Source organism: Streptomyces lasiicapitis, from assembly GCF_014646335.1.
GTDB lineage: Bacteria > Actinomycetota > Actinomycetes > Streptomycetales > Streptomycetaceae > Streptomyces > Streptomyces lasiicapitis.
Genome location: NZ_BMNG01000006.1, coordinates 57,672 through 172,575, shown reverse-complemented (window position 1 = coordinate 172,575; position 114,904 = coordinate 57,672). Strand labels below are relative to the sequence as shown.

General features: G+C 72.0%; 98 protein-coding genes and 3 tRNA genes (2 of these 101 only partly in view). 46 read left to right on the top strand and 55 right to left on the bottom strand.

Translation table 11 applies throughout. The features are described from left to right. The 5 genes from IEY91_RS14900 to IEY91_RS14880 form a co-directional block, all read right to left on the bottom strand. A protein-coding gene (locus IEY91_RS14900) for an FHA domain-containing protein (protein ID WP_164325317.1) crosses the window boundary here: on the bottom strand, positions 1-244 show its 5' portion. Its footprint begins 590 nt before the window's first position; only the first 244 of its 834 coding nucleotides appear in the window; the start codon lies at positions 242-244; the stop codon falls past the left edge of the window. A gap of 130 nt (positions 245-374) precedes the next feature. Then, positions 375-2,768, bottom strand: coding sequence for a serine/threonine-protein kinase (locus IEY91_RS14895; protein WP_189174293.1), 2,394 nt, complete (start codon positions 2,766-2,768; stop codon positions 375-377). Between the two features lie 556 nt (positions 2,769-3,324). Then, positions 3,325-3,401: transfer RNA gene (locus IEY91_RS14890), tRNA-Ile, on the bottom strand. Between the two features lie 228 nt (positions 3,402-3,629). Then, positions 3,630-3,702: transfer RNA gene (locus IEY91_RS14885), tRNA-Asn, on the bottom strand. A gap of 5 nt (positions 3,703-3,707) precedes the next feature. After that, a tRNA-Asn gene (locus tag IEY91_RS14880) sits at positions 3,708-3,780 on the bottom strand. A 168-nt stretch (positions 3,781-3,948) separates the two neighbouring features. Between IEY91_RS14880 and IEY91_RS14875 the strand changes: the two genes are divergently transcribed. The 4 genes from IEY91_RS14875 (at position 3,949) to IEY91_RS14860 (ending at position 9,739) form a co-directional block, all read left to right on the top strand. Continuing rightward, positions 3,949-4,251, top strand: a complete 303-nt coding sequence (locus IEY91_RS14875) for a YtxH domain-containing protein (RefSeq protein WP_164325313.1) — start codon at positions 3,949-3,951, stop codon at positions 4,249-4,251. Between the two features lie 134 nt (positions 4,252-4,385). After that, positions 4,386-5,828, top strand: coding sequence for an FGGY family carbohydrate kinase (locus tag IEY91_RS14870; protein WP_189174292.1), 1,443 nt, complete (start codon positions 4,386-4,388; stop codon positions 5,826-5,828). A gap of 252 nt (positions 5,829-6,080) precedes the next feature. Beyond that, entirely contained in the window at positions 6,081-7,814 is a 1,734-nt protein-coding gene (locus IEY91_RS14865) for an ABC transporter ATP-binding protein (RefSeq protein WP_189174291.1), read from the top strand. Between the two features lie 14 nt (positions 7,815-7,828). Further along, positions 7,829-9,739, top strand: coding sequence for an ABC transporter ATP-binding protein (locus tag IEY91_RS14860; protein WP_229696966.1), 1,911 nt, complete (start codon positions 7,829-7,831; stop codon positions 9,737-9,739). Between the two features lie 8 nt (positions 9,740-9,747). Here the strand turns inward: IEY91_RS14860 and IEY91_RS14855 are convergent, their stop codons facing one another. The 5 genes from IEY91_RS14855 to IEY91_RS14835 form a co-directional block, all read right to left on the bottom strand. Further along, positions 9,748-10,989 (bottom strand): RNA polymerase sigma factor, encoded by a 1,242-nt coding sequence (locus tag IEY91_RS14855; protein WP_164325306.1) that lies wholly within the window; start codon positions 10,987-10,989, stop codon positions 9,748-9,750. Between the two features lie 230 nt (positions 10,990-11,219). After that, positions 11,220-13,118 (bottom strand): DNA primase, encoded by a 1,899-nt coding sequence (dnaG, locus tag IEY91_RS14850; RefSeq protein ID WP_189174289.1) that lies wholly within the window; start codon positions 13,116-13,118, stop codon positions 11,220-11,222. Positions 13,119-13,182: 64 nt separating this feature from the next. Continuing rightward, positions 13,183-14,445, bottom strand: a complete 1,263-nt coding sequence (locus IEY91_RS14845; RefSeq protein ID WP_164325302.1) for an NAD(P)/FAD-dependent oxidoreductase — start codon at positions 14,443-14,445, stop codon at positions 13,183-13,185. 146 nt (positions 14,446-14,591) lie between these two features. Then, the gene (locus tag IEY91_RS14840) at positions 14,592-15,932 is read right to left on the bottom strand and encodes a deoxyguanosinetriphosphate triphosphohydrolase (RefSeq protein WP_189174288.1); all 1,341 of its coding nucleotides are present in this window, start codon (positions 15,930-15,932) and stop codon (positions 14,592-14,594) included. A gap of 46 nt (positions 15,933-15,978) precedes the next feature. Further along, positions 15,979-17,130 (bottom strand): sirohydrochlorin chelatase, encoded by a 1,152-nt coding sequence (locus IEY91_RS14835; protein WP_189174287.1) that lies wholly within the window; start codon positions 17,128-17,130, stop codon positions 15,979-15,981. 167 nt (positions 17,131-17,297) lie between these two features. Between IEY91_RS14835 and IEY91_RS14830 the strand changes: the two genes are divergently transcribed. Beyond that, complete coding sequence (locus IEY91_RS14830) at positions 17,298-19,472, top strand: molybdopterin oxidoreductase family protein (RefSeq protein WP_189174286.1); 2,175 nt, start codon at positions 17,298-17,300, stop codon at positions 19,470-19,472. A 94-nt stretch (positions 19,473-19,566) separates the two neighbouring features. Here IEY91_RS14830 and IEY91_RS14825 read toward each other — a convergent pair whose 3' ends face one another. Next, positions 19,567-19,989, bottom strand: a complete 423-nt coding sequence (locus IEY91_RS14825; RefSeq protein WP_189174285.1) for a gamma-glutamylcyclotransferase family protein — start codon at positions 19,987-19,989, stop codon at positions 19,567-19,569. Then, positions 19,986-20,312: a divalent-cation tolerance protein CutA gene (gene cutA, locus IEY91_RS14820; protein WP_164325292.1), complete on the bottom strand. Its 327-nt coding sequence runs from the start codon at positions 20,310-20,312 to the stop codon at positions 19,986-19,988. Before cutA ends, IEY91_RS14825 begins: the two co-directional genes overlap by 4 nt. A gap of 298 nt (positions 20,313-20,610) precedes the next feature. Here cutA and IEY91_RS14815 point away from each other — a divergent pair, with 298 nt between their 5' ends. Both IEY91_RS14815 and IEY91_RS14810 read left to right on the top strand, forming a co-directional pair. Continuing rightward, positions 20,611-21,408 (top strand): hypothetical protein, encoded by a 798-nt coding sequence (locus IEY91_RS14815; RefSeq protein WP_189174284.1) that lies wholly within the window; start codon positions 20,611-20,613, stop codon positions 21,406-21,408. Then, on the top strand, positions 21,405-22,760 hold the full coding sequence (locus IEY91_RS14810) for a sensor histidine kinase (RefSeq protein WP_229696965.1): 1,356 nt from the start codon (positions 21,405-21,407) through the stop codon (positions 22,758-22,760). Before IEY91_RS14815 ends, IEY91_RS14810 begins: the two co-directional genes overlap by 4 nt. 16 nt (positions 22,761-22,776) lie before the next feature. On the opposite strand, the gene IEY91_RS14805 is transcribed toward IEY91_RS14810, so the two are convergent. Then, the gene (locus IEY91_RS14805) at positions 22,777-23,424 is read right to left on the bottom strand and encodes an NADPH-dependent FMN reductase (protein ID WP_229696964.1); all 648 of its coding nucleotides are present in this window, start codon (positions 23,422-23,424) and stop codon (positions 22,777-22,779) included. Positions 23,425-23,487: 63 nt separating this feature from the next. Between IEY91_RS14805 and soxR the strand changes: the two genes are divergently transcribed. The 9 genes from soxR (at position 23,488) to IEY91_RS14760 (ending at position 32,681) form a co-directional block, all read left to right on the top strand. Continuing rightward, on the top strand, positions 23,488-23,946 hold the full coding sequence (soxR, locus tag IEY91_RS14800; RefSeq protein WP_164325290.1) for a redox-sensitive transcriptional activator SoxR: 459 nt from the start codon (positions 23,488-23,490) through the stop codon (positions 23,944-23,946). Between the two features lie 74 nt (positions 23,947-24,020). Continuing rightward, a complete protein-coding gene (locus IEY91_RS14795) occupies positions 24,021-24,854 on the top strand; it encodes an aminotransferase class IV (RefSeq protein WP_189174283.1) in 834 nt (277 codons plus the stop codon). Positions 24,855-25,113: 259 nt separating this feature from the next. Continuing rightward, positions 25,114-25,683: a GVDTG sorting domain-containing protein gene (locus tag IEY91_RS14790; RefSeq protein WP_189174282.1), complete on the top strand. Its 570-nt coding sequence runs from the start codon at positions 25,114-25,116 to the stop codon at positions 25,681-25,683. Between the two features lie 122 nt (positions 25,684-25,805). Beyond that, positions 25,806-26,450: a class F sortase gene (locus IEY91_RS14785; protein ID WP_164325284.1), complete on the top strand. Its 645-nt coding sequence runs from the start codon at positions 25,806-25,808 to the stop codon at positions 26,448-26,450. Positions 26,451-26,626: 176 nt separating this feature from the next. Next, positions 26,627-27,871 (top strand): NAD(P)/FAD-dependent oxidoreductase, encoded by a 1,245-nt coding sequence (locus IEY91_RS14780; protein WP_164325281.1) that lies wholly within the window; start codon positions 26,627-26,629, stop codon positions 27,869-27,871. Between the two features lie 4 nt (positions 27,872-27,875). Beyond that, on the top strand, positions 27,876-30,455 hold the full coding sequence (nirB, locus tag IEY91_RS14775) for a nitrite reductase large subunit NirB (RefSeq protein WP_229696963.1): 2,580 nt from the start codon (positions 27,876-27,878) through the stop codon (positions 30,453-30,455). Positions 30,456-30,460: 5 nt separating this feature from the next. After that, positions 30,461-30,850: a nitrite reductase small subunit NirD gene (gene nirD / locus IEY91_RS14770; protein WP_373287955.1), complete on the top strand. Its 390-nt coding sequence runs from the start codon at positions 30,461-30,463 to the stop codon at positions 30,848-30,850. A 63-nt stretch (positions 30,851-30,913) separates the two neighbouring features. Beyond that, positions 30,914-31,693 (top strand): SDR family NAD(P)-dependent oxidoreductase, encoded by a 780-nt coding sequence (locus IEY91_RS14765; RefSeq protein WP_189174281.1) that lies wholly within the window; start codon positions 30,914-30,916, stop codon positions 31,691-31,693. 43 nt (positions 31,694-31,736) lie between these two features. Then, positions 31,737-32,681: an oxidoreductase gene (locus IEY91_RS14760; protein WP_189174280.1), complete on the top strand. Its 945-nt coding sequence runs from the start codon at positions 31,737-31,739 to the stop codon at positions 32,679-32,681. A 133-nt stretch (positions 32,682-32,814) separates the two neighbouring features. Here the strand turns inward: IEY91_RS14760 and IEY91_RS14755 are convergent, their stop codons facing one another. Continuing rightward, entirely contained in the window at positions 32,815-33,387 is a 573-nt protein-coding gene (locus IEY91_RS14755) for a hypothetical protein (RefSeq protein ID WP_189174279.1), read from the bottom strand. Positions 33,388-33,618: 231 nt separating this feature from the next. Here IEY91_RS14755 and IEY91_RS14750 point away from each other — a divergent pair, with 231 nt between their 5' ends. The 4 genes from IEY91_RS14750 (at position 33,619) to IEY91_RS14735 (ending at position 38,788) form a co-directional block, all read left to right on the top strand. Beyond that, positions 33,619-35,472, top strand: coding sequence for an APC family permease (locus tag IEY91_RS14750; RefSeq protein WP_164325274.1), 1,854 nt, complete (start codon positions 33,619-33,621; stop codon positions 35,470-35,472). 272 nt (positions 35,473-35,744) lie between these two features. After that, positions 35,745-37,004: an ABC transporter substrate-binding protein gene (locus IEY91_RS14745; RefSeq protein ID WP_189174278.1), complete on the top strand. Its 1,260-nt coding sequence runs from the start codon at positions 35,745-35,747 to the stop codon at positions 37,002-37,004. Next, positions 37,001-37,948 (top strand): carbohydrate ABC transporter permease, encoded by a 948-nt coding sequence (locus IEY91_RS14740; protein ID WP_189174277.1) that lies wholly within the window; start codon positions 37,001-37,003, stop codon positions 37,946-37,948. The genes IEY91_RS14745 and IEY91_RS14740 overlap by 4 nt, the downstream gene beginning before the upstream one ends. A gap of 3 nt (positions 37,949-37,951) precedes the next feature. Further along, the gene (locus IEY91_RS14735; protein WP_189174276.1) at positions 37,952-38,788 is read left to right on the top strand and encodes a carbohydrate ABC transporter permease; all 837 of its coding nucleotides are present in this window, start codon (positions 37,952-37,954) and stop codon (positions 38,786-38,788) included. 10 nt (positions 38,789-38,798) lie between these two features. On the opposite strand, the gene IEY91_RS14730 is transcribed toward IEY91_RS14735, so the two are convergent. The 3 genes from IEY91_RS14730 to IEY91_RS14720 all read right to left on the bottom strand — a co-directional run bounded on the left by IEY91_RS14730 (position 38,799) and on the right by IEY91_RS14720 (position 44,941). Then, entirely contained in the window at positions 38,799-40,361 is a 1,563-nt protein-coding gene (locus IEY91_RS14730) for an alpha/beta hydrolase (RefSeq protein WP_229696962.1), read from the bottom strand. A 200-nt stretch (positions 40,362-40,561) separates the two neighbouring features. Next, positions 40,562-43,288, bottom strand: coding sequence for a pyruvate, phosphate dikinase (ppdK, locus tag IEY91_RS14725; protein ID WP_189174275.1), 2,727 nt, complete (start codon positions 43,286-43,288; stop codon positions 40,562-40,564). Between the two features lie 417 nt (positions 43,289-43,705). Next, complete coding sequence (locus tag IEY91_RS14720; RefSeq protein ID WP_164325268.1) at positions 43,706-44,941, bottom strand: ROK family protein; 1,236 nt, start codon at positions 44,939-44,941, stop codon at positions 43,706-43,708. A 176-nt stretch (positions 44,942-45,117) separates the two neighbouring features. On the opposite strand from IEY91_RS14720, the gene IEY91_RS41820 reads away from it, so the two are divergent. Together IEY91_RS41820 and IEY91_RS14705 are read left to right on the top strand one after the other, a co-directional pair. Then, positions 45,118-46,794 carry an MGH1-like glycoside hydrolase domain-containing protein gene (locus IEY91_RS41820; RefSeq protein WP_373287945.1) on the top strand — a complete coding sequence of 559 codons (1,677 nt, stop codon included), beginning with the start codon at positions 45,118-45,120 and terminating at the stop codon, positions 46,792-46,794. Beyond that, positions 46,787-48,850 carry an amylo-alpha-1,6-glucosidase gene (locus tag IEY91_RS14705; protein ID WP_164325266.1) on the top strand — a complete coding sequence of 688 codons (2,064 nt, stop codon included), beginning with the start codon at positions 46,787-46,789 and terminating at the stop codon, positions 48,848-48,850. The genes IEY91_RS41820 and IEY91_RS14705 overlap by 8 nt, the downstream gene beginning before the upstream one ends. Positions 48,851-48,881: 31 nt before the next feature. On the opposite strand, the gene dusB is transcribed toward IEY91_RS14705, so the two are convergent. Together dusB and IEY91_RS14695 are read right to left on the bottom strand one after the other, a co-directional pair. Beyond that, positions 48,882-50,063, bottom strand: coding sequence for a tRNA dihydrouridine synthase DusB (gene dusB / locus IEY91_RS14700; protein WP_268240873.1), 1,182 nt, complete (start codon positions 50,061-50,063; stop codon positions 48,882-48,884). 53 nt (positions 50,064-50,116) lie between these two features. Then, positions 50,117-51,007 carry a helix-turn-helix transcriptional regulator gene (locus IEY91_RS14695; protein WP_229696960.1) on the bottom strand — a complete coding sequence of 297 codons (891 nt, stop codon included), beginning with the start codon at positions 51,005-51,007 and terminating at the stop codon, positions 50,117-50,119. A 102-nt stretch (positions 51,008-51,109) separates the two neighbouring features. Here IEY91_RS14695 and IEY91_RS14690 point away from each other — a divergent pair, with 102 nt between their 5' ends. From IEY91_RS14690 to IEY91_RS14665, 6 genes are all read left to right on the top strand, one after another. Further along, entirely contained in the window at positions 51,110-52,552 is a 1,443-nt protein-coding gene (locus IEY91_RS14690; RefSeq protein WP_164325264.1) for an MFS transporter, read from the top strand. Between the two features lie 66 nt (positions 52,553-52,618). Then, entirely contained in the window at positions 52,619-54,070 is a 1,452-nt protein-coding gene (locus IEY91_RS14685) for an MFS transporter (protein ID WP_189174274.1), read from the top strand. 142 nt (positions 54,071-54,212) lie between these two features. Next, positions 54,213-54,935: a dienelactone hydrolase family protein gene (locus IEY91_RS14680; protein ID WP_189174473.1), complete on the top strand. Its 723-nt coding sequence runs from the start codon at positions 54,213-54,215 to the stop codon at positions 54,933-54,935. A 148-nt stretch (positions 54,936-55,083) separates the two neighbouring features. Next, positions 55,084-56,100 (top strand): aldo/keto reductase, encoded by a 1,017-nt coding sequence (locus IEY91_RS14675; protein ID WP_189174273.1) that lies wholly within the window; start codon positions 55,084-55,086, stop codon positions 56,098-56,100. Between the two features lie 48 nt (positions 56,101-56,148). Then, the gene (locus IEY91_RS14670) at positions 56,149-56,733 is read left to right on the top strand and encodes a TetR/AcrR family transcriptional regulator (RefSeq protein WP_189174272.1); all 585 of its coding nucleotides are present in this window, start codon (positions 56,149-56,151) and stop codon (positions 56,731-56,733) included. A 126-nt stretch (positions 56,734-56,859) separates the two neighbouring features. Then, a complete protein-coding gene (locus IEY91_RS14665; protein ID WP_229696959.1) occupies positions 56,860-58,404 on the top strand; it encodes a GMC family oxidoreductase in 1,545 nt (514 codons plus the stop codon). 31 nt (positions 58,405-58,435) lie between these two features. Here the strand turns inward: IEY91_RS14665 and IEY91_RS14660 are convergent, their stop codons facing one another. Both IEY91_RS14660 and IEY91_RS14655 read right to left on the bottom strand, forming a co-directional pair. Continuing rightward, entirely contained in the window at positions 58,436-58,651 is a 216-nt protein-coding gene (locus IEY91_RS14660) for a hypothetical protein (RefSeq protein WP_164325253.1), read from the bottom strand. A 75-nt stretch (positions 58,652-58,726) separates the two neighbouring features. After that, positions 58,727-60,106 carry a glycine--tRNA ligase gene (locus IEY91_RS14655; RefSeq protein ID WP_189174270.1) on the bottom strand — a complete coding sequence of 460 codons (1,380 nt, stop codon included), beginning with the start codon at positions 60,104-60,106 and terminating at the stop codon, positions 58,727-58,729. A gap of 214 nt (positions 60,107-60,320) precedes the next feature. Here IEY91_RS14655 and IEY91_RS14650 point away from each other — a divergent pair, with 214 nt between their 5' ends. From IEY91_RS14650 to IEY91_RS14635, 4 genes are all read left to right on the top strand, one after another. After that, on the top strand, positions 60,321-61,358 hold the full coding sequence (locus IEY91_RS14650; RefSeq protein WP_189174269.1) for a metal ABC transporter substrate-binding protein: 1,038 nt from the start codon (positions 60,321-60,323) through the stop codon (positions 61,356-61,358). Between the two features lie 65 nt (positions 61,359-61,423). Then, complete coding sequence (locus IEY91_RS14645) at positions 61,424-62,200, top strand: metal ABC transporter ATP-binding protein (RefSeq protein WP_164325247.1); 777 nt, start codon at positions 61,424-61,426, stop codon at positions 62,198-62,200. A 9-nt stretch (positions 62,201-62,209) separates the two neighbouring features. Beyond that, the gene (locus IEY91_RS14640; RefSeq protein ID WP_164325245.1) at positions 62,210-63,103 is read left to right on the top strand and encodes a metal ABC transporter permease; all 894 of its coding nucleotides are present in this window, start codon (positions 62,210-62,212) and stop codon (positions 63,101-63,103) included. A gap of 104 nt (positions 63,104-63,207) precedes the next feature. Then, a complete protein-coding gene (locus IEY91_RS14635; protein WP_164325243.1) occupies positions 63,208-63,624 on the top strand; it encodes a Fur family transcriptional regulator in 417 nt (138 codons plus the stop codon). A gap of 19 nt (positions 63,625-63,643) precedes the next feature. On the opposite strand, the gene IEY91_RS14630 is transcribed toward IEY91_RS14635, so the two are convergent. From IEY91_RS14630 to IEY91_RS14620, 3 genes are all read right to left on the bottom strand, one after another. Further along, a complete protein-coding gene (locus tag IEY91_RS14630; RefSeq protein WP_164325241.1) occupies positions 63,644-64,465 on the bottom strand; it encodes an isoprenyl transferase in 822 nt (273 codons plus the stop codon). Positions 64,466-64,484: 19 nt separating this feature from the next. After that, a complete protein-coding gene (gene recO / locus IEY91_RS14625; RefSeq protein ID WP_164325239.1) occupies positions 64,485-65,237 on the bottom strand; it encodes a DNA repair protein RecO in 753 nt (250 codons plus the stop codon). Between the two features lie 92 nt (positions 65,238-65,329). Continuing rightward, on the bottom strand, positions 65,330-65,545 hold the full coding sequence (locus IEY91_RS14620; protein ID WP_164325237.1) for a hypothetical protein: 216 nt from the start codon (positions 65,543-65,545) through the stop codon (positions 65,330-65,332). A gap of 355 nt (positions 65,546-65,900) precedes the next feature. On the opposite strand from IEY91_RS14620, the gene IEY91_RS14615 reads away from it, so the two are divergent. Beyond that, positions 65,901-66,743, top strand: coding sequence for a helix-turn-helix domain-containing protein (locus IEY91_RS14615; protein WP_189174268.1), 843 nt, complete (start codon positions 65,901-65,903; stop codon positions 66,741-66,743). Further along, positions 66,725-67,015: a DUF397 domain-containing protein gene (locus IEY91_RS14610; protein ID WP_189174267.1), complete on the top strand. Its 291-nt coding sequence runs from the start codon at positions 66,725-66,727 to the stop codon at positions 67,013-67,015. Before IEY91_RS14615 ends, IEY91_RS14610 begins: the two co-directional genes overlap by 19 nt. Here IEY91_RS14610 and IEY91_RS14605 read toward each other — a convergent pair. The 3 genes from IEY91_RS14605 to IEY91_RS14590 all read right to left on the bottom strand — a co-directional run bounded on the left by IEY91_RS14605 (position 66,981) and on the right by IEY91_RS14590 (position 69,229). Next, positions 66,981-67,571, bottom strand: a complete 591-nt coding sequence (locus IEY91_RS14605) for a hypothetical protein (protein WP_164325231.1) — start codon at positions 67,569-67,571, stop codon at positions 66,981-66,983. The genes IEY91_RS14610 and IEY91_RS14605 overlap by 35 nt on opposite strands. A 507-nt stretch (positions 67,572-68,078) precedes the next feature. After that, positions 68,079-68,318 (bottom strand): hypothetical protein, encoded by a 240-nt coding sequence (locus tag IEY91_RS14595; protein WP_306309898.1) that lies wholly within the window; start codon positions 68,316-68,318, stop codon positions 68,079-68,081. Continuing rightward, positions 68,315-69,229 (bottom strand): AraC family transcriptional regulator, encoded by a 915-nt coding sequence (locus tag IEY91_RS14590; RefSeq protein ID WP_189174266.1) that lies wholly within the window; start codon positions 69,227-69,229, stop codon positions 68,315-68,317. Before IEY91_RS14590 ends, IEY91_RS14595 begins: the two co-directional genes overlap by 4 nt. 56 nt (positions 69,230-69,285) lie before the next feature. Between IEY91_RS14590 and IEY91_RS14585 the strand changes: the two genes are divergently transcribed. Then, on the top strand, positions 69,286-69,861 hold the full coding sequence (locus IEY91_RS14585; RefSeq protein WP_189174265.1) for a class I SAM-dependent methyltransferase: 576 nt from the start codon (positions 69,286-69,288) through the stop codon (positions 69,859-69,861). On the opposite strand, the gene IEY91_RS14580 is transcribed toward IEY91_RS14585, so the two are convergent. Continuing rightward, positions 69,833-71,020: an MFS transporter gene (locus tag IEY91_RS14580; protein ID WP_189174264.1), complete on the bottom strand. Its 1,188-nt coding sequence runs from the start codon at positions 71,018-71,020 to the stop codon at positions 69,833-69,835. The genes IEY91_RS14585 and IEY91_RS14580 overlap by 29 nt on opposite strands. 215 nt (positions 71,021-71,235) lie before the next feature. Between IEY91_RS14580 and IEY91_RS14575 the strand changes: the two genes are divergently transcribed. After that, positions 71,236-72,150 carry a LysR family transcriptional regulator gene (locus tag IEY91_RS14575; protein ID WP_189174263.1) on the top strand — a complete coding sequence of 305 codons (915 nt, stop codon included), beginning with the start codon at positions 71,236-71,238 and terminating at the stop codon, positions 72,148-72,150. A 49-nt stretch (positions 72,151-72,199) separates the two neighbouring features. Here IEY91_RS14575 and IEY91_RS14570 read toward each other — a convergent pair whose 3' ends face one another. Then, positions 72,200-72,775 carry a TetR/AcrR family transcriptional regulator gene (locus IEY91_RS14570; protein WP_189174262.1) on the bottom strand — a complete coding sequence of 192 codons (576 nt, stop codon included), beginning with the start codon at positions 72,773-72,775 and terminating at the stop codon, positions 72,200-72,202. A gap of 82 nt (positions 72,776-72,857) precedes the next feature. On the opposite strand from IEY91_RS14570, the gene IEY91_RS14565 reads away from it, so the two are divergent. Next, entirely contained in the window at positions 72,858-73,295 is a 438-nt protein-coding gene (locus IEY91_RS14565; RefSeq protein ID WP_189174261.1) for a nuclear transport factor 2 family protein, read from the top strand. Here the strand turns inward: IEY91_RS14565 and IEY91_RS14560 are convergent. After that, positions 73,285-75,228 (bottom strand): beta-galactosidase, encoded by a 1,944-nt coding sequence (locus IEY91_RS14560; RefSeq protein WP_189174260.1) that lies wholly within the window; start codon positions 75,226-75,228, stop codon positions 73,285-73,287. The genes IEY91_RS14565 and IEY91_RS14560 overlap by 11 nt on opposite strands. Continuing rightward, the gene (locus tag IEY91_RS14555) at positions 75,225-75,953 is read right to left on the bottom strand and encodes a FadR/GntR family transcriptional regulator (protein ID WP_189174472.1); all 729 of its coding nucleotides are present in this window, start codon (positions 75,951-75,953) and stop codon (positions 75,225-75,227) included. The genes IEY91_RS14560 and IEY91_RS14555 overlap by 4 nt, the downstream gene beginning before the upstream one ends. 430 nt (positions 75,954-76,383) lie before the next feature. Between IEY91_RS14555 and IEY91_RS14550 the strand changes: the two genes are divergently transcribed. From IEY91_RS14550 to IEY91_RS14530, 5 genes are all read left to right on the top strand, one after another. Further along, entirely contained in the window at positions 76,384-78,012 is a 1,629-nt protein-coding gene (locus tag IEY91_RS14550; protein ID WP_164328549.1) for an ABC transporter substrate-binding protein, read from the top strand. Positions 78,013-78,087: 75 nt separating this feature from the next. Then, complete coding sequence (locus IEY91_RS14545) at positions 78,088-79,047, top strand: ABC transporter permease (protein ID WP_189174259.1); 960 nt, start codon at positions 78,088-78,090, stop codon at positions 79,045-79,047. Next, a complete protein-coding gene (locus IEY91_RS14540; RefSeq protein ID WP_189174258.1) occupies positions 79,047-81,050 on the top strand; it encodes a dipeptide/oligopeptide/nickel ABC transporter permease/ATP-binding protein in 2,004 nt (667 codons plus the stop codon). Before IEY91_RS14545 ends, IEY91_RS14540 begins: the two co-directional genes overlap by 1 nt. A gap of 28 nt (positions 81,051-81,078) precedes the next feature. Then, complete coding sequence (locus IEY91_RS14535) at positions 81,079-82,137, top strand: oligopeptide/dipeptide ABC transporter ATP-binding protein (RefSeq protein WP_189174471.1); 1,059 nt, start codon at positions 81,079-81,081, stop codon at positions 82,135-82,137. Then, positions 82,134-83,069 carry a dihydrodipicolinate synthase family protein gene (locus tag IEY91_RS14530; protein ID WP_189174257.1) on the top strand — a complete coding sequence of 312 codons (936 nt, stop codon included), beginning with the start codon at positions 82,134-82,136 and terminating at the stop codon, positions 83,067-83,069. The genes IEY91_RS14535 and IEY91_RS14530 overlap by 4 nt, the downstream gene beginning before the upstream one ends. Positions 83,070-83,229: 160 nt before the next feature. Here IEY91_RS14530 and IEY91_RS14525 read toward each other — a convergent pair whose 3' ends face one another. From IEY91_RS14525 to leuA, 6 genes are all read right to left on the bottom strand, one after another. After that, positions 83,230-84,483, bottom strand: a complete 1,254-nt coding sequence (locus tag IEY91_RS14525) for a sialidase family protein (RefSeq protein WP_164325208.1) — start codon at positions 84,481-84,483, stop codon at positions 83,230-83,232. Between the two features lie 179 nt (positions 84,484-84,662). Next, entirely contained in the window at positions 84,663-85,367 is a 705-nt protein-coding gene (locus IEY91_RS14520) for a response regulator transcription factor (protein ID WP_268240872.1), read from the bottom strand. Continuing rightward, a complete protein-coding gene (locus tag IEY91_RS14515) occupies positions 85,364-86,758 on the bottom strand; it encodes a sensor histidine kinase (protein WP_189174256.1) in 1,395 nt (464 codons plus the stop codon). The genes IEY91_RS14520 and IEY91_RS14515 overlap by 4 nt, the downstream gene beginning before the upstream one ends. Positions 86,759-86,823: 65 nt before the next feature. Next, positions 86,824-88,929 (bottom strand): MMPL family transporter, encoded by a 2,106-nt coding sequence (locus IEY91_RS14510; protein ID WP_189174255.1) that lies wholly within the window; start codon positions 88,927-88,929, stop codon positions 86,824-86,826. A gap of 158 nt (positions 88,930-89,087) precedes the next feature. Continuing rightward, positions 89,088-89,819 (bottom strand): TerB family tellurite resistance protein, encoded by a 732-nt coding sequence (locus IEY91_RS14505; protein ID WP_373287944.1) that lies wholly within the window; start codon positions 89,817-89,819, stop codon positions 89,088-89,090. Between the two features lie 195 nt (positions 89,820-90,014). Further along, a complete protein-coding gene (gene leuA / locus IEY91_RS14500) occupies positions 90,015-91,739 on the bottom strand; it encodes a 2-isopropylmalate synthase (RefSeq protein ID WP_189174254.1) in 1,725 nt (574 codons plus the stop codon). A gap of 324 nt (positions 91,740-92,063) precedes the next feature. Between leuA and IEY91_RS14495 the strand changes: the two genes are divergently transcribed. The 3 genes from IEY91_RS14495 (at position 92,064) to IEY91_RS14485 (ending at position 94,953) form a co-directional block, all read left to right on the top strand. After that, on the top strand, positions 92,064-93,125 hold the full coding sequence (locus IEY91_RS14495) for a M4 family metallopeptidase (protein ID WP_189174253.1): 1,062 nt from the start codon (positions 92,064-92,066) through the stop codon (positions 93,123-93,125). Positions 93,126-93,177: 52 nt separating this feature from the next. Further along, positions 93,178-93,444, top strand: coding sequence for a protealysin inhibitor emfourin (locus IEY91_RS14490; protein ID WP_164325198.1), 267 nt, complete (start codon positions 93,178-93,180; stop codon positions 93,442-93,444). A gap of 108 nt (positions 93,445-93,552) precedes the next feature. Then, positions 93,553-94,953 carry a GH1 family beta-glucosidase gene (locus IEY91_RS14485; RefSeq protein WP_189174252.1) on the top strand — a complete coding sequence of 467 codons (1,401 nt, stop codon included), beginning with the start codon at positions 93,553-93,555 and terminating at the stop codon, positions 94,951-94,953. 58 nt (positions 94,954-95,011) lie between these two features. Here the strand turns inward: IEY91_RS14485 and era are convergent, their stop codons facing one another. The 3 genes from era to IEY91_RS14470 all read right to left on the bottom strand — a co-directional run bounded on the left by era (position 95,012) and on the right by IEY91_RS14470 (position 97,592). Then, on the bottom strand, positions 95,012-95,974 hold the full coding sequence (era, locus tag IEY91_RS14480; protein WP_189174251.1) for a GTPase Era: 963 nt from the start codon (positions 95,972-95,974) through the stop codon (positions 95,012-95,014). Positions 95,975-96,274: 300 nt separating this feature from the next. Then, positions 96,275-96,628: a cytidine deaminase-like protein gene (locus tag IEY91_RS14475; RefSeq protein WP_189174250.1), complete on the bottom strand. Its 354-nt coding sequence runs from the start codon at positions 96,626-96,628 to the stop codon at positions 96,275-96,277. A 55-nt stretch (positions 96,629-96,683) separates the two neighbouring features. Continuing rightward, positions 96,684-97,592: a helix-turn-helix transcriptional regulator gene (locus tag IEY91_RS14470; RefSeq protein ID WP_189174249.1), complete on the bottom strand. Its 909-nt coding sequence runs from the start codon at positions 97,590-97,592 to the stop codon at positions 96,684-96,686. A gap of 94 nt (positions 97,593-97,686) precedes the next feature. Here IEY91_RS14470 and IEY91_RS14465 point away from each other — a divergent pair, with 94 nt between their 5' ends. After that, a complete protein-coding gene (locus IEY91_RS14465; RefSeq protein ID WP_189174248.1) occupies positions 97,687-99,171 on the top strand; it encodes an MFS transporter in 1,485 nt (494 codons plus the stop codon). A gap of 75 nt (positions 99,172-99,246) precedes the next feature. Here IEY91_RS14465 and IEY91_RS14460 read toward each other — a convergent pair whose 3' ends face one another. The 15 genes from IEY91_RS14460 to dnaJ all read right to left on the bottom strand — a co-directional run. Beyond that, positions 99,247-99,603, bottom strand: coding sequence for an MmcQ/YjbR family DNA-binding protein (locus tag IEY91_RS14460; protein ID WP_189174247.1), 357 nt, complete (start codon positions 99,601-99,603; stop codon positions 99,247-99,249). Beyond that, complete coding sequence (locus tag IEY91_RS14455; RefSeq protein ID WP_164325184.1) at positions 99,600-100,931, bottom strand: hemolysin family protein; 1,332 nt, start codon at positions 100,929-100,931, stop codon at positions 99,600-99,602. Before IEY91_RS14455 ends, IEY91_RS14460 begins: the two co-directional genes overlap by 4 nt. Before the next feature lie 4 nt (positions 100,932-100,935). Next, a complete protein-coding gene (ybeY, locus tag IEY91_RS14450; RefSeq protein WP_164325182.1) occupies positions 100,936-101,433 on the bottom strand; it encodes an rRNA maturation RNase YbeY in 498 nt (165 codons plus the stop codon). A gap of 12 nt (positions 101,434-101,445) precedes the next feature. Next, positions 101,446-102,519: a PhoH family protein gene (locus IEY91_RS14445; RefSeq protein WP_189174246.1), complete on the bottom strand. Its 1,074-nt coding sequence runs from the start codon at positions 102,517-102,519 to the stop codon at positions 101,446-101,448. Positions 102,520-102,662: 143 nt separating this feature from the next. Then, the gene (locus IEY91_RS14440; protein WP_229696956.1) at positions 102,663-103,829 is read right to left on the bottom strand and encodes a carbohydrate kinase family protein; all 1,167 of its coding nucleotides are present in this window, start codon (positions 103,827-103,829) and stop codon (positions 102,663-102,665) included. Positions 103,830-103,868: 39 nt separating this feature from the next. Then, complete coding sequence (locus tag IEY91_RS14435; RefSeq protein ID WP_189174245.1) at positions 103,869-105,170, bottom strand: glucarate dehydratase family protein; 1,302 nt, start codon at positions 105,168-105,170, stop codon at positions 103,869-103,871. 120 nt (positions 105,171-105,290) lie between these two features. Continuing rightward, positions 105,291-106,292, bottom strand: a complete 1,002-nt coding sequence (locus IEY91_RS14430) for an adenosine deaminase (RefSeq protein WP_189174244.1) — start codon at positions 106,290-106,292, stop codon at positions 105,291-105,293. 64 nt (positions 106,293-106,356) lie between these two features. Continuing rightward, entirely contained in the window at positions 106,357-107,265 is a 909-nt protein-coding gene (locus IEY91_RS14425; RefSeq protein ID WP_164325172.1) for a ribonuclease Z, read from the bottom strand. Between the two features lie 6 nt (positions 107,266-107,271). After that, positions 107,272-107,625 carry a histidine triad nucleotide-binding protein gene (locus tag IEY91_RS14420; RefSeq protein ID WP_189174243.1) on the bottom strand — a complete coding sequence of 118 codons (354 nt, stop codon included), beginning with the start codon at positions 107,623-107,625 and terminating at the stop codon, positions 107,272-107,274. A 119-nt stretch (positions 107,626-107,744) separates the two neighbouring features. Then, positions 107,745-111,014 (bottom strand): S41 family peptidase, encoded by a 3,270-nt coding sequence (locus IEY91_RS14415; protein WP_189174242.1) that lies wholly within the window; start codon positions 111,012-111,014, stop codon positions 107,745-107,747. A gap of 45 nt (positions 111,015-111,059) precedes the next feature. Beyond that, positions 111,060-111,656 (bottom strand): hypothetical protein, encoded by a 597-nt coding sequence (locus IEY91_RS14410; protein ID WP_189174241.1) that lies wholly within the window; start codon positions 111,654-111,656, stop codon positions 111,060-111,062. A 182-nt stretch (positions 111,657-111,838) separates the two neighbouring features. Further along, on the bottom strand, positions 111,839-112,240 hold the full coding sequence (locus IEY91_RS14405) for a VOC family protein (protein ID WP_164325164.1): 402 nt from the start codon (positions 112,238-112,240) through the stop codon (positions 111,839-111,841). 55 nt (positions 112,241-112,295) lie between these two features. Then, positions 112,296-113,045 carry a 16S rRNA (uracil(1498)-N(3))-methyltransferase gene (locus IEY91_RS14400; protein WP_164325162.1) on the bottom strand — a complete coding sequence of 250 codons (750 nt, stop codon included), beginning with the start codon at positions 113,043-113,045 and terminating at the stop codon, positions 112,296-112,298. Beyond that, positions 113,042-114,115, bottom strand: a complete 1,074-nt coding sequence (locus IEY91_RS14395) for a nitronate monooxygenase (RefSeq protein WP_164325160.1) — start codon at positions 114,113-114,115, stop codon at positions 113,042-113,044. The genes IEY91_RS14400 and IEY91_RS14395 overlap by 4 nt, the downstream gene beginning before the upstream one ends. A gap of 125 nt (positions 114,116-114,240) precedes the next feature. Further along, positions 114,241-114,904 carry the 3' portion of a molecular chaperone DnaJ gene (dnaJ, locus tag IEY91_RS14390; protein WP_164325158.1) on the bottom strand. Its footprint extends 473 nt past the window's final position, so 664 of the gene's 1,137 nt are visible here — the last part of the coding sequence; its start codon lies off the right edge, out of view; the stop codon is at positions 114,241-114,243.

Sequence of the window (114,904 nt, the reverse complement as noted above, 5' to 3'; positions counted from 1 at the left end):
ACTGCCGGTCGCGGTACGTGAGTTCGCCGTGCTGCCGGCTCACCATCAGGTCGTGTTCGCCGACGCCCAGGTCGACCTCCGGCGTGTCCCCGCGCCCGAACCGCACGGTGCGGCCGGGGCGCGGGGGCACTTTGACGGCACCGGTCACCGAGCGGGCGTGCAGGGTGCCGGGCCTGGCGGGCGCGACACCGCGCGCGAGACTGGCCTGCCGCCGTGCCTGACTGTTCGTGGCCTGGCTGTTCATGGTCGGTCTCCTCGTCGGCCGCGCTCCGTGGTGCCCCGGGTGCGCGTCCCCCTCCGTCCCCGCACCCGCTCCGCCAGTGTGCGCCGCGGGTTCGGGAGGGGTCCCGAAATTGTCTCCCGGCCAACAGGGGCTAATCCGTGCGGAGTTCGTCCATGGCCTCGGTGGCGAAGGTGGTGGCGAGGCGGCGCAGCCGGTTGCCGGACGGGTCGCCGCCGACGGTGACGTTGACCGTCTCGACGGCGTCGTTGCCGCCAGGGTCGGGGTACGTGCGGTGGACGACGCGGACGAGGCAGGTGCGCGGACCCTCCGCCTCGGGCTGGACGACGGCCCGGCGCCCGCCTACGCGGGTGAGGCTGCCGTCGTCGGCGGTGGGCGGCTGCCCGCGGTCGAACCGGACCTCCAGCCACAGGTCGCCGGTGGTGCTGGTCCATTTGCAGTCCCAGCCGCCGAAGCGCACGTCGGGCTCGTCGGCGTCGACGCCGGGCATCGCTTCGAGGTCCTTCGGGCCGAGCAGCGCGCAGGCGTCCTCGTTCACGAGGGAGTCGTCGGGAGCGGGCGAACGGCGGGCGATGCGGCCCTCGTTGAGTACGTCGGCGGCTTTGGCCGTGGCGGCGTCGGCCATGGGGCAGAGCGGCGCGGCGCCCTCGTCCTGCTTCGCGACGACGGAGATGTTCATGTCCGGGTCCCCGGCGGGCAGCAGCGTCCGCTTGCAGGCGTCGCTGTCCTCGGCCTCTTTCACGACGCGTACGACGCCCTCGGTGCGCTGCGGCGCGGGCAGGTCGGAGCCGCCGCCGGTGTCGAAGTGCACCATGACGTCGACGGGTTCGTCGTCACCGGTGTCCACGATGACGTCGCACCGGTCGAAGTTGCCGTAGTCCCGGTCGAGATCGGCCTCCCCGAACCGCTTCAGGACAGTGGGGTCGGCGAGGGCGCAGGGGTCGGCGGTGCGGGGCGGCCCGACGACGGACGCCGCGTTTTTCCCACCCGACCTGGCGGCCGACCCGCCCGCCTTTCCGTCGCCGCTTCCGTTACCGTCGTCGCCGCCGCTGTCCGACCCGAGCCGGGGGATGAGGAGGGCGGCGGTGAGGAGGAGGACGGCGGCTCCGGTGGTGATGGCGGTGAGGCGGGCTCGGCCTTGGAAGGCGCGGCTGAGGCGGCGACTGGGGGCGGGCACGCCGGGATCGCGGCCGCTGCGTACGCCCAGGTAGCCGCCCGCATCACCGCCGCCTGCGCCGCCGTCTGCGCCGCCGTCTGCGCCAGCGACTGTGCCACCGTCCGCGTCAGCGCCTGCCTCACCGTCTACGCCTGTGCCTGTGCCTGCGCGGGCCTCTGCGGGAGAGCCAACGCTGCCGCTGTCTGCGTCGGCGTCACCGCCTGGGCGGCCTGCTTCACTGCCTGCGCCCGCACCTGCACGAGCCCCGGCCGGAGGGCCACCACTGCCGCTGCCCGCACCCGCACCCGAGCCCTCACCCGACCCACGCCCCCGAGCCTCCGGCTCGGCCTCGGGTAACTCCCGCGTGGCCGCAGCCAGTTCAGCCGTGGCCGCGGGCTCCCCGACGCCCACCGGGTCGGGCCCATCTCCATCCCCACCCCCATCCGCACCCTCGCCCCCATCCCCACTCCCGTCCCCCGCCCCGAACTCAAGCGCCCCCACCCCGAACTCCCGGGCGGGCAAAGGCTCCTGGCGCCCCGCGCAGTCCTCCAGAAGCCGTCGCGCCTCCCCCGCGTCGGGGCGGTTCGACGGGTCGAGGTCGAGCATCACGGGCAGGATCCGGGCGAGCGGACCGATGTCGCCGTCGAGGGCGACCTCGCCGCGCGCGGCCTGCCGTTCCGCGACGTACGGGTCGATGCCACGACCGGCGTGCGGGCGCGGCGGACGGCCGGTGACGATGTCGTACAACAGGGCGGCGAGGGAGAAGACGTCGGAGGTCGGCTCGGGGTGGCCGCGGACGACTTCGGGGGCGGCGTAGTCCGGGGTGTAGCCGACCATGCCGGGCGGGGTGATGGTCTCCTGGCCGCCGTAGCGGTACGCGGCACCGAAGTCGGCGAGCTTGGCGAGGCCTTCGGGCGTGACGACGACGTTGGCCGGTTTGATGTCGGCGTGCACGATGCCCTGGGCATGCAGGGCGGCCAGAGCGTCGGCGACTTGGGCACCGATGCGTGCGGCACGCGCAGGACTCAACGGCGGCCGCCGATCGAGGCTCCCCCCGGAGACGTACTCCATGACAAGCCAGAAAGCCGAACGCGCACTCCCGGCGGCACCAGAACCGGACTCCCCACCCTCCGCCACCGTAAGAACGTCATGCAACGTAACAACGTGCGGATGACTGAACCGGGCGAGCGCACGGGCCTCCGACTCAAGTCGGCTGACGGCAGCGGCGTACTCATCACCGGTGTGCATCCGCTTGAGTACGACATGGCGCGGCAACCGCAGATCGCGGGCCAGCCAGACCTCGCCCATGCCCCCGCGCAGCGGCCCCCGCACCAACCGATAGCGCCCATCGACGGTAGTGCCCAGGCGCACTCCGACTCCCCCTCACCCATGGTCCGCGACCCGCTGCCTGCCGAGCGGGATCCGAACCTACTGGGTGCGCCGGGCGCCCCACACGTCCTTCACGGGATGTTCGCGCCCATCCCGGCGAGGATGCCCCGCATCCAGTCACTGTGCCGATCCCGGGGCTGCCGAGCCCGCGCGATCCGAGCCGCGACATCGGGCAGCGCCTCCCACTCGGCACCACGCCGCAGCTCCCACAGCGCGCGCAGTTCGCGTACGTCCTCGTGGAGCGCGAACAGATACTTCTACTTCTGGAGGACCGCCGTCACGCACCTGACCCTCGTCGGGCTGGCCTTCCTCGTGAGCCTGGCCCTCCAGAGCGCACCGCGGTAGAAGACTGCGGAGCCAGGTCCGGCGACCCGGAAGCCGGGGCGCAGGACGTGCGCCCCCACACATTCACACCAACGAGGCCCCCGCCCCGGAACGCCGCGCTGACGCCAGACCCGGGCAGCAGTCGACCCCGGCCGACAACATCGGTCCGGGGTCGGAGAAGGCCAGGTCAGATCGTTTCTGCACCTGTGCCGGGTGGTGGGGCGGGTGGGACTCGAACCCACGGCCGACGGATTATGAGTCCGCTGCTCTAACCGGCTGAGCTACCGCCCCTAACGGCGCGTCGCGCACATTTGTGCGCGCCGTCTGCCGCAGCATAGCCGCTCATACGATCTCCTGCTCCGAGTGGTCGGCTACGCACGACCATGAGGACCCCGCTGCGGCCCGTGTGGTTCCACCAGGGGCGAAACGCGCACGTACGAGGGATTGTTGGGGGACGGCGAAGGACGACGAAGGACCCCCGGGCGCCTTCAACGGCGGCCCGAGGGTCCTTGCGTACAGCTCTCCCGACTGGACTCGAACCAGTAACCTGCCGGTTAACAGCCGGCTGCTCTGCCAATTGAGCTACAGGAGACCGAGCTCCCCCGACTGGACTCGAACCAGTAACCTGCCGGTTAACAGCCGGCTGCTCTGCCAATTGAGCTACAGGGGAATGACTCTTGGTGAGGGAGCCACTGCAACAATGTCACCTACCTGGGGATTCCCGGGCGGCGGGCGCCTGCTGCGACACATACATTAGCGCAAGCAGGGGGGTGCTCCGCCAATCGGTATCCCCCGCGACCGACGTCGGGACAGTCGAGGCAAGGGAAGGGTGGCCGTCATGCGCTACCGGCTCACATTCGTGGCAGGACTGGCTCTCGGGTACGTGCTCGGGACGCGGGCCGGACGCGAGCGTTACGAGCAGCTGAAGAAGTCCGTCCGCGAGGTCGCCCAGAACCCCGCCGTGCGCAACACCGTCGAGTCCGCCGCCCAGCAGGGACGGGACGTGGCGGGCAAGGCCTTCCACTCCGTGTCCGAGCGGGTCGGGGACCGGATGCCGGACTCCGTGGCGGAGCGGGTGCGGTCACTGCGCGAGCGCGGGCAGGGCGACACCGAGGACGACTGGGGCACCAGCAACACCTAGTTGTCGGCCATGGACCGGCCGACCCGGTCGGCCAAGGGTCGGCTGACCCAGTTGTCCATGGGCCACCTGCGATGACGATGCTCCGTACGGACGGCCGTGCGGGGCATCGCCCGTAGTGCGGCAGAATCCTCAGCATGGGGATAGTCGCGGGGTTGGACAGTTCGCCCGATTTCACACGCATCGTCGTCTGTGACGCCGACACGGGTGCCGTACTCAGGCAGGGCTATGCCCCGCATCCACTGGAGACCGCCGAGGGCGGAGGACGGCCGACGGACGTCGATCCGCAGGCCTGGCTGCTCTCCCTCGGCGAGGCCGCGGGCGGCGGGCTGCTCGAAGGCGTGCAGGCGATCGGCGTCTGCGCGCAGGCGCACGCGCTCGTACCGATGGACTCCCAGGGCAACACGGTCCGGCCCGCCCTCGTCGGCAACAACCCGCGCACCCAGGTCGCCGCGGCCGATCTCGTCGACGGGTTCGGCGGCCGGCACGCCTGGGCGCAGGCCGTGGGCTGTGTGCCGCAGGCCCCGCTGCCCGTGACCAAGCTGCGCTGGCTCGCCAAGCACGAGCCGGAGGCCGCGCTGCGCACCCAGCTCCTCATGCAGGCCCACGACTGGCTGGTGTGGCAGCTGCTCGGGCGGCCCGCGCGGCGCACCACCGACCGGGGCGGGGCCTCGGGCACGGGGTACTGGTCGGCGGCGACCGGCTCGTACCGCCCCGATCTCGTCGAGCTCGCGCTCGGGCACCAGGCGATGCTGCCGGAGGTCATCGGGCCCGCGGACGCCGCGGGCACGACGCCGGAGGGGCTGCTGATCTCGGCGGGCACCGGCGAGACCATGGCCGCGGCCTTCGGGCTCGGGGTGCGCCCCGGCGACGCCGTCGTCTCGCTCGGCGCCTCCGGGTCCGTGATGGCGGTGCACCACGAGGCCCTCGTCGACGCGAGCGGGACCATCACCTCGCTGGCCGACGCCACCGGCATGCACCTGCCGGTCGTGCACACCCTCAACGCCGTGCGGGCGCTGCGCGGCACCGCCGAGATGCTCGGCCTGCCGGATCTGGAAGCGCTGTCCGACCTCGCCCTGAAGTCGACACCCGGCGCCCACGGGCTCGTGCTCCTCCCCTATCTCGAGGGTGAGAAGACGCCGAGCCTGCCGCACGCCGCCGGCACGCTCACGGGGCTTCGGCGCGAGTCGATGAAGCCCGAGCACCTGGCGCGCGCCGCCTTCGAGGGCATGCTGTGCGGGCTCGGCGACGCGCTCGACGTGCTGCGCGGGCGGGGCGTCGAGGTGCGGCGGGTGTTCCTCCTCGGGCCCGCCGCCGAGCTGCCCGCGGTGCGCGCGATCGCGCCGATGCTGTTCGGTACGCAGGTCGTCGTCGTACAGCCCGCGGACTACGCCGCGATCGGCGCCGCGCGGCAGGCCGCCTGGGCGCTGACCGGGCAGTTGCCGCACTGGCAGGGCGCGGTCTCGCAGGTCTTCGAGCCGGGCGAGGAGCTGGCGGTCGGGCAGGCGGTGCGGCAGCAGTACGTGACGGTGCGGGAGCAGACGCATCCGGGGGCGTTCAGCGGAGCATCGGGCGCCTGAGACGCCCGAGGCGCCCGAGCCCGAGTCACCCGAGGCAAGCGATACGGAATGCCCACTTCCCCGCGCGGAAGTGGGCATTCCGCAGCTCTGCGTGAGTGATTAAAAGCGTTCAGTGTGCCCACTTCTTGACCAGGGCTGATTTTTGACCGGGTCATGGGTTAATCGCTTGCACGGGGACGGGTGCGGTGGCGCAGGATGGTGGGCGACCTCGCCGCCCCCTCCCCCCGTCCGAGACTCTGCCGAGAGACGAGCGTGCTCATACGACTCCTGCGGACCCATCTGGATCCGTACAAGAAGCCCATCGCCCTGCTGGTGCTCCTGCAGTTCCTGCAGACCTGCGCGGCGCTCTATCTCCCCACCCTGAACGCCGACATCATCGACCACGGCGTGGTGAAGGGGGACACCGGCTACATCCTGACGTACGGCGCCCTCATGCTCGCCGTGACCGTGGTGCAGATGGTCTGCAACATCGGTGCCGTCCTCTACGGCGCCCGCACCGCCGCCGCGCTTGGCCGCGACGTGCGGGGCGCGGTCTTCGACCGGGTGCAGTCCTTCTCCGCGCGGGAGCTCGGCCGGTTCGGCGCGCCCACCCTGATCACGCGGACCACCAATGACGTCCAGCAGGTGCAGATGCTGGTGCTCATGGCGTTCACGCTGATGGTGTCGGCGCCGATCATGTGCGTCGGCGGCATCGTGATGGCGCTCGGCCAGGACGTGCCGCTGTCCGGTGTGCTGCTCGCCGTGGTGCCGGTGCTCGGCATCAGCGTCAGCCTGATCGTGCGGCGCCTGCGCCCGCTGTTCCGCACCATGCAGGAGCGCCTGGACACGGTGAACCGGGTCCTTCGCGAGCAGATCACCGGCAACCGCGTCATCCGCGCCTTCGTACGCGACGCCTACGAGAAGGAGCGCTTCCGGGGCGCCAACGCCGAGCTGACCGAGGTCTCGCTCGGCACCGGCCGGCTGCTCGCGCTGATGTTCCCGATCGTCATGACGGTGGTGAACCTGTCGTCGATCGCCGTCGTCTGGTTCGGCGCGCACCGCATCGACGACGGCGGCATGCAGATCGGCGCGCTCACGGCGTTCCTCGCCTATCTGATGCAGATCGTCATGTCCGTGATGATGGCCACCTTCATGTTCATGATGATCCCGCGGGCCGAGGTGTGCGCCGAGCGCATCCAGGAGGTCCTGGACACCGACACGAGCGTCGTGCCGCCCGCAGAGCCGGTGCGGGAGCTGCGCGGCCACGGCCATCTGGAGCTGCGCGGCACCGGCTTCCGCTACCCGGGCGCCGAGGAGCCGGTGCTCAAGGCCATCGACCTCGTCGCGCGCCCCGGCGAGACGACCGCCGTGATCGGGTCGACGGGCAGCGGCAAGTCGACGCTGCTGAGCCTCGTACCGCGCCTGATGGACGCCACCGAGGGCGACGTCCTGGTCGGCGGCGTCGACGTGAACACGGTGGAGCCCGCGCTGCTCGCCCGCACCGTCGGTCTCGTACCGCAGAAGCCGTATCTGTTCGCCGGGACCGTGGCGAGCAATCTGCGGTACGGCAATCCGGACGCGACGGACGAGGAGCTGTGGCACGCCCTTGAGGTGGCGCAGGCCAAGGACTTCGTGGAGGGGCTCGCGGAAGGGCTCGACGCGACCATCGCGCAGGGCGGCTCCAATGTGTCCGGCGGGCAGCGCCAGCGCCTGTCCATCGCGCGGACGCTGGTGCAGCGGCCGGAGATCTACCTCTTCGACGACTCCTTCTCCGCGCTCGACTACGCCACCGACGCGGCGCTGCGGGCCGCGCTCGCGCACGAGACCCGCGAGGCGACCGTCGTGATCGTCGCCCAGCGGGTGTCCACCATCCGTGACGCCGACCGCATCGTGGTCCTCGACGAGGGCCGGGTCGTCGGCAGCGGCAGCCACCGCGAACTCATGGACGACAACGAGACCTACCGGGAGATCGTCCTCTCCCAGCTGACGGAAGCGGAGGCCGCGTAATGCCCCCTGGCGGCATGGGTGGACCCATGATGGGTCCGGACTCCCGGTCCATGGACTTCAAGGGCTCCGGAAAGCGGCTGCTCGCGCAGTTCCGGCCGGAGCGGACCACGATGTACGGGATGCTCGCGGCCGTCGTCGTGAGCGTCGCGCTCTCCGTGCTCGGGCCGAAGATCCTCGGCCGGGCGACCGACCTGATCTTCGCGGGCATCGTCGGGCGGAACATGCCGGACGGCGAGTCCAAGGGCGAGGCCCTGGACCGGCTGCGGGCGAGCGGCGACGGCGGCATGGCCGACATGCTCTCCGGGCTCGACTTCACGCCGGGCAAGGGCATCGACTTCGGCGCGGTCGGCTCCGTGCTGCTGCTCGCGACGGGCGCGTTCGTGATCGCGGGCCTGATGATGCTGGTGGCCACGCGGCTCTCCAACCGGGCCATCAACCGGACCGTGTTCCGGCTGCGCGGCGACGTCCAGGCGAAGCTGTCGCGGCTTCCGCTGTCGTACTTCGACAAGCGGCAGCGCGGCGAGGTGCTGAGCCGGGCCACGAACGACCTCGACAACATCAACCAGACGCTCGGGCAGACGATGGGCCAGCTCATCAACTCCCTGCTGACGATCGTCGGCGTGCTGGTGATGATGTTCTGGATCTCGCCGCTGCTCGCCCTCGTGGCGCTGGTGACGGTGCCGCTGTCGTTCGTCGTGGCGACGAAGGTCGGCAAGCGGTCGCAGCCGCAGTTCGTGCAGCAGTGGAAGTCGACCGGCGCGATGAACGCGCACGTCGAGGAGATGTACACCGGGCACACCCTGGTGAAGGTCTTCGGCCGCCAGGAGGAGTCCGCTAAGGCCTTCGCGGAGCACAACGACGCGCTGTACGAGGCGTCGTTCAAGGCGCAGTTCAACAGCGGGGTCATGCAGCCGCTGATGTTCTTCATGTCGAACCTGAACTATGTGCTCGTGGCCGTCGTCGGCGGTCTGCGCGTGGCCTCCGGCTCGCTGTCCATCGGTGACGTGCAGGCCTTCATCCAGTACTCCCGGCAGTTCTCGATGCCGCTGACGCAGGTCGCCTCGATGGCGAACCTCGTGCAGTCCGGTGTCGCCTCCGCCGAGCGGATCTTCGAACTCCTCGACGCCGAGGAGCAGGAGGCCGACCCGGTGCCGGGCGAGCGCCCGGTGGATCCGCGCGGGCGCGTGGAGATGGAGCACGTGTCGTTCCGGTACGAGAAGGACAAGCCGCTGATCGAGGACCTCTCGCTGGTGGTGGAACCGGGGCACACCGTCGCCATCGTCGGGCCGACGGGCGCGGGCAAGACGACGCTCGTCAATCTGCTCATGCGGTTCTACGAGGTCACCGGCGGGCGCATCGCCCTCGACGGGGTCGACGTGGCGAAGATGTCGCGCGACGAGCTGCGCGGCGGCATCGGCATGGTGCTCCAGGACACCTGGCTGTTCGGCGGCACCATCGCGGAGAACATCGCCTACGGCGCCGCGAAGGACGTCACGCCGGAGCAGATCGAGGAGGCCGCGCGGGCCGCGCACGCCGACCGGTTCATCCGGACGCTGCCCGAGGGGTACGAGACCGTCATCGACGACGAGGGGACCGGGGTCAGCGCGGGCGAGAAGCAGCTCATCACCATCGCTCGGGCGTTTCTGTCCGACCCGGTGATCCTTGTCCTGGACGAGGCGACTAGTTCTGTGGACACCCGTACCGAGGTCCTCATCCAGAAGGCCATGGCGCGGCTCGCGCACGGGCGTACTTCGTTCGTCATCGCTCACCGTCTGTCGACGATTCGCGATGCCGACACCATCTTGGTGATGGAGGACGGGTCGATCGTGGAACAGGGCACGCATGACGCGCTGTTGGCTGCCCACGGGGCTTATGCGCGGTTGTACGCGGCGCAGTTCGCGGAGGCCGTGGCCGAGGTGGACTGACCGGGCGATCAGTCCAGGTAGCCCCTGAGCTGGTCCGCGAAGGCGTGGTCCCTGAGCTTGTTCAGGGTCTTCGACTCGATCTGGCGGATGCGTTCTCGGGTGACGCCGAAGATTCTGCCGATCTCCTCCAGGGTGCGGGGGCGGCCGTCCGCGAGGCCGTAGCGGAGTTGGACGACCTTGCGTTCGCGTTCGCCGAGGGTGGAGAGGACCGCCTCCAGGTGCTCGCGGAGCAGGAGGAAGGCCGCCGACTCCACGGGGCTCGCGGCGTCGCCGTCCTCGATGAGGTCACCGAGGGCGACGTCGTCCTCCTCGCCCACGGGCGCGTGCAGCGACACCGGTTCCTGTGCCAGGCGCAGGACCTCGCTCACGCGCTCGTGCGGCAGGTCCAGGTGGGCGGCGACCTCTTCGGGGGTCGGTTCGTAGCCGCGCTCCTGCAGCATGCGGCGCTGGACGCGTACGACACGGTTGATGAGTTCGACCACGTGCACGGGGACACGGATGGTGCGGGCCTGGTCCGCGAGCGCGCGCGACATCGCCTGGCGGATCCACCAGGTGGCGTACGTCGAGAACTTGTAGCCCCGAGCGTAGTCGAACTTCTCAACTGCCCTTATCAGTCCGAGGTTTCCCTCCTGGACGAGGTCGAGCATGGTCAGGCCGCGGCCCACGTAGCGCTTGGCCACGGAGACGACCAGGCGCAGGTTGGCCTCGATGAGGCGGCGCTTGGCCATCCGGCCCATGACCACCAACTTGTCGAGGTCCAGGGCCAGTTGGGAGTCCAGGTCGGGGGTGCCCGACAGCTTCTCCTCGGCGAAGAGGCCGGCCTCGACGCCGCGCGCCAGCTCGACCTCCTCGGCCGCGGTGAGCAGTGGTATCCGGCCGATCTCGCGCAGGTACTGGCGGAACAGGTCGGACGAGGGACCGCTGGTGTCGGCGCGGCTGCGGGGGCTGGGCAGCTCGATGACCTCCGCGGTCACGATGACCTCCGCGGCCTCGGCGGGCTCGGTGGCTTCCACCGCCTCGGCGGGCTCGACGGCCACGGGGGCGGGCGCGGCGGTGTCTGTCTGGGTGAGGGTCTGGGTCTGCACGGGGGCGACCTCCAGGGTGATCGCTGCAGCGGGGGACGGCAGCGGTACAGCGGGACCGGGGTCGACGGCCTCGCCGCTGTCCGTCCCGAACACGATGTGTGGAACCGCGGGAATGTCGGACCCGCTGTCTTCTGCGGGCCGGCCGCGCTCCGAGGACTCAGGCACCGCACCCCAGTGTGGAGTACGACACACGGCCGCCACGAGGGGCGTGCGGGGACTTTTTGAGTCCGGTCCGTAACCGGCCGGTTACCCGTCGGGTAACCGGGCGGGGCGCCTTGAACCGTGTTCGGCCGGGCTCATACAGGGGGCTGCGCCCCTCTCCCCCGCTTTTCGGCCCTTCGGGCCTCGTCCTCAAACGCCGGACGGGCTATAACGCCGCCGGACGGGCTGGAGCGCTACAGCGCCGCCGCTCCCCGCTCGCGCAACGCTCGGCCGTACTGCTGCAACACCCACAACTCGTTCTGTACGGCCGTGAGTTGCTCAGGATCACCGTGGCTGCCCGAAAGCCGCGTGAACGTCCCCTGGACGTCGCGTACCCGGCGGTCGACCGCGCGCAGGCGGACCGTGACCAGTTGCTCGCCCGCGTACATCTCGTCCACGGTCCGGCGCATGATCGCTTCGACGGCCAGTTCCGTGACCATGGCGCGGACGCCGTCGTCGGGGGCCGCGTCGCGGACGCGGACCAGGTACTCCTGCGGGTCCTGGGTGCCGAACTCGGCGCCGCCCGCGTCCTGGATGGCCTGCCGCACGGCGGCGTAGGGGGCGGCGGTGAACTCGTCCACGCCGTACGCGTCGAAGGCCGGGGAGACCAGGTGCGGGTGCTGGAGGGCGAGCTTCAGGAGCTCGCGCTCGGTGGCGTACACCGGGTTGCGCAGGTTCAGGGCGGCGCCCATGTGGCCGGGGCGCGCGGACTCGGCGGGGGCCTGCGGGGCGCGCTGGGGCGTCGGGCCCTTGCCGCCGCGGTCGCGGGCCCAGCGGGCGAGCTGGCCGACGCGCTTGACGACGAACTGCGTGTCGAGGATGCCGAGCATGCCCGCGAGCTGCACGGCGACCTCGTGCTGCGCGCCGGAGTTCTTGATGCGGGCGACGACCGGCGCGGCCTCGTCCAGGGCGGCGGCGCGGCCCGCGGGGGTCTCCAGGTCGTACCGCGCGACGATCTGGCGCAGCGCGAACTCGAACAGCGGCGTACGCGGCTCGACCAGGTCGGCGACGGCCTCGTCGCCCTTGGCCAGGCGCAGGTCGCAGGGGTCCATGCCGTCGGGGGCGATGGCGATGTACGTCTCGGCGGCGAACTTCTGGTCGTCCTCGAAGGCGCGCAGGGCCGCCTTCTGGCCTGCCGCGTCGCCGTCGAAGGTGAAGATCACGCGGGCGGAGCCGTTGTCCATGAGAAGGCGCCGCAGGATCTTGATGTGGTCGGTGCCGAAGGCCGTGCCGCAGGTCGCGATGGCCGTGGTGATGCCCGCGAGGTGGCAGGCCATCACGTCCGTGTAGCCCTCGACGACGACGGCCCTGCTGGCCTTGGCGATGTCCTTCTTGGCGAGGTCGATGCCGTACAGGACCTGGGACTTCTTGTAGACCGGGGTCTCGGGGGTGTTCAGGTACTTCGGGCCGTTGTCGTCGTCGCGCAGCCTGCGGGCGCCGAAGCCGACGACCTCGCCGCCGATGTCGCGGATCGGCCACATCAGGCGGCCCCGGAAGCGGTCGATGGGGCCGCGGCGGCCGTCCTGGGAAAGGCCGGAAAGGATCAGTTCCTTGTCCGTGAAGCCCTTGCCGCGCAGGAAGCGGGTGAGGTGGTCCCAGCCCGCCGGGCTGTAGCCCACGCCGAAGTGGGCGGCGGCGGCCTGGTCGAAGCCGCGCTCCGCGAGGAACTTCCGGCCGATCTCGGCCTCGGGGCTCTCCAGCTGGGCGATGTAGAAGTCGGTGGCCGCCTTGTGGGCCTCGATCAGGCGGATGCGTTCGCCGCGCTGGTGGGACGGATTGTACCCCCCCTCCTCGTAACGCAGTGTGATGCCCGCCTTGGCGGCGAGGCGCTCCACGGCCTCGGAGAAGGTCAGGTGGTCGACCTTCATCACGAACGTGAGGGTGTCGCCGCCCTCCTGGCAGCCGAAGCAGTGGAACAGGCCCTTGCTGGGGCTGACCTGGAACGACGGTGACTTCTCGTCGTGGAAGGGGCAGAGGCCCTTGAGGTTTCCGCCGCCCGCGTTGCGCAGCTGGAGGTACTCGGAGACGACGGCGTCGATCGGGACCGCGTCCCGAACCGCCTTCACGTCTTCGTCATTGATCCGTCCTGCCACGCCCGAATTCTACGGCCCAGCGGTGACACCCCCACCCCTCGTCCCACCGCTGAGCCGTCCGCCCCTAGCCGAACAACGACTCCAGGGGCTTCGTCGGGTCGGCGAGGGCTTCGACGTCGGGGTGTGTGCCCTCGCGGATCAGGCGTTGTACGGGCTCGGTGACGTCCCACACATTGACGTTCATGCCTGCCAGGACCTGGCCCTCGCGGAGCCAGAAGGCGATGAACTCGCGCTTGGCGGCGTCGCCTCGGATCACGACCTGGTCGTAGGAGCCGGGGGGTGCCCAGCCCGAGTACTCCATGCCCAGGTCGTACTGGTCGGAGAAGAAGTAGGGCACGCGGTCGTAACGGACGTCCTTGCCGAGCATGGCGCGGGCCGCGGCCGGGCCGCCGTTGAGGGCGTTGGCCCAGTGCTCGACGCGCAGGCGGGTCTCGAAGAGGCGGTGGTCGACGGCGGCCACGTCGCCGGCGGCGTAGATGTCGGGGTCGGAGGTGCGCAGGGACGCATCCACGGCGATGCCGCCGCCGTGCGCGCGGTCCGCGAGGACGAGGCCCGCGGACTCGGCGAGCGCGGTGCGCGGGGCGGCGCCGATCGCGGCGAGCACGTCGTGCGCCGGGTGCTCCTCGCCGTCGTCGGTGCGGGCGGCCAGGACCATGCCGTCCTGGCCGGTGATCTCGGTGAGGCGGGCCCCGAAGTGGAAGCGGACGCCGTGCGCGGCGTGCAGGTCGGCGAACACCTGGCCGACCTCGGGGCCGAGCACGGAGTGCAGCGGCGTCGGCTCGGGCTCGACGACGGTGACCTCCGCGCCGTACTCCCGCGCGGCGGCGGCGACTTCGAGACCGATCCAGCCGGCGCCCGCGATCACCAGGTGGCCGTTGTCGCGGCCGAGGGCGGCGAGCACGTGGCGCAGCCGGTCGGCGTGCGCGAGGCGGCGCAGGTGGTGCACGCCGGCCAGGTCGGTGCCCGGCACGTCCAGGCGGCGCGGCTCGGCCCCCGTGGCCAGAAGCAGCTTGTCGTAGCGGATCACCGTGCCGTCGCCGAGGCGGACGGTGTGCGCGGCGCGGTCTATGGCGACGACGGTCTGGCCCAGGTGCAGCTCGACGTCCGCCTGCGCGTACCACCCGGGTTCGTGCACGAAGACGCTGTCGCGCTCCTCCTTGCCGAGGAGGTAGCCCTTGGACAGCGGCGGGCGTTCGTACGGGTGGTCGCGCTCGTCGCCGATGAGGATCACCCGGCCGGTGAAGCCCTCGCTGCGGAGCGTCTCGGCCGCTTTCGCGCCCGCGAGGCCCCCTCCGACGATGACGAACGTCTGATCCGCGTCGACCACTTGATGCCTCCTCGAAACCTTCAGCTCACTGGAGCGTCCCGCACGGAGCGTGAGGACGGAAGGGGGTGTGCGCCTTAGTGGCCACTTTCCGTCACCTCCAGCGCTCATGGTCCGGCGGACGCCTGCACGGTCAGTTCACCCCATGGTCACTGGTCGCTGTGGTTTTTCGGGTGTCGTGCGGTGAGCCGCGTGTGCAGGGACCGCGCCGCGTCGTCCGTGAGGGACGCGATCTGGTCGATGACGACGCGCTGGGCGGCGCGGTCGTCGGGCGCCGCTTCGTACAGCGCCCGGAACTGCGGGTCCAGGCCTTCGGGGGCGCGGCGGGTGAGGGCGTCGGCGAGTTCGGCGACGACGATGCGCTGTTCGGCGCGGAGCCGCTCCTGGGCGGGGCGCTGCATCACGTAGCGGTCGGCGACGGCCTTGAGGACGGCGCACTCCAGGCGGGCCTCGTGGGGCACGACGAGTTCGGCGGCGTAGCGGGTGAGGGGTCCGGTGCCGTACCGCTCCCGGGTCGCGGTCTCCGCGGCGAGGCAGAAGTGGCCGATGAGCTGGCTGGTGGCGTCCTTCAGGCGGGCCTGGGCGACGGCGGAGCCGTCGTAGCCGTGCGGCCACCACTCCTGCTCCTGGAGCCGGTCGAGGGCCGCGGCGAGTTCCGCGGGGTCGGTGTCGGCGGGGACGTAGCGTCCGACGGCGACGGCGAAGACGTCCTGGCGTTCGGGCTCGGCGTGCAGCATGTTCGGGTCGATGTGGCCGGCGTGCAGGCCGTCCTCGACGTCGTGCACGGAGTACGCGACGTCGTCCGACCAGTCCATGATCTGCGCCTCGAAGCAGGTGCGGTGGCCCTGCCCGTCGGGGGCGGCGGGCGCCTCCTTGCGGATCCAGTCGAACACCGGCCGGTCGTCCTCGTACACACCGAACTTCGCCGACGACGGGTCGGTGGGGTGGGCGCCGCGCGGCCACGGGTACTTGGTCGCGGCGTCCAGGGCGGCGCGGGTCAGGTTGAGGCCCACGCTGATCAGTTCGCCGGTCGTCCCGCTGTGCGTGAACCGCTTGGGCTCGATGCGGGTGAGCAGCCGCAGGGACTGCGCGTTGCCCTCGAACCCGCCGCAGCCCTGGGCGACTTCGTTCAGGGCCTGCTCGCCGTTGTGGCCGAAGGGCGGGTGGCCGAGGTCGTGGGAGAGGCAGGCGGTCTCCACCAGGTCCGGGTCGCAGCCGAGTGCCGCGCCGAGCTCGCGGCCGACCTGGGCGCACTCCAGGGAGTGGGTGAGGCGGGTGCGGGCGCTGGCGTCCCAGGCCTGGCTCTTGGTGCCCGGCGTGACGACCTGGGTCTTGCCCGCGAGGCGGCGCAGCGCGGAGGAGTGCAGTACGCGTGCCCTGTCGCGCTGGAAGGCGGTGCGGCCGGGGCGTTTGTCGGGTTCGGCCGCCCAGCGCTCGGTGGCGGCCTCGTCGTAGTACACGGTGTGCGGGTGCGGTGCTGTGCCTTCCATGCACCGACAGTAGACGGAGCGCTCGGCCGAGCGCGCCACAGGCCCGTCAGGCGGACGTCAGCTGCCGCTGCGGCACGGCGGAACACGCCTGGTCGTAGCGGTGCAGCAGCAGCGCGGCGAGCGCCGGGTGCGCGCCGAGGGGTGCTGCGGCGAGCCACGGCGCGGCGTCGGCGGCCTGCGTGGCGAAACGGCCGGGCGCGGTGAAGTACGAGGCGACGGCGGTGTGCCGCACCCCCGCCGCGGCGAGCGCCCGCAGGGCGGCGGGCACGGTCGTCGGGGTCTGCCCGGTCGGCGCGGCGTAGGCGGGCACCACGGGCACCCCGAGCCGTCGGGCGAGCCGGTGGGCGGCCCGTCGGGTGTCGGCGGCGGAGTCCGGGTCCCGGGACCCCGCGGCGGCGAGCACCACGCCGTGCCCGGGGGCCGGGGCCCCGGCGGGCCAGCCCGCCTCGACGAGCCGGGCGTGCAGAGCCTCGTCGAGGAGGCGGTGCGGGCCGAGCGGGGCGGCGACGCGCAGGGGACGCCCCGGGAGGCTCGCCGCGGCGGCCGCGGCGGGGATGTCGTGCTTCACGTGGTAGCCGCGGCTGAGGAGGAGCGGTACGAGTACGGCGCCGGGGCCGCCGTCGGCATGGGGGCCCTCGGCGGGCAGGCCGCGCAGGGTGGCGTCGAGGGCGGGTTCGTTCAGCTCGATGTGCCCGAGCCGCACGTCGAGCCCGGGACGCAGCGCGCGGACCACGTCGAGCAGGGCCGTCACGGTGGTGAGGGCGCGGGGGTCACGGCTGCCGTGGGCCACGACGACGAGTGCGGGGACGGACTCGCGCCCCGGCGCGCGGTCACCGGGACACGGCCTGCGCGAGCCACTGAGCGTGACCAGTCCGAGGCGGGCGCCGAGCTCGCCGGTGATGCGGGTCATGAGCTGGGCTGCGGTGCCGAGGCCGGCTGTGGTGTCCGGGCCGGTCGGGGTGTCCGGTGCGGGCGTGGTGGCTGGTGCGGGCGTGGTGCCCGGACCGGCCGTGGTGGCCGGTTCGGTGGGGGTGCCGGGCCGGCCCACGGTGCCCAGCCCGGTCGCGGGCCTCGGCACGGCCGCCACGCCCGGCGTGGTCGCGGTGCTCGGCTCGGTCACGGGCCCCGGCGTGGCCCCGGCGTCCAGCCCCGTCGCGGTGTCCGGTGCGGTCGCGGTGTCCGGGTTCGGCGGCTTCATGGACCGAGGATGGCGGGGGCACGTTGCCGTCCCGTTGCGGTGTCGTGACGGCTGTTTTCGTGGGGCTCACACCTCACACCGGGGGGTGGAGCGGGTGGAGGTCGGCGTACCGAGCGCGTAACCCGGCGGGCCGGGGAGTGAAACACGGGCGCCGGAAAGTGGCGGGTATGCACTCCGTCGCCCCGCGCTCCCCCGCCGCACCGGACCCGGCCCCGTCCGCTTCCCCGTCGGGTTCCGTCACGCCCACCCACTGTCCGTACTGCGCGTTGCAGTGCGGCATGGGCCTTGCGCGCGCGGCGGAGGCGGGCGGGGGCGAGGGGGCCGCGGGTGTGGTGGTCGTGGAGCGGCCCTCGTTCCCCGTCAACGGGGGCGCGTTGTGCGGGAAGGGGCGTACGGCGCCCGCGGTGCTGTCCTCGCGGGTGCGGTTGACCGGGCCGCTGGTGCGGTCCGCCGTCACCGGTGAGCTGGAGCCGGCGGGCTGGGAGGAGGCCCTGGACCGGGTCGCCGACGGGCTCGCGCGGACGCGGGCCGCCTACGGGGCGGACGCGTGCGGGGTGTTCGGCGGGGGCGGGCTGACGAATGAGAAGGCCTACTCGCTGGGGAAGTTCGCGCGGGTCGTGCTCGGGACCTCGCAGATCGACTACAACGGGCGCTTCTGCATGTCGTCCGCCGCGGCCGCGGGCACCCGGGCGTTCGGGATCGACCGGGGGCTGCCCTTCCCGCTCGCGGATGTCGCGCGGACCGGATGCCTGATCCTCGTCGGCTCCAACCTCGCCGAGACCATGCCGCCCGCCCTGCGCCACCTGACCGAACTCAAGGAGAACGGCGGCACGTTGATCGTCGTCGACCCGCGCCGCACCCGCACCGCCGAACAGGCCGACCTGCATCTCGCGCCCCGCCCCGGCACCGACCTCGCGCTCGCCCTCGGGCTGCTGCACCTCGTGGTGGCCGAGGGCGGCACCGACGAGGCGTACATCAGGGAACGTACGACCGGATGGGAGGAGGCGCGGGCCGCCGCGATGGCGCACTGGCCCGAGTACGTGGAGCGGATCACCGGCGTGCCCGTGCCCCAACTCAGGGAGGTGGCACGGCGGTTCGCCGAAGCCGAGCACGCCATGGTGCTCACCGCGCGCGGGCCCGAGCAGCAGGCGAAGGGCACGGACACGGTGGGCGCATGGATCAATTTGTGTCTGGCCACGGGGAGGCCGGGGCGGCCTCTGTCCGGGTACGGGTGTCTGACCGGGCAGGGCAACGGGCAGGGCGGGCGTGAACACGGGCAGAAGGCCGACCAGTTGCCCGGCTACCGCAAGCTCACCGACCCGGCGGCACGCGCCCATGTGGCCGGGGTCTGGGGCGTGGACCCCGACTCGCTGCCCGGTCCCGGACGGTCCGCGTACGAACTGCTCGACGCGCTCGGCGGGGACGTGAAGTCGCTGCTGCTCATGGGGTCCAACCCGGTGGTGTCCGCGCCGCGCGCCGCGCACGTGGAGGAGCGGATCAAATCCCTGGACTTCCTCGCCGTGGCCGACGTCGTGCTGTCCGAGACCGCCCAACTCGCCGACGTCGTACTGCCGGTGACCCAGTGGGCCGAGGAGACCGGCACCGTGACCAACCTGGAGGGGCGGGTGCTGTTGCGGCGGCGGGCCGTGGAGCCGCCGGACGGAGTGCGCAGCGATCTGGAGGTGCTGCACGGGCTTGCCTCTCGGCTCGGGCACGGGAAGGGGTTCCCGGTCGAACCCGAGGAGGTGTTCGAGGAGTTGCGGCGGGCCAGTGCGGGTGGGGTCGCGGACTATTCGGGGATCTCTTATGGGCGGCTCGTCGAGGATGAGGGAGCTGGGGTGTTCTGGCCCTGCCCAGGGGCCGGGGACGACAGCCGGCGTGAACATCCCGGTACGCCGCGGTTGTTCCTCGATCGGTTCGCCACCGAGGACGGGCTCGCCCGGTTCGTGCCCGTCGTGCATCGGGACTCCGCCGAGGAGACCGACAGCGAGTATCCGGTGGTGCTGACCACCGGGCGGGTGCTCGCCCAGTATCAGTCCGGGGCGCAGACCCGGCGGGTGGCGGAGTTGAATGCCGCCGCGCCCGGCCCTTTCGTGGAGGTGCATCCGCGGTTGGCCGCGCGGTTGCGGGTCGCCGATGGGGAGGTCGTGGCGGTGGTTTCTCGGCGCGGGCGGGTGGTGGTGCCCGCGCGCGTCACCTCCTCCATTCGGCCCGACACCGTGTTCATGCCGTTCCACTGGCCGGGGGCGGGGCGGGCCAACACGCTTACGCATCCTGCGTTGGACCCCGTGTCTCGGATGCCGGAGTTCAAGGTTTGTGCGGTTCGTCTTGAGCGGGCGTGAGGATTCCCCAATCCCGCCCCTTCCCGAACCGGGGGCTTCGCCCCCGGACCCCCTTGTCGGCGCTCCGCGCCTCGTCCTCAAACGCCGGACGGGCTCAAATTGGCCACCTGCCGTCCGGGAGTGGCGACCCCGCTGCCCGTAGTCGTGCCGCCAGGAGTGGTGCTGCCACATAGACCCATGCCCTTGTCGTCGCGCCGTCCATACGCGTGACCTCCCGGGCCACCCGTTCGTAGAGGTTGCGCGGGTCGCCCGGCGAGTAGTCCTCCAGGTGGTCCAAGGCCGCCAGGAGGGACTCGTACTCGGCGGGGATCGGCGTGATCAAGTCGCCGTGTACGAGGGCGGGTTCGGCGGTCTCGACCGCGTAGGGGTAGCCGGGGCCGTCGTACAGGAGCGTGTGCTGGAGGCACGCCGGGGTGGTCGACGTGATGCGGCCTCGCAGGTACGCGGCGTGGTTGCGTTCGCCGGGGCGCAGGGTGCCGTACACGAAGACCGGCAGGTGTTCGGCGGGAGGGGTCACTCGGTGGTCTCCTGCGTGACCCAGGCCAGGTACGCCGCGCTGCCCCTCGTCACGGGGGTGGCGATGATCTCCGGGGTGTCGTAGTTGTGGGCCTGGGTCAGATACGACTCCAGGGCCTCGTACCGCTCCGTGGTGGTCTTGAGCAGCACCTGCCACTCGCGGGCCGTCTCGATGGCGCCGTCCCAGCGGTAGACGGACGTCACCGGGCCGTTGATCTGCGCACAGGCCGCGACGCGCGCGTCGACCGCGCCGCGGGCCAGGGCGTCGGCCTTGCCGGGGGTGTCCGTGGTGGTCAGGACCGTGAGGACGGTCGGTTCTTGCACGGTTCTCGCTCCTTTTGTTGTCGGGGGTGTCGGGGGTGTCGGGTGTTCGGCGGGGGTGGGGCGGGCCCCAGGTGATCAGGAGGCTACCGGCCTGGCCGAAGGTCCTGATATCGGCGATTTACTCGCTTTAGCGGCGACTGTTACACAACCTCCCGGTTTCCGTGATGCGTCCTTCCTACTGTCGAAGGCGGTGGCCGGTCTCCGCCGAATCCCCGGTGCTTCCCCCGGACCGGCCACCGCCAAGCCCCTGCCCTGCCGGTCTCTCGGCTCCTCAGCTCATCGGCTCCTCGGTTCCTCCATGAATCTGCGTTCTCGTCACCGCCCCCTCCGCCCCCTCCTGCTGGGGGCGCCCCTCGCCGCCCTGGCCACCGCCGTGCTCTGCGCGTGCGGGGGCGCCGACGGCCTCAGCTCCGGCGACCCTGCCCCGCCGGTGTCGGTGCAGCCGCGCCCCGAGCCGCTGTGGTCCGCCTGGTCCGGGTCGTCGCCGTCGTCGCCCGGCGCCGACCCGACGGCCAAGCAGCCGCCGCCCGAGCCGCTCGACGGGTTCGAGCTCGGGCCCGGCGGGCTCGCCAAGGCCGACGTGAAGGAACTGCTGCGGGCCGACACCCGGCTGCGTACGCTCGCCGACCGGCCGATGATCAAGAAGCCGGGGCGGCCCGGCATCCGGCCGCCGGTGCTCACCGACCTCACCGGCGACGGGCGGCGCGAGCTGCTCGTCGCGATCGACGTGGAGAGCGGGCGCAGCGTGCTCGCCGTCTATTCGGAGAAGCGCGGGAAGGTCTATCCGGTTCTGGTCACCGCGGGGCGGCGGCTCGCCGTCGAGACGCTCGGGCCCGATCTGCTGGTGCGCAGCCCGTGCGCGGACGGCGGCGAGCAGGCCGTGCGCTACCACTGGGACGGCACCCGGATGTCCACGGTCAGTGACGTCAAGAGCTATCCGAAGTCCGGGCACGGGGTGGATGAGGGTGAGGGTGAGGAAGGCGGGGGCGGCGGTGGGGTCACTCCGCCCTCGCCCTCCGGCGAGCCCGGCGCCCCGGGCGACTCGCACGGCTCCGGCGGCTCCAGCGGCTCCGGCGACTCCGGAGCCCGCCCATGACGCTCCGCCCCCTCGGCGTCCTGCTCCTCCGCCTGCCCCGCCGCGCCCTCGCGGCCCTCGGCACCCTCGGCCCGCGCTGGTACACCCTCGGCCTGCGCTGGAAGATCGCCGCGCTGCTCGCCACCGGGTGCGCGGTCGTCGCCGTCGCCATCGGGCTGCTCGTCCACCACGCGCGCCTCGACCAGGTGTGCGACGGCGCCCGGTCGGCGGCCACCGCTCAGCTCGTACGCGTACGTCAGGTGTACGAGCTGACGGGGCAGGTCCCGCAGGACGACACGGACGCGGCCCTCGACTCGCCCGGTCTGCCGGAGCCGCTGCGGGCCGCCGCGCTCGACGGGCGGCGCACCACGTACCTGGACATCGACGGCACCGAGGACACGGACGGCGGCGAGCCGTCCGTGTGGGCGGCGCGGCCGGTCGGCGATCACGTGCTCTCCGTACGGATGCCGCTGCGCGAACAGGCCGACGAGATGGCCGAGTTCGACCGGCAGCTCATCGTGTCCGGGGCCGTCGTCGTGGCGCTCGCCGCGCTCGGCGGCGCCGCCATAGCCAGCAGGCTCAGCCGCGATCTGCGCACGGCGGCCGCCACGGCGCGCCGCATCAGCCAGGGCGAGCTGGACGCCCGCATCGGCCATCCGCTGCCGCCGGGCTTCCGGCACGGCAAGAACGAGGTCGCCGACCTCGCCACCGCCGTCGACACCATGGCCGCCACGCTCCAGCAGCGCCTGGAGGCCGAGCAGCGGTTCACCGCGGACGTCGCGCACGAGCTGCGCACCCCCCTGACCGGACTGCACACGGCCGCCGAACTGCTCCCGCCGAGCCGCCCCACCGAGCTGGTCCGCGACCGCGTCGTCGCGCTGCGCGCCCTCACCGAGGACCTGCTCGAGGTCGCCCGGCTCGACGCCGACGTGGAGCGGCCCGACCTGGACGTGCACCCGCTCGGCACGCTCGTCGAGGGCATGGTCCAACGGGCGGGCTGCGCCGACCAGTTCACCGGCCGCGGGGTACGGTTCACGCGCGCCGACGAACGTCTCGTACGCACCGACCCGCGCCGTCTGGAGCGGATCCTCACCAACCTCGTCGGCAACGCCCGCAGGCACGGCGGCGGCCCCGTCGACCTGTGCGTCGACGGGGCCGTCGTCACCGTGCGCGACCGCGGGCCCGGCTTCCCGCCGCACCTGCTGCGCGAGGGCCCGCAGCGGTTCCAGACCGGCGCCCGGGAACGCGGCCAGGGCACCGGGCTCGGCCTGACCATCGCGCTCGGGCAGGCCGCGGTGATCGGCGCGCGGGTGGAGCTGAGCAACGCGGCCGACGGCGGGGCGGTGGCTGTCGTACGCCTACCGGAGGCGTGAACCCGCACGCCCGGGCTCAACTGCCGTACGGCCGCACCTCCTTGGCCCCCCGCAGCGCCCACGCCCACCACTGCAGCTGGTCCAGCATGCCCTTCGCCGCGGCGTCCGCGGCCGAGGGGTCGCGGTGGCTGCCCTCGTCGTCGAAGAGGGCGCCCGCGTTGTGGAAGGAGACCGTGTCGCGGACCGTGACCATGTGCAGTTCGGCGAAGACCTGGCGCAGGTGCTCGACGGCGCGCAGGCCGCCCGAGATGCCGCCGTAGGAGACGAGGGCGACGGGCTTGGCCTGCCATTCCTCGCGGTGCCAGTCGATGACGTTCTTCAGGGACGCGGGGTAGGAGTGGTTGTACTCGGGCGTGAGGACGATGAAGGCGTCGGCCTCCGCCAACTTCGGTGTGACCTTGGCGAGTTCGGCGATCACTTCGGCGGACGGGCGGTAGGACAGCGAGGTGGGCAGGTCCACCTCGGCCAGGTCGACGACGTCCGCCTCGAAACCCTCGTGGCCGCGCACCCGGCGCAGCAGCCATTCGGCGACGACCGGGCCGAAGCGGCCCTCGCGGTTGCTGCCGACGATCACGGCCACCTTCACCGGCGTATCGGCCGTGGCGGTGAGCGCGGTGGACGGGGAGGAGGACGGGGAAACGGTCTGGGCCGTCGTGGTGTTCATGCGGAGAGCTTCTGACTTAAACCTTGGTTCAGGTCAAGCCGTGTCCGCGATTAGTCTGACGGCATGACGACGCATCTCGCACCGGACGCCAAGGAAGCCACCGTCGGCGAGCTCGCCGAGCGCAGCGGAGTGGCCGCATCCGCCCTGCGTTTCTACGAGCGCGAAGGCCTCATCTCCAGCCGTCGCACCGCCGGCAACCAGCGCCGCTACGGCCGCGACACGCTGCGCCGCGTCGCCTTCATCCGCACCTCGCAGCGGCTCGGCATCCCGCTCGCCACCATCCGCGACGTACTGAAGCTGCTCCCGGAGGACCGCACGCCCACCCGCGAGGACTGGGCCCGCATCTCCGAGTGCTGGCGCGCGGACCTGGACGAGCGCATCCGTACGCTGGAGCGGCTGCGCGACAACCTCTCGGACTGCATCGGCTGCGGCTGCCTGTCGCTCAACCGGTGCGCCCTGTCGAACCCGTGGGACGAGCTGGCCGCGCACGGGCCGGGGCCGCGCCGCCTGATCGAGGACTAGGACCGCCTTGGGGACGCAGCCATGGCCAACGGGTGTACGTACCGACGACCCGCCCGCGAACGTACCGTGGCGCCATGACGACGCGACTGCCAACCACCACCGACGTGACGCGACTTGAGATCGACGGCGCGCCCGCCACCGCCGACGCGCTGCGGGCCCGCGCCCTCGACACCTTCGGGCACTTCACCGCGATGCAGGTCAGGGACGGCCGGGTGCGCGGCCTCGGGCTGCATCTCGCCCGCCTGGACGCCGCGACCCGTGAGCTCTTCGACCAGGGGCTCGACGGGGAGCGGGTCCGCGACCTGGTGCGGCACGCGCTCGCCGGGGACGGCGGCGACGGCGCGGCCGGCGTCATCGCCGACGCCTCGGTCCGCGTGTACGTGCACGCCCCCGACGGCGCCCCGTCCCTGATGGTCACCGTGCGCCCGCCGACGGAGCTGCCCGCCGCCATGGCCGACCGCGCGCAGGCGCTGAAGTCGGTGGCGTACGTACGTCCGGTCGCGCACATCAAGCACCTCGGCGGCTTCGCGCAGGCCTACCACGGGCGTGCGGCGCGGCGCGCGGGCTACGACGAGGCGCTGCTCACCGGCCCTGACGGCGAGATCAGCGAGGGCGCGATCACGAACGTCGCCTTCTTCGACGGGCACGAGGTGGTGTGGCCCGACGCCCCGCACCTGGCGGGCATCACCATGCAGCTCCTGGAGGCGGGGCTCGCCGACGCGGGGCTGCCCTGGCGCCGGGGGCCGGTGCGGCTGCGGAACCTGCCCGGGTACCGGGCCGCCTTCGTCGCGAACTCCTGGGGGGTCAGTCCGGTGCGGCGCGTGGACGATCTTGAGCTCGCGCTCGACGAGAAGCTGATGGCGACGGTCGCCGGGGTGTACGAGGAGGTCCCCCGCGACCTGATCTGAGCGGGGCCCGGCGGCGCGGAGGCGGACGGGGCGTCGGCGTGGGCGCATACGTGGCAGGTCACCCATTCACAGGCGCCGCGCCACGCCTTCGGTCCGCTTGCCGTGACACCCCCGATGACCTGCTGGAACGTTCCCGTCGGGGCGTCAGGACCCACGTCCGCGCAGTGTTTCTGATGCCCCCTCAGCAGGCGTGCGGGGCCGAGTGCCACTTACCTCGAAGGTGCGTCCCGCACGTAGGCCTCGACAGGAGCAAGCAACCATGCGCACTGCCCGCAAGCTGACGGCCTCCGCCGCGCTCGCCGTCACCTCGGCCGGCCTGCTCGGCGCCCCCGCCGTCGCGGTGAACGCTCCGCCCGTCGGCGGCCTGGAGGTGTCTCCGGCCACCGTCACGCCCGGCACCACCGTCACGGTGAGCACCGCGGCGTGCGGCACGGACGCCAGCGCGACGGGGGACGCCAGTGCCGTGGGCGCGGGCACCTTCGCGCTTGTCTCGGCGGAGCGGCCCGAGGTGGCGTCCGGGCGGTTCAAGGTGCCGCCTTCGGCGCAGCCCGGTACGTACGAGATCGTCGCGCGCTGCGCCGGGTCCGGCGCGGACGACGGCCGGCAGGTGGCGGGCGACCTGTCGGTGACGCTGACGTCCACGGCGTCCGCCCGCGAGGAGCAGCCGGTGCCCGTGCCGGTGCATCCGCGGGGGCATGTGAAGACGGGGGTCGGCGGCGCCCTTGGCCCCGATCCCGTGAAGACCGCGGCGGGCGTGGCGGTTCTCGCCGTCGCCGCCGCGGGCGGTACCTGGCTCCTGCATCGCCGGGCGAGAGGCGACAGGATCTGACGGACCCCCTCCGCGGTCCGCGGGTACCACCGCTCCCCTCCCTCTCCCGCCCGCCTGTCCCTCGCGGCCGGGAGGGGGAGCGGGGCTCACCTCCCCATCCCCGACCCCCGAGGGGGCGAGTCATGCGCCGGACAGAGCGGCGAGGGCGGTTCGGCACCTCCCTCATAGCCACCGTCACCGCGCTCGCGCTGGGCAGCGGTGCCTGGCTGGTGTACGAGGGCACGGCATCCCATCCGCCGCCGCAGCCCTCGGCCTCGCAGGCGGCGGCGCCCGGCACCGGCCGCGCGGGCCTGAACGCCGCCGCGCCGCTGCCGCCGTCGCCGCCCGACCGGATCCGCATCCCGGCGATCGACGTGGACGCGCCGATGATGGGGCTCGGCCTCACCCGCCAGGGCAGCCTCGACGTACCGCCGTCGCGGCACAAGAACCTCGCCGGTTGGTACGAGGCGGGGACGACGCCCGGGGAGCGGGGTACGGCGATCGTGGCCGGGCACGTCGACAACGCGGCGGGGCCCGCCGTCTTCTACCGCCTCGGCGGGCTCGCCAAGGGCCGCGTCATCGAGGTCGAGCGGCGGGACGGCGGGGTCGCCCTCTTCACGGTCGACGCCGTCGAGGTGTACGACGCGAAGGGCTTCCCCGACGAGAAGGTCTACGGCGCCGCGGCCCGCCCGGAGCTGCGGGTGATCACCTGCGGCGGGGCCTACTCCAAGGAAACGGGCTACCAGGGCAACGTGGTGGTCTTCGCCCACATGACGGGGTCGAGGTAGCGGCACCCCGACAACGGCAGAGTGCGAGCAGCCCGCAGCCGCCAACGGCGAACGCCCATCCAGCCCGCGCGGGCAGCACATCTCACAACGCCACCCCCACCCCGCTGAGCCCCCCGTTCCGCCAAGGAAACAACCCGGTACCCACCGGGAAACGTCCACCCCGCACGCTGCGGAACATGACCCAGAGGACCCCGCCCCCACGCGCAGTGGTGCTCGGCGCCGGCCTGGCCGGAGCCCGCCTCGCCGCCCGTCTGGGCCCGGACGCGGTCCTGATGGGCGAGGAGCCCCACGCCCCGTACAACCGCGTCCTGCTCACCGACGTCCTGGCGGGCCGCTACGGCCCGGAGCTGATCACGCTGCCCGAGCCCGCCCCGGGCACCTACCTGCGCACCCGCGCCGTCCGCGTGGACCGCGCCGACCGCGTGGTCCAGTGCGAGGACGGCTCCCGCGTCCCGTACGAAACCCTGGTCCTGGCCACGGGCGCCAACCCGGTCCTGCCACCGCTGCGCGGCCTGTTCGCGCCCGGCGCCACCGAGCTGCCGGGCGGGGTCCACGCGTTCCGGACGATGGCGGACTGCCTGGCCCTGCGTGAGGCCGCCCGCGAGGGCACCCGCGCAGTGGTCGTCGGCGGCGGGCTGCTCGGCGTGTGCGCGGCCCGCGCGCTGGCCGACCGGGGCGTCCAGGTGGTCCTGGCCCAGCAGGGCGACCGCCTCATGGAGCGCCAGCTCGACCCGGACGCCTCGGAGCTCGTGCACCGCCACCTCACCGCCCTCGGCGTGGAGGTGCACACCGAGTGCCGGGTACGGGGCGTACGGCAGACGGACGGGGCCGTGCGGTCGGTGGAGCTGGCCGACGGATACGTCCTCGACACCGACCTGACCGTCCTGGCCTGCGGCGTACGCCCCCGCACCGGCCTCGCCCGCGCCGCGGGCCTGGACGTACGACGCGGCGTAGTCGTGGACGACCACCTCCGCACCAGCGACCCCCACATCCGCGCCATCGGCGACTGCGCCGAGCACGCGGGCCAGACCCGCTGCCTGGCCGCGCCCGCCCTCGACCAGGCCGACGCCCTCGCCGCCGCCCTGACCTCGCCGGACCCGGAATCGGACGAAGCGGTCCGCCCGTACTCCGGCACCCGCTCCCTGACCCGCCTCACCCTGCCGCACCGCGAACACCCCCTGGACATCGCGGCGTTCGGCGACCCCGAGACCCGGCCCGACGACGACGTCGTACGCCTCACGGACGCCACCCGCGGCACCTACCGCAAGGTCGTCGTGCGCGGCGACCGGCTCGTCGGCGGCGTGCTCCTCGGCGAGCTGACGGCCGTGGGCGCGCTCGCCCGCGCCTGGGAGTCCGACGAACCCCTGCCCGACGACGGCAGCCCGCTGCTCCACCTGCTCACTCACGACGGAGGCCACTGACCTCATGGACACCGACGCCCCTGTGGCCGCCATGGACACAGCACCCGAGAAGACCCTCGTCCTCATAGGCCACGGCATGGTGGGCCAGCGCTTCCTCGAAGCCCTCGCCGAGCAGGGCCTGACCGCGACGCACCGCGTCGTCGTCCTGTGCGAGGAGCCGCGCCCCGCCTACGACCGCGTCCAGCTCACCTCGTACTTTTCGGGCCGCACCCCGGACGAACTCTCCGTCACAGACACCGAGTTCATCGAGAAGCACGGCATCGAGCTGCACCTCGGCGACCCCGCCGAGCACATCGACCGGCGGGCGCGGACGGTCACCTCGCGCGCCGGGCGCACCCTCACGTACGACACCCTCGTCCTCGCCACCGGCTCGGTGCCGTTCGTGCCGCCGGTGCCGGGCAAGGACGCGGCCGGGTGTTTCGTGTACCGCACGATCGAGGACGTCCTCGCCATCGAGGCGTACGCCAAGGAGAACGCCACGACGGGCGCGGTGGTCGGCGGCGGACTGCTCGGCCTGGAGGCGGCGGGCGCGCTGCAGGGGCTCGGACTCGGCACGCACATCGTGGAGTTCGCGCCGCGCCTGATGCCCGCGCAGGTCGACGACGGCGGCGGCGCGGCGCTGCTGCGCACGCTGACGGGCCGCGGACTCGCCGTGCACACGGGCACCGGCACGCAGGAGATCCTCACCGACGAGGCGGGCGCGGTGCGCGCGATGAGCCTGTCGGACGGATCCGAACTGGACGTCGACCTGGTCGTGTTCTCGGCGGGCGTGCGGCCGCGCGACCAGCTCGCCCGCGACTGCGCGCTCGCGGTCGGCGAGCGCGGCGGCATCACCGTCGACGAGCGGTGCCGCACGAGCGACCCGGCGGTGTACGCGATCGGCGAGTGCGCGCAGGCCGCGGACGGCCGGGTGTACGGCCTGGTCGCGCCCGGCTACGAGATGGCGCAGACGGCGGCGGCCGCCATCGCCGCAGGTGACGACTGCGACGCGGCGTTCACGGGCGCCGACATGTCCACCAAGCTGAAGCTGCTCGGCGTCGACGTGGCGTCGTTCGGCGACGCGCACGGCGCCACCGACGGCTGCCTCGACGTCGCCTACGCCGACTCGCGCTCGGGCACGTACAAGAAGCTGGTCGTGGGCGCCGACGGCACGCTGCTCGGCGGGGTGCTCGTGGGTGACACGGAGGCGTACGGGACGCTGCGGGCGCTGACCGGGTCGGTGCCGCCGGTGCCCGCCGAACAGTTGGTCCTTCCCGCGGGCGCGGGCGCCGCCCCGGCCCTCGGCCCGGAGGCGCTGCCGGACGACGCCGTGGTGTGCAACTGCCACAACGTCACGAAGGCCGCGGTGCAGGCGTGCGCGACGCTGCCCGAGGTGAAGAAGTGCACCAAGGCCGGTACGGGCTGCGGGAGTTGCGTGAAGCTCATCGGGCAGTTGTTGCCGCAGTCCGGCGACCAGGGCCTCTGCGGGTGCTTCGCACAGACCCGCCAGGAGCTGTACGAGATCGTCCGCACCCTGCGCGTCGCCTCTTTCCGGGAGCTGCTCGACCGGCACGGCCGCGAGTCGGCGCGGGGCGGGGAGGGCTGCGAGACCTGCAAGCCCGCGGTCGCCTCGGTCATCGCCTCGCTCGCCCCCGCGATCGGCGCCGACGGCTACGTACTCGACGGCGAACAGGCAGCCCTCCAGGACACCAACGACCACTTCCTCGCCAACCTCCAGAAGAACGGCTCCTATTCGGTCGTGCCGCGCATCCCGGGCGGCGAGATCACCCCGGACAAGCTCATCGTGATCGGCGAGGTGGCGCGGGAGTTCGGGCTCTACACGAAGATCACGGGCGGGCAGCGCATCGATCTCTTCGGCGCCCGGGTCGAGCAACTCCCGGTGATCTGGGCCCGGTTGGTCGACGCGGGCTTCGAGTCCGGGCACGCCTACGGCAAGGCGCTGCGCACGGTGAAGTCCTGCGTCGGGCAGACCTGGTGCCGCTACGGCGTGCAGGACTCGGTGCGCATGGCGATCGACCTGGAGCTGCGCTACCGGGGCCTGCGCGCCCCGCACAAGCTGAAGTCGGCGGTGTCGGGGTGCGCCCGCGAGTGCGCGGAGGCCCGCTCCAAGGACTTCGGCGTGATCGCCACGGCGAGCGGCTGGAACCTGTACGTCGGCGGCAACGGCGGCGCGACGCCGCGCCACGCGGACCTGCTCGCGCAGGACCTCGACGACGCCGGACTCGTCCGCCTCATCGACCGCTTCCTGATGTTCTACATCCGCACCGCCGACCGCCTGGAGCGCACCTCGGCCTGGCTGGAGCGGATCGACGGCGGCCTCGACCACGTGCGCGACGTGGTCGTGGACGACTCGCTCGGCATCTGCGCCGAGCTGGAGGCCCTGATGGCGGACCACGTCACGCACTACCGCGACGAGTGGGCCGAGACCCTGGCCGACCCGGACCGCCTGGCCCGCTTCGTGTCCTTCGTGAACGCGCCCGAGGCACCGGACCCACTCGTGGCCTTCGTCCCCGAACGCGGCCAGATCAAGCCCGACTTGCCGCTGCTGACGCTGCGCCCCCTGGAAGGAAGCTCCGCCCGATGACCGCCATGACCACCATGACCACGACGACCGGGGCGCCCCCCGCCACGAGCGTCACCACTGCCGACGCAAGTGTCCAACTACACCTCGACGGCGCCTGGTTGACGGTGTGCGCCGCAGCCCGCCTCACGCCCGGCCGGGGCGTGGCCGTACTGCTCCCCGACGGGCGACGCCAGGCGGCCCTGTTCCTGGACCGCACCGGACACCTGTACGCCATCGACAACCGCGACCCGTTCTCCGGCGCGGCCGTGCTCTCTCGGGGCCTGGTCGGCTCGGCGGACGGCCGCCCGTTCGTGGCCTCGCCGCTCCTGAAGCAGCGCTTCGACCTGGGGACGGGCCGGTGCCTGGACGACGACGAGGTGGGGGTCGGGGTGTACGAGGCACGGATCTCCCCTTAGTATTAGATCGCACGGTCCAAAACTGAGGGAGACCGTGCGATCCCATACACCCGAGGAGTCCCCATGCCCGCCGCCGCTGCCCGCACCCGCTTCACCGGCCGCACCGCCCTCGTCACCGGAGGCGGCTCGGGACTCGGCCGCGCGATCGCGATCGCCCTGGCCGCCGAGGGCGCGAACGTCGTGGTCACGGGCCGCTCCGAGGCCCCGCTGAAGGAGACGGTGACGCTGATCGAGAACGACGGCGGCACGGCCCTCGCGCACACCGCCGACGTAACGCGCGCCGCGGACATCGAGACCGCGGTGCGCGCAGCCGTCGACCGCTTCGGCTCCCTCGACGTGGCGGTGAACAACGCGGGCGTCTTCCGCGGCGGCGCCCCCGTTGCCGACCTCGCCGAGGAGGACTGGCGCACCCTGCTCGACATCAACGTCACGGGCACGCTCCTCGCACTCCAGGCCGAGGTACGGCAGATGCGTACGCAGCCGACCGGCGGCGCGATCGTGAACATCGCGTCCAACCTGGGCGCACACAAGCGGCGTCCGGGGATCGCGGGGTACGTGGCTTCCAAGGCGGCGGTTTCCGCACTGACGCGGGCCGCGGCGCTGGATCACATCAAGGACGGCGTGCGGATCAACGCCGTGTCCCCCGGCGCGTCCTCGACCACCATGTCCCTGCGGCCCGGCGAGACCGAGGCGGACCGGGCCGAGCGCATGAAGAGCGAGTCGCCGCTGGGCCGTGTCGTGGATGCGGCGGAGATCGCTGCCGCTGTGCTGTACCTGGCGTCCGACGACGCGGCTTCCGTGGTGGGGGCGGACTTGGTGGTCGACGGCGGCGCATCCAGCTGACGCACCCATTCCCATTTCGGCGTACAGACGTACACTGACCGGCATGACCAGTTCGCAGCGTACGACCCATTGGACCGCACGCGACATCCCCGACCAGAACGGGCGGCGGGCCGTTGTCACCGGGGCCAACAGTGGGATCGGGTACGTCACGGCGCGTGAACTGGCACGGCAGGGCGCCAAGGTGGTGCTCGCCTGCCGGAACGAGGATCGTGGGCGGGAGGCCCTGGAGCGGATCGGCTCCGAAGTACCCGGGGCCGACGTGGAGTTCCGGCGGCTCGATCTCGGGGATCTCGCGTCCGTACGGGAGTTCGCGGAGGGCGAGGGCGGCGGCACGCTCGATCTGCTGATCAACAACGCGGGCGTGATGGCGCTGCCGTACCGGCGCACCGCGGACGGCTTCGAGACCCAGTTCGGCGTGAACCACCTCGGGCACTTCGCGCTCACCGGGCTGCTCCTGCCCCAACTGCTCGCCACCCCGGGAGCCCGGGTCGTCACCGTCTCCAGCATGCTCCACCTGGCCGCCAACATCGACATCACCGACCTCAACAGCGAGCGCCGCTACCGCCGTTGGACCGCCTACGCCCGCTCCAAGTCGGCCAACCTGCTGTTCGTCCACGAGCTGGCGCGGCGCCTGGCCGCCGGCGAGTCGGACGTGGTCGCGGCGTCCGCGCACCCCGGCTACGCCTCGACCAACCTTCAGTCCACCGGCCCCCGGATGGCGGGCCGCAGGGCCACGGCGGCGCTCATGGCGGTCGGCAACGGCATCGTCGGCCAGTCCGCCGACGCGGGCGCCCTGCCCACGCTGTACGCGGCCACGGCCCCCGGCGTACGCCCGGACTCCTTCACGGGCCCACGCTTCCTCGCCTGGCGCGGCGCGCCCGCACCGTCCCCGCGGGCCGGGTGGACCCGCAACGACGTGGCGGGCGAACGCCTTTGGGCGGCGTCGCAGGCGCTGACGGGAGTGACGTACGCGGCGCTGAAAGGCTGAGGTGGCGCGGAACGCGCCCCGACAGGGGCGCGGGGCTGTATCGATTTGCGGCTCCGCCGCGCGGGCGCGACCAGCCCCCACAACCCGCAGGCGCCCCACAGCCAGGCGCGGCACACACGTCCGGCGAAGCGCGCTAGCGCAGCCCTGACGCCTCGAACACAGCCCTGGCCTCCCGGCCGTCCAAGCGAGCGAGCAGTCGCGAAAGCTCAACGGACCCGGACCGCAACAGCCCCACCTCCCGGGAAGCCCGGGCCCCCGCGTCCAACCGGTGCAGCAACAGCGGATTCTCCACGAGAACCTTCGGGTCGAACTCGACGCGATGGCCGAGCGAGTCGCACAGGACCAGTCGCGCGGCGACGGTCTCGCTGACCCGGACGCTGGTGAGCAGGTTGACGCACACATGCCGCCGCCGCACCGGCCCCCGCACGGCCAGCCAGCCAGGCCCCGCACTGACCCGTGCCGGGTGCAGGATCACGTACAGCAGAGCACCGAGCCCCGCCCACAGCCCCGCACGCACAGCGCTCAGCGTCCCGCCCGCCAAGTCGACCAGCATGATCAGGGCGAAAAGCGCGACCGAGCAGAAGACGGCCGCCCGCAGGTCGGACGCCCAGCGCCGGTCGGTCACCACGGCGTCGGCGTCCGGCGCGCGGGTCGCGTCCAGTGCGTGCGCCGTGTTCCTGCCCCGAGTCGTCCAGTCATGTCCCATGTGCCGCACGGTAGGACGGAGCCCCGGTCCCGTCCGTGGCGTTGACGCGGCGCATACACATGCATGGCACACCTTGATGCGACGCTGACGCCCCCCTCAACAAGTCGTCAAGAGGCACCCCGCCCCCGTCAAGGAGTCGCCAAGGAGTGCCGGTGCCCACCGCACCCGCATTGACGCTGGGTTGACGCGCCGGCTCGACCACCCCGGCTGACCAGCACGAAAGGCACCACCATGACGACCGTTTCCGAGCGCCCCGGCGCCCCGGCCATCGAGGAACCCCCCGATACCGGCGCGGCGGACCCGGGTGACCGGCATCGTCTCACCGCCCTGCAGGGCCTGGCCGCCCTCTCGCTGGACGCCATGGCCTCCGTCGCGTACGGCCCCGAGGCCATCGTGCTCGTCCTGGCCGCGGCAGGCGGCTACGGGCTCGGCTTCACGCTGCCCGTGACCCTCGCGATCGCCGGTCTGCTCGCCGTGCTTGTGGCCTCCTACCGCCAGGTCATCGCCGCCTTCCCGGACGGCGGCGGTTCCTACGCCGCCGCGAAGGCGCACCTGGGCCGCCGGGCCAGCCTGGTCGCCGCCGCCTCCCTCGTCCTCGACTACGTACTGAACGTCGCCGTCGCGGTGACGGCGGGCGTCGCGGCCCTCACCTCGGCCTTCCCCGAGCTGTACGGCGACCGGCTGTGGCTGTGCCTGGCCGTCCTCGTCGTGATCACGGCGGTCAATCTGCGCGGCATCGTCGACTCGGCGCGCGTCTTCATCGTGCCGACCGCGGTGTTCGTCGGCGCGATCCTCACGATGGTGGCCGTCGGCCTGTTCCGCGACGGACCGGTCTCCACCGCGGCCGCCCACGGGCACGCCTCGGTCCTCTCCGACAACGCCACGACCGTCGGCGCCCTGCTTCTGCTGAAAGCTTTCGCCTCGGGCTGCTCGGCGCTCACCGGCGTGGAGGCGATCGCCAACGCCGTGCCGTCCTTCCGCACTCCGCGCGTCAAGCGGGCCCAGCACGCGGAGGTGGCGCTCGGCGCGCTGCTCGGCGTGATGCTGATCGGCCTGTCGGTCCTCATCTCCCGCTTCGGCCTCCAGCCGGTCGAGGGCGTCACCGTCCTCGCCCAGCTCACGGACGCCTCGCTCGGCCACAACTGGGCTTTCTACGTCGTGCAGTTCGCGACGATGATCCTGCTCGCGCTGTCCGCCAACACGTCCTTCGGCGGCCTGCCCGTCCTGATGAGCCTGCTGTCCCGCGACAACTACCTGCCGCACGTCTTCGCCCTGAAGGCCGACCGCCAGGTCCACCGGCACGGCGTGCTGGCCCTCGCCGTCGCGGGCGCGGCCCTCCTGGTCTTCTCCGGCGGCGACACCAACACCCTCGTACCGCTGTTCGCGATCGGTGTCTTCGTCGGCTTCACGCTCTGCCAGACCGGCATGGTCATCCACTGGCGCGAGGCGGGACAGCCCGCGAAGGCGTTCCTCAACGGCTTCGGCGCGATCCTCACCGGCGTCTCGGCCGTCGTCGTCACGGCGACGAAGTTCACCGAGGGCGCCTGGCTGATCGTGCTCGCGCTGCCCGCGATCGTCGGCGTCTTCGAGCTGGTGCACCGGGCGTACGGCCGCATCGGCGAGGACCTCGGCCTGGGCCGCGTCCCCGAGCCGCCGCACCGCGACCACTCCCTGGTGATCGTCCCCGTCTCCAGCCTCTCCCGGCTGACCTGCGAGGCCCTGAACGCGGCGGTCTCCCTCGGCGACGAGGTCCGCGCGGTGACCGTCACCTACGACGACGCCGAGGACCGTACGGCCACGGAGAACCTGCGGCGCGACTGGGAGCTGTGGAACCCCGGCGTCGACCTGGTCGAGCTGCCCTCGCAGGCCCGCACCGTCGGCCGCCCGGTCTCCGAGTACGTACGGAAGGTGTACCAGTACCACCCGGCCACCCGCGTCACCGTCCTCATACCCGAGGTCGAGCCCGCGCACATCTGGCAGCGGCTGCTGCAGAACCAGCGCGGGGCGGTTCTCGCTCACGCGGTGCGGCGGGACACGGATGCGGTGATCTGTCGCCTCCGTTTCCGCCTCCCCGCGCGGCGCTGAGCAGCCTTTCCTCAAACGCCGGACGGGCTGAAGCCCAGCCGCACCGGCAAGGTCCGGCCAGGTATAGCCCGTCCGGCGTTTGAGGACGAGCCGCGGAGCGGCGATACGGGGGTCCAGGGGGCGGAGCCCCCTGGTTCGGGAAGGGGTGGGCCTGGGGCGCCCCCCCCGCGAGGGCTACACGCGGCCGCAATACGCCTGTCGTAATCCTCCCGCATGGTTGATCGTTGGGCCCGGCACGTACCCGACGATCAACCACGCAGGGGGAACGCAACATGACCATCAGTCGCAGAACACTGCTCGGCACCGGTGCCGCGGTCGGGCTGCTCAGCGCGTGCGGGTCCAACACGGGCCGGGACGACGGCGGTTCCGACGGCAAGGGGCCGAAGCTGTCGCAGTGGTACCACCAGTACGGCGAGGACGGCACCGAGCAGGCCGTGAAGCGGTACGCCGACGCGTACGACAAGGCCGACGTGTCCGTGCAGTGGCGCCCCGGCAACTACGACGAGCAGACCGCCGCCGCGCTCCTGACCAAGTCGGGCCCCGACGTGTTCGAGGTCAACGGCCCGACCTTGGACCAGATCCAGGGCGGCCAGGTCCTCGACCTCACCGACCTGTTCGACGGCGCGAAGGACGACTTCAACCCCGTCGTGCTCGCGCCGAAGACGTACGACGGCCGGATCTGGTCCGTCCCCCAGGTCGTCGACATGCAGTTGCTCTACTACCGCAAGAGCCTCCTGTCCGACGCGGGCCGCAAACCGCCCACGACCCTCGACGAACTCGTCGACACCGCTCGTGAGTTGACGACCAAGAAGGTCAAAGGCCTGTTCCTCGGCAACGACGGAGGCTCGGGCGCGCTCGGCGGCACTCCGCTGTACGCGGCCGGGCTCCAGCTCGTCACCGACGACGGCAAGGTCGGCTTCGACGACCCGGCAGCGGCCGTCGCGCTCGCCCACCTCCGCGACCTGTACGAGGACAAGTCGCTGCTGCTCGGCGCGCCCTCCGACTGGTCGGACCCGTCGGCGTTCGTCCAGGGCCTCACGGCCATGCAGTGGTCGGGCCTGTGGGCGCTGCCCGCGGTCAAGAAGGCGCTCGGCGACGACTTCGGCGTGGCCGCCTTCCCCTCCGCCGCGCCGGGCGCGAAGCCCGCGGTGCCGGTGGGCGCGTACGGCGCCGCGGTCAGCGCCCGCAGCGCGCACAAGCAGGCGGCCAAGGACTTCGTGAAGTGGCTGTGGATCGAGAAGACCGACTACCAGCGGGACTTCGCGCTTTCGTACGGATTCCACATCCCGGCGCGACTGTCCCTGGCGAAGAAGGCCGCTCCCCTCACCGAGGGCCCCGCGGCCGACGCGGTGCGCTTCTCCACCGAGAACGGGTACGCCGAGCCGCTGCGCTGGACCCCGGCGAGCCGCGTCGCCTACCAGGACGCGCTCAGCCGGATCATCAAGTCCGGCGCGAATCCGGAGAGCGAGCTGAGGTCCGTCGTACGGAAGGTGTCGGCGGAGCTGGACCGGGTGAAGAAGAAGTCCGCGTGAACGCGGGCAGCACGCGCCCCCGCGAGCGACCGTGGCGCCGCCTCGCCGGCTCCCAGAACCGCACCCTCTGGTTCTGGGCCTTCGTCGGCCCCTTCGCCCTCGGCCTGATCGTCTTCACGTACGTACCGCTCGGCTGGAGCGTCTACCTCAGCTTCTTCGACGCCCACAACACCGTCTCGCCCACGGACTTCGTGGGCTTCGACAACTACACGTCGATGCTGAAGAACGACGCGTTCACCGACAGCCTGTGGACGTTCGTGGTCTTCACGGCCTTCATCGTGCCGACGACGTACGTGCTGTCCCTCTCCCTCGCGCTGATGGTGAACCGGATGCGCCGCGCGCAGGCGTTCTTCCGCTCGGTTTTCTTCCTGCCGGCCGCGTGCAGCTATGTCGTGGCGGCCCTGATCTGGAAGATGTCGATCTTCAACGGGGTGCGCTTCGGTCTGGCGAACACCGTGCTCGGCTGGTTCGGCGCCGACCAAACGGCGTGGCTGTCGACGACGGACCCGCCGTGGTACTGGCTGGTCATCGTCACGGTCCGGCTCTGGCTCCAGGCGGGCTTCTACATGATCCTGTTCCTGGCGGGCCTGCAACGCATCTCGCCAACTCTGTACGAGGCGGCGGCGGTTGACGGTGCCCGCCCCGGCTGGCAGGTCCTGCGCCACATCACGCTCCCCCAGCTCCGCGCGACATCCGTGGCGGTCGTACTCCTCCTCGTCATCAACGCCTTCCAGGCCTTCGACGAGTTCTACAACCTGCTCTCGGACTCCCGCGGCTACCCGCCCTACGCCCGCCCGCCGCTCGTCTACCTCTACTACACGGCGCTCGGCCAGGGCCAGAACCTCGGCCTCGGCAGCGCGGGAGCGGTGCTTCTCGCCCTGATCGTCGCGGTGGTGACGATCGGTCAGGCGCGGTGGTTCGGCCTCGGCAGAAAGGAGGACTGATTCATGTACGACGCGTGGGTACGAGTGGGCCGCGCCCTGCGGCTGACCCTCCTGATCGCCCTGGCCCTGCTCTTCCTGATCCCCTTCTACCTGCTCCTGCGCAACGGCTTGGCATCCGAGCAGGACATCACGTCCCCCGACTGGACGTTCTTCCCCTCCACCCTCCACTGGTCGAACATCAAGGAACTCTTCGAGGACTCGACGGTCCCGATGGCCCGTTCCCTCCTCAACTCGGCCCTGATCGCGGTCCTCACGACCGCGGGAACCCTCCTCCTGGCGTCCCTCGCGGGCTACGGCCTGGCCCGCATCCCCTACCGCTACGCGAACCACGTCTTCTACGCGATCCTCGGCACGATGATGGTCCCGGCCGCCGTGACTTTCGTACCAAGCTTCGTGCTGGTGTCGTCCCTGGGCTGGGTCTCCACCCTCCGCGGCCTGATCGTCCCCACCCTCTTCTCCGCCTTCGCCTGCTTCATCTTCCGCCAGTACTTCCTGGGCTTTCCAAGGGAGTTGGAGGACGCGGCGCGCGTCGACGGCCTCGGCTACTGGCGTACGTACTGGCTGATCGTCGTCCCGAACTCCCGCCCGGTGTTCGCGGCCGTCGGCACGATCGTGTTCATCGGCGCCTGGAACTCCTTCCTGTGGCCCCTGGTGATCGGCCAGGACCGGGACGCGTGGACCGTCCAGGTGGCCCTGGCCTCCTTCACCACCTCTCAAGTGATCCGGCTGCACGAGCTGTTCATCGCGGCGGCGGTGTCGATCGTGCCGCTGCTCGTGGTGTTCCTGTTCTTCCAGCGGTGGATCGTGGCGGGGGTGGAGCGGTCGGGCATCGACGACTGAGCCGACTGAGCTACTTGAAGGGTGCGGCGCGACCCTGGGACCTGGCCCCACCTGCCCTCGCCTTGCACACGACGTCCTTCGCCGGAAGCTCACCGCTGACCAGATACCCCATGGCGGCCTTCTCCGCGCAGGTGTTGCGGGTGTCGCCGAACACGACGCCGTGGCCCTCGCCGCCGGCGACGGTGACCATGCGCGAGCCCTTGAGCGCGCGGTGCATGGCCTTGCCGGTGACGAGCGGGGTCTGCGAGTCCCATTCGTTCTGTACGACCAGCGACTTGACCTTGTTGTCGACCTTGGTGGCGGGCTCGGCGCCCTTGGGCCAGTAGGCGCAGGGGGTGATCGAGGAGACGAAGTCGCCGTACAGCGGGTAGCGGGCGGCGTCGCGGAGGGCGTCGCGACGGTACGTCTCGGGGTCGCGCGGCCAGGAGGAGTCGGAGCACACGACGGCCAGCTGACTGGAGACCTCGTTGTCCGCCGTCTGCTCCTCAGGCAGCTCGACCGCCGCCCTGCGCCCCTCAGCGGCCTTCTTCAGGCTCACCACCAGCTCGGCGCCGCTGCGTACGGTGAAGAACTCGGGGCGTACGGCGTCCCGCACGGCGGCGCCGTCGAGCTTCTGGCCGTCGATGACGATGGGGTCGGTGTCGGCCCGCGCCACCAGCTCGCGGAAGGTCCGCTCGACCTTGGCCGGGGAGTTGCCCAGGTGGTACGTGGCGTCGCGCGCGGCCGTCCACTTGGTCCACCGCGTGAAGGCCCGCTCGCCCTCCGGCCCCCAGACCTGGAACATGCCGCGCCACATCCGCCCCGGATCGATGGCGCTGTCGAGGACGAACCGGTCGGTGCGGCCCGGGAAGAGCTGCATGTAGACGGCGCCGAGGGCGGTGCCATACGAGACACCGAAGTACGACAACTTCTTCTCACCAAGAGCGGCGCGCATGACGTCCATGTCCCGCGCGGTGTTCCGCGTACTGAGATGAGGCAGCGAACTCCCGCCGGCCTTCAGGCACTTGTCCGCCACAGCCTTCGCCCACTTGTTGTTCGCGGCGAACTCGGCGGCGCTGCGGGTGGGGCGCGGGTAGCCCTGCTCGGCCTCGGTGAGCCCGCACTCCAGCGGCGTGCTCTCACCGATGCCACGCGGGTCGAACCCGACCATGTCGTACTGCTGACGCACGTTCTTCGGCAGCCCGTTGGCGAACATCAACGAGAGATCGAGCCCCGCCGCCCCGGGCCCACCCGGGTTGAAGGTCAGCACCCCGCGCCGCTTGCCCGGCACACTGGTCTTCACCCGGGATATCGCGAGGTCGATCCGCTTCCCCTCGGGCTTCCGATAGTCGAGCGGAACCTCCAGGGTCGAACACTGGAACTTGGCGGGCCGATCGGCGGCGCAACGCTTCCAGGTGAGCTTCTGATGGGTGTACGGGGCGAGCCGATCGGCGACGACTCTCGCGGCCGCAGTGTCCCCCGAAGCTCCCGAGGCCGCCGACGCCGACCCAGCAGCGAGCCCCGGCGCGAGCCCGGCCACCACTCCCAACGCGACCAACGGCACAAGCCGCCGCCGAAATGCGGATTGATCCACGTGACACTCCTTCTGATCGGTTTTGGTACCGACCAGTTGGACGCAGAAGAGGGCACGCACACCTGGCACACAGGGAAAGGGGCGGCACCTCCGCACAAGGTGCCGCCCCTAGGGGTGGACCGGGGCCGCCGCCGCATCGGTTGAGGGTCGGGGACACGGCGGCGGTCCCGGGGTCTTCGCGGGGCTTGGCCCGCAGGGGGTCAGCGGTGGTCGCTGCCCGTGGACGTCGACGCCGCGCGGCCTGCCTCCAGGCGGGCCACCGGGATGCGGAACGGGGAGCAGGAGACGTAGTCCAGGCCGACCTCGTGGAAGAAGTGGACGGACTCCGGGTCGCCGCCGTGTTCGCCGCAGACGCCGAGCTTGAGGTCGGGGCGGGTGGCGCGGCCGGCCGCCGCGGCGTCGCGGACGAGCTTGCCGACGCCGTCCTTGTCGATGGTCTCGAAGGGGGAGACGCCGAAGATGCCCTTTTCGAGGTAGGCGGTGAAGAAGGACGCCTCGACGTCGTCGCGGGAGAAGCCCCACACCGTCTGGGTGAGGTCGTTCGTGCCGAAGGAGAAGAACTCGGCGGCCTCCGCGATCTGCCCTGCGGTGAGCGCGGCGCGCGGCAGCTCGATCATCGTGCCGAGCGCGAGCTTCAGGTGTACGCCGGTGGCCCGCTCGACGTCGGCGATGACCTGCTCGGCCTCCTCGCGGACGATCTCCAGCTCCTGGACGGTGCCGACGAGCGGAATCATGATCTCCGCGCGCGGATCGCCCTTGGCGTTCTTGCGCTCGGCCGCGGCCTCCGCGATCGCACGGACCTGCATGGTGAACAGGCCGGGGATGACCAGGCCGAGGCGTACGCCGCGCAGGCCCAGCATCGGGTTCTGCTCGTGCAGGCGGTGCACGGCCTGGAGGAGGCGCAGGTCGTTCTCGTTGTGGTCCTTGCGGGACTCGGCGAGGGCGACGCGCACCGAGAGCTCGGTGATGTCGGGCAGGAACTCGTGCAGCGGCGGGTCGAGGAGACGTACCGTCACCGGCAGGCCGTCCATGGCCTCGAAGAGCTCGATGAAGTCCTTCTTCTGGAGCGGCAGGAGCTCCTTGAGGGCATTCTCGCGCTCCTCGTCGGTGTCCGCGAGGATCAGGTGCTCGACCAGCTCGCGGCGCTCACCGAGGAACATGTGCTCGGTGCGGCACAGGCCGATGCCCTGCGCGCCGAAGCGGCGGGCACGCAGCGCGTCCTCGGCGTTGTCGGCGTTGGCGCGCACCCGCAGGCGGCGGACCCGGTCCGCGTACGCCATGATCCGGTGCACGGCCTTGACCAGCTCGTCCGCGTCGTCGGCGCCCGCGTGCATGCGGCCCTCGAAGTACTCCACGACCGGGGAGGGCACGACCGGGACCTCGCCCAGGTACACCTTGCCGGTGGAGCCGTCGATGGAGACGACGTCGCCCTCCTCGACGACGTGGCCATTCACGGTCAGGCGACGGCGCTTGGTGTCGACCTCAAGGTCCTCCGCACCGCACACACAGGTCTTGCCCATGCCGCGCGCCACGACGGCCGCGTGGGACGTCTTGCCGCCGCGCGAGGTCAGGATGCCCTCGGCGGCGATCATGCCGTCCAGGTCGTCGGGGTTGGTCTCGCGGCGGATCAGGATGACCTTCTCGCCGGAGCGCGACCACTTGATGGCGGTGTACGAGTCGAAGACTGCCTTGCCGACGGCGGCACCCGGCGACGCGGCGATGCCACGACCGAGCTGCTCGACCTTCGCGTCCTCGTCGAAGCGCGGGAACATCAGCTGCGCGAGCTGCGCGCCGTTGACGCGCTGCAGCGCCTCGGCCTCGTCGATCAGGCCCTGGTCGACGAGCTGCGTGGCGATGCGGAAGGCGGCACCGGCGGTGCGCTTGCCGACACGGGTCTGGAGCATCCACAACTGGCCGCGCTCGATGGTGAACTCGATGTCGCAGAGATCCTTGTAGTGCGTCTCCAGGGTCTCCATGATCTGCATGAGCTGGTCGTACGACTTCTTGTCGAGCTGCTCGAGCTCGGCGAGCGGCACGGTGTTGCGGATGCCCGCGACGACGTCCTCGCCCTGCGCGTTCTGCAGGTAGTCGCCGTACACGCCCTGCTGGCCCGAGGCCGGGTCGCGGGTGAAGGCGACGCCGGTGCCGGAGTCGGGGCCGAGGTTGCCGAAGACCATCGAGCAGACGTTGACGGCGGTGCCGAGGTCGCCGGGGATGCGCTCCTGGCGGCGGTAGAGCTTGGCGCGGTCGGTGTTCCACGAGTCGAAGACCGCGTGGATCGCGAGGTCCATCTGCTCGCGCGAGTCCTGCGGGAAGTCCCGCCCGGCCTCGGTCTTGACGATCTTCTTGAACTTGGTGACGAGCTTCTTCAGCTCGGCCGCGTCCAGGTCGGTGTCGACCGTGACCTTCTTGGCCTGCTTGGCCTTCTCCAGCGCGTCCTCGAAGAGTTCGCCGTCGACGCCGAGGACGGTCTTGCCGAACATCTGGATGAGACGGCGGTACGAGTCCCACGCGAAGCGGTCGTCGCCGGACTGCTTGGCCAGGCCCTGCACGGACTTGTCGGAGAGCCCGATGTTCAGGACGGTGTCCATCATGCCGGGCATGGAGAACTTGGCGCCCGAGCGCACGGAGACGAGCAGCGGGTCGTCGGCCTGGCCGAGCTTCTTGCCCATCTTCGCCTCGAGGGCGTCGAGGTGCGCGGTGACCTCGTCACGCAGTGCCGCGGGCTCGTCGCCGCTGTCGAGGTAGACCTTGCAGGCCTCGGTGGTGATGGTGAACCCCGGAGGGACCGGAAGGCCCAGGTTGGTCATCTCGGCGAGGTTCGCACCCTTCCCGCCGAGCAGGTCCTTGAGGTCCTTGTTGCCCTCGGTGAAGTCGTAGACGAACTTCACGCCCTGAGCTACGTGGGGATCTTTGTTTTCCGACACGGGTCTCGACTCCTCGAGGACGCGGTGGCTGCCCTGACGGCGAGGAACATACCCAGATCGAAGGCGTCTGGGTACGTCCACTTGTGGGTCACACGGGCGTAACCACCCGTCCGCCGCTAGATCGAAAGTGACTGCGCGGTAGCGAGTCCGGCGCGGAAGGATTCAAGTCTTGAACGGAAGACTTGCTAACTACCCCTCTTTCGCTCACATGAGCGCCACGAACTCAGATGTGAGTTCAACTCATAAATGATCGAGCGATGGCACTCAGTGCCACCCCTTGGAGAAGTGCAGCCACCCGAAGGCCACCCCGAGCCCGCTCATGTGAGCGCAAGACCTATCAGGGGTGGCGAGAATCACGCTGTTTGGAGCGGCGAAATCTCGGCATTCGAGCCGCCGCGGGGGCACCTCGGGGGGCCGTCAGAAACCGAGCGCGGCGAGCCGCGCCTCCACCCGCTCGGGGGCGTACAACTGCTCCACCACCAGCGCACCTGCCCCGAGCAGGCCCGCGCGCTCGCCGAGGCGCGAGGTGACGATCTCCAGGTGGGCGGTGGAGCGCGGCAGGGCCCGCTGGTAGAGCAGCTCGCGCACGCCGGTGAGGAAGGGTGTTCCGGCCAGATCTCCGGCGATCATGAGAACGCCGGGGTTGAGCAGGGTCACGACGGTGGCGAGGACCTCGCCGACCTGCCGTCCGGCCTCGCGCGCGAGCCCCACGGCCTCCGGGTGCCCGGCGGCGAGCAGCTCCCGTACGTCGGAGCCGGACGCGGCCGGCACCCCCGCCGCCGCCAGCCGTGCCGCCACGGCCCGCCCGCTGGCCACGGCGGCCAGGCAGCCGTACGACCCGCACTTGCACAGCGCGGCGGCGCTCCCGGGGACGCCGGGCACCCGTATGTGCCCGATGTCGCCCGCGCCGCCGTCGATGCCCCGGTAGACCGAGCCGTCGACGACGACGCCGGCGCCGATGCCGGTGGAGACCTTGACCAGGGCGAAGGCCGAGCAGTCGGGATAGTGGGCGCGCTGCTCTCCGTACGCCATCAGGTTGGCGTCGTTGTCGACGCACACCGGAACGGGGGCCGAGGCGGTGGTTGGGGCGCCCGCGTGTTCCGTGAACGCGCGGCGGAGCCTGCCTCGTATGTCGTAGCCGTCCCAGCCGGGCATGATCGGCGGCTGCACCACCCGGCCGGTCCCGCTGTCGACCGGCCCCGGCACGGCGAGGCCGATGCCGCACACCGAGTCCGCCGGCCGGCCGCTCGCGCGCAGCAGCTCGCCGAATCCGGCGCCGACCTCGTCCAGGACCTTCTCCGGGCCCTCGTCGACCCGCAGCGGCCAGCCGTGCTCGGCGACGACCTCGCCGGTGAGGGTGAGCAGGGCCGTGCGGGCGTGCCGGGTCTCCAGGTCGGCGGCGAGTACGACGGCGTGCGCGTCGTCGAATTCGAGCCGAACGGAGGGGCGGCCGCCGAGCGGGGACTCCACCGGGTTGCCGGAGCCCTCGCGGAGCCAGCCCGCGCGGAAGAGGCGGTCCAGGCGCTGGCCGACGGTGGCGCGGGACAGGCCGGTGACCTGTTGCAGGGCGCCGCGGGTCGTGGCGCGGCCGCTGCGGACGAGGTGGAGCAGGTCGCCCGCGCTGGCGCGGTCACTTCCGTTCACGCTTTTCATGCCCACTCTCCTGCACCTACCCCGCACTCGGCCGTACAGGCCCTTGTGCTCGTCAACTAGGCGTTACATATTGGGTTTTGCGTGTTAAGCAGACGTAACTCTATGGTGGATGGACTCAAACTGACAGGCTGTCGTACCGCCCACGGTGAGCGGTCGGCGGCCCCCGGGAGTGACGCGTGGACCGTACGACCACGACGAGGGCCGAGACCCGGCCCCGCCCCACCGCGGCGACCGGCTCCGCCGCCGGGCGCGCCACGCCCGCCCCGCAGTCCTCGCCCGCCCCACACGCCCCGCACACCGCGCCCGCCGTGCTCCGCGAGCGCGCGGCGCGGGTCCTGGCCGCCAACTGGACCGGCGGTTCCACGGTCCCGTCCCGCGAGCTGTATCCCCACCAGTGGTCGTGGGACTCGGCGTTCATCGCCATCGGCTTACGCCATCTGTCGCCCCTCCGCGCCCAGTTGGAGCTGGAGACACTGCTGTCCGCGCAGTGGGCGGACGGGCGGTTACCGCACATCGTGTTCAATCCCTCCGTCCCGCTCGACGCGTATTTCCCGAGCCCCGACTTCTGGCGCTCCACCACGGCGGGGCGTGCCGCGGGGGCGCCCGGCACCGTGCAGACCTCCGGCATCGTGCAGCCGCCGGTACACGCGCTCGCCGCCTGGCTGGTCCATCTGGCCGACCCCGCCCTGTCCCGGGCCCGCGCGTTCCTGCCGCGCCTGCACCCGCGCCTCGCCGCCTGGCACCGCTTCCTCCTCCACCACCGCGACCTCGGCGGCGCGGGGCTCGCGGCCGTCGTCCACCCCTGGGAGCAGGGGATGGACAACAGCCCTTGCTGGGACGCCCCGTTGAGCCGGGTGTCGCCCGCGCGACCGCACACGTTCCGCCGCGCGGACCTGGACCACGGCTCACCGCAGGACCGGCCGACGGATCTGGACTACGGCCGGTATGTGCGGCTGGCGGCGGACTACCGGGACGGGGGGTACGGGGCCGGGGTGGCGGCCGGGCGCGGCGGGACGGCGCCCGCAGCGGGCCTCGCCGCCGGCGGTTTCGCCGTCGAGGACCCGTCCTTCAACGCCCTCCTGATCGCGTCCGAGCACGCGCTGGCCCGGATCACCGGTGAACTCGGCGTACCCGCGACGGCCCGGCACGAGCGCGCGGAGCGCCTCACACGCGTGCTGGTGGAGCGGCTGTGGGACCCGACGGACGGGATCTTCCGGTGCCGCGATCTGCTGGCCGGGGGCCTTGAGGGGGCGAGCGGCGGGGACGGGGCGGCGCGGGACGGGACGGCCGGGCGGGCCAGATCGGGCGGTCGGGGTTCCGCGGCCGGGTGGGCCGACGGCGCCGATCGCGTTGGTGGCGTTGGCGGCGTTGGCGGCGTTGGCGGCGTTGGTGGTGCGCTCATCGGTGAGGTCGGGGTGACCGGGCTTGTGCCGCTCGTGTTGCCGGGGCTGCCGCGGGACATCGCTGCGGCTCTGGTGCGCACCGCGTGCGGGCCGCGTTTTGAGCTCGGTGGGCGGGTTCGGCTCGTGCCCAGTCACGATCTGCTCAGCCCCGCCTTCGACCCGCAGCGGTACTGGCGTGGGCCTGCCTGGTTCAACACCAACTGGCTGCTGGAGCGCGGCCTTCGGCTGCACGGTGAGCGGGAGCGCGCGGACGTGCTGCGCGCGGCGGTGCTCGACACCGCGGTGGCCTCCGACTTCGCCGAGTACGTGGATCCGTACACCGGAAGCGGCTGCGGCGCCCGCGGCTTCAGCTGGAGCGCGGCGCTCGCCCTCGACATGAGCGTGGACGTGGACATGAATGTGAATGTGACAGCGGGGGCTGAACGGGACGAAGGGGCTCGGGATGAGTGACCGGCATCATCAACTGCTCGTGCACGGCGCGACGTTCGCGGCAGTGGGCGCGGGCGGCGACATCCGGGGCGTGCCCGGCGGCACCGCCCCGGACGGGCTGTTCGTGCGCGACGCACGGCACCTGAGCCGCTGGCAGCTCACGGTGGACGGCGCCGTCCCCGAGGTGCTCACACCGGTGACCGCCTCCGCGGCGGGCACCTCGGCCCCGGGCACCGACACCGGCGTGGCGCGCTGCGTCCTCGTGCCGCGCGGCGGCCGCCAGGAGCCGCCCGCATACACGCTCTTCCGCGAACAGGCCGTCGTCGACGGCGCGTTGGTGGAGGCCCTGCGCATCACCAGCAACCGCCCGGTGCCGACGACGCTGCGGCTCGCGGTGACCGCCGACGCGGACTTCACCGACCAGTTCGAGCTGCGCTCGGACCACCGTACGTACGCCAAGACGGGGGCGGTGAGGTCGCGGCGGGTGCTGACGGCCGACGCCGACGGCCCCAGGGCCGAAATCCGCACCCGCCCCGGGACCAGCGGGCGCGCCCCTCACGGCGGACCCGCCCAACCCCGCCCGGAAGGCGTCGAGTTCGGCTACCGCCGTGGCGACTGGATCGCCCGCACCGCCGTCACCTCCGAGCCCGCCCCGGACGCCGTCGAGGAGACCGGCACCGGCGCCCGCCGCCTGGTGTGGACGCTGGAGCTGGACGCGCACGGGTCGGCCGACATGGCCCTGACCGTCACGGCCGGGCCGCACGGCGCGCCGCCGCGCCCCGCCCCGCCGCGCTCCCCCGGTGCGGCCCTGGCCCAACTCGCCGAGGCAGAGCGGGAGTTCACGTCCGCCGTGACCCCGCCCACGGGCTGGCCCGAGCTGGCCGCGGCCTGTACGCGCGGCCTCGCCGACCTCGCCTCGCTCCAGGTACCCGCGCGCGGGCCCGACGGCGAGGAGCTGAGCGTGCCCGCGGCGGGCGTGCCGTGGTTCCTCACGCTGCTCGGCCGCGACGCCCTGCTGACCTCCCTGTTCGCACTGCCGTACCTGCCGCGCCTGGCCGCCGCGACGCTGCCCGCGCTCGCCGCGACGCAGGCGACCGAGCACACCGAGGGGCGCGTCGCCCAGCCCGGCAAGATCGTGCACGAGGTGCGGCACGGCGAGCTCGCGCACTTCGGACAGGTCCCCTTCGGGCGGTACTACGGCTCGGTGGACGCCACCCCGCTGTTCCTCGTACTGCTCGGCGCGTACACCGAACAGACCGGCGACACCGCCCTGGCCCGGCGCCTGCAGCCGCACGCGCGGGCCGCTGTCGGCTGGATGCTGGACCACGGCGGGCTCACCTCGCGCGGCTACCTCGTCTACCGCGCGGACGAGGGCGGCCTCGCCAACCAGAACTGGAAGGACTCCCCCGGCGCGATCTGCGACGCCGACGGGACGCGGGCGCTCGGTCCCGTGATGGCCGCGGGCGCGCAGGGGTACGCGTACGACGCGTTGCGGCGCACGGCGTGGCTCGCGCGCACGGTGTGGGACGACGAGGTGTATGCGGCCCTGCTCGCGCAGACCGCCGCCGACCTCCGCGACCGCTTCCAGCGGGACTTCTGGATGCCCGCGCGCTCGTTCCCCGCGCTCGCGCTCGACGGGAACGGCGGGCAGGTCGACGCGCTCGCCTCCGACGCGGGGCACCTGCTCTGGTCGGGGCTGCTCGACAAGGAGTACGGCGAGGCGGTGGGCCGCCGCCTGCTCGAACCGGACTTCTTCTCGGGCTGGGGCGTCCGTACGATCGCCGCCGGGCAGGGGGCGTACCACCCGCTCTCCTACCACCGGGGCTCCGTCTGGCCCCACGACAACGCCCTCATCACCCTCGGCCTGGCCCGCTACGGCCTCCACGACGAGGCCCGCACCGTCGCCCACGCCCTCGTGGACGCGGCGACCACGGCGGCGGGCCGCCTCCCCGAAGTACTCGCGGGGTACGAGCGGGAGGCGTACCCCGCGCCCGTCCCCTACCCCCACGCCTGCGTACGCGAGTCCCGCTCGGCGGCGGCCCCGCTGGCGCTGCTCACGGCGGTGGGCGGGGCGTAACCGTGTCCCCGGGGGCAGGCCACCTGCGGCGTCAGCCGCCCGACGTGTCCAGTTCCGCGTCCGCCGAGATGCCCGCGCAGTCGTACGGGTCCTTGAGCCAGCCGTCCGGCAGGACCACGCGGTTGTTGCCGGACGTGCGGCCGCGCGGGCCGTCGGCGCCGGCCGGCCAGTCCTGGTCGAGGTCCAACTCGCCGAGGCCGTCCTCGAGTTCGGCCAGCGAGGACGTGATCGCGAGGCGCTTGCGCATCTCGGAACCGACCGCGAAGCCCTTCAGGTACCAGGCGACGTGCTTGCGGAAGTCGATGACGCCCCGCGCCTCGTCCCCGATCCACTCGCCGAGCAGGGTGGCATGCCGCAGCATGACGGCGGAAACCTCCCGCAGCGAGGGAGCCGCGGGCGCCCCCGTCCCCTCGAACGCGGCCACCAGGTCGCCGAAGAGCCACGGCCGCCCGAGGCACCCGCGCCCCACGACCACCCCGTCGCACCCGGTCTCGCGCATCATCCGCACCGCGTCCGCCGCCGACCAGATGTCGCCGTTGCCGAGCACCGGGATCTCCGGGACGTGCTCCTTGAGGCGGGCGATCGCGTCCCAGTCCGCCGTGCCGCCGTAGTGCTGCGCCGCAGTCCGCCCGTGCAGGGCGATCGCCGTGACGCCCTCCTCGACGGCGATCCGCCCGGCGTCCAGGAACGTGATGTGGTCGTCGTCGATGCCCTTGCGCATCTTCATCGTCACGGGCAGGTCCCCGGCGCCGCTCACGGCCTCCTTCAGGATCGCCCGCAGCAGCGGCCGCTTGTACGGCAGCGCCGAGCCGCCGCCCTTGCGGGTCACCTTGGGGACCGGGCAGCCGAAGTTCAGGTCGATGTGGTCGGCCAGGCCCTCCTCCGCGATCATGCGGACGGCCTTGCCGACGGTGGCGGGGTCCACGCCGTACAGCTGGATCGAGCGCGGCGTCTCGCTCGCGTCGAAGTGGATCAGCTGCATGGTCTTCTCGTTGCGCTCCACCAGGGCGCGCGTCGTGATCATCTCGCTGACGAAGAGACCCTTGCCGCCGCTGAACTCCCGGCACAGCGTCCGGAACGGCGCGTTCGTGATCCCGGCCATGGGCGCGAGCACGACGGGCGGCCGCACAGCGTGCGGACCAATCGACAGTGCAGGCAGTCCTGACAGTACCGACTGTGCCGACAGCGACGGCGACTGCGTGGGCTGGGACATCGGGCGGGTCTCCGGGAACGTACGAGAAGAAGGGGGCAAGCCTCCATTGTCCCTCACTCCCCGGACAGCTCCGCCAGCCGCCCGAGCGCCCGCTCGGTCTCCTCGTCGGCGGGGACGTACGCCACGAGGCGGTGCGCCTGCGGCTGCGGGGCCATCCACAGGTTGCGGTGCTCCAGGCGCAGCAGCCCCACCTCGGGGTGCCGGTACCGCTTGACGTGCGGCGACATCGTCGCGACCTCGTGCCGCTCCCACAGCTCGCGGAACTCCGCCGACTCGGCGAGCAGCCCGTCGAGCCGCTCCTTCCAGGCGGGCTCGGCCACGTGCTCGGCCATGCCCGCGCGGTACTTGGCGATCAGATCGGCCAGCATCTCGTCCCGGTCGAGGAACGTCTCGCGCCAGTGCGTGCTGGTGGTGAGCAGCCACAGGCAGTTGCGCTCGCGCGGCGGCAGTTCGGTCAGCTCGCCGAAGACCTGGGCGAAGGGGCGGTTGTGGGCGAGGACGTCGTAGCGGGCGTTCTGGAGGGTGGCCGGATAGGGCGCGATGGTGTGCATCAGGCGCAGCGCGGTCGGGGAGAGGAGCGGGCAGTCGTAGTCGGGGCGCTGGTCGATGACGCCCGCGAGGACGAAGAGGTGGCCGCGCTCGGTCGGGTCCATGAGGAGCGCGCGGGCGATGGCGTCCAGGACCTGCGCGGAGACCCGGATGGCCCGGCCCTGCTCCAGCCACGTGTACCAGGTGACGCCGACGGCGGAGAGCTGCGCGACCTCCTCGCGGCGCAGGCCGGGCGTACGGCGCCGGCCCCCGCGCACGAGTCCCACCTGCTCCGGCGAGATGCGCTCGCGGCGGCTGCGCAGGAAGGCGGCGAGCTCCTGGCGGCGGATGTCGGGGGCGGCTGCCGCGGCTCCTGCGGGGGCCGCTGCGACTGCGGGCTCTGCGGTGACGGTCACACCACCAGGCTGCCGCACCGCTCACCCCGTTGCCAGGTGCGCCTGGTACCAGGATAAAGACACTCTGGTACCCCCCTAGGGGGAGCGCTCATCGTCGTACCCGTGACCCTCACGAACAACGCCCTCAAGCCTGGCTCCCGCATCCACCCCACCTCCGCCCCCACCGCCCTCACCCCCCTCGGCCTCCTCACCATCCTCCTCGGCGCGGCCCTGCCGATGATCGACTTCTTCGTCGTCAACGTCGCTCTGTCCGACATCGAGGCCGATCTGAACGCCCCCGCCGCCACCCTGGAGATGGTGGTCGCGGGCTACGCCGTCGCGTACGCCGTGCTGCTCGTGCTCGGTGGCCGGCTCGGCGACACGCACGGCCGCCGGACGCTGTTCCTGTGGGGCGTCGCCGCCTTCGGTCTTACCTCGCTGGCGTGCGGGCTCGCCCCGACGGCGTGGTGGCTGGTGGCGGCGCGGGTGGCGCAGGGCGCCGCGTCCGCGCTGATGCTGCCGCAGGTGCTCGCCACCATCCACGCGACGACCAGCGGGGAGCGGCGCGCGCGTGCCGTCTCGCTGTACGGCTCCGTGGGCGGGGTCTCCATGGTGCTCGGGCAGATACTCGGCGGCGTCCTGGTGGCCGCCGACCTGGCGGGCACGGGCTGGCGCATGGTGTTCCTGGTGAACGTGCCGGTGGCCGCGCTCGCCCTGGTGTTCGCGGTGCGCGCGGTGCCGGACAGCCGGGCGGAGCGTCCGGCGCGCGGCGACCTCGCCGGGACGGTCCTGTTCGCGGCCGGCCTGACCGCGTTCCTGCTGCCGCTCACCGAGGGCCGGGCCGCGGGCTGGCCGCTCTGGTCGGTCCTCGTCCTCGTCGCCGCGCCCTTCCTGATGTGGGCGTTCGCCGTAGTGGAGCGGCGGGCGGAGGCGGGCGGCGGCAGTCCGCTGCTTCCGCCGTCCCTGATGCGGGAGCCGGGCGTCCGCCGAGGGCTGCTCATCGGGGTGCCCGTCTTCATCGGGTTCAGCGGCTGGATGTTCGTGAGCGCGGTGACGCTTCAGCACGGTCTCGGGTACGGCGCCCTCAAGGCGGGCCTGACCCTGATCCCGATGGGCATCGCCCAGTTCACGGCGTCGCTGCTCGCGCCGCGCCTGGTGAACCGCCTTGGCAGCCGGGCCCTGACCCTGTGCGCGCTGGTGCACGGCACGGGCGTCGCCGTCCTCGCCCTGACCGTGCTGTGGGCCCCGTGGTCGGCGCTCACCCCACTGACGCTGGCGCCGGGCCTGGCGCTGTGCGGCTTCGGCCAGGGCATTCAGCTCCCGCTGTACTTCCGGATCCTGCTGTCCGCCGTGCCGGCCGCGCGGGCGGGCGCGGGCAGCGGGCTCGCCGCGACGGCCCAGCAGTCCTGCCTGGCGGTGGGCGTGGCGACGCTCGGCTCGCTGTTCCTGGCCCTGGACTCGGGCATCGGCCTGCGCGAGGCCTTCGCGACGGTCCTCGCCGTCCAGCTCGCGGGGCTCCTGGGCCTCGCGGCGCTGAGCCTGCGGCTGCCGCGCGACCTCGGCTGAGGCGACGTACCGCGCGGACGTACTCGGCCGAGGCGACGTACCCCGCATGGGGATACCGTCGGCTGTATGCCCGAGCTGAGCCACCGGCACCGGATACTCGTGCTCGCGATCTGCTGCATGAGCCTGCTGATCGTGAGCCTCGACAACACCATCCTGAACGTGGCGCTGCCCGCGATGGGCCGGGAGTTCGACGCCGGTGTCTCGGGCATGCAGTGGACGATCGACGCGTACACCCTGGTCCTCGCGTCGTTCCTGATGCTGGCGGGCTCGACGGCCGACCGGATCGGGCGCCGCAAGGTGTTCCAGGCGGGCCTGCTGGTCTTCACGCTGGGCTCGGTGCTGTGCTCGCTCGCGCCGAACCTGGAGTGCCTGGTGGCGTTCCGCATGGTCCAGGCGGTCGGCGGCTCGATGCTCAACCCGGTCGCCATGTCGATCATCACCAACACCTTCACCGAGCCGCGCGAGCGGGCCCGCGCCATCGGGGTGTGGGGCGGCGTCGTCGGCATCTCCATGGCGGCGGGGCCGCTGGTGGGCGGGGTGCTGGTGGACTCGGTGGGGTGGCGGGCGATCTTCTGGGTCAATCTGCCGGTGGGCCTCGCGGCACTGTTCCTCACGGCGCGGTACGTCCCCGAGTCCCGCGCGCCGAAGCCGCGCCGCCCCGACCCGGTCGGCCAGCTCCTGGTCATCGCCCTGCTCGGCGCCCTCACATACGCGATCATCGAGGCGCCCACGGCGGGCTGGACGTCCCCCCTGATCATGACGTTCGCGGCGACGGCGGCAGCCGCGCTGGTGGGCCTGCTCCTGTACGAGCCGCGCCGCGAGGAACCCCTGATCGACCTGCGCTTCTTCAAGTCGGCGCCGTTCAGCGGAGCCACCGTCATCGCGATCGCGGCCTTCGCCGCCCTGGGCGGCTTCCTCTTCCTCGCCACCCTCTATCTCCAGGACGTACGCGGCCTCGACGCCCTGCACGCGGGCCTGTGGATGCTGCCGATGGCGGCCATGACGCTGGTGTGCGCGCCCCTGTCGGGCCGTCTGGTCGGCGCCCGCGGCCCCCGCCCGTCCCTGCTGATCGCAGGCGTGGCGATGACGGCGTCCGGGGTGCTCTTCGCGGCGTACGAGGCGGAGAACGCGACCGCCAGCCGCCTGATCGCCTACATCCTCTTCGGCGTGGGCTTCGGCTTCGTGAACGCCCCCATCACCAACACCGCGGTCTCCGGCATGCCCCGCGCCCAGGCGGGCGTGGCCGCCGCCGTCGCCTCCACCAGCCGCCAGATCGGCCAGACCCTCGGCGTCGCGGTGATCGGCGCGATCCTGGCCTCCGGGGTCGCCTCGTCCTCGTACGCCACCGGGTTCACGGCGGCCGCCCGACCCGCCTGGTGGGTGATCACGGGCTGCGGCCTGGCGGTCCTGGTGGTCGGCACGCTGACGAGCGGACGCTGGGCCCGGGAGACGGCACGCCGGACGGCACAACGCCTGCCTCAGGAAAACCTGTTGGCGGACCACGGCGACCGCGGCTAGATTTCCGGAGGCCGTGCGAGAGAACGAGGAGGTGGTACCCGTGAACGCTGTATCGACATGGGTGCTCCCCTCCGGGGTCACGGTCGGGCGATAGGTCGTCCGGGAGCGCCGCAACTGAGCCCTCCCGAAAGGCACGACCATGCTGCACTTCACTTCCGAGCAGCGCCTCGACGACGGCGTCCTGGAACGCGAATTCACCCTGGGCGAGATCCCCGGCGTCCTGTGGACGCCCAAGTCCCCCACCCCGGCCCCGCTGATCCTCATGGCCCACAACAACGGCCTGCCCAAGAGTCAGGCCCGGCTGGTGGCTCGGGGCCGGCACACCGCGGCGTACGGCTACGCGGTGGCCACCATCGACGCCGCCGGGTGCGGTGACCGTCCCCGTTCCGCCGCCGACGAGCAGGCCCGCGCCGAACTCCGCCGGGCGATGCGGGCCGGCGAGCCGGTCGATGAGATCTTCGAGTCCCTCGTCGGCCCGCTGGTCGAGAACGCGGCCCCGGAATGGCGGACCACCCTGGACGCCCTCCTCGCCCTGCCCGAGATCGGCGGCCCCGTCGGCTACTCGGGGTGGATGGCCCTCGGCATCCGGCTCGCGGTGATCGAGCCGCGCCTCGCCGCCGCCGGTTTCTTCGCCGGGGGCTACGTACCCCGAGCCCAGCGTGAGGAGGCCCGGCAGCTCACCGTCCCCCTGTTGCTCCTGCTGCAGTGGGACGACGAAGGAAACCCCCGGCAGCGCGCCCTCGACCTGTTCGACGCCTTCGGCACCAAGGAAAAGACACTGCACGCCAACATGGGCGGCCACACCGGCACCCCATGGTTCGAGGGCGAGGACGCGAACCGGTTCTTCGGCCGCCACCTGAAGTAGGGCCAGGCACGGGTTACAAATTACAGATGACAGATTTCAAAACTTGAAATCTGTCAGTCGAGGGTGCATGGTGGAGGCACGGCGCCGGCGCGCCGTGGTCGCGGCGGTCGTTCGCCGCCCTCCACCCAGCACACTCCCAGGAGCCCTCATGCGCACCTTGAACCTCGGCACCACCGGCCCCACCACCTCCGCCCTCGGCCTCGGCTGCATGGGCATGTCCGCGCTGTACGGCGAGGCCGACCGCACGGAGTCCGTCGCGACGATCCACGCCGCCCTCGAAGCGGGCGTCACGCTCCTCGACACCGGCGACTTCTACGCGATGGGCCACAACGAACTCCTCATCGGCGAGGCCCTGCGCTCCGCCCCCGCCGCCCGCCGCGAACAGGCCCTCACCAGCGTGAAGTTCGGCGCCCTCCGCGACCCGGACGGCGGCTGGGCGGGCTACGACGGGCGCCCGGCCGCGGTGAAGAACTTCGCCGCGTACTCCCTGCAGCGTCTCGGCGTCGACCACATCGACGTCTACCGCATCGCCCGCATGGACCCGGACGTGCCGGTCGAGGAGACCGTCGGCGCCATCGCCGAGCTGGTCGAGAAGGGGCACGTGCGCCACATCGGGCTCTCGGAGGTCGGCGCCGACACCCTGCGCCGGGCCGCCGCCGTCGCCCCCATCTCGGACCTCCAGATCGAGTACTCGCTGATCTCGCGCGGCATCGAGGCCGAGATCCTGCCCACCGCCGCCGAGCTCGGCATCGGCGTCACCGCGTACGGCGTCCTGTCGCGCGGCCTGATCTCCGGCCACTTCACCCGCGACCGGCAGCTCGCCGCGAACGACTTCCGCGGCATCAGCCCCCGCTTCCAGGGCGAGAACCTCCAGCGCAACCTGGACCTCGTCGACGCCCTGCGCAAGATCGCCGACGACAAGGGCGTGAGCGTCGCGCAGACCGCCATCGCCTGGGTGCTCGCCCAGGGCCCGAAGTCCGGCGCCGCGATCGTGCCGCTGGTCGGCGCCCGCCGCCGCGACCGCCTCACCGAGGCCCTCGGCGCCCTGGACGTGACGCTCGACGACGCCGACCTCGCCGCCATCGAGCAGGCCGTCCCGGCAGGCGCCGCCGCGGGCTCCCGCTACCCCGAGGCGCAGATGGCGCACCTCGACAGCGAGCACTGACATGACCGGCCACCGCCCCGGCGGGTACCGACCGGTACCTTCTTGACCATGGCTACGACCGAGACCCTGACCGCCGAGCGCATCCTCGCCACGACCGAGGAGGTGCTGCGCCGCCACGGTGCCGCCAAGGCGACCGTGGTGGACGTGGCCCGCGCGCTCGGCGTCAGCCACGCCAGCGTGTACCGCCACTTCCGCACGAAGGCCGCGCTGCGCGAGGCGGTCACCAAGCGCTGGCTGGACCGGACGTCCGACGCCCTGTCCGGCGTGGTCGACGCGGAGGGCCCCGCCGAGGACCGGCTGCGGCGCTGGCTCGCCGGGCTCTTCGAGGCCAAGCAGCACAAGGCGGGCGACGACCCCGAGCTGTTCGCGACGTACACGGTCCTCGTCGGCGAGGCCAGCGAGGTCGTCGACGAGCACATCGCGGACCTCACCGGACAGCTCGCCGTGATCGTCCGACAGGGCTCCGAGGGCGGCGAGTTCGTCCCGTGCGACCCGGACGTCACGGCCCGCGCCCTGTTCGAGGCCACGGCCCGCTACCACGACCCGGCGTACGCCCCGGACTGGTCGCGCGCGGGCGTCGAGGACGCGTTCACCTCGCTGCTCGACCTGCTCGTACGGGGCCTGCGGCCCTGACGCCGCCACCGCCGCCCCACCCGATTCCCCCGTTCCGCTGACCCGCCCCCGCCCCTCCTGATTCCCTGAACCCCGGCACACCCGCGGGACATCAGGAGGAGCGAAGTGGCTTTAGGGGCAAGCGAGTTGACGGATCCAGGGAAGCTTGAAGCCGACTACGTCGTCGTCGGCGCCGGGTCCGCGGGCTGCGTACTCGCCGCACGGCTCAGCGAGGACCCGGACACCAGCGTCCTGCTGCTCGAAGCGGGCCCCCGCGACACGAAGGCGGACCTCGCCACGCCCTCCGCGTGGCCGTCGCTGTGGGGCACGGACGTGGACCACGGATACGCGACGCTGCCGCAGCCGGGCCTCGGCGGCACCACCCCGCCCTGCCCGCGCGGCCGCACCCTCGGCGGCTCCAGCGCCATCAACGCGATGGTGTTCCTGCGCGGCCACCGCGCCGACTACGACGCGTGGGCGGCGGCGGGCTGCGCCGGCTGGGGCTTCGACGAGCTGCTGCCGTACTTCCGGCGCATGGAGTCCGTACCGGGCGCCGGCAGCGCGGGCGCCGAACTCCGGGGCGGATCCGGCCCGTTGCGCCCCTCCCCCGCCCCGGACGCCGACGTCCACCCGCTCTCGCGCACCTTCGTCGACGCGGCCGTGGCCGCGGGACACCCCCTCACCGACGACTTCAACGGCGCCCGCCAGGAAGGCGCGGGCCTGCACGACCTGTCGGTCCTCGACGGGGCCCGGCAGAGCGCGGCCGACGCCTACCTGCACCCCGTCGCCGCGCACCGCCCGCACCTGACGGTGTCCACGGACTCCCGCGCGCACCGGCTGCTCTTCGACGGCGACCGGTGCACCGGCGTGGAGTTCACCCGCGGCGGCGAGACGGTACGGGCGTACGCGCGCGCCGAAGTGATCGTCAGCGCGGGCGCCGTCGACTCGCCCCGGCTCCTCATGCTGTCGGGCATCGGCCCGGCCGACGAGCTGCGCCGGGCCGGGGTCGAGGTCCGCCACGACCTGCCGGGCGTGGGCCGGGAACTCCAGGACCATCCGCTGTGCGGTCTCGTGTACGAGGCCGAGCGGCCGATACCGCCGGGCTGCCTGAACCTCTCGGAGGCCTCCCTCGCGTGGCGCAGCGAGGCGTCCCTGCCGGGCCCGGACATGCAGATGATGTTCATCCACCTGCCGTACCACCCGCCGACGATGACCGCGCCGGAGAACGGCTTCACCCTCGCCGTGGCCACGGTCCCGCGGGCCCGCGGCTCGATACGCCTCGCGGACGCCGACCCGGGCACGGCGCCGTTGATCGACCCCGGCTATCTCGGCGAGGAGTCGGACGTACGGCGCATGCTGCACGGCCTTGAGGTGGCGCGGGAGGTGGTGGCCTCGGGGCCGTTCGCCGAGTGGGGTCCGCGCGAGGTGCTTCCGGGGGCGGACGTCACGGACGAGGCGGGGCTGCGGGCGTTCCTCGCGGCGGCGACGGGTCCGTACTTCCACCTCGCGGGCAGCTGCGCGATGGGCACGGGCCCGGAGGCGGTGGTGACGCCGGACCTCAGGGTGCGGGGCGTGCCGGGCCTCAGGGTCGCGGACGCGTCGGTGATGCCGTCGCTCGTGTCGGTGAACACGAACGCGGCGGCGCTGGTCATCGCGGAGAAGGCGGCGGACCTGGTCCGCAACACCCACTAGCGGCCCGCGTCGGCCACCCGCGGAAACCGCCCTAATCAGCCGCGGGCGCCGACGGATCCACCGTCGCCTGGTGCTCCTGGGCCAGGTGTTCCTCCGCCTTGAGCCACGGCAGGAACTGCGCCTTGCGGCTCCATCCGCAGGTGTCGCAGGTCAACTGCCGCTGCACACCCGCTTTTTGCACGTGGACGATGTGTTCGCGCCCGTGCTGATCCCATCTGCTGACCTTGCTCGTGGTCGTCGAAGGCATGGCGCCCAGTGTGCAGCAAAGGCCCCCGATTCCGTGGCCGGAACCGGGGGCCTTCGTGACAAGAAAGCGTGAACGTCAGCAGCCGACGAGACGCGTGGCCAGGTAGCCCTCGATCTGGTCGAGGGACACCCGCTCCTGCTTCATGGTGTCGCGCTCGCGCACGGTCACCGCGTTGTCCTCAAGGGTGTCGAAGTCGACCGTCACGCAGTACGGCGTGCCGATCTCGTCCTGGCGGCGGTAGCGGCGGCCGATGGCGCCGGCGTCGTCGAACTCGATGTTCCAGTTCTGCCGCAGCGCGGTGGCCAGGCCCTTGGCCTTGGGCGAGAGCTCCGGGTTCCGCGACAGGGGCAGCACCGCGACCTTCACCGGGGCGATGCGGTGGTCGAAGCGCATGACCGTGCGCTTCTCCAGCTTGCCCTTGGCGTTGGGCGCCTCGTCCTCGATGTAGGAGTCGAGCAGGAAGGCGAGCATGGTACGGCCGACACCGGCGGCGGGCTCGATGACGTACGGAGTCCAGCGCTCGCCGGCCTCCTGGTCGAAGTAGGACAGGTCCTGGCCGGAGGCCTTGGAGTGCGCCGACAGGTCGTAGTCGGTGCGGTTGGCGACGCCCTCCAGCTCGCCCCACTCGCTGCCGCCGAACTGGAAGCGGTACTCGATGTCAGCGGTGCGCTTGGAGTAGTGGGAGAGCTTCTCCTTCGGGTGCTCGAACCACCGCATGTTCTCCTCGCGCAGGCCCAGGCCGGTGTACCAGTTCCAGCGCTGCTCCATCCAGTACTCCTGCCACTTCTCGTCCTCGCCCGGCTTGACGAAGAACTCCATCTCCATCTGCTCGAACTCGCGGGTGCGGAAGATGAAGTTGCCGGGCGTGATCTCGTTGCGGAAGGACTTGCCCATCTGGGCGATGCCGAACGGCGGCTTGCGGCGCGAAGTCGTCTGCACCTGGGCGAAGTTGGTGAAGATGCCCTGGGCGGTCTCGGGGCGCAGGTAGGCGACGGAGCCGCTGTCCTGGGTGGGACCGAGGTGCGTGGAAAGCAGACCCGAGAACTGCTTGGGCTCGGTGAACTGACCCTTGGTGCCGCAGTTGGGGCAGTTGATGTCGGCGAGGCTCTCCGGGGCGCGGCCCTTCTTCTCCTGGAAGGCCTCCTCCAGGTGGTCCGCGCGGAAGCGCTTGTGGCAGGAGGTGCACTCGGTCAGCGGGTCGGTGAAGGTGGCGACGTGGCCGGAGGCCTGCCAGACGTCGGTGGCCAGGATCACGGACGAGTCGATGCCGACGACGTCTTCCCGCGAGGTGACCATGTAGCGCCACCACTGACGCTTGAGGTTCTCCTTCAGCTCGACGCCCAGGGGTCCGTAGTCCCAGGCGGCTCGCTGGCCGCCGTAGATCTCACTGCACGGAAAGACGAAGCCTCGGCGCTTGCTCAGGCTGACGATGGTGTCGATCTTGTCGGCGGCCACGGTGCTCTCTTCATTACGACGACGGCGAAGCCACGCTTCAGGGCTGACGAAGCGCATGCCTCAGGAGCGAATGCTTCAGATTACCGGCGGCCGTACCCCTCGGATCAAATCGGTTCGGGTGCGGGCCGGTTCCCGCTGTCGCCGAGCGCGAGCAGACGCGTACAGATCGACACTTTGTTGACAACCGTTTCCAAGTTTGTTGAAAATGACTGTCATGAACGTACGACGCCTCATACCCAGCGCAGTCCTCGCCACCGCCACGGTGCTGGGCCTGTCCGCCCTCACCGCCTGCTCCTCCGACGCGGCGGACAAGAACAACGAGGGCAAGCTGGACGTGGTGGCGTCGTTCTACCCCATGGAGTTCCTGGCCAAGGAGATCGGCGGCGACGACGTCGAGGTCACGACTCTGACCGAGCCCGGCCAGGAGCCGCACGACCTGGAGATCAGCGCCAAGCAGACGGCGCAGCTGGAGAACGCGGACGCCGCGCTCTTCCTGAAGGGACTGCAGCCCTCCGTCGACGAGGCCATCGGCCAGTCCGGCATCAAGACCAAGATCGACGCCGCTTCCCTGACCAGCATGGAGAAGCACGGCACCGAGGTCGGCGGGCACGCCAAGGAGCACGACGAGCACGGCTCCGAGGAGGAGCACGGCCACGAGGGCGAAGAGTCCCACGAGGGCGAAGAGGGTCACGAGGAGGGCCACGAGGGTCACAGCCACGAGACCCCCGGCGGCAAGGACCCCCACATCTGGCTCGACCCGGTGAAGTACGCCGAGGTCGCCGAGGGCGTCGGCAAGGCCTTCGCGAAGGCCGACCCGGATCACAGGGCCACGTACGAGAAGAACACCGCCGCCCTGGTGAAGAAGCTGACGGGCCTGGACACGGACTTCAAGAACGGCCTGAAGAACACCGACTCGAAGGTCTTCATCACCACGCACGCCGCCTTCGGCTACCTCGCCGAGCGCTACGGCCTGACCGAGGAGGCCATCTCCGGCCTGGACCCGGAGGGCGAGCCCAGCGCGAACCGCGTCAGGGACCTCCAGGAGATGGCGAAGGCCGACGGCGTCACGACGGTGTTCTACGAGACGCTGGTCAGCGACAAGACCGCGAAGACCCTCGCGAAGGACGCGAAGCTGAAGACGGACGTGCTCGACCCGATCGAGGGCATCACGAAGAAGTCGAAGGGCGACGACTACATCGAGGTGATGCGGTCCAATCTCGCCGCCCTCCAGAAGGCTCTCGGCGCCAAGTGACCCCCGCCACAAGCCCGTCACTGTCGCCGTCACCGTCACCGGACCCGTCACGGAAGGCAACCGCCATGGCCGATGCCAAGAGTGAGCCCGTCATATCCCTGCGCGAGGTGACGGCCGAGCTGGGCGGGCGCCCGGTCCTCCGTGGCATCGACCTCGCCGTGGGCCGCGGCGAGGTCGTCGCGCTGCTCGGCGCGAACGGCTCCGGCAAGTCGACGGCCGTGCGCACGGTCATCGGGCAGGTCCCGGTGACGGGCGGCTCGGTCGAGATCTTCGGTACGCCGCGTCGGCGCTTCCGCGACTGGGCGCGGGTCGGCTACGTCCCGCAGCGCACGACGGCCGCGGGCGGCGTCCCCGCGACGGTCACGGAGGTCGTGACGTCCGGCCGGCTCGCGCGGGCCCGCTTCGGCGTGCTGCGCAAGGCCGACCGTGCGGCGGTCACGAACGCCCTGGAGCTGGTCGGCATGGCGGACCGCGCGAAGGACTCGGTGAGCGCCCTCTCCGGCGGCCAGCACCAGCGCGTCCTGATCGCCCGCGCCCTCGTCTCCGAGCCCGAACTGCTGATCATGGACGAGCCGATGGCGGGCGTCGACCTGGCCAGCCAGGAGGTCCTCGCGGCCACCCTGCGCCACCAGGTCGAGCAGGGCGCGTCCGTCCTGCTCGTGCTGCACGAGCTGGGCCCCCTGGAGCCGCTCATCGACCGCGCGGTCGTCCTGCGCGACGGCTGCGTGCTGCACGACGGCCCGCCGCCCAAGGCCGTCGGCCAGCACGCGCTGCCCGGCCACGACCACGTCCACCCCCACGACGCCGACGCGGCCCCGGTCCGCACCGGCCTGCTCACCTGAGGACCGGCGATGGAATTCCTGAACTACGCGTTCATGCAGCGGGCGCTGCTCGCCGCCGCCCTCGTCGGCGTCACGGCCCCCGCCGTCGGCATCTATCTGGTGCAGCGCCGCCAGGCCCTCATGGGCGACGGAATCGGCCATGTCGCGATGACGGGTGTCGGCCTCGGCTTCCTCCTCTCGACCTCCCCGGTGTGGATGGCGACGGCGGTCGCGGTCGTCGGAGCTGTCGCGATGGAGCTGATCCGCTGGTACGGCAAGACGCGCGGCGACATCGCGCTCGCGATGCTGTTCTACGGCGGCATGGCGGGCGGCGTGATGCTGATCAACCTCGCCCCTGGCGGCTCGAACGCGAACCTGAGCTCCTACCTCTTCGGCTCGCTGTCGACGGTCTCGGAGGAGGACGTGACGGCGATCTGTCTGCTCGCCGCGTTCGTGGTCCTCGTCACGGTCGGTCTGCGCCGCCAGTTGTTCGCGGTGAGCCAGGACGAGGAGTTCGCGCGTGTGACGGGTCTGCCGGTGCGGGCCCTGAACCTCCTGACGGCCGTGACGGCGGCGGTCACGGTCACCGTCGCCATGCGGGTCGTGGGCCTGCTGCTCGTGTCGGCGCTCATGGTGGTGCCGGTGGCGGCGGCGCAGCAGCTCACCCGGAGCTTCGCGGCGACGTTCGCGATCGCGGTGGCCATCGGGGTCTCCGTGACGCTCGGCGGCACGGTCACGTCGTACTACCAAGACGTGCCGCCGGGAGCGACGATCGTGCTCCTGACGATCGGCGTGTTCATCGTGCTCACGCTGCTCGCGACGCCTCTCGCGCGCCGGAGGGCGCGGGCGTCGGCGGCGCGCGACGCGGCATGCACGGCGGATGTGCCGGGCTCGCGGCCCACGTCGGACGAGGTCACTGTCTGAGATCACTCTGGTCACCGTCCGGCGGCTACCTGGCACAATGGCCGGGCGAGAGACGACGCACCACGCGAGTGCGGACGAGTGCTGACGAGTGCTGGGAGGCACCTGTGACGACCGCTGCGGGACCCCCCGTACGAGGCCGGTCCACCCGGCAGCGCGCCGCTGTGGCGGCCGCGCTCGACGAGGTGGAAGAGTTCCGCAGCGCGCAGGAGCTCCACGACATGCTCAAGCACCGCGGTGACTCCGTGGGCCTGACGACGGTCTACCGCACGCTCCAGTCCCTCGCCGACGCCGGCGAGGTCGACGTGCTGCGCACCAACGACGGCGAGTCGGTCTACCGCCGCTGCTCGACCGGCGAGCACCACCACCACCTGGTCTGCCGCGTCTGCGGCAAGGCCGTGGAGGTCGAGGGCCCCGCGGTCGAGTCGTGGGCGGAGTCGATCGCCGCGGAGCACGGCTTCGTGAACGTGGCGCACACGGTGGAGATCTTCGGCACGTGCGAGGACTGCTCGGCGCGAGCCTGAGCAGTCCCCGTACGTCTGATCAACTGTTGGCGATCTGCTCCTCGTTCGGGATGGCGCCCCCGAAGCGGCGGTCGCGCGAGGCGTACTCCAGGCAGGCGCGCCACAGGTCGCGGCGGTCGAAGTCGGGCCACAGGACGTCCTGGAAGACCATCTCGGCGTAGCTGGACTGCCAGATCAGGTAGTTGGACGTGCGCTGCTCGCCGCTGGGCCGCAGGAAGAGATCCACGTCCGGCATGTCCGGGTAGTACATATATTTCGCAAAAGTCTTCTCATTGACCTTGCCCGGGTCGAGCTTGCCCGCCGCGACGTCGCGGGCGATGGCCTGCGCGGCGTCGGCGATCTCGGCGCGGCCGCCGTAGTTGACGCAGAAGTACAGGGTCATGGCGTCGTTCTTGACGGTCTGCTCCTGGGCGACCTGGAGCTCCTGGACGACGGACTTCCACATCTTGGGCATGCGGCCGACCCAGCGGATCCGGATGCCCAGTTCGTCCATTTCGTCCCGGCGGCGCCGGATGACGTCCCGGTTGAAGTTCATGAGGAAGCGGACCTCTTCGGGGGACCGCTTCCAGTTCTCCGTGGAGAAGGCGTACAGGGACAGATTCTTGACCCCCATCTCCAAGCACCCCTTGAGGACATCAAGTACGACGCCCTCGCCGACCTTGTGCCCCTCCGTGCGCGGCAGGCCGCGGTCCTTGGCCCACCGGCCGTTGCCGTCCATGACGACGGCGACGTGCTTGGGGACCAGCTCGCCGGGGATCTTCGGCGGCCGCGCTCCCGAGGGGTGGGGCTCGGGCAGCTTGTACTCGCGGCGGGACCGTCCGAGGATTCCGCGTCGTGCCATGAGGTGACTACTCCGTTTTCTATACGTTTTTCTCTACGTACCGAAGCGAGCGCAGGCCGCGCTCCAAGTGCCAGTGCAGATAGGCCGATACGAGCCCACTGCCCTCGCGCACGTGGCGCGCCTCGCAGGCGTCGGCCGTCGCCCAGTCGCCGGTCAGCAGCGCGCCGAGGTGCGTCAGGGTCTCCGCCGAGGGTACGACGCTGCCCGGCACCCGGCAGTCGGCGCAAATCGAGCCGCCCGCGGCGACGGAGAAGAAGCGGTTGGGGCCCGGCATGCCGCATTTGGCACAGTCCGTGAAGGTGGGCGCGTAGCCGTTCACGGCAAGCGAGCGCAACAGAAACGCATCCAGAACAAGATGCGGCTCATGCTCCCCACGAGCGAGCGTCCGCAGCCCGCCCACCAACAGCAGATACTGCTGGACGGCAGGCTCCCCCTCATGATCGGTGAACCGTTCCGCCGTCTCCAGCATGGCGGTCCCGGCGGTGTAGCGCGCGTAATCGCTCACGATCCCACCACCGTACGGAGCGATGGTCTCACTCTGCGTACACAACGGCAGTCCGCGCCCGACGAGTTCACTGCCCCGCGCGAAGAACTGCACGTCCACGTGCGAGAAGGGCTCGAGCCGCGCCCCGAACTTGGACTTCGTGCGCCGCACCCCCCGGGCCACGGCCCGCACCCTCCCGTGCCCGCGTGTGAGCAGCGTGATGATGCGGTCCGCCTCACCCAGCTTCTGGGTGCGCAGCACGACACCGTCGTCACGGAACAGGCTCATGGGCCCATTCTCCCGTACGCCGCCCCCGCGACGGCCCCGGGTTCGGGGCGGGGCGCCCGCCCCCTGGCCAAGCGGGCGCCGACCGCCCTCCGTCAAGGCACCTCGCCCCGGCTGCGGGCGTTCGCGTACGCCGTCGCCGCGCGCAGCCGCTCGGCGCTCGTGGCCGTCCTGAGCGCGTCCGGGGCGCAGTCCCACTCCCGGCCGCCACCGTACGGCCGCAGCTGCACGTACGGGCCTTCGTGGCCCATCACCTTGCCGACCCGGCCCGAGCGGGTGTCCACGGCGTACGTCCCGATGGGGAGCCTCACGGGTTCGCCGCCCCTCGGCCCAGCCTCGCCGCGAGGCGTGCCGCCGTCTCCACCGAGCAGCGGCCCAATTCCACCAGTGGACATGGCGCCTCTCTGACGACCGTCGCCGGATCGACCCGCAAGGACGGCAAAGAAATTCCTGCCCTCGCCAGGGCAGCGCGCAATTCTTCCACTGTTTCCTCCGCCTCTTCGAGACAACCTGCAGAGTGCCGGTTGCCTGCGGCGCTATTCGCCGTCACAGGGCTCCCCTTTGCCGCCGGATTTCACGCTTCGTGTCCCCACGGTGACGCATTGCGTCTACTGTTGGCAGGAGTCTGTGCGCTACAAGTGCGGGGCTGAGGAGGGGAGTTCATCCATGGCCAAGGGTTCACACGGATCGCGGCAGGCCGCGTGGGAGTTCTTCGGGGCGGAGTTGAAGCGGCGGCGCGAGGACGCCGCGTTTACGCAGGTCGAGCTGGGGGCTCGGGTCTTTGTCTCCGGTGGGTACATCGGCCAGTTCGAACAGGCTATTCGTAAGCCTCAGTTGGATGTGGCGCAGCGGATCGATGAGGTTCTGCAAACCGGAGGCTTTTTCGAGCGGATGTGGCGCAAGCTGATCAAAGACAAACGCTACGCGGAGTATTTCGAAGCGGCGGCCGAGCTTGAGCGGCTGGCGACGGACATCTTCGAGTACGCACCTGCGGTGGTGCCGGGGCTACTGCAGACCCCCGAGTACGCGCGGGCAGTCTTCGTTGCGAGCAACCCACTGGCCACCGACGAGTACATCGACGAACTCGTCAGGGCACGTATGGAGCGGGTGCTGCTCCTCAAGGACGCTACAAGGCCCATGTATTGGGGCGTGCTCCACGAGACCGTGCTGCGCATCCCGGTCGGCGGTCCCGACGTGATGGCCCGGCAGCTCGATCACATCGCCGCGATGGTCCGCGAGCACAAGGTGCTGGTCCAGGTGCTCCCGTTCGCCGCCGGTGCCCATCCGGAGATGGGCAAGATGATCTGGCTCATGGAGTTCGAGGACGCCCCGCCAACTGTCTATACAGAAGCCGTCCTTTCGGGCAATTTGCTGGACGATCCGGCGGTGGTGAAGCGGACCAGGGCGTCTTACGATCTCATCAGGGCCGCCGCGAAGTCGCCGAAGGCGACCCTGACCCTGCTGGAGTCGGCGGCGAAGGACCACAGACGATGCGTGAGTTCGACCTGAGCAATGCCCGCTGGCGCAAGAGCAGCTACAGCGGCGGCAGCGGCGGGGAAGCCTGCGTCGAAGTCGCGTACGACTTCGTGGGCGCCGCCCGTTGGCGCAAGAGCAGCCACAGCAACGGCGAAGGCGGCGACTGTGTCGAGGTCGCCGACGGCATACCGGGCCTCGTCCCCCTCCGGGACAGCAAAGTGGCGCCCCACGGTCCCGTGGTGATCGTCGGCGCCGCCGCCTGGAACACCTTCATACGCGACGTCGGCGCCAGTACGCCCAGGTGACCGCCCCGAGCAGCGGCCCCCACAGCAACAACGGGGCGTAGCTCACGTACAGAGCCGCCGCCTCCCACGCCCCCTGCCGCGTGGGGTAGTCGTCGGAGAGCTCCTCACCGGTGATGGTGACCCCGCGCGCCTCGGCGATGAACGCCGACGTCCACAGCACCGTCACCGCGACAGCGCCGAGCGCCGCCGGGACGACCGCCGCGAGCGGCCGCACCCCGCGCCCCCGCAGGAACGGCACCCAGCGCGGGAACACCTCGCCCCAGCGGGCGACGAGCCCCACCGCCGTGAAGGCGAACAGCTCGGACACGACCGACAGCAGCACCAGGTAGAACCACCCCGGCATCCATGCAGGGAGATCCCCCTGCATGTCGTGGGTGCCGTCGTCGAGGAACCAGGCCGCGATCCGCCAGACGCACGACGGCAACGCGGTGAGCGGCACGGCCAGCGCGGCGAGCCGCGCCCAGCGGGGCACCCCGGCGGCGGGGGCGTGCGCGGCCACCCAGCAGGCACGCAACCGGCCGCCCGGGGGCAGGGGTTCGGTACGGATGTCGGTCATGGACCAACGATGACGATCACCGCACCCGGCCCGGATCACCTGCCGGAACGAACCACCTCCACCGCGCGGGGGACCCCGGATCAGCCCAGCAGATCGACGGGTGCGTACACGGAGAGGGCGGTCGGGCCCGTACGCCCGGGGTGGTCGTCGCGCAGCACCTCGCCGAGGGTGGCGTCGGCGGTGGCCAACGCGCCCATGGAGGCGGCAAGTTCGCGGTCGTCGACGACGAGGGGGGTGAAGGTGCTGGCCCTGCCGGGGGCTCCCCAAGCCCGCCCCTTCCCGTAACCAGGGGGCTGCCGCCCCCTGGACCCCCGCTGTCGGCCTGAACGGCCTCGTCCTCAAACGCCGGACGGGCTGATAGTGCCGACTGCGTGCCGTAGGACGGATCGGACGGGTGGGTGGGATATAGCCCCTCCGGCGTTTGAGGAGCGGGGGTCCGGGGGCAGAGCCCCCTGCCCGCGGCGAAGCCGCCAATCGATGCAGCGGGAAGGGGCGGGATTGGGGAACTCAACGTCCGGAACCGTCAGCCGCAACACCCGTACAGACAGCCCACCCCCGCGCAACGCGGCCCGCGCACAGCCCCGGGATCAGCGCCGTCGCCGTACCGGGAAACGGCAGGTCCGTACGTACGCGCTGCCCGGCGACCGGCACCGCCTCCGCCACCCGGAAGCCGTCCGCGAGCGCGGTGAGGCAGGCGGCCGGGTCGAGGAGGGAGGTGAGGTCGGAGTGGGTGAGGAGGCGGGTCATGGGTCGATCGTGCCAGGCGGGCGGGGCGCGGGTCCTGGTCCAGGGCCTGGTCCGGGGCCGGGTCCTGGTCCGGGTCCTGGTCCGGGTCCGGCGGGCGAAGGCACCGGAAAGTACTGGCGCGGCGTCACACCCACGACCCGGTGGAACGCGGCGACGAAGGAGGACGCCGACGCGTAGCCCACGCGGTGGGCCACCGCCTCGACCGTCAGGCCGTCGGCCAGCAGCGGCATCGCGGCCTGCATCCGCAACCGCTCCCGCCACTGCCCGAACGGCAGCCCCGTACCGGCGGCGAAGAGCCGCGCCAACGTGCGGGCGCTGACGCCGACTTCGGCTGCCCAGGCCGACAGGGGTCGGCCGTCGCCGGGCGCGGCGGCCAGCGCGCGGGCGACCTCGCGGGCGCGGGGGTCGCGGGGCTCCGTCACGGAGAGGCTGGTGACGGGGACGGGGGTCAGTACGTCGAGGAGGACCCCCTCCGCGCGGGCGCGGGCGTCCGGGGCGAGGTCCGCGCCGGAGAGGTGGTCGATCAGGGCGCGCAGGAGCGGGGGCGCGGCGAGGACGGTGGGGTCGGTCCAGGCGGCGACCGGGGCGGGGCAGCGGGCCGGGGTCACGTACGGGGCACGCATCAGGGCGTCGCCGGCGGCCTCGGTCGCGTGCGGGACGCCCGCCGGGATCCACAGGGCGAGCGTGGGTGGCAGCAGCCACGCCCCGTCCGCGGTGCGGATGCGCAGCAAACCCCGCTCGGACCAGGCGAGTTGGTGCACGGGGTGGGTGTGCGTGGCGAAGCGGAGGCCTCGCGGCATGGCGAAGCTGCCGACGAAGACGGCGGTGGGCGGATTGGGATAGGAGCTCGGCCGCAGCCCCGGATCCCGGCTCAGACCCTGCCCCTGCCCCTGGTGTCCGTTCCGCGACATGAGTCGGCAGCGTAGCCCGTGGAGGACACGGACGGGCCCGACCTAGCGTCGTACGCATGCCGATGAACCGAGCACACCGCAAGCTGTGCAGCTCCGAGAAGTGGGCACAGACCACGAAGGACATGATCCTGCCGTTCGCCCTGGAGGACGTCCCCCTCGGCGACGACGTACTGGAGATCGGCCCCGGCTACGGCGCCAACCTGCGCGTACTCGTCGAAGACGTCCCGCGCCTGACGGCAGCCGAGGTCGACGGCGAAACCGCGGCCATGCTCCAGGAGAAGTGGGGCTCGCGTGCCCGGGTCCTGCACGCGGACGGCGCCGATCTCCCCCTGCCCGACGCGTCGTTCGACTCGGTCGTCTGCTTCACGATGCTCCACCACGTCCCTACAGCCACCCAGCAGGACCGGATCTTCGCCGAGGCCTTCCGGGTGCTGCGGCCGGGCGGGGTGTTCGCAGGCAGCGACAGCCTCCCCGGCTTCCGCTTCTGGCTCCTCCACCTCGGCGACACGAACAACACGGTCGACCCGGAGCGGCTGCCCGCACGGCTCGCGGCGGCGGGCTTCACGGAGATCGCGGTGACACGGCACGCGTCGGGCGGCGGGATCAGGTTCCGCGGCCGGAAGGGGAGTTGAGCAGCGGGAGTGCCGCGCAGGTCGCGGCGGCGAGGACCGCGGCGACGGTCAGGATCTGCGGGGGTGTGAGGTGCGTGTGGTCCGTGAGGAGGGTGACCGCGTACGGGGCGAACATTCCCGTGTACGCGGCTGTCCAGAAGTACGACGTCAGGCGGGCCAAGCTGTGCGGAGGTGCGGCGACGGCCACTTGGGTGAGGCCGTGGGTCAGGGTGAAGCCGTAGCCCGCGCCCAGGGTGGCCGCGGCAGCCATCGCCCACGGCTGGGAGTCGACGTGGGCCGCCCAGGCGGCCAGGGCGAGGCCGAGGGTGATGGCCAGGAGGCCTGCGCCGGCGGCCCCGTGGCGGCTTGCCGCTGCGCGGCGGGCGAGGGGTTGGACCAGGAGACCGGTTCCTGGGACGACGGCGGTGGCTATGCCGGTGTAGACGAGGCCCGCGTGGACAAGACCGGGGAGGGTGACGAAGCCGAGCGTGGGCGCGGCGAAGACCCAGGGGGCGAGGGGGAGAACGGTCCGGCGAAGCTGTCGTACCGGGTGGTCGGCGCCGTCACCGCCGGGGGCGACTGCCCCGCCGCTGTGGGCGTCCACCCCGCCACCGCTGCGCCCACGGCGCATGGCCACCGTCCGGGTTTCCGGTGCGCTGCGCGCCGCCAGCCAGGCACCCGCCGCCAGCAGAACGTGGGGAACGTAAGCCGTCACCATCGGATGCGGCGCCCACTCGGCGATGAGGGCGGCCGCCAGCCCGCCGGAGGCAAACCCCGCCGAGACGAACAGCCCCGCCCGGCGCGAAGCCGTCGACGCGGGGGCGCCCGACGCCACGTACGGCGGCGACGACAATTCCTTGATCCACGCGCTGCCCGCAGCAAGGAGGACACCCGCACTCACGCCCGTGAGGAAGCGCCCCGGCAGCAGCCACCCCGTTGCCGTCGCCCCCAGGGTGAGCAGCACCGTCGACAGCAGGTTCACCGCCAGCGCGGCCAGCGCGATGCGCCGCCGCCCCCGCCGGTCCGCGAGCGGCCCGGCAACCAGCAGCCCGGGGATGAGCCCCACGACGTACACCGCGAACAGCCCCGTGGCCGCCGAGTCGGTGAGCCCGAGCTCGGAGCGGTAGGCACCGAGAAGGGCCGAGAACTGGTTGGCGCTCCAGCCGGAAGCCAACATCATCCAGGCGGCACGTATCCCGTACCGGGGAGCGGGGGAGGGCTCGGCGGGCGCAGCCGCCAGGCCGGGCGGCGCAGGCGTTCGCGCAGGTGAGGGGGCAGATGTTTCGGCACTCATGGCCCCATTTCTAGGCGCACCGCCAGACCCCCCACCGCACCCGTTCACGATTCCTGAACGTGACCGGGGTGCCCCGCCGGTGCCCGCTTACGCTGGAGGACATGACCTCCTCCCCCCTCGACCTACGACTCCTGTCGTCGTTCCTGGCGGTCGTGGAGGAGGGCCACTTCGGGCGGGCCGCGGCCCGGCTGTTCCTGTCGCCGCCCGCGGTGACCGCACACGTGCGGCGCCTGGAGAGCGACCTTGCCACACCACTCCTGTACCGCAGCCCGGTCGCGCCCACCCCCGCCGGGGAACGCCTGGCCGGGCACGCGCGCACGCTCCTCGCGGCGTCGGCCGCTGCGCTCGACGACATGGCGGAGCTGGCTCACGGCGTGGGCAGGACGCGCCCCCTGCGCGTCGGCATCATGGGCCACGGCTCCGCCGAGCTGACCCCGGCGTCGATCAACGCGTACCGCCGGGCCAGGCCCGAAGTCCCCCTGGAAATCAGCCAGTTGGACTTCACCGAGCACGCCTCAGCCCTCGTCGAGGACCGTGTCGACGTCGCCTTCGTACGCCCGACACCGGACGACGACCGCGTCACCGCCGACGTCCTCACCACCGAACAGCGCATCGTCGCCGTACCCACGCACTCGGCCCTCGCCGACGCCCACGCCACCGGCGTCACCGTCGCGGACGTCGCCGACCTGCCCTTCGTCCGTGTCCCCGGACACACCCCGCGCCCCTTCACGGACTACCTGTACTTCGACGAGGCGGGCAGCCGCCGCGGCCCCGACTTCGCCGTCACCCCCCAGGAGGTCCTGACCAGCGTCATCATGGGCCGCGCCGCGGGCTCGGGCCTGAAGTCCTTCGCCCGCTACTACGCCTGGCCCGGCGCCGTCTTCGTACCCGTCGTCGACGCCCCCTGGGAGAGCAGCTACCTCGCCGTCCGCGCGAACGACGACAACCCGGAGGTGCGCATCTTCCGGGCGCTCGCGGTGGCGCTGGCGCGGGATCTGGGCCCGAGGATCGGCTGAACAGCCCGCGGCAGCCCCGTCCCGGCCCAGCGGCCCTAACCCAGCGGCCCTAACCCAGCACCTTCCCCACGTACTCCCCCAACCGCCCCCGGATCTCCTCCCCCGACATCCCCTCCACCACCACCAGATGCTCGATCAGGTCCGCCCGCACGGCCGCGATCAGCGCGTGGGCCGCGAAGGCGGCGTCGGACACCGTGTCCACCTCCGCGAGCGCGTCGCGTACGACGCCGTGCCACCAGCCGTAGTGCGCCGCCGCGTAGGGGCTTCCGGAACCCGCGTCCTCCAGGGCGACCGACAGATGGCGGTTGTCGAGCTTGAAGGCGAGGAGGGCGTCGAGGAGGGCGGGTACCCGGTCGCGGCCGGGCGTGCCGGGGCCGAGCGGTGGCGGACCGGTCTCGACGGCGGCGCGCACCGTCTCGGTACGGGCCGTGAACACGGCGCGGATCAGGCCGGTGCGGTCGCCGAAGCGGCGGAACAGCGTGCCCTTGCCGACACCCGCCGCCGCCGCGACCTGATCCATGGACACGCCACGCGGGCTGTCGCTGCGCGCGAACAGCTCATCGGCGGCGGCGAGGACGGCCTCGCGGTTGCGGGCCGCGTCGGCGCGGGCCTTGCGCTCGGTCATGGGGACACCTTTACAAAGTGGACTGGCAGTCCGTATCGTCAAGCGGACCGATAGTCCGAATCGTAGAGGACGGAGCCCTCCCATGCCCACCACGCCCGCCACCACGCCTGCCACCACACCCGCCGAACTGTTCCGCGACGGCGTCAAGCGCCTGCTCGCCAACGACGTGGCCGGCTGGGTCGACCTGTTCGCCGAGGACGGCGTCGCCGAGTTCCCCTTCGCGCCGGAGGGCTACCCGCGGCGCATCGAAGGCCGCGCCGCGATCGGCGAGTACCTGCGCGGCCTCGGCGCCCACGTCGAGTACCGGGCCGTCCCGGACATGAAGATCCACGAGACGGCCGCGCCGGAGACGATCGTGGTCGAGTTCCGCGCGACGGGCCGCGTCGTCGCGACGGACGGGCCCTTCGACATGTCGTACGTCGCCGTGGTGACCGCCAACGACGGCCGCTTCACGCACTACCGCGACTACTGGAACCCGCTGGCCATCCCCGACTCCCTCACGGAGGCCGTCAGCGCCTGAGCGCTCCGGGCGCGGCCCGCGGTACTGCGGGCGCGGCCCGCTCGACCGCCACCGACCCGTCCCGGTGGTCGAGCCGCACCCGGATCCGCTCCCCCGCCTCCGTGACCCTGGTCCGCACCCGCACCCCGTCCGGCAGCCCCTCGGCCGCCGGGCCCACCCCGGCCTCCGCCCGCACCCGGTCGAGGAGTTCGCGCATCGTCTTGGGGTCGGGATCGAGGCCGACGTACCAAGCCGTGCCGTCCCCGTACGCATGGCGGGTGACCGCCGGGCCGCCCCAGTCGTAGGCGACGACCTGTTCCGCGCCCTCGAGGCGGATCTCCTCCGCCCACGTGCCGTCGGCGCGCGGGTCGAACTCCTCCACCGTCAGGCCCAGGAGTTCACGGAAGGGCCCCGGGTAGCCGCCCAGGTGGACACGGTCGTGTTCGTCGGTGATGCCGGAGAAGTAGGACATCACCAGCGTGCCGCCGTCGCGTACGTATTCCGTGAGGCGGGCGGCCGCCTCCTGCGACACCGCGTAGAGGTGGGGGACGAGGAGCAGGCGGTACGCCGAGAGGTTCCCGTCCAGCGGGACCACGTCGCACGGGACCGACGCGTCGTACAGCGCCTTGTGGTACGCGAGCGCACCGTCCAGGTAGTCCACCCGGCTCGGGTGCGCGTCCGTCTCCAGCGCCCACCAGGCCGGCCAGTCGAGGAGCAGGGCCGCTTCGGCTCGGGCGGGCGTCGACCTCAACAGGGCGGGGTGGGCGGCCAGTTCGGCGCCCAGCTCCGTCACCTCGCGGAACACCCGCGTCTCGCGGCCCGCGTGCGGCACCATCGCCGAGTGGAACTTCTCCGCGCCGCCGCGCGACTGGCGCCACTGGAAGAAGAGGGCCGCGTCGGCGCCGTGCGCCACGGCCTGCCACGTGTCCAGGCGCATCCGGCCCGGCGGCTTGCGGCCGTTGTGGGGGCGCCAGTTGACGGCGGAAGGGGCCTGTTCGAGGAGCAGCCAGGGCTGGCCGTCGCGCAGGCCGCGCATCACGTCGTACGAGAAGGCGGTGCGCTGGGCGGCGTCCGGGTCGTGCGGGTCGGGATAGGAGTCGTACGAGATGACGTCCAGGTGCGGGGCCCAGCGGAACAGGTCGAGGGTCTTGGCGATGGGGACGAAGTTGGTGGTGACGGGGATGTGAGGGGTGATGCGGGACACCACCTCCTTCTCCGCCAGGTACGCGGCCAGGAGTTCGTCGGAGGAGAAGCGCCAGTAGTCCGCCCGCTGCGCCGGGTTGCGGAAGGACGGGGCCGCGCGCGGCGTGTGGATCTCCTCCCAGGTGCTGTAGCGCTGCGACCAGAACGTCGTCGACCAGGCCTCGTTGAGCGCGTCCACGGTGCCGTACCGCTCCCGCAGCCAGGTGCGGAACGCCGCCGCCGACACCTCGCAGTGGCAGTGGCGTGAGATGTGGCAGCCGTATTCGTTGCCGATGTGCCAGAGGGCGAGGGCGGGGTGGTGCGCGTAGCGCGTGGCGAGACGTTCGGTCAGGCGCACCGCGTAGCGGCGGTACACCGGGCTCGAAGGGCACCAGTGCTGGCGTGAGCCGGGGTGCAGGCGGGTGCCGTCCTCCATGACGGGGAGCGTCTCGGGGTGCAGGCGGGCCAGCCACGGGGGCGGCGACGCCGTCATCGTGGCCAGGCACACGGCCACGCCCGCCGCCGCGAGGCGGTCCATGTGGGCGTCCAGCCAGGTGAAGTCGTACGCGCCGGGCGTCGGCTCGGTGGTGGCCCAGGCGAAGATGCCGAGCGTCACGAGGTTCACGCCCGCCTCGCGCATCAGCTCCATGTCCTCGGCGTGCGTCTCGGGGCCCCACTGCTCGGGGTTGTAGTCCCCGCCGTACGCGAGCGACGAGAGCTTGTCGTAGAAGTGGTCCAGGCGCACGGAGCCGCCCTCACCTGTCGGGTTCATCCCACGCCCCTCGTCTCCTGCCCCGCCCGCGCCTCGATCCCGCGGAAGTGGTCCGCCATCGCCCGCTGCGCGGCGCCCACGTCGCCCGCGCGCAGCGCCGTCACTATGTCGCGGTGCCTGCGTACGGTGACCTCCGGCGCCGGATCCTTGGACCAGCCGCGCACGCCCGCCACCCGGTGGAAGACGTGCCAGAACGCGCCGAGGAGCTGCGGCACGAGCGCGTTGCCGAGCGGCCGGTAGAGCACCTCGTGGAACTCCCGGTCCAGCTCGGGGAAGGCCTCGCCGGCCACCGCGCACGCCTCCATCCGGCCCACCAGATCCTCCAGTTCGCTCAAGGTCGCGTCGGTGAGCGACGCCGCCACCTCACGCACCAGACCCTCCTCCAGGACCGCGCGGACCTGGAGGATCTCGGCGAGCGCGTGCGTGTCGTCGGTGAGCTGGACCAGGGTGCGGAAGGTCAGGCCGTCGGCGAGGGGGGTGAGGGAGGCCTGGCCGACGTAGGTGCCGTAGCCGTGCCGGATCTCCACGATGTCCAGGGCCTGGAGGGCCTTGAGGGCCTCGCGGACGGAGTTCCGGCTGACGCCCAGCTCCTCCATCAGCTCGGCCTCGGTCGGCAGCAGGGCGCCGGGGCGCAGCCGCCGGTCCAGGATGAGCTGCGTCACCTCTTGCTGGACCTGGCTGCTCACACGCCGTTCACGGATGGGCTCCTGAGGCATGCGCCACATCGTAGGCACGGATGACATCCCACGTCCCACCTCCGGACGAGACTTCTCCGAATACGACCCGTACCGCCCGCCGGTTCGCCCGTCGTTCAGGCCCGCGCGACTCATCGGTTCGCCCGTCGTTCAGGCCCGCGCGACTCATCGGTTCGCCTGTCGTTCAGGCCCGCGTCACCTGCCGGTTCGGGCTCGTGCGGCCCGCCGGGCCCCGGCCCGAAATCCGTGGCCGCCGTGATCCACGGGCCCTCAATTCCGATCCGGGAACAGCCGGTTCTGATCCGTGCGCGTTCTCTTGACCGGCACTCGCGGCCCTCTTATGGTCGCCACGCCAGCACGACGTAGGACGTGGGATCTCCCACCGGAAGAACTACCTCCCTCTCACCCGGCACTTGGGGAGCAGGCCTCCCCACTCCTTCATGGAGGCACTGTGAGCCACCTGATCCCCGTGACGCGCGACGGCGGGCCCGGCCCCGACCGGCGGTCCTTCCTCAAGTACACCGGCGCTCTCGGCGCGGCGGCGGGACTCACCAGCACGCTCGCGGCCTGCTCGGGACCGGAGTCCACGAACGACACCGGTGGCGGCGGCAAGGACGGCGGCACCCTGACGGCCGTCATCGGCTATGGCAACGACGGCAGTTGGGACCCCACGCAGACGGCGTCGGCGTTCGCGATGGCAGGCAACGAACACATCTACGAGGCGCTGCTCGGCACGGACCCGATCACCCGGGATCCCTACCCGCAGCTCGCCACGGCGGTGCCCGCCGACCTGAAGGCGACGACGTGGAAGTTCGAGCTGCGCGCGGGCGCCAAGTGGCACGACGGCAAGCCCGTCACGGCCGACGACGTCGTGTTCGTGTTCGAGCGGATCCTGGACCCGAAGACGCAGACGCTGGCCAAGGGCTTCTTCGCGAGCTGGCTGAAGGAGGTCAGGAAGGTCGACGCGCAGAACGTCGAGCTGATCCTCAAGTTCCCCTTCCCGGACGGCGCGGCCCGCCTGACGCTCGCGAAGATCATGCCGAAGCACGTGTACTCCAAGCCGGGCGCGTGGGACGACGCGACCAAGGGCAAGGCCATCGGCTCGGGCCCGTACAGGCAGACCGCCCACAACCCGAAGTCGAACACGACCTTCGAGGCCTTCGCCGACTACAACGGCCCGCGCAAGGCCGCCTTCAAGAAGATGAACTGGCTGACGATCGTCGACGCGGCGCCGCGCGTCGCGAAGATCTCCGGCGCCAGCGCGGACGCCGAGATCTCCGACAACATTCCGTACGCCAACATCGAGCAGCTCAAGAAGGGCGGCATGACGGTCGAGGGCGGGGCCGGCATGAACAACCTCTTCCTGATGTTCAACACCGCGCACAAGCCGTTCGACGACGTGCGGGTGCGCCAGGCGCTGCACTACGCCATCGACCGGGAAAAGATGATCGAGGTCGCTCTGAAGGGCCACGGCAAGGGCGCGTCGTCCTTCCTCAACGAGGGCAACCCGAGCTACCGGCCCGCGAAGACGGTCTACGAGTACGACCCGAAGAAGGCGAAGGCGCTCCTGAAGGAGGCCGGGGTCGACAACCTCAAGATCAACATCATGGCGGTCAACGTCAGCTGGATCGTCGACTGCCTGCCGACCATCAAGGCGTCCTGGGACGCGATCGGCGTACAGACCACGCTCGACCCGCAGGAGACCACGGCCGTCTTCACCAAGATGGACCAGAAGAAGGACTACCAGGTCGTCGCCGCCGCATCGAACCCCAACCAGTTCGGCATCGAGGCGGACCTGATCATGCATTACAACTACGGGCCCGACAACCTGTGGATGGGTTACGCCCGCTGGGCGAAGAACTCCCGCGCCAAGGAGTTGTTCCGCCTCATGGACCAGGCGACACGCGAGCCGGACACCTCCAAGAAGAAGACGATGGTGCAGGACTACATCGACATCGTCGCCGAGGAGGCCGTGCTCTACCCCGTGGTGCACAACGAGCTGATGACGGCGTGGGACCCCAAGCAGCTCACCGGTGTCCGCGCCCAGCCCTACCCCGGGATCAACCTCCTCCAGGCCAAGTGGGTCTGAGCGACTTGAACAATCCATGCGCCGTCAGCGATCGAGGAGGCCGTACGCCGTGATCGACCAGAGGAGCGTCAAGCAGTGACCGCGATCCTCCGCATCCTGGCCCGCCGCATCGCCCTGCTCGTCCCGCTGCTGCTCGGCATCGTGCTCTTCGTGTTCCTGGTGATGCGGTTCTCCGACATCGACCCGGCGTCGGCGTTCTACCAGGGCGCGAACCCCACGCAGGAGCAGCTGCACCAGTTCCGCGAGGACAACGGCCTGCTCGATTCGCTGCCGGTGCGGTACGTGCACTTCGTGGGCGATCTGCTCGGCGGCGACATGGGCATCAGCGTCCTGACCCGCTCGCCGGTGATCGACCAGATCACGACCGCGCTGCCGCTGACCATGCAGCTGACCTTCCTCGGCCTCGGCATCGCGGTGCTGCTCTCGCTGCCGCTCGGCGTGACCGCCGCGATCTACCGCGACCGGCTGCCCGACCAGATCATCCGCGTCATCTCCCTGACCGGCGTCGCGGCGCCCGGCTTCTGGCTGGCCCTGCTGATGATCCAGTACCTGGCGGTCGACCTGGGCTGGTTCCCCACCGGCGGATACGTCAATCCGGGCGACTCCTTCACGGGGTGGCTGAAGACGATGACGCTGCCCGCGCTCGCCCTGTCCCTGCCCGTGGCCGCCCAGATGACCCGCATCGTGCGCACGTCCGTCGTCGAGGAACTCGACAAGGACTACGTGCGTACGGCAGTCGGCAGCGGCCTGCCGCCGGTCGTGGTCGTCGGCCGCAACGTCCTGCGCAACGCCCTCATCAACCCGCTGACCGTGCTCGGTCTGCGCGTCGGCTATCTGCTCGGCGGCGCGGTCGTCATCGAGACGATCTTCTCGCTGCCGGGCATGGGCAAGCTCATGATCGACGCGGTGAAGAACGGCGACCCGGCCGTCGTGCAGGGCGTCGTCATCACCACGGCGGTCGGCTTCGTCGTGGTGAACCTGGTGATCGACATCCTCTACTTGCTGGTGAACCCGCGATTGAGGGGAACCTCCTGATGCTCCAGTCGCGCAAGAAGCTGACCGAGCGGCTGTCCCTGCCAGGCATCCGGCTGCGCTCCCTCAAGAAACTGCCGGTGCTCTCGCGCATCGCGCTCGTCGTCGTCACCGTCGTCGTCCTCGTCGCCGTGTTCGCCCCGCTGCTCGCCCCGCACGACCCGCTGGACCAGCAGTCGCTCGTCGGCGGCACCGGCGCCCCGTCCGCCGACCACTGGATGGGCCAGGACAGCCTGGGCCGGGACATCCTCAGCCGGCTGATGTACGGCGCGCGCTGGTCGCTCGCCATCGGCCTGGGCGCGACTTCGCTCGCGCTGGTCGTCGGCGCGGTCATCGGCGCGATCGCGGCGACCTCGCGCAAGGCGGTCGACGAGACGCTGATGCGCTGCCTGGACGTCGTGATGGCGTTCCCCGGCATCGCGCTCGCGGCCGTACTCGTCGCGGTCTTCGGCGGCGGCATCACCGTACTGATCTGCGCGATCGCCTTCCTGTTCACACCACCGATCGCCCGTGTCGTACGCGCCAACGTGCTCGATCAGTACGGCGAGGACTACGTCGTCGCCGAGCGGGTCATCGGCGCGCGCACCCCGCACATCGTCATCAAACACGTCGCGATCAACTGCGCCGCCCCGATCCTGGTGTTCTGCACGGTGCAGGTGGCCGAGGCGATCGTGTTCGAGGCGTCGCTCTCGTTCATCGGCGCGGGCGTGCGGCCGCCCGACCCGTCCTGGGGCAGCGTCATCGCCGACGGCAAGAACATGGTCCTGATCGGCGGCTGGTGGGCGACGGTCTTCCCCGGCCTGCTGATGCTCCTGACCGTGCTCTCCCTGAACGTGCTCTCCGAGGGCGTCTCCGACGCCTGGGCCGCGCCGTCCGGACGCGACGTCACCGGCGCCGGGCGCAAGGACGACCCGGTCGAGGCGCCGGAGCCGGGCAGCGGCGAGGTCCTGCAACTGCCCGGTCTGACCGAGGCCGCGGAACGGCTGCGCTCGCGGGCCAGGCCGCTGCCGGACGGCTCGCCCGTGCTCAGTGTCCGGAACCTCGCGATCGGCTTCGACGAGCGGCACGCGGGCGTGGACATCGTCGACGGCATCAGCTTCGAGGTGCGACCCGGCGAAGTCCTCGGCCTGGTCGGCGAGTCGGGCTGCGGCAAGTCCCTGACCGCGCTCACCGTGATGGGCCTGGAGCCCAAGGGCGCCCGGGTGCGCGGCCACGTCACCTTCGACGGGCAGGAGCTGATCGGCCTGCCGATGCGGGCCCGGCGCAAGCTCCTCGGCCACGACATGGCGATGATCTACCAGGACGCCCTGTCGTCCCTGAACCCGGCGATGACCGTACGCGCCCAGCTCAAGCAGGTCGTACGAAGGGGCGGACACCGCAGCCCCGAAGAGCTCCTCGAACTCGTCGGCCTCGACCCCGACCGCACCCTGCGCAGCTATCCGCACGAGCTGTCCGGCGGCCAGCGCCAGCGCGTCCTGATCGCCATGGCCCTGTCCCGCGACCCGAAGCTCATCGTCGCCGACGAACCCACCACCGCCCTCGACGTGACCGTGCAGGCCCAGGTCATCCAACTGCTCCTGCGGCTCCGCGCCGAGCTGGGCTTCGCGCTCATCCTGGTCTCGCACGACCTGGCGCTCGTCGCGGACGTCACCGACCGGGTCGCGGTCATGTACGGCGGGCAGATCGTCGAGACGGGCGTGACCGCCGACCTCGTCGAGGCCCCCACCCACCACTACACGCGCGGCCTGCTCGGCTCCGTCCTCTCCCTGGAGTCCGCGGCGCAGCGCCTCACGCAGATCAAGGGCGTCGTCCCCTCCCCCGCGGACTTCCCCGTCGGCTGCCGCTTCGCCGACCGGTGCCCGCTGGCCGACGACGAGTGCCGCTCCACCGCCCCCGAACTGCTCGGCGAGCCCTGGCACAAGACGGCGTGTCACCACCCGGCGATCGGCGGCGAGACAGCGGAGCCGCAGCTCCGAGGAAGCGAGGCGGTCCGTGACCGTAGCTGAGCCTGCACCCTCTGGGGCCCCCGGGGACCTGCCCGAGGAGGACCCCGCCGCCCTGGTCACGCTGCGCGACGCGCACGTCGTCCACAAGGCCCGCACCGGCGGCCTGTTCTCCCGCGACCGCGTGTTCGCCCTCACCGGCGCCGACCTGACCATCGCCCCCGGCGAGACCGTCGGCGTCGTCGGCGAGTCCGGCTGCGGCAAGTCGACGCTTGCGAAGGTCCTCGTCGGGGTGCAGCGGCCGACGTCCGGCGTCGTCGCGTACCGCGGCCGGGACCTGTGGGAGATGGGGGCCGCCGAGCGCCGCACCACCATCGGCACCGGCACCGCCATGATCTTCCAGGACCCCTCCACGGCCCTGAACCGCCGCCTGCCCATCCACAAGATCCTGCGCGACCCCCTCGACGTACACCGCCGCGGCACCCCCGGGCAGCGCGCCGACCGGGTGCGGGAGCTGATGAGCCTGGTCGGCCTGCCGCCGGTGCTCGCCGACGCGCTGCCGGGACAGCTCTCCGGCGGCCAGCGCCAGCGCGTCGCGATCGCCCGCGCGCTCGCCCTGGAACCGGAGCTGGTGGTGGCCGACGAGCCGACCAGCGCCCTCGACGTCTCCGTCCGGGCCCAGATCCTCAACCTGCTCCTGGACCTGAAGGAGCGTCTGAACCTCTCCCTGGTCTTCGTCTCGCACGACATCCAGACGGTACGAAGGATGAGTGACCGGGTCATCACCATGTACCTGGGCCGGATCGTCGAGGAGTCCCCGGCCGCCGAGATCCTGGACAACGCCCGGCATCCGTACACCCGGGCGCTCTTCTCGGCCACGCCCGGACTGCTCGACCCGATCGACCCGATTCCGCTCGTCGGCCCGGTACCGTCGGCCACACGGCCGCCCAGCGGCTGCCCCTTCCGCACCCGGTGCTGGAAGGCCGACGAGGTGTGCGCGACGGACATGCCGGACGTCGCGGACGCGGGCGCCGATCACCGCTACCGGTGCCACCACCCCGTGCTGGCGGGCGAGTCCACCCGGGACCTCGTCAGCCAGTCGTCCGCAGCGACGGCCGCCGCCACGGCCACGTCCAAGGAGACTCCATGACGCTTCCTCCCCTCTTGACCGGTGTCGTCCCGCCCGTGTGCACCCCCCTGACCCCGGACAACGAGGTGGACGTCGCGTCCCTCGAGCACCTCGTCGACCATCTCGTCGGCGCCGGCGTCGACGGGCTCTTCGTGCTCGGGTCGTCCTCCGAAGCCGCGTATCTGCCGGACGGGCACCGCAAGCTCGTCGTCGAGACCGTCGTACGGCACGTGGCCGGGCAGGTGCCCGTCCTCGCCGGTGCCATCGACATGACGAGCCTGCGCGTCCTCGACCACGTCCGCGCCGCCGCCGACGCCGGGGCGGACGGGGTCGTCGTCACCGCGCCCTTCTACACCCGCACCCACCCCGCCGAGATCGCGGGCCACTTCCGCCTCGTCGCCTCCCGCGGCGAACTCCCCGTCTTCGCCTACGACCTCCCCGTCTCCGTCCACTCCAAGCTCGACGCGGACCTCGTGCTCGAACTCGCCGCCGACGGGTCGCTCGCCGGCCTCAAGGACTCCAGCGGCGACGAAGGCTCTCTGCGGCGGGTGATCCTCGGTGCCCGCGCGCGCACCGACGTCCACGACTTCGCCGTGCTCACCGGGTCCGAGCTGACCGTCGACTCCGCGCTCGCGATGGGGGCGGACGGCGTCGTCCCCGGGCTCGGGAACGTCGACCCGGACGGCTACGTACGTCTCTTCCGGTACGCCCGTGCCGGGGACTGGGAGCGGGCTCGGGCCGAGCAGGAACGGTTGTGCGCGCTGTTCCGGATGGTGTCGGTGGGCGATCCCCACCGGATGGGCGCCAGCTCGGCGGGGCTCGGCGCGTTCAAGGCCGCGCTGCACCTCCGCGGCGTCATCGCCTGCCCCCTCACGGCGGCGCCCCAGATCCCGCTCTCCGCGGCGGAGACGGAACAGGTGGGCAAGCACCTGGCGGCGGCGGGGTTGCTGTAGTCCTTCGCGGGGCGCCGAACCCGGGGGCGCTGCCCCCGGAGCCAGCCCATCTCAGCCCGTCCGGCGTTTGAGGACGAGGCCGTTCAGGCCGATGAGCGGGGTCCAGGGGCGGCAGCCCCTGGTTACGGGAAGGGGCGGGACTGGGGAATGCCCCGCAGGGCTACGCCGGCACCCTTCGCCACACCACGCGTTCGTACGTCCCGGCGACACCCGTCTCGTACAGGACACCGACGAGCCCCGGCCCCACCTCCACCAAGTCCGAATAGCCCGCCCGGTCCTGGGACAGGGTCAGGAGCTTGGTGAAGGTGCGGCCCGCGTCGCGGCTGCGCCAGAGGGCCATGGCCTGGCGGGCGGTGGGGACGGAGGGGCCGGAGAAGAGGAGGGAGCCGGACCAGCCGCTCGTCTGGAGGACGCTCGCCTGGACGACGGGCACGTCGTTGAGGGTGGGCTGGACGGCGTAGGGCCGGGAGAGGGTGCGCCCGCCGTCGGAGGAGTAGGAGTCGAGCCGGTTGCCGACGGCGACGCCGTGCTGGTCCCGGGAGCTGAGGTAAAGGCGCCCGTCGGGAAGCTGCGCGGCGCTGGACTCGTTGGAGTTGTGCTCGCCGTCGTAGGTGTCGTCCACGAACCCGATGTGCCAGGAGCGCCCGTGGTCGTCGCTGTAGAGCGCGTGCCCGCCGTAGTACTTGGGCTCCTGCCCGTTGTCGGAGGACCCGGGCGCGGGCGCGGCGGAGTGATTGGCGGGCACGACGAGCCGCCCGGCGTACCGCCCGTGGGTGAGCGCGACGGCGTGCCCGGGCCCGGTGGCGTACCACCGCCAGTGGGGCAGCTTCACGGCGGACGTGATCTCGCGCGGCAGGGAGAAGCTGCGGCCGTCGTCGCGGCTGCTCTGCACGAAGACGCGCCGGCTCTGCGCGGCCGTGACCTCGCCGCGCATGATCTGCCCCTCGGTGACGGCACCGCTGTTGTAGGACGTGAGCAGGACGACCCGCCCGGTCCTGGGGTCGACGACGGGCGCCGGGTTGCCCCGGGTGTCGCCGTTGCCCGCGGCGACGACGGCGAGCGGGCCCCACGTACAGCCGCCGTCGGTGGAGCGCCGCAGCACGACGTCGATGTTGCCGGTGTCGGAGGCGCTGGCGCGCCGCCCCTCGGCGAAGGCGAGGAGCGTGCCGCGGTCGGTGCGGACGACGGCGGGGATGCGGAAGGTGTCGTAGCCGTAGGTGTCGGCGGTGTACGGCACGGACGTGGAGCAGCCGGGCAGGCGGCCGGTCGAGGCGGCGGCGGAGGGGCCGCCGAGACCGGCGAGGGCGGTGAGCCCGGCCGCGGCGGCCAGGGCGAGGGCGGCGGCGGTGAGGCGGTGGCGGACGGAGGGACGTCTCCTGCGGATCACGCGGCTCGTGTCGCTCATGCGGCTCATACGGCTCCTCACGGCGGGACGTGGGACGTAGGACGTCCCGCGTGAAGCTAGTGCGCCCCTGGCGGTACGACAATACCCCTGCGTAGCGACAGAGTTGACGATGTGTTGACGCACGAGAGTGACGGCCGCGCATTCGTGGGGGTCGGGCAGCCCCGGTCAAGGCCGCGGAGCAGCGTCCGTCAGGGTGTCAGGCCCGGTGTCACCAGGCCCGATTCGTAGCCGAGGATCACCAGCTGGGCGCGGTCCCGTGCGCCCAGCTTTCCCATGATGCGGCTGACGTGCGTCTTCGCGGTGAGGGGGCTGAGGCCGAGTGCCTCGGCCACCTCGGTGTTGTTCAGGCCCCGCGCGACCAGCGTCAGGACCTGCCGTTCGCGGTCGGAGAGGGCGCCGAGGGAGGCGGGCGCGGGCGCGTCGGTCTCCGGGGTCGCGGGCTGGCGCAGCACGCGGGCGATGAGGCGGGCGGTGGGGCCGGGCGACAGGAGGGATTCGCCCGCGGCGACGGTGCGGATCGCGTCGAGCAACTCGGCGGGCCGGGTGTCCTTGACCAGGAAGCCGGACGCCCCGGCGCGCAGCGCCTCGACCACGTGCTCGTCGGTGTCGTACGTGGTGAGCATCAGGACCTTCACACCGGCCAGGTCCTCGTCGGCGGCGATCAGGCGGGTGGCCTCGATGCCGTCGAGGTCGGGCATGCGGATGTCCATGACGATCAGGTCGGCGCGCTCGGCGCGGGCCAGGTCGACGGCCTCGCGCCCGGTCCCCGCCTGCCCGACGACCTGCATGTCCCGCGCGGACTCCACGAGCATGGCGAAGGCGGCCCGCACGAGCGCCTGGTCGTCCGCGAGCAGCACCCGTATCGCACTGCCGTCCTGGTGCACCGGAGTCACCCGTCCCCCTCTTCCAGCGATTCCTGCTCTTCCCGGCCCCGTCCCAGCGGCAGCGCCGCCGCCACTTCGAAGCCCCGCGCCCCGTCCGCCCTGGGCCCCGCCTCCAGCGTGCCGCCCACGATGCGGACCCGCTCCCGCATCCCGACGAGCCCGAATCCGGACGCGTCACCGGCCGCCGCGCTCCCGGCCCCGGCCGGGGCCGACACCGCCTTCCCCGCCCTGGCCGGGGGGACCGCCGCAGACACCGCCGACGCCACCCCCACCCCGTCGTCCCGCACCGTCACCCGCAGTTCCCCGGCCGCCTCCTCTATCCGCACCGCCACGCTCAGGCCGGGCCCGCCGTGGCGTACCGCGTTGGTGAGGGCCTCCTGCACGATGCGGTACGCCGCCGCGCCGACCGCGGGCGGGGCCGCCGGGTCCGGCGGGCGCACCGCGAGGTCGACCTTCGCGCCCGCCGTGCGCGCCGCGTCCGCGAGGTCGCCGATGCCGTCGAGGCCGGGCAGCGGGCCGCGGTACTCGTCGGCGGCGCCCGGGGCGCCCGGGCCGTCGCCCGCGCTTGAGGTCCGCAGCACCTCGAGGGTCGCCCGCAGCTCGCCGCGCGCGGTGCGGCAGGTGTCCGCGATGTCGTCGAGGGCGCCCGCGATGGCCGCGCGGTCCAGGCGTTCGGGGTCGGCGGCGAGTACGTGCGCGGCGACCGAGGTCTGCACGCCGACGAGGGTGATGCTGTGCGCGAGCAGGTCGTGCAGGTCGCGGGCGACCCGCAGCCGCTCCTCGGCGACGCGGCGGCGCGCCTCCTCCTCGCGGGTGCGTTCGGCGCGCTCGGCGCGTTCGACGACGGAGTCGACGTACTGCCGGTGGACGCGGACGTACGTACCGAAGATCAGCACGGCGACGATCCAGCCCGCGATCCGCACGACCTCCGTGGCCGGGTCCCTGCCGATGCCCGAGTTGACGACGAACATGATGGCGATGATGTGCAGGCCGGTCAGGAGCGCGCGGCGGGGGCGCCCGGAGACGGCGACGGAGTAGAGGGCGACCATGCCGACGTGGGTCGCGGCGGCGTGCGTGTAGTCGAGGGCGTGGTACGGCCCGACGAGGGCCATGGTGGCGAGCATCGCCGTCATCGGCCTGCTGCGGCGCCAGATCAACGGAACGTGGGCGCCGACCAGGAGCGCCCAGCCGAGCGCGTCGGGCGTCCGGCCGTCCTTGACCAGGAAGGTGAGGACGACGGCGAGCCCGGCGAGGTGCGCCGCGAGGAGGGCGTCCTGCCGGAACGCGCGCGGCGTCCCCGGCACGGCTCCGGAGAACGGCCACCACGGGCGCGAGTCGGACGGCGGGTACGGCACGTCGTCGGCTCCCCCTTCCCCTGCGCGCGTCGCGGGTGCGTCCATGCGTGGCCCTCATCTTCCTGTACGACGGCGCCCCTCGGGCAGTGAGGGGCGCCGCGGTAGGTGGGTCAGGGCGTGCGGACCAGTTCCGGAGTGCTGGACTCCGGCTCCGCCGGCGGGGTCTTCGCCTTCGACAGCGGCCCCGGCCACCACACCTTCCGTCCCAGGGCCAGGCTCGCGGACGTCACCAGATACGTACGCACCAGGAAGGTGTCCAGGAGTACGCCGACCGCGATGACGAAGCCCAGTTCGACGAGCTGGACCATCGGCATGCTGGTGAGGACGGCGAACGTCGCGGCGAGGACCAGGCCCGCGGAGGCGATCACGCCGCCCGTGGTGCGCAGCGCGGTGAGCGCGGCCGGTCCCGTATCCGCCCCCGCCAGGCACTCCTCCCGCATGCGGTGCATGAGGAAGATGCCGTAGTCGACGCCGAGGGCGACGAGGAAGCAGAAGGACAGCAGGCCGAGTCCCGGGTCGGTGCCTTCGAAGCCGAAGACGGGCCCGAAGACGAGCCCCGCGATGCCCAGCGAGGCACCCCACACCGCGACGACGGCGAGGAGCAGCAGCAGCGGGGCGATCAGCGCGCGCAGCAGGACGACGAGGATGAGGAGCACCGCCGCGAGGACGATCGGTACGACGACCCACATGTCCCGCCGGTTGGTGTCCTCCAGGTCGATCTGCTCGGCGCTCGGCCCGCCGACGTACGCACCCCCCGGGTCCAGTTTGTCGCGGAGCCTCTCGATGGTCGCGGTCTCCGCCGCCGTCTGCGGCGTGGCCTTGGCGACGACGGAGATCTCGGTCCACTGCCCCGAACTCCGGCCGCGCTCCGCGCTGTCGACGCCCGGCACGCCCTTCGCGTCGGCGAGCACGCGGTCGGCGCGGTCGGTGGGCGCGATGACGCTGATGGGCTGGGTGCCGCGTTCGGGGTAGGCGGCGGCGAGGGTCTCCATCGCGGCGATGGAGTCGGGCTTGCTGGTGAAGGTGTCCTCCTGCTTGAGGTTCCCCGGCAGGGCGAACGCGCCCAGGGCCAGGGCTCCGAGCAGGACGGCGCCCGACGCGAGCACGGTGAGCGGGCGCCGTCCGGCCGACGAACCCATCGACTGGAACAGCGACTTCCGCTTCTTCGGTTCGCTGCCGAACGCGGGCACCAGCGGCCAGAACACCCGCCGCCCGAGGAGCACGAGCAGCGCGGGCAGCAGCGTCATCATCGCCACCAGCGCGCACAGCACGCCCAGGGCGCCAAGGGGCCCCATCCCGCGGCTGCTGTTGAGGTCGGCGGCGAGCAGGCAGAACAGGCCCGCGGCGACCGTGCCGGAGGAGGCGAGCACGGCGGGCCCGCAGCCGCGCAGGGCGGTACGCATGGCGTCGTACGGCCGCTCGATCCGGCGCAGTTCCTCGCGGTAGCGGGAGACGATAAGCAGCGCGTAGTCCGTGCCCGCGCCGAAGACGAGGATCGTCATGATGCCCGAGCTCTGGCCGCTGATCGGGGTGTCGAAGGCCTGGTTGAGGCCGTAGGCGACGCCCATGGAGAGGTAGTTGGCGACGCCGCCGACCGCGAGCGGCACCAGCCACAGGAACGGGCTGCGGTAGATCAGGATGAGCAGGACGGCGACGACGCCGACCGTCGTGTAGAGCAGCGGGCCGTCCAGGGACGTGTAGACCTCGCCCGCGTCGGTGGCGAGCGCGCCGGACCCGCCGACGTCGACCTTCAGCCCGTCCGCACCGTCGGGCGCCTTCACCACGTCCCGGACGTCGTTGACGAACGCGTCCCGCTTCTCCTCGTCCGTGCCCGGTGCGGTGCTCGCGACCGGGTACATGAGTGTCGACCCGTCCTTCGACGCCACCCCCGTGGGCGTCGACACGAGCTTCAACTCCCGCTCCACAGCGGCCACTTGACCGGCAGCCGTCTTGCGGTCGGCGGCGCTAAGGCCGCCGTCGCGGTGGTAGACGAGCACCAGCTCGGTGGTCTCGCCGCCGGGCAGCTTCTCCTCGATCTTGGCGACCTGCGTGGAGTCGGCGCTCGCGGGCAGATAGTCCACGGCCCGGTCGCGCTGTACGTCGCCGAGCTTCCCCGCGAACGGCCCGGCGAGCGCGAGCACGGCGACCCACAGGCCGAGCAGCGCCCAGGGCACGGCGCGTGGCCGTCGGCGCTTCGTCGTTGATGCGGCCCCCATCGGTGGGCCTCCCTCCGTGACGGTGTCTGACAGCGTCCAGACTTCCGTCGCGCGAGGGCTGATTCGTCGCGCCCGAGGGCGAGTTGGGGGTTACACCCGGGGGTGGCGCCGGGCCGCCGTTACTCCCTGGGGAGTACTGGGGAGCACTGGGGAGTACGTCAGCGGGGCGTGCGCGTCGCCGCCACGAGGAGGCGGGCCACGTCGTCGGGGTCGATGGTCAGGGCGCAGCCCGCCGTGGCGAGCACGTCGCGCTCGGCGGGCGTGTACGGCCCGTCGGCGAGGGCGATCCTGGCGCCCTGGAGGAGCAGCGCCTCGCGGCCCGCGGGGGCGAGGTGCGGGGCGAGCGGGCCGAGCGCCTCGTGGAGTTCGATGGCGAGGCCGGGCACGCAGTCCGGCTCGGCGAGCCGGCCTGTGTCGGCGGCGAGCGCGTCGACGAGGGCGCCGAGGCGTTCCTCGGTGCAGTCGTCGAAGCCGGCGCCGCGCAGGGTGGTGACGGCGGCGTCCAGGGCGGCGCGGGCGGCGCTGCCGCCGGTGGTCAGGACGGCGAGGACGACGGTGTGCACGGCGTCGCGGAGCATCGTGGAGAGCCGCACGGTCGTGGGGTGGTCGAGCGCCTCCAGGCCGAAGTGGTCCTGGCAGGCGGCGCATTCGACGACGGGCCCGGTCTCGCCGCGGGAGAGCAGCGGCACGCCGAGGAACACGAAGCGGCGACGGCCGGTGCGGCGTTGGTAGTTGCGGTCCCCGCCGCAGCCGGGGCAGAAGAACTCGCCGTCGCAGACGGTGGTCCAGGACGTGCGGACGCCGATCAGGCGGCCGCTCCGGCCGCCGAATGGTGCGGTTCTGCCGAAGATGCGGGATTCCCGGCCTTTTCGTCCCCGATCTGGCAGCACCACGCACCTCCATGACGCCGCGGCAGCCCTGCCGCGTTGGCGTGATGTTAGCCACATCGATGATGCCGCGTCAGTACCCCGTACGGGAGATGGCCGGTTGCTGGCCCGGACCAGTCCCCCGACACACGCGGGCCCCGCCCGCCACAAGGACGGACGGGGCCGCAAAAGCACCGGTCGAACGGGTGTCCAGGGGTCTCAGCGGGCCGCGCGGTTGACGGCCGAGACGACGGCCTTCATGGACGCACGTGTCGTATTCGCGTCGATGCCCACGCCCCACAGGACGCGGTCGCCGATGGCGCACTCGATGTACGAGGCGGCCTGCGCGGAGGCGCCCTCGCTCATCGTGTGCTCCTGGTAGTCGAGCAGGCGCAGGTCGATGCCGACGATGGACTGCAGAGCGTTGAAGAACGCGGAGATCGGGCCGTTGCCGGAGCCGGTCAGGACGATGTCGGCGCCGTCGACGGTGGCCTCGACGGTGAGCGTGTCGGTGCCGTCGACGTCCGTGATCGTCTGGCCGTTCTTGACCTGGATGCGGCCCCAGGGGCGGTCCGGGTTCGGCAGGTACTCGTCCTGGAAGACGCCCCAGATCGCGGCCGGGGTGAACTCGCCGCCCTCGGCGTCGGTGCGCGCCTGGATGGTCTTCGAGAACTCGATCTGCATGCGCCGCGGCAGGTCCAGCTTGTGGTCGTTCTTCAGGACGTACGCGACACCGCCCTTGCCGGACTGGGAGTTGACGCGGATGACGGCCTCGTAGGAACGGCCGACGTCCTTGGGGTCGATGGGCAGGTACGGCACGGCCCACTCGATGTCGTCGACGCTCTTGCCCGCGGCAGCAGCGCGGGCCTCCATCGCGTCGAAGCCCTTCTTGATGGCGTCCTGGTGGGAGCCGGAGAAGGCGGTGTAGACCAGGTCGCCCGCGTAGGGGTGGCGCGGGTGGACCTCCATCTGCGTGCAGTACTCGTACACGCGGCGGACTTCGTCTATGTCGGAGAAGTCGATCTGCGGGTCGACGCCCTGGCTGAACAGGTTCATGCCCAGCGCCACCAGGTCGACGTTGCCGGTGCGCTCGCCCTGGCCGAACAGGCAGCCCTCGACGCGGTCGCCGCCGGCCATCACGCCGAGTTCGGCGGCGGCGATGGCGGTGCCGCGGTCGTTGTGCGGGTGGATGGACAGGCAGACGTACTGGCGCCGGGACAGATTCCGGGACATCCACTCGAAGCGGTCCGCGTGCGTGGAGGGCGTCGAACGCTCCACGGTGGCGGGCAGGTTGAGGATGATCTCGCGGTCGGCGTCGGGCTGCCAGACGTCCATGACGCCCTCGCAGACCTCCAGGGCGAAGTCCAGCTCGGTGTCGGTGAAGATCTCCGGGCTGTACTGGTAACCGAACACGGTGTCCTGGTCGAGGATCTTGTCGGCGTACTCCATGACCAGGCGCGTTCCGTCGACGGCGATCTGCTTGACGGCGTCGCGGGAGCCGCGGAAGACGACCTCGCGCCAGACCGGCGCGGTCGCGTTGTACAGGTGCACGTTGGCGCGCTTGGCGCCCTTCAGGGACTCCACGGTGCGCTCGATCAGCTCTTCGCGCGCCTGCGTGAGCACGGAGATCGTCACGTCGTCCGGGATGGCGTCCGGGTCCTCGACGATGGAACGTACGAAGTCGAAGTCGGTCTGACCGGAGGACGGGAAGCCGACCTCGATCTCCTTGTAGCCCATGCGGACCAGCAGGTCGAACATCGCGCGCTTGCGGGCGGGCGACATCGGGTCGATGAGTGCCTGGTTGCCGTCGCGCAGGTCGGTGGACAGCCAGCGGGGCGCGACGGTGATGCGCTTGTCGGGCCAGGTGCGGTCGGGGATGTCCACCTGCTCGTACTTGCCGTACTTGTGAATCGGCATGGAGCTGGGGCGTTGGAAGTTCGGCATGGTGTGCGGGGCTCCTCGGAAGGTCCGGAAGGACGGCCGACGGTCTAGCACAGCACCGAACTCCGCGGGGAGGGGGTCGGCCTCTGCTACAGACCCTCGCCGCGGCAGCTAAGGAGAAGCAGCCCGAAACGCATGATGCGGGGCAGCCTAGCCGAGGTCCGCGGAATGCGCGGGCGCGTATCAGTATGCGGGACCGTAGGGACGTAACGGACAAAACGTGCCGTATATCACCTGGCGAGGGTGGCGTAGACCCGTATACGACTATTTCACCAATCATGGTGGCAGCTAGTGACAGCGGCATGACCCAGTGCCACATTGCCGCACATGACCGCCAACCCAACAGGCTTCGAGCCCGTTTTCTGCACGATCGTGCCACCCATCGTCCTGGACAAGCTCGCCCAGTCCTCGGACCCCGCGCTCTCCAAGGCCGCCCGCCGCACCCTCCAGCGCGACGCCTACGAGCGCACCCAGCGCCGCCTGACCACGGTCATCGGCGCCCCCTCCATCGCCGCCCCCAAGGGCGCCGTCGAGGGCAAGCCCTACCGCACCATCTACGACGCGAAGCACAAGAACGACCTGCCCGGCCGCAAGGTCCGCGGCGAGAGCGACAAGCCCGGCAAGGACGCGACCGTCAACCGCGCCCACGCCGGCCTCGGCGCCACCTTCGAGCTCTTCCTGAAGCAGTACGAACGCAACTCCATCGACGGCAACGGCCTGCCGCTCGACGCGACCGTGCACTACGGCGAGGACTACGGGAACGCCTTCTGGAACGGCGAGCAGATGGTGTTCGGCGACGGCGACGGCGAGATCTTCCTCGACTTCACCATCCCCGTCGACGTCATCGGCCACGAGCTGACCCACGGCGTCGTGCAGTACACGGCGAACCTCACGTACTTCGGCCAGCCCGGCGCCCTCAACGAGTCCATGGCGGACGTCTTCGGCTCGCTGATCAAGCAGTACACGCTCGGCCAGACCGCCGCCGAGGCCGACTGGCTGATCGGCGCGGGCCTGCTCGCCCCGCGCGTCACCGGCAAGGCGCTGCGCTCCATGAAGGACCCGGGCAGCGCGTACGACGACGACGTGCTCGGCAAGGACCCGCAGCCCAAGGACATGGAGCACTACGTCAGGACGGGCCGCGACAACGGCGGCGTACACATCAACTCCGGCATCCCCAACCACGCCTTCTACCTCCTCGCCGAGTCGCTCGGCGGGCACGCCTGGGAGCGCGCGGGGAAGATCTGGTACGACGTCCTGACCGGTGGGCAGCTCGCCCAGGACGCCTCCTTCGCGGACTTCGCGAAGCTGACGGTCGCCGCCGCCCCCGAGGGCGAGCAGCGCGAGGCCGTCCTGAAGGCGTGGTCGCAGACCGGCGTGCCGACGTCGTAGCGCCCGGCTTCGCAGGGGTGCCGCGGGTCGCGCCCTGCGGTAGACAGGACCCATGCGTATCCAGGTGAAGCGCACGGGAGGTTTCGCGGGCATCGAGCGGCACGCGGAGGTCGACACCACCGCGCGGCCCGATGCCAAGGAGTGGCATGCCCTGGCCGAACGGGCGGCGGCCGGCGGCCGGGGCACGCCCCCCATAGGGGTGCCCGACGGCTTCAGCTACCAGATCACCATCGACGGCCGGACCGTGTACTGCGCGGATCCCCGGCTGACGGAGGAGCAGCGGCAGCTGATCACGCGGGTGCTCAAGGAAGGTTCGTAACAGCACCGGTCGCCTTCAGGAGGGCAGGCGGTTGCCTTGATGACGGCAGGCGGTTGCCCGGAAACCCGCTTGCCGCACGGGCGTTGACTTCCGTACCAGCGGGTACGGATGATCGCGCGCATGGCGACGACGCGCGCACCGCTGCCCCGCTTCCCCCGCGACTTCCTGTGGGGGGTGTCCACCTCCGCCCACCAGATCGAGGGCGCCACGGCCGAGCGCGGCCCCTCGGTGTGGGACGCCTTCACGGCCCTGCCCGGCAACGTCAAGGACGGCACGACGGCCGCCGTGGCCTGCGACCACGTGCGCCGCTACCGCGAGGACGTGGCGCTGATCCGCGACCTTGGCGTGGGCGCGTACCGCTTCTCCGTCTCCTGGCCGCGGGTGCTTCCGCACGGCACCGGCGAGGTCAGCGAGCGCGGCCTGGACTTCTACGACCGCCTCGTCGACGAGCTGTGCGCGGCGGGCGTACGCCCCGTGCCGACGCTGTTCCACTGGGACACCCCGCTCGCGGTCGAAGAGGCGGGCGGCTGGCTGAAGCGCGACACCGCCCAGCGTTTCGCCGAGTACGCCGCCGTCGTCGCGGCCCGCATCGGTGACCGCGTACCGAAGTGGATCACCCTCAACGAGCCCGCCGAGCACACTCTGCTCGGCCACGCGCTCGGCCGGCACGCGCCCGGCCGTCAGCTCCTGTTCGACGCGCTGCCGGTCGCCCACCACCAGCTCCTGGCCCACGGCCTCGCGGTGACGGCGCTGCGCGCGGCGGGCGCCGACGACATCGGCATCGCGAACTCCCACGGCCCGACCTGGCCCGCGTCCGACCACGCCGAGGACCGCGAGGCGGCGGACTTCTACGACGTGCTCCTGAACCGGCTGTTCTCCGACCCCCTGATCGCGGGCCGCTACCCGGAAGTGATCACGGAGCTCCTTGCCGCCGAAGTCCCGGACCTGGAAGGCGACTTGAAGCTGATCGCGCAGCCGCTCGACTGGTACGGCATCAACTTCTACCAGCCGACGAAGGTGGGCGCCCCGCAGCCGGACGCCACCGTCACCGAGTTCTCGGGCCTCATCCTCCCGCCCGAGCTCCCCTTCTCCCCCCGCCCGATCGAGGGCCACCCCACCACGGACTTCGGCTGGCCGGTGGTCCCCGAATCCCTCACCGAACTCCTCCTGACCTTCCGCGAACGCTACGGCGACCGCCTCCCGCCCCTCGTCATCACCGAGAACGGCTGCTCGTACGAGGGCGTGGACGACCAGCGGCGCATCGACTACCTGGACGGCCACCTGCGCGCCCTGCACCGCGCCCTGGAGGCCGGGGTCGACGTGCGCGGCTATTTCATCTGGTCCCTCCTGGACAACTTCGAGTGGGCCGAGGGCTACCGGCAGCGCTTCGGTCTCGTCCACGTCGACTACGCCACCCAGCGGCGCACGCCGAAGGCGTCGTACGACTGGCTGCGTACGGAACTTCAGGCGCAGGGCGGCGGGCCCGGGGCGCGGGCGCCCCGGGGGTGAGCCGCGGCGTCCCGCGGGCCACGGGCGGCCGGGTCCTCGCGGGGGCGCCCGCGAAGGCTCAGAACCCGAGCTTGCGGAGTTGGCGGGGGTCCCGCTGCCAGTCCTTGGCGACCTTGACGTGGAGGTCGAGGAAGACCGGCGTACCGAGCAGCGCTTCGATCTGCTTGCGGGACTTGATCCCTACGTCCTTGAGCCGCTTGCCCTTGGGGCCGATGATGATCCCCTTCTGGCTGGGCCGCTCGATGTACACGAAGGCGTGGATGTCGAGGAGCGGCTTGTCGGCGGGCCGGTCCTCGCGGGGCAGCATCTCCTCGACGACCACGGCGATGGAGTGCGGCAACTCGTCCCGCACGCCTTCGAGGGCCGCCTCACGGATCAGCTCGGCCACCATGACCTGCTCGGGCTCGTCGGTGAGGTCACCCTCGGGGTAGAGGGCCGGCCCCTCCGGCAGGAGGGGGACGAGCAGGTCCGCGAGCAGGTCGACCTGCTTCTCACCGACCGCCGAGACGGGCACGATCTCGGCCCACTCGAAGCCGAGCTCCTTGGCGAGCTGGTCGACGGCGATGAGCTGCTCGGCGAGCGTCTTGCTGTCGACGAGGTCGGTCTTCGTGACGATGGCGACCTTCGGCGACTTCTTGATCGACGCCAGCTCCTTGGCGATGAACCGGTCACCGGGCCCGAGCTTCTCGTTCGCGGGCAGGCAGAACCCGATGACGTCGACCTCGGCCCACGTGGTGCGCACCACGTCGTTCAGCCGCTCGCCGAGCAGCGTGCGCGGCTTGTGCAGGCCGGGGGTGTCCACGAGGATCAGCTGGGCGTCGGGGCGGTGCACGATGCCGCGGACGGTGTGCCGCGTCGTCTGCGGCCGGTTCGAGGTGATCGCCACCTTCTTGCCGACCAGAGCGTTCGTGAGGGTGGACTTGCCCGCGTTGGGGCGGCCGACGAAGCAGGCGAATCCGGCGCGGTGGACGGCCTGCTCGGGCGGCTGGGGGGACTGGGTACGGACGCTCATGGGGCCCATTGTCCCTGATCTTTTCTGGCGTGGGCGCCTTGGGCGGTGCCCCGGCCCATGGGGCTGCGCCCCTTTCCCCGCCTTTTCGGCGCTCCGCGCCTCGCCCTCCAACGCCGGGCGGGCTTCTCTCCCCACCCGCCCGCCCTTCCTGGGGCTCCGCCCCAGACCCCGCTCCTCAAGCGCCGGAGGGGCTGGAGTTTTCAGCCCGTCCGGCGCTTGAGGACGAGGCGCGGAGCGCCGATCAGCGGGGTCCAGGGGCAGCAGCCCCTGGTTACGGGAAGGGGCGGGACTGGGGCGCCCCGCGAGGGCTCAGACCGCTGCGGCCGTCTCGCGTACCGCCCCGTCCGGCCCCGCCAGGAACACCGGTGTGCCGGCCCCGCCGAGGTCCCGTACCGCCGCGAGGTCCTCCGCGGACAGAGCGGATTCGCCGGACACGACCGCCGCCGCCTCCAGGGAGGAGGCCCCGGAAGCCACCGCCATGGCGACAGCCGTGCGCAGCGCGGACAGCTGGAGGGAGTCGAGGGCGACCGTCCCTGCGACGTACGTACGCCCCGTCTCGTCCCGCACGGCGGCCCCCTCGGGCACACCGTTGCGGGCGCGGGCCGAGCGGGCGAGGGTGACGATCTTCTGGTCCTCGGGGCCGAGGTCGGTGGACTCAGTCATGGCACGAGCATAAGGAGCCGGTCGCGGCGCCCACCCGGCCACCCGGCACACACCGCTACCCGGCCACCCGGTACATCGCCCCGCGCCGCGCCTCGGGCGAAGCCAGCCAGGCGAGCTTCTCCGCGGTGTCGGCCAGCGGCAGCGGCGTGTGCAGCACGATCGTGAGGTCGGGCCGCGCGGGCACCTTCAGCGCGGTGGACTCCACGTGCAGGATCCCGACGAGCGGATGGTCGAGCTCCTTGTGGACCTGACCGGCGGGCCGGATGTCCTGCCGCTCCCACAGCGAGGTGAACTCCGCCCCCGATTCGTGCAGCCGCGAGAGCAGCTCCGCGAAGCCCTCGTCCCCGGGATGCTCGGAGCAGGCCGAGCGGAACTGCGCGACGAGCGCCGCCGCGTTCTGCTCCCAACTCACGCTGCGGGAGCGGTACATGGGGTCGGTGAAGAAGTCGAGGATGCAGTTCTGGGTGGTCTCGGGGCGCATGCCGAGGACCAGCGCGGCCGCGTCGTTGTAGACGACGCAGTTGTAGTAGCGGTCCATGATGTGTGCCGGGTACGGCATCCAGGTGTCGATGAGCCGCCGCAGGCCGTCGCACATGTCGGCGGCGCCCTCCTCGGCCTGCGGCACGGGCGGGTTGAGGCCCGCGAGCACGTACAGGTGGCGGCGTTCGGTGCCGGACAGCTTCAGGACCCGGGCCACGGCGTCCAGGACCTGCGGGGACACCGAGATGTCCCGGCCCTGCTCCAGCCACTGGTACCAGGACGCGCCGACGCCCGCGAGCACCGCGACCTCCTCGCGCCGAAGGCCCGGCGTACGCCGACGCCCGCCGCCTTCCGGAAGGCCCGCGTCCGCCGGGGTCACCCGGGCCCGCCGGCTCATCAGGAAGTCCCGCAGCTCGACCCTGCGACGCGCCCTCGCCCCGTCGGCCCGCTCCTCGATCTGGCTGGCCACCGCTCCCCCTGTCATCCGTACGCGATCGCACCGGTTGCACCTGGTGTTCGCACCACCAGCATAAGTTGCCGCTCCCCACGGCTATTCCGGCCGACGGACGCTGTTGACCATGGCGATAGACACTTCCGCTCCCTCCCCGACCGCCGCAGGCCCATCAACCACCACGGAAACCCCGAGCACCACCGAAGCCCCGAAGGCCGCTGCCGCCGCGCAGGCCACCGCTCCCGCCGGGCCGCCGCCCCGGCTCTCCCGCCGCGACCGGCTCATCCTCTTCGTCCTCTGCGCCGCCCAGTTCATGGTCGCGCTCGACTTCTCCGTACTGAACGTGGCACTGCCCGTGCTCGGTGCGGACCTCGGCATGAGCCATGCCGCGCTGCAGTGGGCGGTCACCGCCTTCGCGCTGCCGTCCGGCGGCTTCCTGCTGCTCTTCGGCCGCTTCGGTGACCTCTTCGGGCGGCGCAGGCTGTTCCTCGGCGGGCTCGCCCTGTTCGGCGCGGCCTCGCTGCTCGCCACCTTCGCCTGGGACCCGGCCTCGTTCCTCGCCGGGCGTGCGCTGCAAGGTGTGGGCGCGGCGGCGATCGTGCCGACCGGCATGTCGCTGCTCACCACCACCTTCCCCGAAGGCCCGCAGCGGGATCGCGCGCTCGGCATCTCCGGCACGCTGCTCTCCCTCGGCTTCACCGTCGGCATGGTGCTCGGCGGTGTCCTCACCGACACCCTCGGCTGGCGCTCCACCATGGGCCTGCTCACGCTCTTCGCCCTGATCGTGCTGCCCCTGGCGCCTCGCCTGCTGCCCGAGTCCCGCACCCCCGACCGGCCCCGCCTCGACATCCCCGGCGCCGTCACCGTCACCGGCGGACTGCTCGCCCTGATCTACGCCCTGTCCACCGCAGCCGAGCGCGGGTTCGGCGGCGCCGACGTGCTCGTCACGCTCGTCGCTGGTGTCCTGCTGCTCGTCGCCTTCGGATACGTCGAGTCGCGGGCCGCCGCGCCGCTGGTGTCACTGCCCATGCTGCGGCGCCGTACGGTCGCGTGGGGCAACCTGGGCGGACTCGTCACGTTCTCGATGATGTCGACCGTCGTCTTCGTCCTCACCCTCTACCTCCAGGACGTCCTCGACCTCTCCGCCTTCCAGACCGGGCTCGTCTTCGGCGTGCAGGGCGTTCTGTCGGTCGTCGCGGGCATGTACGCCCCGAAGGTCATCGGACGCTTCGGGCCGCGCCGCACGCTCGTGGGGTCGCTGCTCGGGCAGGGCGTGTTCGTGGCCGCGCTCGTCGCCGTCGGCGAGGGGATGTGGTCCGTGTGGCTCGCCACCGCCGCCATCTCCGTGGCCAGCATGTTCCATCTCGGGGCGATCGTCTCGTACGGGGTCACTGTCACGTCGGGCGTGCCCGACACGGAGCAGGGGCTGGCCACTGGCCTCGTGACGTCCACCCAGCAGGTCGGGATCACGATCGGCATCCCCCTCCTCGGCGTGCTCGCCACGACTTCGGGTGACGTTCTCGCCGGTACGCGTACCGTCCTCGCCCTCGACGCGGGAATCGTCCTCGCGGCGGCGGTGCTGGTGGCCGCGGGCCTGCGGCGGCGGCCCTGACCCGCTTCTCCCACCCGCCCACCCGTTTCAGCCGTCCCCCGAGCGCGGGTCTCGTCCGGGCGGGTGGGGGAAGCCCTAGGGGCGCGACAAGCGCAGTCGTACCGCTCGCGGCAAGCCCGCGACCACCAAGTCGTAGGAGTCCTCGACGAGTTCGCGGAGCTGGTGGTCGGGGAGGGTGCCGGTGAGCGTGACGGTGTTCCAGTGGCGTTTGTTCATGTGCCAGCCCGGCGCGATCTCCGGGTGCGCGGCCCGGAGCTGGACCGCGATCTCGGGGTCGCACTTGAGGTTCACGGTGAGCGGGTCGCCGTCAAGACGGCTCAGGGCGAACATCTTCCCGGCCACCTTGAACACCGACGCGTCCGGCCCGAAGGGGAATTCCTCGGCCGCGTCGTTGAAGGACAGGCACAGCGCCCGCAGTTCGTCGGGGGTCATCTTGTGTCCCGCTCCCCTTCCCTCTCCCTGTTCCGGGGGCCGGCGGGAGGCCCCTCAGGCGCCACCGGCTCCACGAGCACCGTCACGATCTTGTTGCGCCGCCCGGCCGCCGACTCGGCGGTGAGCTTCAGGGCGCGCCCGTCGGGCAGGTCGACCACGGCCGAGGCCCCGGCGATCGGCACGCGGCCGAGCGCCTTGGCGAGGAGGCCGCCGACGGTCTCGACGTCCTCGTCGTCGTACGCCTCGAGGCCGTACAGCTCGCCGAGGTCGCCGATGTCGAGGCGGGCGGTGACGCGGAAGCAGCCGCCGTCCAGCTCCTCGACGGGCGGCAGCTCACGGTCGTACTCGTCGGTGATCTCGCCGACGATCTCTTCGAGGATGTCCTCGATGGTGACGATGCCGGCCGTGCCGCCGTACTCGTCGATGACGACGGCGACGTGGTTGCGCTCCTGCTGCATCTCCCGCAGCAGATCCCCCGCGTTCTTCGTGTCCGGCACGAACGTCGCGGGCCGCATGGCCGTCGACACGAGCTCGTTCTCGGAGTCGCGGTTGATGTGCGTCTTGCGGACGAGGTCCTTGAGGTACACGATCCCGACGACGTCGTCGTCGCTCTCGCCCGTCACGGGGATGCGGGAGAACCCGGAGCGGAGGGCGAGGGTGAGGGCCTGCCGGATGGTCTTGAAGCGCTCGATGGCGATCAAGTCGGTGCGCGGGACCATGACTTCGCGTACGAGGGTGTCGCTGAGCTCGAAGACCGAGTGCACCATGCGGCGTTCCTCGTCCTCGATCAGCGACTCCCGCTCGGCGAGGTCGACCATCGCGCGCAGCTCGGCCTCGGAGGCGAACGGGCCGCGCCGGAAGCCCTTGCCGGGCGTGAGCGCGTTGCCGATGAGGATGAGCAGCGGCGGGATGGGTCCCATGACGCGGGCCAGCGGCAGCAGGACGTACGCCGCGGCCGTCGCCGTGTTCAGCGGGTGCTGGCGGCCGATGGTGCGCGGGGAGACCCCGACGGCGACATAGCTGACGAGCACCATCACGCCGATGGCGACGGCGAGCGCCTCCCAGGTGGTGTCGATGGCCTTCAGGCAGGCGTACGTCACCAGGGTGGCGGCGGCCATCTCGCACGCCACCCGCACGAGGAGCGCCACGTTCAGATAGCGGACGGGGTCGGCGGCGACCTGCGCGAGCTTCGCGCTGCCGCGCCGCCCCGAACGCACCGCCTCCTCGGCCCGGAAGCTGGACACGCGGGCGAGGCCCGCCTCGGCGCACGCGGCGAGCCACGCCACCACGATCAGGGCGACGGCGCCGCCGATGAGCTGGACGGACATGGGCTCAGGAGACGGTGGGCGCCGGGGACGGGCCGGTCAGGCCCTGCTCCGCGCGCCAACCGTCGACGATGGCCGCCTGCAGGCCGAACATCTCGGCCTTCTCGTCCGGCTCCTCGTGGTCGTACCCGAGCAGGTGCAGCACTCCGTGGACGGTCAGGAGCTGGAGCTCCTCGTTCATGGAGTGCTGCGTCGGGGCCTCCTGGCCCTGCTTCAGGGCCACCTCGGGGCAGAGCACGATGTCCCCGAGGAGGCCCTGCGGCGGCTCGTCGTCGTCCTTCATGGGCGGGCGCAGCTCGTCCATGGGGAAGGACATGACGTCCGTGGGTCCTGGCAGGTCCATCCACTGGATGTGGAGCTGCTCCATGGCGCCGGCGTCCACGACGATCACCGAGAGTTCGGAGAGCGGGTGGATCCGCATCCGCGCGAGCGCGTAGCGGGCGATGTCGAGGATCGCCTGCTCGTCGACCTCGGTTCCGGATTCGTTGTTGACGTCGATCGACATGGTGCTGTTCCGCTACTTCCCTCTGGACCGGCCGCGGCTGGCGTGCGAGCCGTTCTCCGTGCCGTTGTCGTTGTCGTACTTCTCGTACGCGTCGACGATACGGCCGACGAGCTTGTGCCGTACGACATCGGAGGACGTGAGCCGCGAGAAGTGCACGTCGTCGACGCCCTCCAGGATGTGCTGGACCTGGCGGAGGCCGGACTTCGTGCCGTTCGGCAGGTCGATCTGGGTGACGTCGCCGGTGATCACGATCTTCGATTCGAAGCCGAGGCGGGTGAGGAACATCTTCATCTGCTCGGGGTTCGTGTTCTGCGCCTCGTCCAGGATGATGAACGCGTCGTTCAGCGTCCGGCCGCGCATGTACGCCAGCGGGGCGACCTCGATCGTGCCCGCCGCCATGAGGCGCGGGATCGAGTCGGGGTCGAGCATGTCGTGCAGCGCGTCGTACAGCGGGCGCAGATACGGGTCGATCTTCTCGTAGAGCGTGCCGGGCAGGAAGCCGAGGCGCTCGCCCGCCTCCACCGCGGGGCGGGTCAGGATGATCCGGCTGACCTGCTTGGACTGCAGGGCCTGGACCGCCTTGGCCATCGCCAGATACGTCTTGCCGGTGCCGGCGGGGCCGATGCCGAACACGATCGTGTTCTTGTCGATCGCGTCGACGTACCGCTTCTGGTTGAGGGTCTTGGGGCGGATGGTGCGGCCCCGGGACGAGAGGATGTTCTGCGTGAGGACCTCGGCGGGGGTCTCCTCGCCGTCGGCCTCGCCGCTGTCCTCCGCCCTGAGCATGGCGATCGAGCGTTCCACTGCGTCCTCCGTCATCGGCTGTCCGGTGCGGAGCACCAGCATCATCTCGTCGAACAGGCGCTGGACGAGGGCCACTTCGTGGGCGTCACCGACCGCGCTGATCTCGTTGCCCCGGACGTGGATGTCGGCCGCCGGGAAGGCCGTCTCGATCACTCGCAGCAGTGCGTCCCCGGAACCCAGGACCGTCACCATGGGGTGTTTGGCCGGGACGGTGAAGTGGGCCTTCGCGGACTTGGGCGCCTGCGGCTGCGCAGGGGGCTGAGCTGTCGGTGTCTGCGTCATGGGCCGGCTCTAGAGCCTGCACATCCTCCTCGTCACGGGGCTCGCCGTGCGGCAAGTTCTGTACTGCCAAGAGTACGACCGGGCACTGACATGGCCTAAGCCCTTTTCTGAGGCCGGAGCGAACGGCAGCGATCCGGGGCGCCCTACAGCGACCTGCGGAAGCCGATCGTCGGGACCGCGCGGCGCAGCGGCCAGGTGCGGGTCGGCTCGGGCAGCAGGGACTCCAGGAAGGCGTAGCGGCGCAGGGCCACCGGGTCCTGCCCGTCGACCTCGCGCACGCGCCGCCACCACGCGCCGACCTCCGCCCAGCCGGGCGCCGAGAGGGAGCCGCCGAATTCCTGCACGGACAGCGCGGCGGTGAGGCCGGCGAAGGCGAGCCGGTCGGCGAGCGGCCAGCCCGCCAGCGTGCCGGTGACGAAGCCCGCGACGAACACGTCCCCGGCGCCTGTGGGGTCGAGCGCCTCCACCTCGATGGCGGGCACGGACGCCGTCCGCCCGCTGCGGCCGTCCACCGCGTACGCCCCCTCGGCCCCGAGGGTGACCACGGCGAGGGGCACGTGCTGGGTGAGGGCGTGCGCGGCGGCCCGGGGGCACGTCGTGCCCGTGTACCGCATGGCCTCCTCGGCGTTCGGCAGGAACGCCTCGCAGTGCTTCAGGTCGGGCAGCGCGCCCAGGTCCCAGCGGCCGGTGTCGTCCCAGCCCACGTCCGCGAAGATCCGCGTCCCGCGCCGCGCGGCCGCCGCGATCCACGGCGCCCCCTCCCCCGGCACCAGGGACGCGACGGCGGCCCGCGCACGCGGCGGGCACTTCGGGGCGCCGCCGTCCGGGGAGTCGGCGTCGGGCGGCGGCTCGTGCCCGTGGCTGACCATGGTCCGCTCGCCCTCGTACGCCATGGAGACCGTCACCGGCGAGTGCCAGCCGGGCACGGTCCGTGACGAGGCGAGGTCGATGCCCTCGCCGCGTGCCAGGGCGTCCCAGCAGTACTCCCCGTAGTGGTCGTCCCCGAAGGCGGCGGCCAGCGAGGTGCGCAGGCCGAGCCGGGACAGGGCGGTCGCCATGTTGGCCACGCCGCCGGGGCTCGATCCCATGCCGCGCGCCCACGACTCGGTGCCGCGCACGGGCGCCGAGTCGAGGCCGGTGAAGATGATGTCGAGGAAGACGGTCCCGGTGAGGTACACGTCGCAGGGCGGATCGCCCGCGCGGCGGGTCGACTTCAGCGGATCGACAGTGGAGACAGTGGTGACAGTAGTGTCGGCGGTCTCCGCAGCCGGGGCGGGTGGGTGTGGTGGTGCGCCAGGTGGTACGGCCATGAAGGCAACGTAACCCAGGCTCCCGCCCGGACGCCGTCGCTACCAGCGAGGCACGAGCGGAGTTGTCCACTCCGGATCGAGCCGCCGCATGGCCGCCGCGTCGTCCCGCTCGCGCAGCGCGGCGTGGTCCTCGTCGAGCCAGCGCCGGTGCAGCGCGGCGAGCCGGTCGCGGTCGAGCTCGACGCCGAGCCCCGGCGCGTCGCTCACCGTCACATGGCCGCCCTCGAAGCGCAGCCGTTCGGTCAGTACGTCCTCGGACTGCCACGGGTAGTGGGAGTCGCAGGCGTGCCGGAGGTCCGGCACGGTCGCCGCGACGTGGGTCATCGCGGCGAGGCTGATGCCGAGGTGGGTGTTGGAGTGCATGGAGACGGCGACGCCGAACGTGCGGCAGACGGCGGCGAGTTCACGGGTGTTGCGCAGCCCGCCCCAGTAGTGGTGGTCGGAGAGCACGACCTGCACGGCCCCCTTGGCGAAGGCCTCCGGTATCTCCGCGAACGTCGTCACGCACATGTTCGTCGCGAGCGGCACCTTCGTGCGCGCCGCGACCTCGGCCATCGCGGGCGTCCCGAGCGCCGGGTCCTCCAGATACTCCAGTACGTCGCCGAGTTCGGCCGCGACCTCCAGCGAAGTCTCCACCGACCAGGCGCCGTTGGGGTCGAGCCGCAGCGGGTGGCCCGGGAAGGCGGCGGCCAGCGCGCGGATGGCGGCGATCTCCTGGTCCGGCGGGAAGACGCCGCCCTTGAGCTTGAACGACGTGAAGCCGTACCGCTCCGTGAACAACCGTGCCTGTGCGACGACTCCGGCCGGGTCGAGGGCCGCGCCCCAGTCGTCGCGCTCGCCCGCGACGCCCGGCGGGTGCTCGGCGTGCCTGTAGAAGAGGTACGCGCTGTACTCGACGCTGTCGCGCACCTTCCCGCCGAGCAGCGCGTGCACCGGAAGGCCGAGCGTCTCGCCGAGGGCGTCCAGGCAGGCGACCTCGAAGCCGGAGGCGACGGACAGGCGCAGCTTGTCGGCCGTCTGCACGCCGCGCAGCCCGCCGACGTCGACGGCGGTGTCCACGCGGGTCGCGTCCACGGTCACGCTGTCCGCGAGTGTGAACAGTCCGTTCAGGTCGGACACCGCCCGGCCGACCAGCGCGGCGGCGAAGGGCCGCGCCAGGTCCAGGTACTTGGCGTCCCCGTACGTCTCCCCCACGCCCGTCGCGCCGCCCGCCGTCTCCACCTCGATGATCAGGCGTGGCGTGTACGGCTGATGGAGGCCCTGGGTGTTGAGCAGCGGCGGGTCGGCGACGAGGACCGGGGTGAGCCGGACGTCCGTGATGGTGTGCGCTGCCGTGCTCATACCTGTGCCTCCGACCGGAGTGACGTCCACGTGTCGTCCATGTATGGGAACGGACTCTATGAACGCGAACGACAGTCCGTCAATGGCCCGCCCACGGCACCGGCCATGACCCGCGCGCGGTCACTCGAACTCGTACGCGGCGACCTCCGCGAGATACCGCTCCCGCAGTGCCTCCTCGTCCGCGCTGCCGTCGAGGAACGCCGCCTCGAAGGAGTTCCTGGCCAGCTCGCGCAGCCCTTCGGCGTCGATGCCGAGGGCCTCGTGGACGGCGTGGAAGGTGTCGCCGACGTAGCCCCCGAAGTAGGCGGGGTCGTCGGAGTTGACGGTGCACAGCAGTCCGGCCGCCATCATCCGCGGCAGCGGGTGCTCCTCCAGGATGTCGACGGCCCGCAGCCGTACGTTGGACAGCGGGCACAGCGTCAGCGGCACGCGGTCGCGCACCAGCCGCTCCACCAGCTCCGGGTCCTCCATGCACCGCAGCCCGTGGTCGATCCGCTCGACCCCGAGCACGTCGAGCGCCTCACGGACGTAGGCGGCGGGCCCCTCCTCGCCCGCGTGCGCCACCTTGCGCAGGCCGAGCGCGCCCGCGGCCTCGTACACGGCGGCGAACTTGGCGGGCGGGTGGCCGACTTCGGCGGAGTCGAGGCCGACGCCCGTGATCCGGTGCAGATACGGCTTCGCCGCCTCCAGGGTCGCCATCGCCGACTCTGCGGACTCGTCGCGCAGGAAGCACATGATGAGGCGGGTGGAGATCCCGTGCCGCTCCTCGCTGCGGTCCAGGGCGCGCCCGAGCCCCTCGACGACCGTGCCCATACCGACACCGCGCGCGCTGTGCGCCTGCGGGTCGAAGAAGATCTCCGCGTGCCGCACGCCCTGCGCGGCGGCCCGCGCGAGATAGGCGTCGGCGAGCTCCTCGAAGTCGGCCTCGGTCCGCAGCACGGCCATCAGGCCGTAGTAGAGGTCGAGGAAGGACTGGAGGTCCTCGAAGAGGTAGGCCTTGCGGAGCTCTTCGGTGTCGGCGTACGGGAGTTGGACGCCGTTGCGCGCGGCGAGCGCGAAGGCGAGTTCGGGTTCGAGGGTGCCCTCGATGTGGAGGTGGAGCTCGGCCTTGGGGAGCGGCATGGTGGTTCTCGGCTTTCAGGGGGGTGGTTCAGGTGGTTCTGGTGGCTGAGGCGGCCCTGGTGGCTCAGGGGGTGCGCTTCGGCAGTGGTACGCGCAGCAGGTCGCGGGCGACGGTCAGCTCGCCCTCGAACCCGGCGGCGCGCGCCTGCTGCTCGAAGAGGGAGGGGTCGGCGTAGCGCTGACTGAAGTGGGTGAGGACGAGATGACGTACGCCGCCGTCCCGGGCCACCCGCGCCGCCTGACCAGCCGTCAAATGCCCGTGATCGGAAGCCAGTTGATGATCCTCGTCGAGGAACGTCGACTCGATGACGAGCATGTCGCAGCCCTCGGCGAGCGCGTGCACGCCGTCGCACAGCCGGGTGTCCATCACGAAGGCGAACCGCTGCCCGCGCCGCACCTCGCTGACCTCGTCGAGCGTCACCCCGCGCAGGCTGCCCTCGCGCTGGAGCACGCCCACGTCCGGGCCCTTGATGCCGTGTTCGGCGAGCAGCGCGGGCAGCATGCGCCGCCCGTCGGGCTCGACGACGCGGTAGCCGTACGACTCCACGGGGTGGGAGAGCTTCGCCGTCTCCAGGCGGTACGACGGCGTGTCCGCGAGGACGCCGTCGGCCGTCACCGGCGCCTGCGCCAGGTCGACCGTCTCGCGGTACGCGGTGGCGTACCGCAGCCGGTCGAAGAAGCGCTGGCCCGAGCCCGGGTAGTGGGCGGTCACGGGGTGCGGCACGCGGTCCAGGTTGATGCGCTGGATGACGCCCGCGAGGCCCAGGCTGTGATCGCCGTGGAAGTGCGTGACGCAGATCCGGTTCAGGTCGTGGGCGGCGACGGAGGCACGCAGCATCTGCCGCTGCGTGCCCTCGCCCGGGTCGAAGAGGATGCCTTCGCCGTCCCAGAGCAGGACGTAACCGTTGTGGTTGCGGTGCCGGGTCGGGACCTGGCTGGCGGTGCCGAGCACCACCAATTCACGTACGGACACCGCTGGTTATCCGGGCGGCCACTGGAGGCCGCGGCCGCCCAGGACGTGGGCGTGCGCGTGGAAGACGGTCTGCCCGGCGCCGGAGCCGGTGTTGAAGACGATGCGGTAGCTCTCCGACTTCTCCTCGGTGGCGACCTCACCGGCCTCGCGCAGCACGTCGGCGGCGACCTTCGGCTCGGCGGCGGCGAGCGACGCGGCGTCCGGGTAGTGCACCTTCGGGATCACCAGGACGTGCGTCGGCGCCTGGGGATTGATGTCACGGAACGCGACGGTCGTCTCCGTCTCCCGCACGACGGTCGCCGGCACGTCCCCCGCGACGATCTTGCAGAACAGACAGTCGGCCTGCGGTTCACCCGCCATGGGGCACCCTCCTGGGTCACTGGTCGGTTACGGAGGCATGCTATCGGGGCGGGGGGTGCGGGGACGGGGGCGGGCCGGGGCCGGCCCGAGGGCACGGTCCCCGGGCCGGCCGGGCACCGTCAGGCCGACGGGACCCCGGGCCCGCCGGGGACCGCGGGCGGAGTCTTCGGCGGGGACGACGCCAAGGCGTCGAGCGCGACCCGGACAGCCGCGTCGAGCTGCGGATCCCGCCCCGCTGCGGAGTCCTCCGGGGTGACCACGACCTCCACGTCGGGGTCGACCCCGTAGTTCTCCACGCCCCACCCGTACCCCTCCATCCAGAAGGCGTACTTGGGCTGCGTCACGAGCGTCCCGTCGACGAGGTGGTACCGGCTGTCGATGCCGACGACGCCGCCCCACGTGCGCGTACCGACGACGGGCCCGATGCCGAGCGCCTTGATCGCCGCGTTCACGATGTCCCCGTCGGAACCGGAGAACTCGTTGGCGACGGCGACGACGGGCCCGCGCGGCGCGTCGAAGGGGTAGCTGAGCGGACCGGAGCCGCGCGGCAGGTCCCAGCCGACGACGCGGCGCGCCAGCTTCTCCACGACGAGCTGCGAGGTGTGCCCGCCGCGGTTCTCCCGGACGTCCACGACCAGGCCGTCGCGGGCCACCTCGATGCGCAGGTCGCGGTGGATCTGCGCCCAGCCGGGCGCCTGCATGTCGGGCACGTGCAGATAGCCGAGCCGCCCGCCGGACCGCTCGTGGACGTACGCCCGCCGCCCGGCGACCCACGCGTGGTAGCGCAGCGGCTCCTCGTCGTCCACGGGCACGACCACGGCGTGCCGGACGTCGCCCCCGCCCGCGGGCGACACGGTCAGCTCCACGGGCTTGCCCGCGGTCCCCACGAGCAGCGGCCCGGGGCCCGTCACCGGGTCGACGGCACGGCCGCCCACCGCGAGGATCGCGTCGCCCGCCCGCACCGCGACGCCGGGCGCGGCCAGCGGCGAGCGCGCGGCCGGGTCGGACGTCTCGGACGGCAGCACCCGGTCGATCCGCCACGTCCCGTCCTCGCCGCGCGAGAGGTCCGCGCCGAGCAGCCCCTGCCGCGACCCCGCCCCGCCCCACCCGCCGCGCGGGGACACATAGGCGTGCGAGGTGCCGAGTTCGCCCTGCACCTCCCACAGCAGGTCCACGAGGTCGTCGTGGGTGGCGAGGCGCCCGAGCACCGGCCTGTAGCGCTCCAGGACGCCGTCCCAGTCGACGCCGCCCATGTCGGGCCGCCAGAAGTTGTCCCGCATGAGGCGGCCCGCCTCGTCGTACATCTGCCGCCACTCGGCGGCCGGGTCCACGTACTGGCGTACGCGTGCGAGATCGACGGTGATGTTGGTGTCGCTGTCCTCGTCGGAGGACGCCCGCCGGTCGCTCGGCACCACCTTCAGCTTGCTGTCGGCCCACAGCAGCACCCGCTTGCCGTCGCCGGTGACCGTGAAGTGGTCGGCGTCGCCCGCGAGTTCCTCCACGCGGTGCTGCGCGAAGTCGTACCGCTCCAGCTCGGAACTGGGGTCGGGGTCCGTCGGCGTGGCCCGGGACGCGCCGAGCACGCCGCGCACCGGGTGGCGCAGCCACAGCAGCCCGTCCTTGGCGGCCCGCAGCGTGGTGTACCGCGCGGCCTCCACGGGGAACGGCACCACCCGCTCGGCGAGCCCGTCGAGGTCGACGCGGGTGGCGGGCGTGCCCTCGCTGTCGGGCGTCTCGGCGTGCGGCCCCTCCGACGCCTCGAAGGCCCGGCCGTGCCGCTGCGGCCCGAACGGCGAGGGCGTGGTGGCCGCGAGCGTGATCAGGTGCGGCCGCGCGCCGCCGACGAACGCGAGGTCGAAGACATGGTCGTCGTAGACCGGGTCGAAGGCCCGCTCGGACAGGAACGCCAGGTGCTTGCCGTCGAGCGTGAACGCGGGGCTGTAGTCCCGGAATCTGAGCCGGGTCGCCTCCGACACCGACAGGTCGGCGGTGTTGGCGAGCTTGAGCTGGCGCAGCGGGCGCGGCCCGGGGTGCGACCAGGCGAGCCACGCCGAGTCGGGCGAGAACACGAGCCCCCTGGCCTCGCCGTGCTCGGCGCGGTCCACCTCGCGCACCTCGCCGCTCTCGCGCTCCACGAAAAGCACACGCCCGTCGTGCGCGGCCACGGCCGCCCGGCTGCCGTCGGGCGCCATCGCGAGCGCGAGCACCCGGCCGAGCTGCCCGGCCGCGAGCCGGCGCGGCGTCGCCCCGGGCGCGAGGCCCGTGGCGGGCGCGAACTCCAGGGCGTCGTCGCCCTCCGCGTCCGTCACCCACACCACGTGCTCCTCGCCGTCCACGCGGAACGTGCGCGGCAGCCGCGCCCGCACCCCCGGTTCGGCGGCGAGCGCGCGGGCGGGCCCCTCGCGGTGCGTGACCCAGTGCACGGAGCCGCGCACGGCGACCGCGCTGCCCCGCCCGGTGTGGTCGGGCGCGGCGGCCCCGAACCAGCGGGCGGCGCTCACCGGATGCGGCTGCAGGTCGGTGCGCTGGCCGCCGAGCGGGATGTCCAGGCGGCGCGGCTCGGCGTCCACGAGGTCGTCGAGGAGCCAGAGTTCGCCCGCGCAGGTGTACGTCACGCGGGTGCCGTCGGTGGCGGCGTGCCGGGCGTAGAAGCCGTCGGTCGGCGTGTGGCGGCGCAGGTCGCCGCCGTCGGGCAGCGAGGAGTACACGGCGCCGACGCCTTCGTGGTCGCTGAGGAAGGCGATGCGGTCGCCGACCCACAGCGGGTACTCGATGTTGCCGTCCAGGTCCCCATGGACACGTACGAAGCCGCTCTCGGCGCCGCCGGCTTCTCCGGCCTCCCCGGCCTCCGCCGTCTCGGCCCCGCGCCGGATCCACAGCTTGCCCGCCGTGCCGCCCCGGTACCGCTTCCACCACGCGGCCTCGCGGCCCATCGGCGCGGAGAGCAGCAGCACTTGGTCCTCGGGACCGTGCGCGACGTCCCCGACCAGGCCGTACGGCAGCACCTCCGCGGGCCCGCCGTCCAGCGGCACCGCGCGCGGCCGACTGCGGCGCAGGGACGCCTCGCCGTGCGTGCTGATCGCGAGGACGCGCCCGTCGGGCGTCCAGCCGCGCACGGACGTCTTCCAACTGCCCCAGTACGTCAGGCGTTTGGAGGGGCCGCCGGCCACGGGCGCGATGTGCACCTCGGGGGCGCCGTCGCGCGTGGACGTCCAAGCGACGGTGGCGCCGTCCGGGGAGATCCGTGGCTGGGTCACGGGTACGTTGTCGGCGCTGACCCGCCACGCGCGGCCGCCGTCGAGCGGGGCGACCCAGACGTCGTCCTCGGCGGTGAAGGCGATCAACTCGCCGCGCACGTGCGGAAACCGGAGGTAGGCAGGCTGTGTCACACGGTCAGCCTAGGCAGGCGCCGCGCGGGGCGTGAGCGGTTTGGATCACTTGCCCTGTTCCTCGCCCGGCCGTTCGGTCACGGTGACGGTGGCGGTGGGCCCGGGATCGGGCTCGTCGTGCCCGGCGTTGTCGTCGTTCCCGCCGTTGCCGTTGCCGTCGTCGTGCCCGTTGTCGCCGCTGTCGTTACCGCTGTCGTTCCCCTGGTCACCGTTGTCGTCGTTGGCGTTGTCGTCGTTGGCGTTGTCGTCGTTGGCGTTGTCATCGTTCGGCTTGCTGTCGCAATTGCCGAGCACATCGACGCGGAACCACTCCTCACCGCCGATCCTGGCGGTCAGATTCCCGCGTACGCAGGCCCCGTTGGACACGTCCGTGACCCGGCCCCTGATGGTGATGACCTTGTCGTCGTCGGTCTGACCCCGGCAGTCGACCTCGGCGTCACGCGGCTCGTCGGACTCCGACGCCTTCTTGTCCCTGCCGATGAACGACGCCGTGCAGGTGATCCAGTCCACCTCGGCGTGCTGCCGCTCCAGCTCGAGGGTGCCCATCTTGTCGGTGGTGATCGCGACCGCCGACGTACTCATGTCGCCCTCGACCGGGTCGCAGGCGGCCAGGCCGAGACCGGCCGCCGCCGTGGCCGTCACGACGACGAGAACGCGACGCGGCCACCGTATGCGCGGTGTTCCGCTCCATATCCGCGGTGTTCGCCTCCATGCCCCCATGAGCGGCAGCGTGCCACTGCGGGCGGCACGGCGGTAGACCGCTTGCGGCCATGTGTCCAGTGCGGCGGGAACCGCTGAGGTCAGCGGGCCGGAGCCCTTTGAGGTCAGGCGCGGTCCGTGCGCAGCAGCAGCCACTCCTGGAGCTCCACCAAATTGCCCTCGGGGTCCTTGAGATGGGCCACCCGCATCCGGTCCGTCATCGGCACGGGCCCGTGCGTGAGCCGCGCGCCGCGCTCGGTGATCCGCTCGCAGTACCCGTCCAGGTCGTCGACCCGCAGCACCACCAGGGAGCGGTGGCCCGTCGCCGACTCGGCCAGCTCGCCGAGGAGTTCGGCCATCATCGCCCGGTCCTGCAGCGCGATGCCCGCCGATCCCGCGGTGGGGCTGAACTTCTCGTACGGTCCGTCCGCCGCGCCCGACTGGGGCTTCAGGCCGAGCACGTCCGCGTAGAAGCGGTAGCAGGCGGGGAAGTCCGTGACGAGCAGGCGGACCTGGGCGAGTTCCACGGTGTGCCTTTCGGGACGTGCCGTCGGCCGGGCCTGTACCTCTGGGTGCGGGCGGTCAGGACCAGCGGCCCGTGCGGCCGAGGAGCAGGGCCGCCGCCGCGGTGCCCGCGGTCGACGTACGCAACACGCTACGCCCGAGGCGGTACGGCTTGGCACCCGCCTGCGCGAACGCCGCCAGCTCGTCCGGGGACACGCCGCCCTCCGGGCCGACGACGAGCACGATGTGCCCGGCGGCGGGAAGCTCGGCGGTGGCCAGCGGCTCGCTGCCCTCCTCGTGCAGGACGGCCGCGAAGTCCGCGCCGGACAGGAGCGCCGCGACCTGCTTCGTCGACGCCAGCTCGGCGACCTCGGGGAAGCGCACCCGGCGGGACTGCTTGCCCGCCTCGCGCGCCGTCGCCCGCCACTTGGACAGCGCCTTCTGGCCGCGCTCGCCCTTCCACTGCGTGATGCAGCGCGCGGCCGCCCACGGCACGACGGCGTCCACGCCGGTCTCCGTCATGGTCTCCACGGCCAGCTCGCCGCGGTCGCCCTTGGGCAGCGCCTGCACCACGGTGATCCGGGGCGTCTCCTCGGCCTCCTCGCGTACGCCGCCCTCGTCGAGCGACACCACCAGGCGGTCCTTGCCCTCGGTGTCCGCGACGACGCCGTGCGCCCAGCGTCCGGCGCCGTCGGTGAGGACGACGTCCTCGCCCGCGCGCAGCCGCTTCACGGACACGGCGTGCCGCCCCTCGGGCCCGTCCAGTACGTACGCGCTGCCCGCGGCCGCGCCCTTGAAGTCCTCGACGACGAAGACCGGCGCCGTCACACCGCACCCCGCGCCGCGAACGCCGCCTTGGCCTCTTCGAGTTCGGCCACCAGGACCTCCACCAGCTCCCCGGCCGGCAGCGCCCGCGCCAGACGGTGGCCCTGCCCGGCCCACAGCGCCATGGCCTGCGGGTCACCGGCCTTCGCGGCGGCCTTGCGCAGGCCCGCGGTCAGATAGTGGATCTGGGGGTACGCCGCCGGGGCGTACGGGCCGTGCTCGCGCATGAAGCGGTTGACCAGGCCGCGGGCGGGGCGGCCCGAGAAGGCCCGGGTCAGCTCCGTGTGGCCGAACAGCGGGTTCGTCATGGCCTGCTTGTGCAGCGGCTGCGCGCCGGACTCCGGGGTGACCAGGAACGCGGTGCCGAGCTGCGCGAGGTCCGCGCCCGCCGCGAGCACCGCGGCGATCTGGCCGCCGCGCATCAGTCCGCCCGCCGCGATCACCGGCATGTGCACGGCCTCGCGGACCTGCGCGACCAGGCTCAGCAGACCGATCCCCGAGCCGTCCGCCTCCGGGTTGTCCCGGTGCGTGCCCTGGTGGCCGCCCGCCTCGATGCCTTGTACGCAGACGGCGTCGGCGCCCACCCGCTGGGCGGCCTGGGCCTCCTCCGGGGTGGTCACGGTGACGACGGTGCGGGTGCCGACCCGGTCGAAGGCCTGCACGACCTGCAGGGTGGGGCAGCCGAACGTGAACGACACCAGCGGCACCGGGTCGTCGAGCAGGATCGCCAGCTTGGCGTCGTAGCCGTCGTCGCGCTTGCCGTCGGTGTCGCCGAGCTGCGTCTCGTACCAGGTGGCCTCGCCGGCGAGCTGGTTGCGGTAGACCTCCACGGCGGCCGGGTCGGCGTACTCCGGCTGCGGCATGAACAAATTCACCCCGAAGGGGCGCGCCGTAAGACCCCTGACCTGCTTGATCTCCTGGTACATCCCGTCGGCGGTCTTGTACCCCGCCGCCAGGGACCCGAGCCCGCCCGCCTCGCAGACGGCGGCCACGAGCTGCGGGGTCGAGGCCCCGCCCGCCATCGGGGCCTGCACGATCGGATAACGACAGAGGTCGGTGAGCGCGGAGGACATACCGGCATCGTGCCACGTCCGGCGGGGGCGCCTTGTCCGGGGTCCGGCGTGCCGCACGGGGTGAGCACGCGAGGCGGCCCGGGGCAGGCGCGGCGAACGCGCTCACCCCGGGCCGGCTCAAGGCGCTAGCGCCCGTTGAACGCGTCCTTCAGGCGGGAGAAGAGGCCCTGCTGGCCGGGCTGGAACTGCCCGGTGGGCCGCTCCTCGCCGCGCGCCTGCGCGAGCTCACGAAGCAACCGTTCCTGCTCGGGGTCGAGCTTCGACGGCGTGAGGACCTCGACGTGCACGATGAGGTCACCGCGGCCGCCACCTCGCAGGTGGGTCACGCCCCGCCCGTGCAGCGGGATCGACTGCCCCGACTGCGTACCGGGCCGGATGTCGATCTCCTCCATGCCGTCGAGCGACTCCAACGGCACCTTCGTGCCGAGGGCGGCCGCGGTCATCGGCAGCGTGACGGTGCAGTGCAGATCGTCCCCGCGCCGCTGGAAGACGGCGTGCGGCAACTCGTGGATCTCCACGTACAGATCACCGGCGGGCCCGCCACCGGGGCCGACCTCGCCCTCACCGGCGAGCTGGATCCGCGTGCCGTTGTCGACACCGGCCGGGATCTTCACGGTGAGCGTGCGACGGGACCTGATCCGCCCGTCACCGGCGCACTCGGGGCACGGCGTGGGCACCACGGTGCCGAAGCCCTGGCACTGCGGGCACGGCCGCGACGTCATGACCTGGCCCAGGAAGGACCGCGTGACCTGGGACACCTCGCCGCGCCCGCGGCACATGTCACAGGTC

Excerpts from the sequence above, each read along its gene's own strand:
- IEY91_RS14780 (WP_164325281.1), top strand. The coding sequence starts at position 26,627 with ATGACCCAGAGGACCCCGCCCCCACGCGCAGTGGTGCTCGGCGCCGGC.
- IEY91_RS14650 (WP_189174269.1), top strand. The coding sequence starts at position 60,321 with ATGAACGTACGACGCCTCATACCCAGCGCAGTCCTCGCCACCGCCACG.
- IEY91_RS14605 (WP_164325231.1), bottom strand. The coding sequence starts at position 67,571 with ATGACCGACATCCGTACCGAACCCCTGCCCCCGGGCGGCCGGTTGCGT.
- IEY91_RS14595 (WP_306309898.1), bottom strand. The coding sequence starts at position 68,318 with ATGACCCGCCTCCTCACCCACTCCGACCTCACCTCCCTCCTCGACCCG.
- IEY91_RS14490 (WP_164325198.1), top strand. The coding sequence starts at position 93,178 with ATGCGTATCCAGGTGAAGCGCACGGGAGGTTTCGCGGGCATCGAGCGG.
- IEY91_RS14870 (WP_189174292.1), top strand. The coding sequence starts at position 4,386 with ATGGGGATAGTCGCGGGGTTGGACAGTTCGCCCGATTTCACACGCATC.
- IEY91_RS14805 (WP_229696964.1), bottom strand. The coding sequence starts at position 23,424 with ATGAACACCACGACGGCCCAGACCGTTTCCCCGTCCTCCTCCCCGTCC.
- IEY91_RS14750 (WP_164325274.1), top strand. The coding sequence starts at position 33,619 with ATGACGACCGTTTCCGAGCGCCCCGGCGCCCCGGCCATCGAGGAACCC.
- IEY91_RS14675 (WP_189174273.1), top strand. The coding sequence starts at position 55,084 with ATGCGCACCTTGAACCTCGGCACCACCGGCCCCACCACCTCCGCCCTC.
- IEY91_RS14790 (WP_189174282.1), top strand. The coding sequence starts at position 25,114 with ATGCGCACTGCCCGCAAGCTGACGGCCTCCGCCGCGCTCGCCGTCACC.
- IEY91_RS14830 (WP_189174286.1), top strand. The coding sequence starts at position 17,298 with ATGCACTCCGTCGCCCCGCGCTCCCCCGCCGCACCGGACCCGGCCCCG.
- IEY91_RS14530 (WP_189174257.1), top strand. The coding sequence starts at position 82,134 with ATGACGCTTCCTCCCCTCTTGACCGGTGTCGTCCCGCCCGTGTGCACC.
- IEY91_RS14640 (WP_164325245.1), top strand. The coding sequence starts at position 62,210 with ATGGAATTCCTGAACTACGCGTTCATGCAGCGGGCGCTGCTCGCCGCC.
- IEY91_RS14565 (WP_189174261.1), top strand. The coding sequence starts at position 72,858 with ATGCCCACCACGCCCGCCACCACGCCTGCCACCACACCCGCCGAACTG.
- soxR (WP_164325290.1), top strand. The coding sequence starts at position 23,488 with ATGACGACGCATCTCGCACCGGACGCCAAGGAAGCCACCGTCGGCGAG.
- recO (WP_164325239.1), bottom strand. The coding sequence starts at position 65,237 with ATGAGCCTGTTCCGTGACGACGGTGTCGTGCTGCGCACCCAGAAGCTG.
- era (WP_189174251.1), bottom strand. The coding sequence starts at position 95,974 with ATGGGCCCCATGAGCGTCCGTACCCAGTCCCCCCAGCCGCCCGAGCAG.
- IEY91_RS14860 (WP_229696966.1), top strand. The coding sequence starts at position 7,829 with ATGGGTGGACCCATGATGGGTCCGGACTCCCGGTCCATGGACTTCAAG.
- IEY91_RS14430 (WP_189174244.1), bottom strand. The coding sequence starts at position 106,292 with ATGCCGCTCCCCAAGGCCGAGCTCCACCTCCACATCGAGGGCACCCTC.
- IEY91_RS14765 (WP_189174281.1), top strand. The coding sequence starts at position 30,914 with ATGCCCGCCGCCGCTGCCCGCACCCGCTTCACCGGCCGCACCGCCCTC.
- IEY91_RS14440 (WP_229696956.1), bottom strand. The coding sequence starts at position 103,829 with ATGGCCGTACCACCTGGCGCACCACCACACCCACCCGCCCCGGCTGCG.
- nirD (WP_373287955.1), top strand. The coding sequence starts at position 30,461 with ATGACCACCATGACCACGACGACCGGGGCGCCCCCCGCCACGAGCGTC.
- IEY91_RS14515 (WP_189174256.1), bottom strand. The coding sequence starts at position 86,758 with ATGGACGCACCCGCGACGCGCGCAGGGGAAGGGGGAGCCGACGACGTG.
- IEY91_RS14510 (WP_189174255.1), bottom strand. The coding sequence starts at position 88,929 with ATGGGGGCCGCATCAACGACGAAGCGCCGACGGCCACGCGCCGTGCCC.
- ybeY (WP_164325182.1), bottom strand. The coding sequence starts at position 101,433 with ATGTCGATCGACGTCAACAACGAATCCGGAACCGAGGTCGACGAGCAG.
- IEY91_RS14395 (WP_164325160.1), bottom strand. The coding sequence starts at position 114,115 with ATGTCCTCCGCGCTCACCGACCTCTGTCGTTATCCGATCGTGCAGGCC.
- IEY91_RS14630 (WP_164325241.1), bottom strand. The coding sequence starts at position 64,465 with ATGGCACGACGCGGAATCCTCGGACGGTCCCGCCGCGAGTACAAGCTG.
- IEY91_RS14570 (WP_189174262.1), bottom strand. The coding sequence starts at position 72,775 with ATGACCGAGCGCAAGGCCCGCGCCGACGCGGCCCGCAACCGCGAGGCC.
- IEY91_RS14560 (WP_189174260.1), bottom strand. The coding sequence starts at position 75,228 with ATGAACCCGACAGGTGAGGGCGGCTCCGTGCGCCTGGACCACTTCTAC.
- IEY91_RS14720 (WP_164325268.1), bottom strand. The coding sequence starts at position 44,941 with ATGAAAAGCGTGAACGGAAGTGACCGCGCCAGCGCGGGCGACCTGCTC.
- IEY91_RS14795 (WP_189174283.1), top strand. The coding sequence starts at position 24,021 with ATGACGACGCGACTGCCAACCACCACCGACGTGACGCGACTTGAGATC.
- IEY91_RS14475 (WP_189174250.1), bottom strand. The coding sequence starts at position 96,628 with ATGACTGAGTCCACCGACCTCGGCCCCGAGGACCAGAAGATCGTCACC.
- IEY91_RS14495 (WP_189174253.1), top strand. The coding sequence starts at position 92,064 with ATGACCGCCAACCCAACAGGCTTCGAGCCCGTTTTCTGCACGATCGTG.
- IEY91_RS14815 (WP_189174284.1), top strand. The coding sequence starts at position 20,611 with ATGAATCTGCGTTCTCGTCACCGCCCCCTCCGCCCCCTCCTGCTGGGG.
- IEY91_RS14670 (WP_189174272.1), top strand. The coding sequence starts at position 56,149 with ATGGCTACGACCGAGACCCTGACCGCCGAGCGCATCCTCGCCACGACC.
- IEY91_RS14755 (WP_189174279.1), bottom strand. The coding sequence starts at position 33,387 with ATGGGACATGACTGGACGACTCGGGGCAGGAACACGGCGCACGCACTG.
- IEY91_RS14590 (WP_189174266.1), bottom strand. The coding sequence starts at position 69,229 with ATGTCGCGGAACGGACACCAGGGGCAGGGGCAGGGTCTGAGCCGGGAT.
- IEY91_RS14835 (WP_189174287.1), bottom strand. The coding sequence starts at position 17,130 with ATGAAGCCGCCGAACCCGGACACCGCGACCGCACCGGACACCGCGACG.
- IEY91_RS14580 (WP_189174264.1), bottom strand. The coding sequence starts at position 71,020 with ATGATGTTGGCTTCCGGCTGGAGCGCCAACCAGTTCTCGGCCCTTCTC.
- IEY91_RS14585 (WP_189174265.1), top strand. The coding sequence starts at position 69,286 with ATGCCGATGAACCGAGCACACCGCAAGCTGTGCAGCTCCGAGAAGTGG.
- IEY91_RS14760 (WP_189174280.1), top strand. The coding sequence starts at position 31,737 with ATGACCAGTTCGCAGCGTACGACCCATTGGACCGCACGCGACATCCCC.
- IEY91_RS14445 (WP_189174246.1), bottom strand. The coding sequence starts at position 102,519 with ATGACGCAGACACCGACAGCTCAGCCCCCTGCGCAGCCGCAGGCGCCC.
- IEY91_RS14705 (WP_164325266.1), top strand. The coding sequence starts at position 46,787 with ATGAGTGACCGGCATCATCAACTGCTCGTGCACGGCGCGACGTTCGCG.
- IEY91_RS14745 (WP_189174278.1), top strand. The coding sequence starts at position 35,745 with ATGACCATCAGTCGCAGAACACTGCTCGGCACCGGTGCCGCGGTCGGG.
- IEY91_RS14735 (WP_189174276.1), top strand. The coding sequence starts at position 37,952 with ATGTACGACGCGTGGGTACGAGTGGGCCGCGCCCTGCGGCTGACCCTC.
- dusB (WP_268240873.1), bottom strand. The coding sequence starts at position 50,063 with ATGTCCCAGCCCACGCAGTCGCCGTCGCTGTCGGCACAGTCGGTACTG.
- IEY91_RS14785 (WP_164325284.1), top strand. The coding sequence starts at position 25,806 with ATGCGCCGGACAGAGCGGCGAGGGCGGTTCGGCACCTCCCTCATAGCC.
- IEY91_RS14610 (WP_189174267.1), top strand. The coding sequence starts at position 66,725 with ATGCGTGAGTTCGACCTGAGCAATGCCCGCTGGCGCAAGAGCAGCTAC.
- IEY91_RS14840 (WP_189174288.1), bottom strand. The coding sequence starts at position 15,932 with ATGGAAGGCACAGCACCGCACCCGCACACCGTGTACTACGACGAGGCC.
- IEY91_RS14810 (WP_229696965.1), top strand. The coding sequence starts at position 21,405 with ATGACGCTCCGCCCCCTCGGCGTCCTGCTCCTCCGCCTGCCCCGCCGC.
- IEY91_RS14645 (WP_164325247.1), top strand. The coding sequence starts at position 61,424 with ATGGCCGATGCCAAGAGTGAGCCCGTCATATCCCTGCGCGAGGTGACG.
- IEY91_RS14485 (WP_189174252.1), top strand. The coding sequence starts at position 93,553 with ATGATCGCGCGCATGGCGACGACGCGCGCACCGCTGCCCCGCTTCCCC.
- IEY91_RS14470 (WP_189174249.1), bottom strand. The coding sequence starts at position 97,592 with ATGACAGGGGGAGCGGTGGCCAGCCAGATCGAGGAGCGGGCCGACGGG.
- IEY91_RS14875 (WP_164325313.1), top strand. The coding sequence starts at position 3,949 with ATGCGCTACCGGCTCACATTCGTGGCAGGACTGGCTCTCGGGTACGTG.
- IEY91_RS14540 (WP_189174258.1), top strand. The coding sequence starts at position 79,047 with ATGCTCCAGTCGCGCAAGAAGCTGACCGAGCGGCTGTCCCTGCCAGGC.
- IEY91_RS14660 (WP_164325253.1), bottom strand. The coding sequence starts at position 58,651 with ATGCCTTCGACGACCACGAGCAAGGTCAGCAGATGGGATCAGCACGGG.
- IEY91_RS14455 (WP_164325184.1), bottom strand. The coding sequence starts at position 100,931 with ATGTCCGTCCAGCTCATCGGCGGCGCCGTCGCCCTGATCGTGGTGGCG.
- IEY91_RS14460 (WP_189174247.1), bottom strand. The coding sequence starts at position 99,603 with ATGACCCCCGACGAACTGCGGGCGCTGTGCCTGTCCTTCAACGACGCG.
- IEY91_RS14555 (WP_189174472.1), bottom strand. The coding sequence starts at position 75,953 with ATGTGGCGCATGCCTCAGGAGCCCATCCGTGAACGGCGTGTGAGCAGC.
- IEY91_RS14435 (WP_189174245.1), bottom strand. The coding sequence starts at position 105,170 with ATGAGCACGGCAGCGCACACCATCACGGACGTCCGGCTCACCCCGGTC.
- IEY91_RS14685 (WP_189174274.1), top strand. The coding sequence starts at position 52,619 with ATGCCCGAGCTGAGCCACCGGCACCGGATACTCGTGCTCGCGATCTGC.
- IEY91_RS14465 (WP_189174248.1), top strand. The coding sequence starts at position 97,687 with ATGGCGATAGACACTTCCGCTCCCTCCCCGACCGCCGCAGGCCCATCA.
- nirB (WP_229696963.1), top strand. The coding sequence starts at position 27,876 with ATGGACACCGACGCCCCTGTGGCCGCCATGGACACAGCACCCGAGAAG.
- leuA (WP_189174254.1), bottom strand. The coding sequence starts at position 91,739 with ATGCCGAACTTCCAACGCCCCAGCTCCATGCCGATTCACAAGTACGGC.
- IEY91_RS14575 (WP_189174263.1), top strand. The coding sequence starts at position 71,236 with ATGACCTCCTCCCCCCTCGACCTACGACTCCTGTCGTCGTTCCTGGCG.
- IEY91_RS14615 (WP_189174268.1), top strand. The coding sequence starts at position 65,901 with ATGGCCAAGGGTTCACACGGATCGCGGCAGGCCGCGTGGGAGTTCTTC.
- IEY91_RS14525 (WP_164325208.1), bottom strand. The coding sequence starts at position 84,483 with ATGAGCCGCATGAGCGACACGAGCCGCGTGATCCGCAGGAGACGTCCC.
- IEY91_RS14420 (WP_189174243.1), bottom strand. The coding sequence starts at position 107,625 with ATGGCGGGTGAACCGCAGGCCGACTGTCTGTTCTGCAAGATCGTCGCG.